The 115,343-nt window shown below is 59.3% G+C and carries 95 protein-coding genes and 1 pseudogene (2 of these 96 only partly in view); 52 read left to right on the forward strand and 44 right to left on the reverse strand.

Annotation, left to right across the window (positions count from 1 at the left end):
• The 11 genes from AC3WMV_RS03445 to AC3WMV_RS03495 all read right to left on the reverse strand — a co-directional run.
• Positions 1–1,747: the 5' portion of an autotransporter serine protease gene (locus AC3WMV_RS03445; RefSeq protein ID WP_103367038.1), read on the reverse strand. 1,340 nt of this gene lie to the left of the window's left edge; the window shows 1,747 of its 3,087 coding nt (coding positions 1–1,747); its start codon is at positions 1,745–1,747; the stop codon falls past the left edge of the window.
• Between the two features lie 224 nt (positions 1,748–1,971).
• A complete protein-coding gene (eprS, locus tag AC3WMV_RS03450; RefSeq protein ID WP_103367037.1) occupies positions 1,972–4,923 on the reverse strand; it encodes an autotransporter serine peptidase EprS in 2,952 nt (983 codons plus the stop codon).
• Between the two features lie 246 nt (positions 4,924–5,169).
• Entirely contained in the window at positions 5,170–6,528 is a 1,359-nt protein-coding gene (locus tag AC3WMV_RS03455) for a TolC family outer membrane protein (RefSeq protein ID WP_098964081.1), read from the reverse strand.
• 2 nt (positions 6,529–6,530) lie between these two features.
• On the reverse strand, positions 6,531–7,880 hold the full coding sequence (locus tag AC3WMV_RS03460; RefSeq protein ID WP_049827896.1) for an HlyD family type I secretion periplasmic adaptor subunit: 1,350 nt from the start codon (positions 7,878–7,880) through the stop codon (positions 6,531–6,533).
• On the reverse strand, positions 7,877–9,652 hold the full coding sequence (locus AC3WMV_RS03465; protein ID WP_103367036.1) for a type I secretion system permease/ATPase: 1,776 nt from the start codon (positions 9,650–9,652) through the stop codon (positions 7,877–7,879). Before AC3WMV_RS03465 ends, AC3WMV_RS03460 begins: the two co-directional genes overlap by 4 nt.
• Before the next feature lie 172 nt (positions 9,653–9,824).
• A complete protein-coding gene (locus AC3WMV_RS03470; protein ID WP_158248883.1) occupies positions 9,825–10,247 on the reverse strand; it encodes an AprI/Inh family metalloprotease inhibitor in 423 nt (140 codons plus the stop codon).
• A gap of 92 nt (positions 10,248–10,339) precedes the next feature.
• A complete protein-coding gene (locus tag AC3WMV_RS03475; protein ID WP_098964084.1) occupies positions 10,340–11,803 on the reverse strand; it encodes a serralysin family metalloprotease in 1,464 nt (487 codons plus the stop codon).
• A gap of 461 nt (positions 11,804–12,264) precedes the next feature.
• Positions 12,265–13,350: a polyamine ABC transporter substrate-binding protein gene (locus tag AC3WMV_RS03480; RefSeq protein ID WP_103367035.1), complete on the reverse strand. Its 1,086-nt coding sequence runs from the start codon at positions 13,348–13,350 to the stop codon at positions 12,265–12,267.
• Between the two features lie 56 nt (positions 13,351–13,406).
• Positions 13,407–13,751 carry a cupin domain-containing protein gene (locus tag AC3WMV_RS03485; RefSeq protein WP_096796762.1) on the reverse strand — a complete coding sequence of 115 codons (345 nt, stop codon included), beginning with the start codon at positions 13,749–13,751 and terminating at the stop codon, positions 13,407–13,409.
• A gap of 31 nt (positions 13,752–13,782) precedes the next feature.
• On the reverse strand, positions 13,783–15,189 hold the full coding sequence (locus tag AC3WMV_RS03490; protein ID WP_027612777.1) for an NAD(P)/FAD-dependent oxidoreductase: 1,407 nt from the start codon (positions 15,187–15,189) through the stop codon (positions 13,783–13,785).
• 52 nt (positions 15,190–15,241) lie between these two features.
• Complete coding sequence (locus AC3WMV_RS03495; RefSeq protein ID WP_027612776.1) at positions 15,242–16,057, reverse strand: helix-turn-helix domain-containing protein; 816 nt, start codon at positions 16,055–16,057, stop codon at positions 15,242–15,244.
• 263 nt (positions 16,058–16,320) lie between these two features.
• Between AC3WMV_RS03495 and AC3WMV_RS03500 the strand changes: the two genes are divergently transcribed.
• Complete coding sequence (locus AC3WMV_RS03500) at positions 16,321–16,593, forward strand: DUF1652 domain-containing protein (RefSeq protein ID WP_025109621.1); 273 nt, start codon at positions 16,321–16,323, stop codon at positions 16,591–16,593.
• Between the two features lie 59 nt (positions 16,594–16,652).
• Here the strand turns inward: AC3WMV_RS03500 and AC3WMV_RS03505 are convergent, their stop codons facing one another.
• Complete coding sequence (locus tag AC3WMV_RS03505) at positions 16,653–19,127, reverse strand: UvrD-helicase domain-containing protein (protein WP_103367034.1); 2,475 nt, start codon at positions 19,125–19,127, stop codon at positions 16,653–16,655.
• Between the two features lie 278 nt (positions 19,128–19,405).
• Here AC3WMV_RS03505 and AC3WMV_RS03510 point away from each other — a divergent pair, with 278 nt between their 5' ends.
• The gene (locus AC3WMV_RS03510) at positions 19,406–20,101 is read left to right on the forward strand and encodes a pirin family protein (RefSeq protein ID WP_103367033.1); all 696 of its coding nucleotides are present in this window, start codon (positions 19,406–19,408) and stop codon (positions 20,099–20,101) included.
• 183 nt (positions 20,102–20,284) lie between these two features.
• Here the strand turns inward: AC3WMV_RS03510 and pgm are convergent, their stop codons facing one another.
• The 4 genes from pgm to AC3WMV_RS03530 form a co-directional block, all read right to left on the reverse strand.
• Positions 20,285–21,931 carry a phosphoglucomutase (alpha-D-glucose-1,6-bisphosphate-dependent) gene (gene pgm / locus AC3WMV_RS03515; protein WP_103367032.1) on the reverse strand — a complete coding sequence of 549 codons (1,647 nt, stop codon included), beginning with the start codon at positions 21,929–21,931 and terminating at the stop codon, positions 20,285–20,287.
• Positions 21,932–22,027: 96 nt separating this feature from the next.
• Entirely contained in the window at positions 22,028–23,428 is a 1,401-nt protein-coding gene (locus AC3WMV_RS03520) for an aminotransferase-like domain-containing protein (RefSeq protein ID WP_103367031.1), read from the reverse strand.
• 48 nt (positions 23,429–23,476) lie between these two features.
• Complete coding sequence (locus AC3WMV_RS03525) at positions 23,477–24,946, reverse strand: hypothetical protein (protein WP_103367206.1); 1,470 nt, start codon at positions 24,944–24,946, stop codon at positions 23,477–23,479.
• A 549-nt stretch (positions 24,947–25,495) separates the two neighbouring features.
• Positions 25,496–26,518, reverse strand: a complete 1,023-nt coding sequence (locus AC3WMV_RS03530; protein ID WP_027612770.1) for a zinc-dependent alcohol dehydrogenase family protein — start codon at positions 26,516–26,518, stop codon at positions 25,496–25,498.
• A 269-nt stretch (positions 26,519–26,787) separates the two neighbouring features.
• On the opposite strand from AC3WMV_RS03530, the gene AC3WMV_RS03535 reads away from it, so the two are divergent.
• The gene (locus AC3WMV_RS03535; protein WP_007963542.1) at positions 26,788–27,717 is read left to right on the forward strand and encodes a LysR family transcriptional regulator; all 930 of its coding nucleotides are present in this window, start codon (positions 26,788–26,790) and stop codon (positions 27,715–27,717) included.
• Positions 27,718–27,757: 40 nt separating this feature from the next.
• Here the strand turns inward: AC3WMV_RS03535 and AC3WMV_RS03540 are convergent, their stop codons facing one another.
• Positions 27,758–28,912 carry a sugar transporter gene (locus AC3WMV_RS03540; protein ID WP_103367030.1) on the reverse strand — a complete coding sequence of 385 codons (1,155 nt, stop codon included), beginning with the start codon at positions 28,910–28,912 and terminating at the stop codon, positions 27,758–27,760.
• Between the two features lie 399 nt (positions 28,913–29,311).
• Here AC3WMV_RS03540 and mexE point away from each other — a divergent pair, with 399 nt between their 5' ends.
• From mexE to AC3WMV_RS03555, 3 genes are read left to right on the forward strand one after another with little or no spacing between them, the layout of a single operon-like run.
• Positions 29,312–30,565, forward strand: coding sequence for a multidrug efflux RND transporter periplasmic adaptor subunit MexE (gene mexE, locus AC3WMV_RS03545; RefSeq protein WP_027612756.1), 1,254 nt, complete (start codon positions 29,312–29,314; stop codon positions 30,563–30,565).
• A 15-nt stretch (positions 30,566–30,580) separates the two neighbouring features.
• Positions 30,581–33,769: an efflux RND transporter permease subunit gene (locus AC3WMV_RS03550; protein ID WP_103367029.1), complete on the forward strand. Its 3,189-nt coding sequence runs from the start codon at positions 30,581–30,583 to the stop codon at positions 33,767–33,769.
• On the forward strand, positions 33,769–35,193 hold the full coding sequence (locus AC3WMV_RS03555) for an efflux transporter outer membrane subunit (protein WP_103367028.1): 1,425 nt from the start codon (positions 33,769–33,771) through the stop codon (positions 35,191–35,193). The genes AC3WMV_RS03550 and AC3WMV_RS03555 overlap by 1 nt, the downstream gene beginning before the upstream one ends.
• Positions 35,194–35,248: 55 nt before the next feature.
• On the opposite strand, the gene AC3WMV_RS03560 is transcribed toward AC3WMV_RS03555, so the two are convergent.
• The 3 genes from AC3WMV_RS03560 to AC3WMV_RS03570 are packed head-to-tail and all read right to left on the reverse strand — an operon-like array spanning position 35,249 to position 38,571.
• A complete protein-coding gene (locus AC3WMV_RS03560) occupies positions 35,249–36,229 on the reverse strand; it encodes an HlyD family secretion protein (protein ID WP_027612753.1) in 981 nt (326 codons plus the stop codon).
• A 4-nt stretch (positions 36,230–36,233) separates the two neighbouring features.
• The gene (locus AC3WMV_RS03565) at positions 36,234–36,434 is read right to left on the reverse strand and encodes a DUF1656 domain-containing protein (protein ID WP_027612752.1); all 201 of its coding nucleotides are present in this window, start codon (positions 36,432–36,434) and stop codon (positions 36,234–36,236) included.
• The gene (locus AC3WMV_RS03570) at positions 36,424–38,571 is read right to left on the reverse strand and encodes an FUSC family protein (RefSeq protein WP_256584843.1); all 2,148 of its coding nucleotides are present in this window, start codon (positions 38,569–38,571) and stop codon (positions 36,424–36,426) included. Before AC3WMV_RS03570 ends, AC3WMV_RS03565 begins: the two co-directional genes overlap by 11 nt.
• Before the next feature lie 160 nt (positions 38,572–38,731).
• Between AC3WMV_RS03570 and AC3WMV_RS03575 the strand changes: the two genes are divergently transcribed.
• From AC3WMV_RS03575 to AC3WMV_RS03585, 3 genes are all read left to right on the forward strand, one after another.
• Positions 38,732–39,787: a tetratricopeptide repeat protein gene (locus AC3WMV_RS03575; RefSeq protein ID WP_027612750.1), complete on the forward strand. Its 1,056-nt coding sequence runs from the start codon at positions 38,732–38,734 to the stop codon at positions 39,785–39,787.
• Between the two features lie 140 nt (positions 39,788–39,927).
• Complete coding sequence (locus AC3WMV_RS03580) at positions 39,928–41,430, forward strand: ATPase domain-containing protein (protein WP_027612749.1); 1,503 nt, start codon at positions 39,928–39,930, stop codon at positions 41,428–41,430.
• Positions 41,427–43,097 (forward strand): ATP-binding protein, encoded by a 1,671-nt coding sequence (locus AC3WMV_RS03585; RefSeq protein WP_103370537.1) that lies wholly within the window; start codon positions 41,427–41,429, stop codon positions 43,095–43,097. The genes AC3WMV_RS03580 and AC3WMV_RS03585 overlap by 4 nt, the downstream gene beginning before the upstream one ends.
• 116 nt (positions 43,098–43,213) lie before the next feature.
• Here AC3WMV_RS03585 and AC3WMV_RS03590 read toward each other — a convergent pair whose 3' ends face one another.
• The 5 genes from AC3WMV_RS03590 to AC3WMV_RS03610 are packed head-to-tail and all read right to left on the reverse strand — an operon-like array spanning position 43,214 to position 49,767.
• Positions 43,214–43,591: a response regulator gene (locus tag AC3WMV_RS03590; protein WP_003225116.1), complete on the reverse strand. Its 378-nt coding sequence runs from the start codon at positions 43,589–43,591 to the stop codon at positions 43,214–43,216.
• A gap of 44 nt (positions 43,592–43,635) precedes the next feature.
• Positions 43,636–44,850, reverse strand: a complete 1,215-nt coding sequence (locus AC3WMV_RS03595) for a hybrid sensor histidine kinase/response regulator (protein ID WP_103367025.1) — start codon at positions 44,848–44,850, stop codon at positions 43,636–43,638.
• Positions 44,844–45,437 (reverse strand): chemotaxis protein CheB, encoded by a 594-nt coding sequence (locus AC3WMV_RS03600; protein WP_097087405.1) that lies wholly within the window; start codon positions 45,435–45,437, stop codon positions 44,844–44,846. The genes AC3WMV_RS03595 and AC3WMV_RS03600 overlap by 7 nt, the downstream gene beginning before the upstream one ends.
• A complete protein-coding gene (locus AC3WMV_RS03605; RefSeq protein WP_027612745.1) occupies positions 45,434–46,267 on the reverse strand; it encodes a CheR family methyltransferase in 834 nt (277 codons plus the stop codon). The genes AC3WMV_RS03600 and AC3WMV_RS03605 overlap by 4 nt, the downstream gene beginning before the upstream one ends.
• Entirely contained in the window at positions 46,267–49,767 is a 3,501-nt protein-coding gene (locus tag AC3WMV_RS03610) for a response regulator (RefSeq protein ID WP_103367024.1), read from the reverse strand. Before AC3WMV_RS03610 ends, AC3WMV_RS03605 begins: the two co-directional genes overlap by 1 nt.
• 262 nt (positions 49,768–50,029) lie before the next feature.
• On the opposite strand from AC3WMV_RS03610, the gene AC3WMV_RS03615 reads away from it, so the two are divergent.
• The 12 genes from AC3WMV_RS03615 to AC3WMV_RS03670 all read left to right on the forward strand — a co-directional run bounded on the left by AC3WMV_RS03615 (position 50,030) and on the right by AC3WMV_RS03670 (position 63,261).
• The gene (locus AC3WMV_RS03615; RefSeq protein WP_027612743.1) at positions 50,030–50,392 is read left to right on the forward strand and encodes a response regulator; all 363 of its coding nucleotides are present in this window, start codon (positions 50,030–50,032) and stop codon (positions 50,390–50,392) included.
• Between the two features lie 82 nt (positions 50,393–50,474).
• Complete coding sequence (locus AC3WMV_RS03620) at positions 50,475–51,767, forward strand: glycosyltransferase (RefSeq protein WP_103367023.1); 1,293 nt, start codon at positions 50,475–50,477, stop codon at positions 51,765–51,767.
• 144 nt (positions 51,768–51,911) lie between these two features.
• On the forward strand, positions 51,912–52,781 hold the full coding sequence (locus tag AC3WMV_RS03625) for a phosphatidylinositol-specific phospholipase C domain-containing protein (protein WP_027612741.1): 870 nt from the start codon (positions 51,912–51,914) through the stop codon (positions 52,779–52,781).
• 68 nt (positions 52,782–52,849) lie between these two features.
• Positions 52,850–53,755: an AraC family transcriptional regulator gene (locus AC3WMV_RS03630; RefSeq protein ID WP_027612740.1), complete on the forward strand. Its 906-nt coding sequence runs from the start codon at positions 52,850–52,852 to the stop codon at positions 53,753–53,755.
• A 342-nt stretch (positions 53,756–54,097) separates the two neighbouring features.
• On the forward strand, positions 54,098–55,408 hold the full coding sequence (locus AC3WMV_RS03635) for an ABC transporter substrate-binding protein (RefSeq protein WP_103367022.1): 1,311 nt from the start codon (positions 54,098–54,100) through the stop codon (positions 55,406–55,408).
• A 60-nt stretch (positions 55,409–55,468) separates the two neighbouring features.
• Complete coding sequence (locus tag AC3WMV_RS03640; protein WP_003225141.1) at positions 55,469–56,395, forward strand: carbohydrate ABC transporter permease; 927 nt, start codon at positions 55,469–55,471, stop codon at positions 56,393–56,395.
• Between the two features lie 8 nt (positions 56,396–56,403).
• Positions 56,404–57,234, forward strand: a complete 831-nt coding sequence (locus AC3WMV_RS03645; protein WP_103367021.1) for a carbohydrate ABC transporter permease — start codon at positions 56,404–56,406, stop codon at positions 57,232–57,234.
• A gap of 165 nt (positions 57,235–57,399) precedes the next feature.
• Positions 57,400–58,503 carry an ABC transporter ATP-binding protein gene (locus AC3WMV_RS03650; RefSeq protein WP_103367020.1) on the forward strand — a complete coding sequence of 368 codons (1,104 nt, stop codon included), beginning with the start codon at positions 57,400–57,402 and terminating at the stop codon, positions 58,501–58,503.
• A 17-nt stretch (positions 58,504–58,520) separates the two neighbouring features.
• Complete coding sequence (locus AC3WMV_RS03655; protein WP_103367019.1) at positions 58,521–59,996, forward strand: mannitol dehydrogenase family protein; 1,476 nt, start codon at positions 58,521–58,523, stop codon at positions 59,994–59,996.
• A 152-nt stretch (positions 59,997–60,148) separates the two neighbouring features.
• Positions 60,149–61,645 carry a xylulokinase gene (xylB, locus tag AC3WMV_RS03660; RefSeq protein WP_103367018.1) on the forward strand — a complete coding sequence of 499 codons (1,497 nt, stop codon included), beginning with the start codon at positions 60,149–60,151 and terminating at the stop codon, positions 61,643–61,645.
• A 13-nt stretch (positions 61,646–61,658) separates the two neighbouring features.
• A complete protein-coding gene (locus AC3WMV_RS03665; RefSeq protein WP_103367017.1) occupies positions 61,659–62,597 on the forward strand; it encodes a carbohydrate kinase family protein in 939 nt (312 codons plus the stop codon).
• 46 nt (positions 62,598–62,643) lie between these two features.
• Entirely contained in the window at positions 62,644–63,261 is a 618-nt protein-coding gene (locus AC3WMV_RS03670; RefSeq protein ID WP_409077687.1) for a transglycosylase SLT domain-containing protein, read from the forward strand.
• A gap of 142 nt (positions 63,262–63,403) precedes the next feature.
• On the opposite strand, the gene AC3WMV_RS03675 is transcribed toward AC3WMV_RS03670, so the two are convergent.
• The gene (locus AC3WMV_RS03675) at positions 63,404–64,705 is read right to left on the reverse strand and encodes an OprD family porin (RefSeq protein WP_103367015.1); all 1,302 of its coding nucleotides are present in this window, start codon (positions 64,703–64,705) and stop codon (positions 63,404–63,406) included.
• A gap of 374 nt (positions 64,706–65,079) precedes the next feature.
• Here AC3WMV_RS03675 and AC3WMV_RS03680 point away from each other — a divergent pair, with 374 nt between their 5' ends.
• Genes AC3WMV_RS03680 through AC3WMV_RS03705 form a run of 6 tightly spaced genes read left to right on the forward strand, consistent with a single transcriptional unit; the run spans position 65,080 to position 73,246 of the window.
• Positions 65,080–67,134 (forward strand): type VI secretion system Vgr family protein, encoded by a 2,055-nt coding sequence (locus tag AC3WMV_RS03680; RefSeq protein WP_103367014.1) that lies wholly within the window; start codon positions 65,080–65,082, stop codon positions 67,132–67,134.
• Positions 67,125–67,988, forward strand: coding sequence for a DUF4123 domain-containing protein (locus AC3WMV_RS03685; protein WP_103367013.1), 864 nt, complete (start codon positions 67,125–67,127; stop codon positions 67,986–67,988). The genes AC3WMV_RS03680 and AC3WMV_RS03685 overlap by 10 nt, the downstream gene beginning before the upstream one ends.
• Before the next feature lie 33 nt (positions 67,989–68,021).
• Positions 68,022–71,279, forward strand: coding sequence for a hypothetical protein (locus tag AC3WMV_RS03690; protein WP_103367012.1), 3,258 nt, complete (start codon positions 68,022–68,024; stop codon positions 71,277–71,279).
• A 22-nt stretch (positions 71,280–71,301) separates the two neighbouring features.
• Positions 71,302–72,276: a tetratricopeptide repeat protein gene (locus tag AC3WMV_RS03695; protein WP_103367011.1), complete on the forward strand. Its 975-nt coding sequence runs from the start codon at positions 71,302–71,304 to the stop codon at positions 72,274–72,276.
• A gap of 5 nt (positions 72,277–72,281) precedes the next feature.
• Entirely contained in the window at positions 72,282–72,500 is a 219-nt protein-coding gene (locus tag AC3WMV_RS03700) for a hypothetical protein (protein WP_256584844.1), read from the forward strand.
• Positions 72,497–73,246 (forward strand): tetratricopeptide repeat protein, encoded by a 750-nt coding sequence (locus AC3WMV_RS03705; protein WP_256584845.1) that lies wholly within the window; start codon positions 72,497–72,499, stop codon positions 73,244–73,246. The genes AC3WMV_RS03700 and AC3WMV_RS03705 overlap by 4 nt, the downstream gene beginning before the upstream one ends.
• An 85-nt stretch (positions 73,247–73,331) precedes the next feature.
• Here AC3WMV_RS03705 and AC3WMV_RS03710 read toward each other — a convergent pair whose 3' ends face one another.
• Positions 73,332–73,628: a hypothetical protein gene (locus AC3WMV_RS03710; protein WP_103367010.1), complete on the reverse strand. Its 297-nt coding sequence runs from the start codon at positions 73,626–73,628 to the stop codon at positions 73,332–73,334.
• Between the two features lie 491 nt (positions 73,629–74,119).
• On the opposite strand from AC3WMV_RS03710, the gene AC3WMV_RS03715 reads away from it, so the two are divergent.
• Entirely contained in the window at positions 74,120–74,389 is a 270-nt protein-coding gene (locus AC3WMV_RS03715) for a DUF2790 domain-containing protein (RefSeq protein ID WP_103367009.1), read from the forward strand.
• 90 nt (positions 74,390–74,479) lie between these two features.
• Positions 74,480–74,878, forward strand: coding sequence for a hypothetical protein (locus tag AC3WMV_RS03720; RefSeq protein WP_103367008.1), 399 nt, complete (start codon positions 74,480–74,482; stop codon positions 74,876–74,878).
• Here the strand turns inward: AC3WMV_RS03720 and AC3WMV_RS03725 are convergent.
• The gene (locus tag AC3WMV_RS03725) at positions 74,875–75,144 is read right to left on the reverse strand and encodes a DUF1652 domain-containing protein (RefSeq protein ID WP_007964586.1); all 270 of its coding nucleotides are present in this window, start codon (positions 75,142–75,144) and stop codon (positions 74,875–74,877) included. The two genes, AC3WMV_RS03720 and AC3WMV_RS03725, sit on opposite strands and share 4 nt — an antisense overlap.
• Before the next feature lie 370 nt (positions 75,145–75,514).
• Here AC3WMV_RS03725 and eco point away from each other — a divergent pair, with 370 nt between their 5' ends.
• Together eco and AC3WMV_RS03735 are read left to right on the forward strand one after the other, a co-directional pair.
• Positions 75,515–76,000, forward strand: a complete 486-nt coding sequence (gene eco, locus AC3WMV_RS03730; RefSeq protein ID WP_096796565.1) for a serine protease inhibitor ecotin — start codon at positions 75,515–75,517, stop codon at positions 75,998–76,000.
• A 21-nt stretch (positions 76,001–76,021) separates the two neighbouring features.
• On the forward strand, positions 76,022–76,327 hold the full coding sequence (locus tag AC3WMV_RS03735) for an NIPSNAP family protein (protein WP_003225174.1): 306 nt from the start codon (positions 76,022–76,024) through the stop codon (positions 76,325–76,327).
• 30 nt (positions 76,328–76,357) lie between these two features.
• On the opposite strand, the pseudogene ilvA reads toward AC3WMV_RS03735, so the two are convergent.
• A pseudogene (gene ilvA, locus AC3WMV_RS03740) lies at positions 76,358–77,347 on the reverse strand (threonine ammonia-lyase, biosynthetic); the annotation flags it as partial.
• 253 nt (positions 77,348–77,600) lie between these two features.
• Between ilvA and AC3WMV_RS03745 the strand changes: the two are divergent.
• Positions 77,601–77,936 (forward strand): DUF2834 domain-containing protein, encoded by a 336-nt coding sequence (locus AC3WMV_RS03745; protein WP_103367006.1) that lies wholly within the window; start codon positions 77,601–77,603, stop codon positions 77,934–77,936.
• A gap of 146 nt (positions 77,937–78,082) precedes the next feature.
• On the opposite strand, the gene AC3WMV_RS03750 is transcribed toward AC3WMV_RS03745, so the two are convergent.
• Both AC3WMV_RS03750 and AC3WMV_RS03755 read right to left on the reverse strand, forming a co-directional pair.
• Positions 78,083–79,006: a magnesium transporter CorA family protein gene (locus AC3WMV_RS03750; RefSeq protein ID WP_103367005.1), complete on the reverse strand. Its 924-nt coding sequence runs from the start codon at positions 79,004–79,006 to the stop codon at positions 78,083–78,085.
• 7 nt (positions 79,007–79,013) lie between these two features.
• Complete coding sequence (locus AC3WMV_RS03755; protein WP_096796561.1) at positions 79,014–80,588, reverse strand: RimK family ATP-grasp domain-containing protein; 1,575 nt, start codon at positions 80,586–80,588, stop codon at positions 79,014–79,016.
• 92 nt (positions 80,589–80,680) lie between these two features.
• On the opposite strand from AC3WMV_RS03755, the gene rimI reads away from it, so the two are divergent.
• Positions 80,681–81,790 (forward strand): ribosomal protein S18-alanine N-acetyltransferase, encoded by a 1,110-nt coding sequence (rimI, locus tag AC3WMV_RS03760; protein ID WP_103367004.1) that lies wholly within the window; start codon positions 80,681–80,683, stop codon positions 81,788–81,790.
• Between the two features lie 144 nt (positions 81,791–81,934).
• On the opposite strand, the gene AC3WMV_RS03765 is transcribed toward rimI, so the two are convergent.
• Positions 81,935–83,080: a PQQ-dependent sugar dehydrogenase gene (locus tag AC3WMV_RS03765; RefSeq protein ID WP_103367003.1), complete on the reverse strand. Its 1,146-nt coding sequence runs from the start codon at positions 83,078–83,080 to the stop codon at positions 81,935–81,937.
• A gap of 52 nt (positions 83,081–83,132) precedes the next feature.
• Entirely contained in the window at positions 83,133–83,474 is a 342-nt protein-coding gene (locus tag AC3WMV_RS03770) for a hypothetical protein (RefSeq protein ID WP_097087364.1), read from the reverse strand.
• A 189-nt stretch (positions 83,475–83,663) separates the two neighbouring features.
• Here AC3WMV_RS03770 and ku point away from each other — a divergent pair, with 189 nt between their 5' ends.
• Positions 83,664–84,536 carry a non-homologous end joining protein Ku gene (ku, locus tag AC3WMV_RS03775; protein ID WP_096796557.1) on the forward strand — a complete coding sequence of 291 codons (873 nt, stop codon included), beginning with the start codon at positions 83,664–83,666 and terminating at the stop codon, positions 84,534–84,536.
• 145 nt (positions 84,537–84,681) lie between these two features.
• Here ku and lpxO read toward each other — a convergent pair whose 3' ends face one another.
• Together lpxO and AC3WMV_RS03785 are read right to left on the reverse strand one after the other, a co-directional pair.
• A complete protein-coding gene (gene lpxO, locus AC3WMV_RS03780; protein WP_027612715.1) occupies positions 84,682–85,581 on the reverse strand; it encodes a lipid A hydroxylase LpxO in 900 nt (299 codons plus the stop codon).
• A 447-nt stretch (positions 85,582–86,028) separates the two neighbouring features.
• Positions 86,029–86,508 carry an anti-virulence regulator CigR family protein gene (locus tag AC3WMV_RS03785; protein ID WP_103367002.1) on the reverse strand — a complete coding sequence of 160 codons (480 nt, stop codon included), beginning with the start codon at positions 86,506–86,508 and terminating at the stop codon, positions 86,029–86,031.
• A 396-nt stretch (positions 86,509–86,904) separates the two neighbouring features.
• Between AC3WMV_RS03785 and AC3WMV_RS03790 the strand changes: the two genes are divergently transcribed.
• Positions 86,905–88,491, forward strand: a complete 1,587-nt coding sequence (locus AC3WMV_RS03790; protein WP_027612713.1) for an ABC-F family ATPase — start codon at positions 86,905–86,907, stop codon at positions 88,489–88,491.
• A 264-nt stretch (positions 88,492–88,755) separates the two neighbouring features.
• Positions 88,756–89,943, forward strand: coding sequence for an MFS transporter (locus AC3WMV_RS03795; RefSeq protein WP_103367001.1), 1,188 nt, complete (start codon positions 88,756–88,758; stop codon positions 89,941–89,943).
• A 122-nt stretch (positions 89,944–90,065) separates the two neighbouring features.
• Here AC3WMV_RS03795 and AC3WMV_RS03800 read toward each other — a convergent pair whose 3' ends face one another.
• Positions 90,066–91,103: an alpha/beta hydrolase family protein gene (locus AC3WMV_RS03800; RefSeq protein ID WP_027612711.1), complete on the reverse strand. Its 1,038-nt coding sequence runs from the start codon at positions 91,101–91,103 to the stop codon at positions 90,066–90,068.
• A 238-nt stretch (positions 91,104–91,341) separates the two neighbouring features.
• Positions 91,342–91,953 carry an FMN-dependent NADH-azoreductase gene (locus AC3WMV_RS03805; RefSeq protein ID WP_064587669.1) on the reverse strand — a complete coding sequence of 204 codons (612 nt, stop codon included), beginning with the start codon at positions 91,951–91,953 and terminating at the stop codon, positions 91,342–91,344.
• 125 nt (positions 91,954–92,078) lie between these two features.
• Between AC3WMV_RS03805 and AC3WMV_RS03810 the strand changes: the two genes are divergently transcribed.
• On the forward strand, positions 92,079–92,987 hold the full coding sequence (locus AC3WMV_RS03810; protein ID WP_007964611.1) for a LysR substrate-binding domain-containing protein: 909 nt from the start codon (positions 92,079–92,081) through the stop codon (positions 92,985–92,987).
• The gene (locus AC3WMV_RS03815) at positions 92,984–93,343 is read left to right on the forward strand and encodes an MmcQ/YjbR family DNA-binding protein (RefSeq protein WP_096796554.1); all 360 of its coding nucleotides are present in this window, start codon (positions 92,984–92,986) and stop codon (positions 93,341–93,343) included. The genes AC3WMV_RS03810 and AC3WMV_RS03815 overlap by 4 nt, the downstream gene beginning before the upstream one ends.
• Positions 93,344–93,468: 125 nt before the next feature.
• Here AC3WMV_RS03815 and AC3WMV_RS03820 read toward each other — a convergent pair whose 3' ends face one another.
• Together AC3WMV_RS03820 and AC3WMV_RS03825 are read right to left on the reverse strand one after the other, a co-directional pair.
• Complete coding sequence (locus AC3WMV_RS03820) at positions 93,469–93,897, reverse strand: DUF1294 domain-containing protein (protein ID WP_027612708.1); 429 nt, start codon at positions 93,895–93,897, stop codon at positions 93,469–93,471.
• A complete protein-coding gene (locus AC3WMV_RS03825) occupies positions 93,894–94,724 on the reverse strand; it encodes an undecaprenyl-diphosphate phosphatase (RefSeq protein WP_103367000.1) in 831 nt (276 codons plus the stop codon). Before AC3WMV_RS03825 ends, AC3WMV_RS03820 begins: the two co-directional genes overlap by 4 nt.
• A 304-nt stretch (positions 94,725–95,028) precedes the next feature.
• Here AC3WMV_RS03825 and AC3WMV_RS03830 point away from each other — a divergent pair, with 304 nt between their 5' ends.
• The 9 genes from AC3WMV_RS03830 (at position 95,029) to fapF (ending at position 103,253) form a co-directional block, all read left to right on the forward strand.
• A complete protein-coding gene (locus AC3WMV_RS03830) occupies positions 95,029–96,663 on the forward strand; it encodes a methyl-accepting chemotaxis protein (RefSeq protein ID WP_103366999.1) in 1,635 nt (544 codons plus the stop codon).
• A gap of 168 nt (positions 96,664–96,831) precedes the next feature.
• Positions 96,832–97,395 (forward strand): nicotinamide riboside transporter PnuC, encoded by a 564-nt coding sequence (gene pnuC, locus AC3WMV_RS03835; protein ID WP_097087355.1) that lies wholly within the window; start codon positions 96,832–96,834, stop codon positions 97,393–97,395.
• Positions 97,392–97,916 carry an AAA family ATPase gene (locus AC3WMV_RS03840; protein ID WP_027612704.1) on the forward strand — a complete coding sequence of 175 codons (525 nt, stop codon included), beginning with the start codon at positions 97,392–97,394 and terminating at the stop codon, positions 97,914–97,916. Before pnuC ends, AC3WMV_RS03840 begins: the two co-directional genes overlap by 4 nt.
• A 335-nt stretch (positions 97,917–98,251) precedes the next feature.
• Complete coding sequence (gene fapA / locus AC3WMV_RS03845) at positions 98,252–98,701, forward strand: functional amyloid chaperone FapA (protein ID WP_027612703.1); 450 nt, start codon at positions 98,252–98,254, stop codon at positions 98,699–98,701.
• Between the two features lies 1 nt (position 98,702).
• Complete coding sequence (gene fapB, locus AC3WMV_RS03850; RefSeq protein WP_027612702.1) at positions 98,703–99,275, forward strand: fibril amyloid subunit FapB; 573 nt, start codon at positions 98,703–98,705, stop codon at positions 99,273–99,275.
• Between the two features lie 73 nt (positions 99,276–99,348).
• Entirely contained in the window at positions 99,349–100,350 is a 1,002-nt protein-coding gene (gene fapC / locus AC3WMV_RS03855; RefSeq protein ID WP_007964628.1) for an amyloid-like fimbrin subunit FapC, read from the forward strand.
• Between the two features lie 63 nt (positions 100,351–100,413).
• Positions 100,414–101,094, forward strand: a complete 681-nt coding sequence (gene fapD / locus AC3WMV_RS03860) for a fibril amyloid maturation endopeptidase FapD (RefSeq protein WP_027612701.1) — start codon at positions 100,414–100,416, stop codon at positions 101,092–101,094.
• 44 nt (positions 101,095–101,138) lie between these two features.
• Positions 101,139–101,885, forward strand: coding sequence for a fibril amyloid subunit FapE (gene fapE, locus AC3WMV_RS03865; RefSeq protein WP_103367205.1), 747 nt, complete (start codon positions 101,139–101,141; stop codon positions 101,883–101,885).
• A gap of 45 nt (positions 101,886–101,930) precedes the next feature.
• Positions 101,931–103,253: a fibril amyloid transporter FapF gene (fapF, locus tag AC3WMV_RS03870; RefSeq protein ID WP_096796550.1), complete on the forward strand. Its 1,323-nt coding sequence runs from the start codon at positions 101,931–101,933 to the stop codon at positions 103,251–103,253.
• Positions 103,254–103,339: 86 nt separating this feature from the next.
• Here fapF and AC3WMV_RS03875 read toward each other — a convergent pair whose 3' ends face one another.
• Positions 103,340–104,665, reverse strand: a complete 1,326-nt coding sequence (locus AC3WMV_RS03875; protein WP_027612698.1) for a sigma-54 dependent transcriptional regulator — start codon at positions 104,663–104,665, stop codon at positions 103,340–103,342.
• 346 nt (positions 104,666–105,011) lie between these two features.
• Here AC3WMV_RS03875 and AC3WMV_RS03880 point away from each other — a divergent pair, with 346 nt between their 5' ends.
• The 3 genes from AC3WMV_RS03880 (at position 105,012) to nhaB (ending at position 108,416) form a co-directional block, all read left to right on the forward strand.
• On the forward strand, positions 105,012–105,278 hold the full coding sequence (locus AC3WMV_RS03880) for a hypothetical protein (protein WP_003225374.1): 267 nt from the start codon (positions 105,012–105,014) through the stop codon (positions 105,276–105,278).
• Between the two features lie 278 nt (positions 105,279–105,556).
• Positions 105,557–106,846 carry an NHL repeat-containing protein gene (locus AC3WMV_RS03885; protein WP_103366998.1) on the forward strand — a complete coding sequence of 430 codons (1,290 nt, stop codon included), beginning with the start codon at positions 105,557–105,559 and terminating at the stop codon, positions 106,844–106,846.
• Positions 106,847–106,913: 67 nt separating this feature from the next.
• The gene (nhaB, locus tag AC3WMV_RS03890; RefSeq protein WP_096796548.1) at positions 106,914–108,416 is read left to right on the forward strand and encodes a sodium/proton antiporter NhaB; all 1,503 of its coding nucleotides are present in this window, start codon (positions 106,914–106,916) and stop codon (positions 108,414–108,416) included.
• Positions 108,417–108,538: 122 nt separating this feature from the next.
• On the opposite strand, the gene AC3WMV_RS03895 is transcribed toward nhaB, so the two are convergent.
• From AC3WMV_RS03895 to gnd, 3 genes are read right to left on the reverse strand one after another with little or no spacing between them, the layout of a single operon-like run.
• Positions 108,539–109,348 carry an HAD family hydrolase gene (locus AC3WMV_RS03895; protein WP_103366997.1) on the reverse strand — a complete coding sequence of 270 codons (810 nt, stop codon included), beginning with the start codon at positions 109,346–109,348 and terminating at the stop codon, positions 108,539–108,541.
• A complete protein-coding gene (zwf, locus tag AC3WMV_RS03900; RefSeq protein WP_103366996.1) occupies positions 109,345–110,868 on the reverse strand; it encodes a glucose-6-phosphate dehydrogenase in 1,524 nt (507 codons plus the stop codon). The genes AC3WMV_RS03895 and zwf overlap by 4 nt, the downstream gene beginning before the upstream one ends.
• Positions 110,865–111,845 carry a phosphogluconate dehydrogenase (NAD(+)-dependent, decarboxylating) gene (gnd, locus tag AC3WMV_RS03905; RefSeq protein WP_007964647.1) on the reverse strand — a complete coding sequence of 327 codons (981 nt, stop codon included), beginning with the start codon at positions 111,843–111,845 and terminating at the stop codon, positions 110,865–110,867. Before gnd ends, zwf begins: the two co-directional genes overlap by 4 nt.
• A 274-nt stretch (positions 111,846–112,119) precedes the next feature.
• Here gnd and AC3WMV_RS03910 point away from each other — a divergent pair, with 274 nt between their 5' ends.
• The gene (locus AC3WMV_RS03910; RefSeq protein WP_007964649.1) at positions 112,120–112,302 is read left to right on the forward strand and encodes a DUF6026 family protein; all 183 of its coding nucleotides are present in this window, start codon (positions 112,120–112,122) and stop codon (positions 112,300–112,302) included.
• A 199-nt stretch (positions 112,303–112,501) separates the two neighbouring features.
• On the forward strand, positions 112,502–114,250 hold the full coding sequence (locus AC3WMV_RS03915; protein ID WP_103366995.1) for a phosphoethanolamine transferase CptA: 1,749 nt from the start codon (positions 112,502–112,504) through the stop codon (positions 114,248–114,250).
• Positions 114,251–114,591: 341 nt separating this feature from the next.
• Here the strand turns inward: AC3WMV_RS03915 and galU are convergent, their stop codons facing one another.
• Positions 114,592–115,343, reverse strand: partial view of a UTP--glucose-1-phosphate uridylyltransferase GalU gene (gene galU, locus AC3WMV_RS03920; RefSeq protein WP_007912230.1) — the 3' portion only. 88 nt of this gene lie beyond the right edge of the window; only the last 752 of its 840 coding nucleotides appear in the window; its start codon lies off the right edge, out of view; its stop codon occupies positions 114,592–114,594.

Below are 115,343 nucleotides of genomic sequence, written 5' to 3' on the forward strand. Positions count from 1 at the left end.
GGTCGCTGTTGGTCGGCGAGACTTCCACCGCGTAGGTCGAACCGCGCTCGAAGGTCACGTCACCGGCGACGTTCAGCGTGCCGATCGAGTTGCCCGGGGCGACGGTACCGCCGCTTTTCGCGGTCAGTGCACCGATGCGGCCGTTACCGCCGAGGATGCCGCTGTCGTTGACCGTGACCGCCGAAGCCAGCGTGCCATTGATCGCCAGACGCCCCTGATTGACCAGAGTCGGGCCGCTGTAGGTGTTGTTGCCGGTCAGCACCAGTGTGCCGATGCCCTGCTTGGTCAGGCCGCCGTGACCGGAAATGTCGTTGCGCCAGGTGTCGAGGCCACAGGTGATGTCGTTGCACACGCGCTCGGTCGGTTTGCCCTTGTCGATGATCGCGCCGATGCCCGGCAAGTCCGCGACAAACTGCCCGGAACCGTAGGCCCCCTGAATGCGGAACTCTTCCGGGATGTCCTGCTCGGTGATGAACATAGCCGGGCCGTCGATGCCTTTGCGCAGGTTGATCATGCCCCAGCCGTACAAGGCGTCGATGCCCGGTGCGCCGAGGTCGGTCGCGGTGGTACGCAGCACCGTGGCGACCTGATCGCCCGTCATGTACGGGAAGCGCTCCATCAACACCGCCATCGAGCCCGCCACATGCGGTGCGGCCATCGAGGTGCCGTTGTAGTTCTTGTAGCCGGTGGTCAGGTTGTCGGCGTTGGTGCCGCTGATGATCGAGCTGTAGATCTGCGTGCCCGGCGCCGAGACGCAGAAGCTCGCGGTGTAGCCGCAGCGCGAGGAAAACGTACTCATGATGTACGGATTGGCGCTGGCCAGATCAGGGTTCTTCTGCAACGCGGCGACGGTGATCCAGTTCGGCGCGATGTCCGGCACGAAGTAGCCGAGGCCGGCGATGGCGTCCGGGTTGTTCAGGTTGTAATCGTTACCGGCGGCGAAGATCGTCACGATGCCGCTGCGGGCGGCGGCGATGGCGCCGTCGTAGGCGCCGCCGGGCTTGGTGCCGAGCAGCGTGCGGATTTCGTTGAACTGCAATTGCGCGTCGTTGACGGTGAAGTGCGGATACGCCGGGTCGCGGCCGCCGAGGTCGAAACGGTCAGTGATGCCGATGCCCCAGCTGTTGTTGATGATCCGCGCGCCACTGGCGATCAGCGCATCCCAACCGGCCTTGTACACCGCACCGTCGTTGCCACGGACGATGCCGTCTTCCGGCCCCGGGTCGCCGTTGTCGGCGCTGATGATCTGCGCACCGAACGCCACGCCGTGCATCGGCCCACCGTCACGGCTACCGGCAGCGATGCCACCGACGTGGGTGCCGTGGGCACCGAGCTTGCCGTCGGAACCGACCGAGGGCGAACCGTCATAGCGGAACGCGTCCCCGGCTTTGACCGGGATGTACGGGTCGGTGTATTCGCGGATTCCGCTGGTGACCAGGGTCACGACTTTGTTGGGGCCGGAGAACTCCGGGTGCGCGGCATACACCGGCTGGTCGAAGATCCCCAGTTTCACACCTTTGCCGGTGTAACCGGCGGCGTAAGCGTGATCCGCGCCAATGGCGCCCAGGCCCCATTCCGCCTGGAACTCGGCGCTGCGCCAACTGGCGGGATCGCCGCTGCGGCCGCTTTCCACGTAAGGCGCCGCGTGCGCGGTGCCCCAGGTGGTCAGCGCACAAATCACGGCGCAATTGAGGGTTTTCATGGCGAAGCGACCGCCCGTTTGCGCGGGGGTATTGTTGTTATTCATCCAGCGACCTTCCTTAGTGTTGTTGCGAAAAATCCGTGTACCAGGCCCACACCTGGGCCTGGGAAATAACGCTTGTGGTGAGGGGATTTATCCCCGATGGGGCGCGAAGCGACCCCGAGCAGTTTCCAGTAACCGAGTTGTCCGGGTGAGCGACTGCTGCGCAGTCGATCGGGGATAAATCCCCTCGCCACAAGTGTGTGTTCACCTGACCTGCGGGGTTTGTTTCAGAACTGCCAGTTCAGGCTCAACCCAACCCCATGGCTCTTCTCGCGGTTGGCCAGTTGTCCGTTGTAATCGAGGTTGACTCGCACGTCCTTGCTCAACGCCAGGCTGGCTTGTACGCCGACCAGCGCCGCGTCACGCACCAGTGCCGAACTCTCGACCGAATACGGTGTGCTACCGCTGGCAAAGCGCAGATGCTGTTCGGCGTCGATGTCGCTCAGGCTGTGCTGCCAGCCGAGGTGGCCGCTGACGTCCAGCGCCTGTTGCGTCGACAGGTTGAAGCGCTTAACCGCGCGCACACCGAGGGTGCTGAGGACCGCATCACGCTGCTCGCCGGAGCTTTTCAGCGCCGCTGCATCGCCCTTTTCGGTGAAGCCTTCGGTATCCAGATGCACATAAGCGAGGTTGGCGAACGGCTCCAGTGCCAGCGGCTGCAGGTTCAGCCGATAAGCCGCTTCGCCGAAGACCTGCGTGGTGGCCGCATCGACCTTGGTTTTCTGTTTGGCGCTGACGTCGCCGTATTGCAGATCGCGCTTCACATCGGCGCGATGCCAGCTGTAGGCCGCGCCGGTGCTCAGGCGCCAGGCGCCGATGTCATGACCGGCGTAAGCGCCGAGGTGATAGCTGTCGACCTTGGCCGACGAGTGCGTGTCCGAACCCATGTTCAGCGAGCTGTCGCTGTAACCGGTGACCAGACCGATGCGGGTCTGCTCGTCCAGCGCGCCGTCAACACCGGCGAGGAGACCACCGATTGAGGTGCTGTAGCGCGAAGTGTCGTTACCGGAGTTGGTCGAACCCCAGGCGCCGAGGGCCTTGATCCAGCCATTGCTTTGCGTGGCGTTGGCATCGTGCAGACGTTCGCCGACCGCGTCGCGCAACTGGCGGCTGTCATTGATCAGCATCGAGCCGAGCGCCGGGTAGATTTCGCCGCTCAATTGCTGGAAGGCTTGCTGCGCCGAGGCGGCAGACGCCGACAGCAGCAGGCTTTCGTACACCGAATTGCCGGCGCCGAGGCCTTCGACGGCGGCCGCCACCGCACGCTGATTCGGGGTCTGCCCGACGCTGGCGAACGAGGTGGCGTTGCGCTGAATGTCGAGCTGAATGGCGTTGGCCGTGTAGTCGAGGTTGCCGCCGATGAACAGGTAATCCGGCAGCACCGCGCCGAACTGGCCCTGAATACCACCGGCCGCTTGCAAAATGTCGTACGAATGGCCGAGCAGGCTGCGGGTTTCAGTGGTGCTGAGCAGGGTCGGACTGTTTTCCAGCGACAGGCTGACCGTGGCACCGCTGATGCTCGCGCTGCCGCCAGCGACGATGCGGTCGCTGCTGGTCGGCGACAGCTCGACCGCGTAGGTCGAGCCTGGGGCGAAGGTCACGTCACCGGCCACGCTTAAGGTGCCGATGGAGTTGCCCGGCGCTACGCGGCCGCCGCTGTTGGCGAGCAACGAGGCGATCCGCCCGGAACCGCCGAGGGTGCCGCTGTCGTTGACGGTCACCGCCGAGGCCAGCGAGCCGTTGACGCTCAACAAGCCGCCATTGACCGTGGTCGGGCCACGAAAGGTGTTGTCGCCGGTCAGCAGCAAGCGCCCTGCCCCGGACTTGATCAGGCTGCCCTGATAGACCCGGGTGGCCGCTGCGGCATCGCGCGCCATACCGACGGCGTAGTCGGTCTGATCCTGCTGACTGGCGCCGACCGCAATGCCGTTCTGCCAGCCCTTGTCCTGCAAGGTCTGCTGCCAGGCGCCGTGTTCGGCGAGGTCTTCGCGCTGACGCTGAATCAGCGCCTTGTCGGAGATGTCATTGCTCCACACATCGCTTTGCCCGGTCGCCAGATTGGCATCGAACGCGCCGAGCAATTGCCCCGGCCCGCGCATCGCCCGATCGAGGTTGGCCACGCCCCAGCCGACCCGTTCGGTCGGCGCATCGGTGACCGCGCCGTCGAGTTGCGTGGCGGTGGTCAGCAGCACTTCCAGCGCCTGCTGGTTGTTCATGTACGGGTAGCGTTCCATCACCAGCGCCAGTGCCCCGGTAGCGTGCGGCGCGGCCATCGAGGTGCCGGACTTGATTGCGTAATCGCCACCCGGAATGGTGCTGTCGATCTTCGCCCCCGGTGTGGTGATGCACCAGTATTTGGCGATGCCGCACTGGTTGTACTTTTGCTGATTGCTTTGGTCCAGCCCGGAAACTGCCAGCCAGTGGCCTTCGAGGTCCGGCTGAAAGTACGGCAGCGCCGAGCGCACGCTGGCGTTCGGATAGCCGCTGTTGCCGGCGCTGAACACGTTGATCACGCCACGGCGCGAGACGTCCGCCGCCGCGTCGAGCCAGGTGCCCTGATTCCAGTGTTGAGCATAAGCGGCATGCAGATCGGCCAGGGTGCGATAGCTGACATCCGGCGGCTGACTGCCCCAACTGTTGTTGATCGCACGCACGCCGGCAGCGGCCAGGGCGTCATAGGCGGCTTTGAAATAGCGCGGATCGGGTTTCGGGCCGAACAGAAAGCTGTCGTTGTTGTTGGTGTTGCCGACGTAGATTTGCGCGTTGTACGCCACCCCGTGCATACCGTTGCCGTCCCGGCTCGCGCCCATGGTGCCGACCACGTGGGTGCCGTGGGAATCGTTGTTGGAATTGAGGGTGCCGTTGACGTTGAACAGCGAGCCGTCGACGTAACTGCCGGAGGCCAGCACCGGGTGATAGCGGTCGCTGGCGAACTCGGGATGGGCGGCGTCGAAGCCGGAGTCGAGGGCGCCGATCTTCACGCCTTTGCCGGTGATGCCGGCAGCGTAGGCCTGATCCGCCTGCATCCGCGCAAGGCCCCAGTCGCGCTGGAATTCGGCGCTGCGCCAACTGGCCGGATCGCCGGGCTTGCCGGTTTCAAGGTACTGCGCATTGGCTTGCGCGATGGAAACTGCGAGCAACAGGGTGCCGACCGCTGCCGGCTTGATGCGTACTTCCATGTTCACCACTCACTTTTATTGTTTTATGCAGGTTCTTCTGCGGTGTAAAACCCTCACCCCAGCCCTCTCCCAGAGGGAGAGGGAGCCTATCCGGGTGTCTTGAGCCATGCATCGACCTGAGAAAGCGAGTCGATTATGGATTCAGCACCGCTCACTCATATCGGTGCCCATCTGGAACATCCCCCATTCAGTCCCCTCTCCCTCTGGGAGAGGGTTAGGGTGAGGGCCACTCCCAAGCCATGCACATTAGCGATGAGCAACACCGAACGCCTCATCCACCCGCGCCAGATCCTGTTCGTTCAGCGTCCCCGCGTAGTAATGCAGCTTGGTCCAGGCCATCAAGTAGTCGTAGCGCGCCTGGGCCAGATCGCGGCGGGTGGTAAACAGTTGCTGTTCGGCGTTCAGCGCATCGAGGTTCGTCCGTTCACCGCCAAGAATGCTTTGCTTGGTCGACACCACCAGCGCTTCAGCAGAAGCCAGGGCCTTCTGGTAGGCGCGCAGTTTGTTGACGCCCGACAGGCAGGCGCTGAACTGGCGGCGCAGTTCGATCAGCGTCTCGCGGGTCTTGCCGTCGAGTTCGTATTCCGCCTGCTCCATGGTGCGGCTGGCCTGACGGGTCGAGGCCGATACCCCGCCACCGGCATACAGTGGCACGTTGACTTCAAAGCCGATGGTGTTGGTGTCATAGCGCTGGTTATAGGTGTTGCCGCTGTCCGATTCGGTCTTGCGGATCGACGCATAGGCACTGACTTTCGGCAGGTGCCCGGCGCGGTTGCGCTCAACTTCATACTTGGCCACTTCCACCGCCTGACGCTGCGACGCCAGATTGGGGTTGTTGCTGATCGCCAGCTCATGCCAGGTGTCGTAGTTGGCGGGCATCAGGGCGAAAGTCTGGAAGTTCTGATCCAGCGGCGCCAGCTCGCTGATGTCCACTGTCTGCACGCCGACCAGCGCCCCCAGTTCACGCAGCGCGGCGTCCTGCTCGTTGCGTGCCTCGATCTCTTCGGCGGTCGCCAGTTCATAGCGCGACTCGGCTTCCAGAATGTCGGTGCGCGTGCCCTCGCCCTGTTTGAACATGTGTTCGTTCTGCTGGAACTGCTGCTCGTAAGCCTTCTTCTTGGCCTGGGCGATGTCGATCTGATCCTGGGCGAACAAGGCCTTGGTGTAGTTATCCAGCACCCGCACCAGCAGTTCCTGACTCTTGCCGCGAAACGCCTCGTCGGCGAACAGCGACTGCGCCACGCCTTTGCGATACGCCGCGTAGGCTTCGTAGTCGAGCAACGGTTGTTGCAAGGTCAGGGTCGAGCCATAGCTGTTGTAGTTGCGGTCTTCGGTGAGGTTGCCGCGAGCGGTCAGTTGCGTGGCCTTGGAGGTGTTGTGACCCCGGTTGTAGTTGTAACCCAGTCTCGGCAACAGCCCGGCGCGGCCGATGATGCGGTTTTCCAGGCCCGCGTCGCGCTCCTTGATCGCGCCGAGGAACACCGGATCGTTACGCAATGCCTGTTCGTAGACCTCGAATGGCCCCATGGCCGCCAGCGCGCTGTTTCCTGCGAGCAGCGCGAAGGCTGCTCCCAACATCGAAAGCTTATTCATACAGCCGAACATCCTTATTCTTCAGTCAACGCAGAGCCAGCGCGATCGAGCAGTGGTTTGAACAGGTAGTTGAGCAGTGACCGTTCGCCCGTGCGCACGAACATTTCCGCCGGCATACCGGGCTTGATCACCAGGCCATGGAGTTTTTCCATCGCCTGATCACTGACGCTGCTGCGCAACACGTAGTACGGCACGCCGGTTTTCTCGTCGACCATCTGGTCGGCGGAAATCAGGCTGACCTCACCCGGTACACGCGGGGTCTTGCTCTGGTTGAACGCGGTGAACAGGATATCGACCGGCAGATGCGTGCCGACCTTGTCGATCAGGTTGATCGGCAAGTGCCCTTCGACTTCCAGGGTGGTGCCTTGCGGGACGATCTCCAGCAGGGTTTCGCCCTGACGCACCACCGCGCCTTCGGTGTGCACGCCAAGGTTGACCGCCACGCCGTCGGCGGTGGCGAGGATCTCGCTGTGTTGCAGGTCGAAACCGGCCGAGGTCAGTTGCTCCGACAGGGTCACGCTTTTGAGCTGCGCGTCGGCCAGTTGCGTGCGCACTTCCTTCTGGTATTCCTCGCCATGCTGTTGCAGTTTCAGGCGCGATTCGAGGATGCCCTGCTCCACCCGGCCGCTTTCACCGGTGTTTTCCGCGAGTTGCTGCTGCACTTGCGACAGCTGGCGCTGGTACTCCATCAAGCGGTTGCGCGGGATGTAGCCGTTGTCCGCCAGTGGCTGCAGGTTGCTCAGTTGCTGTTGCAGCGAATCGGCCTGGGCATTGAGGTCGGTGCGGGCGCGGCGCATGCCCGCCAGCTGCGCGGTGGCGCCTTCAATGCTGGCGCGCAGACCGGCCTGCTCGCGGTAGAACGCTTCGCGACGGCTGCTGAACAGTTGACGCTGGCCTTCAAGAACCAGCGCCAGACGCGGATCCGGGTCGTTACTCAGTTCGGCAGGAAAGGTGATCTCTTTGCGGTTGTCGCGCTCGGCCTGCCAGCGTGCGAGGCTGGCCCAGGCCATGCGGTACTGGGCTTGCAGCGACTGCACGTCGGCGGCCACCTGGGTCTGATCGAGGCGAAACAACGGTTGACCCTGCTTCACGATCTCGCCTTCGCGCACCAGAATCCGGCTGACCACGCCGCTGCTCATCGACTGCACAGCCTTGCGCTTGCCCGAGACCACCACGGTGCCCTGCACCGGAATGCCCTGATCCAGCGGCGCCAGTGCGGCCCAGGTGAAGAAACTGCCGGCGCCGACGATGGCCAGAATCCAGCCCATGCGGGCGAAGAATTTCGCATCGCGCTCCGGGCGCTCGGTGACGTACGCGTGTTCCATGGAGGCTTCGTTTTCAGTGTTCATGCTGGCGCTGCTCATACACCCGAATTCCTTGTCGAGGGCTGGTACTGCCGGCTCATGCTGAGCCCGCCCGGTGCCTGCGCGGATTTTTCCCGTTGTTGTTCCTGAGCGCCGGACAGCGCCTTGAGCACTTCCTGACTGGCGCCGAACGCCTGCAAGCGGCCATCGTTGAGCACCAGCAGTTTGTCCGCCTGAGCCAGTACCGAAGAGCGATGCGTCACCAGCACCACGGTGGTGCCCTTGGCCTTGAGCTGGGCGATGGCGCTGGCCAGCGCGGCTTCACCAACAGTGTCGAGGTTGGAGTTCGGCTCATCGAGCACCACCAGGCTCGGATCGCCATACATCGCACGGGCCAGGGCCACACGCTGCTTTTGACCGCCGGACAGGCCACTGCCGTCCTCGCCCAGTTGCGTGTCGTAGCCTTGCGGCAGGCGCAGAATCATTTCGTGAACGCCAGCCTGTTGCGCGGCGGCCACGACCTTCTCCGGGTTGGCTTCGCTGAAACGGGCAATGTTTTCGGCGATGCTGCCGCTGAACAGTTCGATGTCTTGTGGCAAGTAGCCGATGTACGGGCCGAGCTCGTCGCGGTTCCAGCGATGGATGTCGGCACTGTCCAGGCGCACCGTGCCGCCGAGGGTCGGCCACACACCGACCAGCACACGGGCCAGGGTCGACTTGCCGGAACCGGAAGCACCGAGCACGCCGAGCACTTCGCCAGCGCCCAGATTGAAATTGATCATCTGCAGGGTTGCCGCGCGCTGCCCGGGAGGGCCGGCACTGACTTGCTCGAAAGTGATCTGGCCTTTCGGCGCCGGCAGCGCCATGGCGTCGTCACTCGGCGGGAACGCCTGCAGCAAGGAGTCCAGACGACGATAGGCCAGCTTCGCCCCGCTCCACTGTTTCCACACGGCGATCAACTGGTCGATCGGGCTCAGCACGCGGCCCATCAGGATCGAACCGGCAATCATCATCCCGGCGGTCATGTCGCCCTTGATCACCAGCAACGCACCGAGGCCCAGCACCAGCGATTGCAGGCACAGGCGCAGGGTCTTACTGATCGAGCTGATCACCGCACCGGTGTCGCTGGCCTGATTCTGCAGGCCGAGGAAACGCGAGTGCACACCGAACCAACGCTTGCGCAACGCGCCGAGCATGCCCATGGCCTGGATGGTTTCCGCGTTGTGCAGGTGGCTGGTCGCCAGTTGGCTGGACTTCTGCGAGTAACCGGCGGCTTCGCCCAGCGGTTTTTTGGTCATGTATTCGTTGAGGCAGGCCAGCGCAATCAGCAGCAGCGCGCCGGCCGTGGCGAGCACGCCCAGCCAGACGTTGAACAGGTAGATGACAAACAGGTAGACCGGAAACCACGGCGCATCGAAAAACGCGAACAGGGCCGGCCCGGTGACGAATTGGCGAATGTGGGTCAGGTCGCCCAGCGATTGCCCGGCGTTGCCCTCGCCCTTGAACAGGTTGCGTTCGAACGCCGCCTGATACACCCGCAGGTTGAAGCGGCGCTCCAGTTGGCTGCCGATGCGGATCACGATGAAGCTGCGGATCACCTCCAGCATGCCGATGAAGGCAAAGAAGCCAACCACCATCAATGACAGCATCGCCAACGTCGTTTCGTTCTGCGAAGACAGTACGCGGTCGTAGACCTGCAGCATATAAATGGAGGGCACCAGCATCAGCACGTTAATCAGTGCGGTAAAGCACCCGACGCTGACCAGAATGCTTTTATAGTCACCCAAAGCCTTGAACAAGGGAGCGGTGGCTGGGGCCTTCGCCATCTTCATTGTTTCTTCCTGAAATGATAGATCCCGCCAGACTTCGACGAGCGCTCAATTAATGTTCCGCCTACCTGCGAAAGATGTTTTGCAAGTACTCGCTTACCATTCAACAACAACTGCGACGATCACTTATAACGTTCAAACACTGCCATATATTCGAACTGGATTAGTTGAGCGTTTATTTCGTCGCGCGTACGAGTGTAACAATCAGGCCCGACTTCAAAGTGCTGGAATAGAGCCCGTCACGTTGTCGGCTGAAAAACACGATTCTTGAACCTTCCTTGCCGGTAATCGAAATTCCGTCGGGTTCCGGAAACCAGCCGGTAGGCGAATCTTCCAGCCATGCACCAAGGCATTCGGCGCCCTTGCCGACGGTCTGATTGGCTTGCAGTTCGAGGGCACAGGTGTTCGACGGTTTATCCTGCAGCTTTTGCGCTTCGGGCGCGTCATTTTCAGTGCTCAACGTCGCCTGCCATTGCCCGGCAAAAACCGAGGGATCTTCAAGTCTGAGGCTGCTTGCCATGGTTGTTTCTCCAGAAATCATGATCAGCGCCGCCGAAAGCCACGCCATTGCCTTGTAGGTAAAAACTTTACAGATCATCAGAAAATTCGCTCCAGCACCTAGCCTTGCCCAGCAATCAACACGATGCAAGCAAAGAAAGCGGCGCATCAAGCGCCGCTTCCCGTTTCACATCACGCCACGATGTCGCTGGTCGCTGCCTGGCCCACGGTGCTGACCTGGAAGTCCGCCACGCCGTGCCCGGAGAAGTCCACCGACAACAGGCTGTTGCCGCCCGACGAGGTCAGGATCGCATCGCCGGCCGAACCGGTGAAGCTGCTGACAAAGTGCAGGCCGGAACCGTTGGTGATGGCGCTCAGGTCGATTTTGTCCAGACCGCTGACGAAATCGAGGATCTGATCGATTGCACCCGGCTTGGAGTCGGAGCTGGAGGCGAACACGAAAGTGTCCGAACCCGCACCGCCCCACAGTTTGTCCGCACCACCAGCGCCGTAGATGATGTCGTTGCCGGCACCGCCCTTCAGCTCGTTGGACGCACTGTTACCGATCAGCAGGTCGTTGCCCGAACCACCAATGGCGTTCTCGATGGTCACGCCCTTGGCGATGGACACGTTACCGATCATGCCGCCAACGTCGGAGAACGAGGCTTCGTTGAGATTGATCTTCTGATTCTGGGTGAAACCCGAGAAGTCGAAGGTGTCCTTGCCGCCCGCGTCCCAGACCGAGAACACCAGCTTGTCGCTCGACGACGAGGCGCTGAGGAAATCGCGACCGGCGTTGGAGTTGAAGCCGTAGGTGGTGTCACCGGTACGGGTGGTCAGGTTGGCGCCGTACAGCTTCTGGATCGCTGCAATGTCGTCCATCAGCGGGCCGGAAGCATAGGCTTCCACACCACCCTTACTGAAGTTCTGGGCGGTGTTGCTTTCGCTCCAGTAACTCATGAGGCTGTAACCGCGGGTGTCTTGCCCGTAGGAAGCATCCTTGTAAGTCGGATTGCCTTCGCCGGCGTTGTAGTCGCCAGGGTGAGACAGGCCCAGGGTGTGGCCGATTTCGTGGGTCAGGGTTTGACGCCCGTAATTGTTCAGACCCGGGGTTTTGTTGACGTCGTAGCCACTGCCGGTCAGGTACCAGGACTGACCGTCATAGCCTGGCTCGGTGCCTGGCAGGAACGCAAACGCCGCTGCGCCTTCCTGGCCGCCGCTGTAGTTACCGAAGGTCATGTGACCGTCGCCACCACGGGCCGACTCGGTGAACGTCACGTTGGCGACATCCGCCCAAGATTGCATGGCGAGCACGGCCTGGGCTTTCTGCAGGGAGCTGAACTGACTGAAACCGGTGACACCCAGGCCGCTGAAGTTAGCGGTTTTGGCGGTCAGAAAGGTGTAGGTCAGTTCGATCTTGCCACTGTTGTCCAGGTCGTGCCAGGAGGCACCGTCGCGCAACAGTTGAGTGGCGGCTTGATCCACCGAGAAGGACGGTTTGCCATTGACCGTGAGGTTGCCGCCACGATCGTATTGATGGCTGAAGCTATTGATCTGGTTCCAGGCAGAGCTGGTCGCAGCCAGAGATTGCGCTGCGCCGACAGGCACGAATGTGTCTGCGGTGATATCAATAGCGTTCGCTTTTACTTTCGACATAAACACACTTCCTTGTTTAGCAATGGAACAGTTTTTGTCAGATAGCGACGATCCCTGGCGAGATCGTCCTATCACTCGCCCAATGAAGGCGTAAGAAACCTGACACAATTTGAAATCTGTCGTCTAGCGTTTTTTTGAGATCAAAACCGACTGTTCCGTCAAATGCCCGTAAACAATGACTGCGGGGTCGAAAGATTGTTATGAGGTGTTTGTTCTCGCCTAATTGTCTGACGATTTTCTATTTAAATATTAAATATCGGTAAGTTGCTTTTTGATAGATACGTCTCACTTTGCTGCACTCTATTAGTGCGATGCCAGTGTAGTGATATCAATCAAATCAGCGTGCTAAAACACTTGTGGGAGCGGGCTTGCTCGCGAATGCTATTTATCTGCCAACCTGTTTGCTGACTGATCGAACGCATTCGCGAGCAAGCCCGCTCCCACAGGAGGGGTGATGTGGTTTAGCTACCGGTACGGATCTTGTTCCACACTCGCGTGCGGATCCGGTCAATGTTCAGCGGCATTGCCTCCAGCGCAAACAGCTTGCCCATCATCTCCGGGCTCGGATAGACCTTGGTGTCACCCTTGATTGCCGGATCGATCAGGCTGTCGGCCTGCTGGTTGCCATTGGCGTAGTGCACGTAATTGCTGATGCCGGCCATCACATCCGGACGCAGCAAGTAGTTCATGAACGCGTAACCGGCCTTCTCGTCCGGTGCATCGGCGGGCATGGCGACCATGTCGAACCAGATGGCGGCGCCTTCCTTGGGAATCGCGTAACCGATGTCGATGCCGTTCTTCGCTTCCTTGGCGCGGTTTTCCGCCTGCAGGATGTCACCGGAGAAACCGACCGCCACGCAGATATCGCCATTGGCCAGGTCGCTGGTGTACTTCGAGGAATGGAAGTAGCTGACATACGGCCGCACTTTCATCAGCAATGCTTCGGCTTTCTTGTAGTCCTCGGGGTTCTTGCTGTGGGGCGGCAAGCCCAGGTAATTGAGCGCTGCCGGCAGCAATTCCGGGCCGTTATCGAGGATCGCCACGCCGCACTTCTGCAGTTTTTCCATGTATTCGGGCTTGAAGATCAGATCCCAGGAATCCACTGGCGCGTTATCACCCAGCACCGCCTTGACCTTGGCGACGTTGTAGCCGATGCCGGTGCTGCCCCACAGATACGGAAAGCCGTGCTCGTTGTTCGGGTCGTTGACCTGCAAGGCCTTGAGCAACATCGGGTTGAGGTTCTTCCAGTTCGGCAACTGGCTCTTGTCGAGCTTCTTCAGCGCCCCGCCCTGGATCTGCCGCGCCATGAAATGGTTGGACGGGAACACCACGTCATAACCGGATTTGCCGGTCATCAACTTGCCGTCCAGGGTTTCGTTACTGTCATAGACGTCATAGGTGACGCCGATGCCGGTGTCCGTCTGGAAGTTTTTCGTGGTGTCCGGCGCGATGTAGTCCGACCAGTTGTAAATTTTCACCGTTTCGGCGGCATGACTAATGGAGGCGGCCAGCAGCAGCGGCGCCAGAGCGAGGGTTTTCTGGATCATGGGGTCGATTCCTGTAGTGGCTATTTTTGTTGGCAGGCAATCAAAGGATCAAACAATCAGAAAATAAGGACGTAGGTCTTGCGCACGGTCTCCTGGATATCCCAGATGCCGAGCGTGTTGGCCGGCAACATCAGTGCGTCGCCACCTTGTATGTGCAGGGTTTCGCTGCCGTCGTCCGGGGTGAACGTGCAACGCCCGGAGATGAAATGGCAGAACTCCTGCGCGGTGATCTGCCGGCGCCAGCGCCCTGGTGTGCATTCCCAGACGCCGGTTTCGACGCCATCGTCGCGCTCGACGCTGGTGGTCGAGGCAATGGCGACCGGCTCGCCGAGTGGCACGGCCACCGGGTTGGATTCATCCAGTTGCAGGCTGGCGGTGTTCTTGAACTGCGTAATGCTCATGGTGGGACCTGTCTTGTGAAGAAAACGGCGGTTAGTGCATGAAACCTTCCATGAACCCAGCGACCTGACTGGCCAGCTTGCGCCGCCACGGTGCGCTGGCCGGGTTGGCCAGGGTCTGGTCTTCGTGGACGAAACTTTTGATGATCGCGTTGTAGCCAAGCCAGCGGCACGGCTCCGGCTCCCAGGCGCGTAGCGCATGAATTCCGCCGTCCGGCAGCACCCACGGCTGATGCACCAGTTCGGTATCGCGCTCAAGAATCAGATCGGCCAGGGTGCGGCCGCCGAGATTGCTGGCACCCACACCCTCCCCGCCATAACCGCCGGACAGCGCAATGCCATTGGCGCGATCGCAGAGCATGTGCGGCTTGAAATGCCGGGACATGCCGAGGTTGCCGCCCCAGGCGTGGGTGATCTGCACGTTTTTCAACTGCGGGAACAGCTCGCCGAACAGATAGCGGCGCAGCTCGACTTCATCACGGGTCAGATCGAAGTTGTGGCGCAGTTTGCCGGCGAACTGGTAACCGCCGCGGGCGCCGAAGATCAGGCGATTGTCGGCACTGCGCTGGCCATAGGTGACCTGACGGCTGAACTCACTGAAGGCCTGGCCACGGTTGAGGCCGATTTCATCCCAGGTCGCTGCCGACAACGGCTCGGTGGCAACAATCAGACTCTGCACCGGTAACTGATAGCGACCCAACGGTGGGAGCGTGACCGAATAACCTTCGACCGCCGGCACAATCCAGCGACTGCGCACACTGGCCCTGGCCGTGCGCAAACTGCCGGACTGCCAATGGGTGACTGGGCTGTTTTCATAGATCTTCACGCCCATGCTCTGCACGGTGCGCGCCAGACCGCGCACCAGTTTCGCCGGGTGAATGGTCGCCACGTGCGGCGCATATATGCCGCCGTAGGGTTTCGCCACACGAATCTGTTGCGCCAGTTGCTCGGGGTTCAGCCAGCGGTAATCGTTGTCGGTCAGGCCTTGGGCGTGCAGTTTGTCGAGGTATTCGCGCAGGCTGGCTTCCTGCTCCGGGTAACGGGCGGCGCAGTACAGCACCCCGCCTTTTCGGTAATCGCAGTGGATGCCCTCACGTTCGAGGACAACTTCCACTTCATCCGGAATGCTGTGCAGCAGATCAAACGATGCGCGACGTTGTTCTGGAGAGAGACCGGCGAGCAGTCGATCCTCGCCCAGCAGGTTACCCATCAGCCAGCCGCCATTGCGCCCGGACGCGCCGAAACCGGCGGTTTGCGCCTCGACGATGGCGATATCGAGACCGGGAGCGAGTTTTTTCAGGTAGTACGCGGTCCACAACCCGGTATAACCGGCGCCGATGATCGCCACGTCGACATCCAGATCCTGTTCCAACGCCGGCCGCGCAATCAACGGCTCGTCGAGTTGATCCATCCACAAACTGATAGTGCGCCACGCCGGCATGCAAGACTCCGCCACTGAAAACCTTCGATGGCGTCGATCCTAGTGCGTGACTTCAATCACTGTCTTGCGCGCGTGCCCGCAAAGAAATTTGTTTGGCGTAGGCCTTCGGCGACTGACCGGTGTGTTGGCGGAAACAACTGTAGAACGCTGACAGCGAATTGAAACCGGCAGCAAACGCCAGCTCATCGATGCGCAGCGGCGGCGTGGCCTGATCCAGCGTCTTGAGCAAGTGCTGCAGGCGGGCCTGGTTGACGTAGCGGTAGAAGCTTTGGCCGAGCACCTGATTGAGCAGGTAGGAAATCTGATTGCGGCTGTAGCCGCACTCCTTCGCCACCCGTTGCAGATCCAGTTCCGGATCGAGATACGGTTGCTGGCGTTCGAAATATTGCTGCAGATCCTCGGCCATGAAACTGATCTGGCGCGGCGACAGCCCCAGACGACTCACCGCCGGACGCTGACTGGGTGCTACTGCGCCGTTGGTTTGCGTGCGGACCAGCGAGGCGTATTCGTTGACCCGCCAGATCAGCCCGTCCTTGACCGTGATCGCTTCGCTGGATCGGAACGACACCAGCCCGTCGCCACCGCGCAAAGTCACTTCGTATTGAATGAAAGCGGTGTTGCCATCCACGCGAATCCGGTCGCAATGCTCGAGCGCTTCGTCGGATTCTCGCGGCATGCTCACGCGCACGTACTCGCGCAATTCGTCGAGACCCAGGACCCGGTTCTGAAAGAAATCGTTGTATTGGACGTCAGGGTGATACAGCGCCATGACGCTGTCCAGATCGCGGTGCTTCCAGCTCAGGTGGTAGCGCATGACCGTGGCGGCCGTGGCCGGGGTCTGTTCGGGGCCGTCATCGTCGGCGTGCATAAAGGGCTCGGCGCAAAAGAACCGAGCTTGCCCAAGTTCGACAAAACGATCAACGAGCAAACCGTAGTGGCCATTTGGCGATGACTGATCCCGACGTGACTTACATCAAAAAACGCGCAGCAATCGCAAAATGAACTGAAAAATCTCACGGAAAATTCACATGCGGGTGCTACTTTTAACGTCACTGACCGGTTGAGCCAATGAAGGCTCTTCCCACCTAACATGAGCAAAAGGAAGCGCTCGATGAAGAAGGCGGGCAACACATGAATAAAGGCTCCAGTAAAGTCACGTTTCCCAATGCGTGCCAACTGATGCGTTGGCACTTTCATCCCATGGGTTTTGAGGCAACGATGGATGCGCCGGGCAGCATGATTGCCCGTCTGTTTGATCGTGCCAGCGGTGAAACCATGATCGCCATCGCCGGTATTCCTTGTGCGACGGTGATGAACGCGGCCGATGTCGAGCGCATCATTGAGGCTGTGGAAGACGAACTGGAGGCTTTCATTCCTCCGGAATCTCTCAAGAGTTACGCATAAACTATTGTTTTATATAAAAAAGCCCGCCAATTCAGGCGGGCTTTTTTTGTGCTTGCGTGCTACGCGTTTTGCGGCTGTTTTCGGTGATCGACGAAGAATGCCTTGCCTTGGGCAACCCGATCGGACGCCCTTGGCATGTTCACCGCCTGGTTATCCTGCGGCTCGACGTACCAGTAGCAATGGCTGACCGCCCGGGTGATACCAACGTAGGCCAGCCGCAGAATCTCGTCCTTCTGCGCCGTGTCATAAGGCTCACTGTCGCCAGCCTTGCCCAAGCCGGCCATGCGATACACCTGGTTCTTGTAGGGCGAACTGGTCAGGTGCTGGCAGTCACCGAGCAGGAACACCGCATCAGCCTGCAGCCCCTTGGCGCTGTGGTAAGTCAGCTGTTTCAGCCGTCGCGCTTCGTACGGCAAGCTCGAATCAACATTAACTACAGGCTGAATATGCTGCTCTATCAATAACTTATCGCTGCTTTTTCGATAGAGCATCAAGATCGAATCGCCACGATTGTAATGTTCGGCCAAGCGCTGCCCCATGGCCTGATCATCGCGCTCCAGCACATTGACTGGCTGCAATGCCTTGGGAGCACCGCTGGCCTTGGCCTTCTTGCCGGGGATTGCCGGCGCGGCACGAACGATGTGTTCGGCAGCATCGATGATGTGCTGATGGCTGCGATAGTTGTCACTGAGCATCACCCGAGTAGTGCTCGGTGACGGGAATTCCTTGTTGAACTCCATGAAGTAACTCGGCGAACTGCCGCGCCAGCCGTAGATCGACTGCCAGTCATCGCCTACACACAGCAACGAAGAACGCTGCGCACCCCGCCCGACATGCATGGCCGGGCCGCGACTGCGGATTTCCGCGAGGCTGGCACGGATCCACGAGACGATCTGCGGCGATACGTCCTGAAATTCGTCGATCATCAGGTGCGACATCGGTCGCAGCAGCTCATCACTCAGCAGCTTCAGGTTCTCCGGCGAGTGCTCGCTGAACAGCGCAAACATTCGGTTGTAGGTCATCACCGGCGGCTTCTGATCGAGCAGATGATCTTCGAGTGCACGCCAGAACAGGCTCAATGCCTCGAAGAAAAACCGGTCCGGGTCGTCCTTGGCAAAACTCATGCGGCCAACCGCATCCGGCACATCCAGCCCAAGGTTTTCGATGAAGCCGGCCGCCGCGACAAAACAATCGAGCAGCGGCGCCGAGACCAGCTCACCCTTGACCTTGTAATCGAAGCCTGGGCCGGCGCTCGCGTCGCCAGCCAAAGTCGATAAAACCCGCTTTGAGGCCTCATAACTATCTAGCCAAATCAATGGCTTACGGCAGAAAGCTTGAAACAGGGTGCGCTTAACGGCCCACTCGGCGCGTACGCTGAGCTTGGAGTTGGGCCGGCAAATCTGCGGGTTTTCCCGGGGATCGAAGCCGAGCACCACCCAGGCATCGAGGCTGGGAATGTAGCCGTGGCAGTGAAAGGTCGAACCGTTGATCTCGAACGTCTGCCGGCTGGGCTCAATGCCCTTGATCGGCCAGGCACCGGCGCGAAACCACAGGTCTTCGATGGCATCGCACAGTTCTTCGTCGCGTTTGGCTGCCAGTTCGGTCACTGCCATGCGCTTTTGCACGTCCGGGTGATCGCGCTCAAGCTCCTTGAGCTGCAAGGCAGCCTTGGCCAGTGGTTGAATCAACTGGCGAAAACGTTGGTCTTGATTGAACAGCTGGTGATAGCAGGCGTTGAGCTGCTGGCGCTGGGCATCATTGATCCGGAGATCGAACGGGTTGCTGTCGACCTCCTCGTCAGCGCCTTGCGGCCGCAGGCTAAGGTTTTCAAACGCCTGCAAGCGCTCGAACCCCGGCAGGCTGCGGACCATCGGCAGAATGCGTGAGTGAAAGGTGCGCACCAGTTCTCGCGCCTGTTGCAGGCTCAATGGCTGGCCCCAGAGCGCGAACATCTCGATAAGCTTATTGATGAAGTCCTTGCGCGACTCACGGGTGAAGGTCACCACGGTCATTGAATCCAGCTCAAAGCCCAGATAATGCGTGAGCAGCAGAATACGTAGAACCAGCGTGGTCGACTTGCCTGCTCCGGCCCCAGCGATCACCGAGGTCGAGGGAGTGTCACTGAAAATCATCTTCCATTGAGCGAGGCTTGGCTGGGCATGCGCGGGCAGCAGGCGCGCCACATCGGCTTTCATGCGTTTCTTCAGCTCGGCGCTGAGTGGCAGACGCCAGTCGTCGAACAGATGATTATCGACGCTCGGTGGACGATGCTCGGTGCTGCGACTGTCGCGAATCAGTAAAACCTGGCGACCTTCCTCCAGTCCTTCAAGTTTTCCCTCTTTGAAGCCGTATTCCACACCCGCAGTGTGGCCGCTGCGAAAACCGTCAGCTTGGCCGTGTAGCCAAGAGGCACGGTGCTGGGCGCGCAAACGCGTCAGGCCGTGGCCGAAGAAACGCGCGGCCAGTCGCTTGAACCAAGGCATTTCTGCCAATGGACGAAGTTCGGGAGGAACATCGGGAGTGTGTTGCGCCACGCTGAGGGGCTCCAGTGTGTGAGGCTGTTGGGGGCTATGGTGGCTTTATTTGCTCATGAGTTCTAGCGAAATGCTTACAGCTCATTGGTTTAGGCGATGAACTGAAAGTTGCGTGAGATCGTTTCGAACCGGTTTCCCATCAACAGATTCGATGAGAATGCCGCACTTTTTACGCTTTTTCTCGATGGTTGCCTCATGGATGATGCCCGTCATAACCGACGGTCTCGCTTCATGGCTTTGGCGTTACGCCCCATGACGAACCTTTTGAGGAGACGATCATGCTTGAACTCAGACCTTTCAATACACTGGGCGGCGCTCACCACGGCTGGTTGGATGCCCATCACCACTTTTCGTTCGCCGAATACTACGATCCGCAACGCATGAACTGGGGCAATCTGCGGGTGTGGAACGATGACGTGATCGCCGCCGGCACCGGATTCCCGCTGCACCCGCACCGCGACATGGAAATCATCACTTACGTGCGTGAAGGTGCGATTACTCACCAGGACAACCTTGGCAACAAGGGCCGTACTGAAGCAGGCGACGTGCAGGTCATGAGTGCCGGCACCGGCATCGCACACAGCGAGTACAACCTGGAAGACAAAGAGACCCGAATCTTTCAGATCTGGATTCTGCCGACGGAAACTGGCGCGCCGCCATCGTGGGGTGCCAAACCGTTCCCCAAAGGCCAGCGCGAAGGCTTCGTGACCCTCGCCAGCGGCAAGGACGGCGACGATCAGAGCCTGCGCATTCGCGGTGATGCGCGGTTGGTCGCGGCCAACCTCAAGGCTGGCGAAACTGCTGAATATCCGCTGGATGCCGGACGTCGAGCGTATCTGGTACCCGCCACCGGTCTGATTGAAGTCAATGGCTTGCGCGCACAAGCTCGAGACGGTGTTGCCGTCGAGCATGAGTCAATACTGACTGTGACGGCGCTCGAAGACAGCGAAATCGTATTGGTGGATCTGGCTTGATCGCCTGATATGCAGGTAAAAAAAGGGGCGACCGTCATGGTCGCCCCTTTTTTGCAGCTTTTGTGGCGAGGGGATTCATCCCCGATAGGCCGCAAAGCGGCCTTCTTTTCAATGGAGCGAACTGCTACGCAGTCCATCGGGGATAAATCCCCTCACCACAGGAAGAACTCACCTCCCTGAAGATCACTTGGTGCTGATTGCGCCATCCACCAGCGTTTGCGCTTCAGCCACCAGTTGCTTGAGGTGGTCATCGCCAATGAAGCTTTCGGCGTAAATCTTGTAGATGTCTTCGGTGCCCGAAGGACGTGCGGCGAACCAGCCGTTTTCGGTCATCACCTTCAGACCACCAATGGCCTGATCGTTGCCCGGCGCATGGCTGAGAATGCTCTGAATCTTCTCGCCTGCCAGTTCGGTCGACGTTACTTGCTCCGGCGACAGTTTGCTCAACAGCGCTTTCTGCTCAGGGTTGGCCTTGGCGTCTACGCGCACCGAGAACGGCTCGCCCAGCTCATCGGTCAGGGCGCGATAAGCCTGGCTTGGATCACGCCCGGTACGAGCAGTCATTTCCGCCGCCAACAACGCCGGAATCAGACCGTCCTTGTCGGTGCTCCAGACGCCGCCATCCTTGCGCAGGAACGAAGCGCCAGCGCTTTCTTCGCCACCAAAACCCAGCGAGCCATCGAACAGGCCATCGGCGAACCATTTGAAGCCGACCGGCACTTCGTAAAGACGACGCCCCAGACGTTTGGCCACGCGATCGATCAGACCGCTGCTGACCACGGTTTTACCTACGGCGGCGTCGGCGCGCCATTGCGGACGGTTCTGGAACAAGTAATCGATGGACACCGCCAGATAGTTGTTCGGTGCCAGCAGACCACCCGACGGGGTGACGATGCCGTGGCGATCGTGATCCGGGTCGCAGGCGAAGGCCACGTCGTAACGCTCCTTGAGACCGATCAAACCTTGCATGGCATGGCTGGACGACGGGTCCATACGGATCTGTCCATCCCAGTCGACCGTCATGAAGCGGAAAGTCGGATCGACCTGCTTGTTCACCACATCCAGATCAAGACGGTAATGCTCGGCAATCGCCGACCAGTAGCGCACCCCTGCTCCGCCCAACGGATCTACACCCAGACGCAGCTTGGCGTCACGGATGGCATCGAAGTCGATCACGTTGATGAGGTCAGCGACGTAGGTGTTGAGGTAGTCGTGACGGTGGGTGGTGCTGGCCTTGAGCGCCTGCTCGTAGCTGATGCGTTTGACGCCTGCCAGCTTGTTGGCCAGCAGCTCGTTGGCCTTGGCTTCGATCCACTTGGTGATGTGGGTGTCGGCCGGGCCGCCGTTGGTAGGGTTGTATTTGTAGCCCCCGCTTTGTGGCGGATTGTGCGACGGCGTAATCACGATGCCATCGGCCAGGCCCGAGGTGCGGCCACGGTTGTAGCAGAGGATTGCATGCGAAATCGCCGGTGTCGGCGTGTATTCGTCACCTTCGGCGATCATCACGGTCACGCCGTTGGCCGCCAGCACTTCCAGCGCACTGGCCCCGGCCGGGGTCGACAGCGCATGGGTGTCGATACCGACGAACAACGGGCCGTCGATGCCCTGGGCTTCGCGATACAGGCAGATCGCCTGGCTGATCGCCAGAACGTGCCATTCATTGAAACTCAGGTCGAAGGAGCTGCCGCGGTGCCCGGAAGTACCGAATGCAACACGCTGGGTGGCAATCGAAGCGTCCGGTTGGCCGGTGTAATAAGCCGTTACCAGTCGCGGGATGTCGACCAACAATTCTGCTGGTGCCGGTTTGCCCGCAAAAGGACTGATAGTCATGCAAAACCTCTGAAATAGAGTGGTTCAGGAAATACAGCGCAGTTTACTGACAGTTCGACCGCAGCGCGACGGGATCTATCCGACAGATTTCAACGTTCATTCCAGCGGCGCCAAGCGCAACGCCTCTCCCAACCTCTCGAGCGCTCCGCCCAAGCCGCTCTCTCCGTGATCCAGCAGGTTCAGGCGCAGATGCCGACGGTGCAATCCCTGCAAGCTGAACAGTTCGCCCGGCGCAATCAACACCTGTTGCCTGAGCAGGCGCTGAAACACATCGCGCATGTCCACCGGCCGCCGTGCCCGTACCCAGACCGTCGCCCCACCTTGTGGCTCGACAACCTGCAGCGCTTCGCCCAGACGCTCGCGCAACAAGTCGATCATCGGCGTACGGCGTTCCTTTAGGCGCCGGCGAAGTACGTACAGATGCTGGTCGACCCGACCGTTCCCATACAGCCGGGCAATGGCCTTCTGGCGAACGGGCGACAACCGGAACGAGCGCATCAGAAAATGCCGCTGCATTTCGTGCTTCCATTGGCGCGACAACACGTACCCGTAAGGCGCTTCGATACCGATGAATTTCTCGAACGTGGAGAAGACCAGCAGTCGGTCAGGGTCCAGTTGATCACGCAGACGCTCGACGCCCGTTGCCTCGCCCAGTTCACCGTAGCAGTCGTTTTCCAGCACCCAGGTGCCGTGCTCGCCAAGCAGGCCGGCGATCGCGTTGCGGTTATCCGCTGGAACCTGTGTACCGCGCGGCATGCACAGGCCCGAGGACAGCAGAATCAGCCGCACGTCTTCGGTCTTGAGCAGTGTTTCCAGCCGCTGCAGCTCCAGCCCGCCACAGGCCTGCAACGGCAGTTCGATTACACGCACCTCAGCCGCCTGCAGCAACCGCAGTATCACCCAGTCACAGGGCGACTCGACCAGAACGGTTGTGTGCCTGAGCTGCAGAACGGCCACCAGGATCTCCAGCACCCCGCGCATATCCGCGCCGATGTAAACATCCTCGGCGTGCCAGCACTGCTTTGGCGAGGTGGTATAGCGGGCCGCCAGGACGGCGCGTAATTCCAGTTCACCACAAGGCTGGTCGAGCAACGGCGGCTGGCGGGGATACTGGCGCAGCAGCTCACGCTCCAACAACAGCAATGGACTGTCCAGTGATTGCAGCGAAACCGGATCATCAGCATTCAACAAACGCATACCCGGGTGCCGCGCGTTGACATAGAGCGTTTCGAGCAGATCATTGCTCATGGCAGGTGGCGTCCCCCCCGAAACCGCCCTGGCGTAATACCCGGACTTGGCCACCGAATAGATCCGCCCTTCCTTTTCGAGCAACGAGTAAGCGTATTGAATGGTCGAGATCGACACGTTCAAGCGATCTGCCAACTGACGCAGCGATGGCAGCCTTGAATTGCCATCGCAAGCCGACTCGGCCATCAAGCGCATCAGGTATCGATAGACTGCCTGGTAGGCGAAACCGGATTCCCGTGCAGCCTTCATGAGGCGGACACCATAACCGTTGGTGCGCCCAAGGATCGCTCGCTCACTTCATCGTTCCACTGACCGGTCACCCACGCCGGAGCCATCGAGGCCTGCTGCGTCGAGTGCGGTCTCCAGTGTTTGCCGGGCCGCACCGTGCGCAGGCAAGGGTTCCATGGCGTAGAGGTGGCCGATGAGCCGAACCGGTAAACCGCTGACGTCCATCATCCACTGCATTACCTGCTCCGGGCCGTGCAGCCCCTGCATGGCCCGATGCAAATCAGGCAGCGCCACCAATATGCCGGGATGACAGCTGCGCAGAAACCGCTCGAGCCCGGCTCCACGCTCGATGAACGGCGTGAACAGCAGGCAGACCCATTGTGCTTCGTTCAGACCGTAAGTCTGGTGCAGCCAGCTCGCCGCTGCTTCGCGCAGTTCTTCCGTGGTCTGCCGTTGCCCCAATCTTGCGATCATCTGCTCGCAGACCGGTTCCGGCACCCGCTGCAGCTGCATGTTCGCCAGCATGCGCTGGACATGTTCCGAGAACCCCGCTTCATAGCTGCGATCGCTGATGAACTCCGCTTCCAGGCCGCGTAAATGGGCCTCGATCAAAGGGTCGGCGTATTCGCCCTCACCCTGGTGAAACACCCATTCCTCTGCCTCGAACCCCAGAAACTCGCTCAGTAGCGGCCAGCGTTCTTCAAGATTGCCGACCGCCATGTCATGAATGTCGACAAATGTCGTGCGACGACATGACTCGAAGCCACCCTCGGGACGCCAGCATTGCCGCTCCGATTCGGAGTAAAAACCGCGATACAAATCCCCTCCCAATCCGTCCAGCAAAGCGAACAGCTCATCGAACGTCCCGGAATTCGGCGTCAGCGCCCCGATACCGGCCTTCTGCACGGCCCGGTCCAGGTCTTCGACAAACTGCTTCTGACGACGCGGCGATTCGCTGGCCAGCCAGGCATCCACGCCGTTACTCCAGCGAGCAATCTGGCCGTAAAATTCGGCCCAGGCCAGGCAGGCGTCGTCCCGCCACTCAAGCTTCTCGCCCCTGGCACGTCGATGCCCCATCATCAGCAGATTGGTGCGATGGGCGTCCGCGCTGTCCATTCCGAGTGGCGCCAGATGGTTGAACGGCAACACTTGTCGATGTTCCACCATGAGCAACTCGACACGGGGGTCGTCATACAGAAACAAGGCAGCGAAGCTGCGGTGCATGTTGTTCAGCGCCGCCGTCCCCGATTCACTGCGGCGCAAGGTGGCCACACGTAACTGGAACGTGGCGGGGGCGCGGCCGGCAATACTCAACTGGGCGGCGCGCAGCAGCGCCAGCATGTAGCAACTGTCACGGGTACCGGATGGCGTCACCATGACCTTGTATTCACCCATGCGCTCCATTCCGCCGGCGGCGACCACCAGACGCTGGATCAGCAACTGCAGCGCTGTGCGCTCGGCTCTGGAAAAGAAACTCAGCAGGCGTTGCAATACTTGCTGGTAGACATAGTTCATTGCCTGATCATGGATCGTGCTCATCAGTACTTTACCCGGCATAAAAAATTCATATCGCGCATCAGCGATGACGCTGGCGCAATAAATTCATCAATAAGTAATAGACGATCAAATACTAACACTTATGATTTTGAAGTTATTTGAAACACTTGACGCAATGAAATCAGCAACCCCATCGCCTCAGTCAACGTAAACCCCTGTCAGCATTGAGTTTTTTCTGATCAGAAAATATCTGAGGAAACTTCTTACAGCGTCCCACGAACATTGAGTACAACAAAAGCAGAACAACAATAGGAAATGCCCTACAGTCATTAAACAAAAACCGCTATATCGCCCACGAGGGGAAACATTAAACGCGAAATAAAAAACAGAATGCACAGACATGGCTCATTCCTTGAGATGAAAGTAATCATTCAATTATCAGGGCTTATATGGCGAATAGAAGATACAGATGGCAGACAAAAACCGGTTCAGATGCACAACCGGCCACGCACCATGCTTGGTCTGTCTGATTATTTGCGAGAGGTAAAAACGCAAGAGTCCGTGGGGGACACGGACTCTGTTCGGAGGGAGTTACGCGGGTTCGACCTGCAGGGCGACCCGTTCGCGGCATGGGCATTCGTCCATGTAGCGATGTGCTTCGACGAACTCGTTGAACGGGAAGACGCGGGTCTTGAGCGGCAGCAGCACACGGTCGGCCGTCAACTGATTGATATCACGCAGGGCACGTTGCAAGGCGACTTGATCCTGAACAATGCCCAACTCGGGTTTACCGGTGAAATTACCGATGCAGTGCACAAAGAACTGGATGTTTTTCTGGAACGCCGCGCAGGCCGGAAATGGTGTCTGGTTACCACCCTGCAGACCATACAGGACCAGGCTGCCACGCGGTGCGAGGACATCGCCGAGCAACGACATCTGCGGGCCGCCAAGACCGTCGAACACCACATCGACGCCACGGTTGTCGGTGATCTTGTTGATTCGCATCAACAAGTCTTCTTCCTCGGTGACGATGACTTTCTCGGCACCCAGCGACAGCAGGTACTCACGCTCATCAGCGGTTTTCGTCGCGGCAATCACCCGCACACCCATGGCCTTGCCCAACTGGACAAAGGACGGACCGGCGCAATGGCTGGCGTCAGTGACCAGAGCAAACTGCCCTGGTTTGACCCGCGCCAGATCCGCATAGGCAAAATAGGCGATCAACAACGGCGTGTAATGCACGCTGGCCTCAACCGGGCTGAGCACATCCGGATAACGGGTCAGCGCGGTGCGTGGCAGCACGATCTGCTCGCCATACACCGGGTAATCGTTCGGGCTTTCGGCCGGGAAACTGGCCACCTTGTCGCCGACCGACAGATCGTCCACACCGTCACCGACGGCGGTGACCACACCGGCCATTTCATGGCCGAGACCGGACGGCAGGCGTGCCTGGGACGAGGCCAGGTTCTGACGCCAGAGAATGTCGTACCAGCTGATGCCGATCGCCTCGACACGCACCTGCACTTCGCCAGGACCTGGCTGAGCGGCCGCATGCTCTTCGCATTTGAGCACCTCGGCCGGACCAAACTTGTGAAAACGGATCGTGCGGGACATCGCAAACCTCGTCAAAGTAACCTCTAATGCCCTGAACTCTATCTGGGCTTTTGACCCAAGACTATCAGTGGCTATTAATAGTCGACATGCCTGTCATTGATTCCGCAGTATGAACGGCATTGGCAAAATCGATGAAAAAATGCCGCAATCGGCCCGGTAAAGCTGAATTTAGCGGTGCAGAGTACCAGCCTTTCCCCGTAATATTCATGCCGGCCATTGTTCTCATATGGTCGCTCTCGTCAAGCTTGATGACTCTGCCAGGACTCCAGATGAATCGTAATGACCTGCGTCGTGTCGACCTGAACCTGTTGATCGTATTCGAAACATTGATGCACGAACGCAGCGTGACCCGCGCCGCCGAGAAGCTGTTTCTCGGCCAGCCGGCGATCAGTGCGGCGCTCTCGCGCCTGCGCAGCCTGTTCGATGACCCGTTGTTCGTGCGCACCGGACGCAGCATGGAACCGTCCGCCCGCGCGGTGGAAATCTTCGCCCTGCTCTCCCCGGCGCTCGACTCGATTTCAACGGCTGTCAGCCGCGCGGCGGAATTCGACCCCGCCACCAGCACTTCGGTATTTCGCATCGGCCTGTCCGACGACGTCGAATTCGCCCTGTTGCCGATGCTGCTCAAACGCCTGCGCGCCGAAGCACCGGGCATCGTCCTCGTCGTGCGCCGAGTCAACTACATATTGATGCCGGGCCTGCTGGCCTCCGGCGAAATCTCCATCGGCGTCAGCTACACCACCGACCTGCCGGCCAACGCCAAGCGCAAGGTGCTGCGCCGCAGCCAGCCGAAACTGCTGCGGGCCGACACCGTGCCCGGCCCGCTTAGTCTGGATGACTACTGCGCGCGTCCGCATGCACTGGTGTCGTTCGCCGGTGACCTCAGTGGCTTTATTGATGAAGAGCTGGAGAAACTCGGGCGCAAGCGCCACGTGGTGCTGGCCGTGCCGCAGTTCAATGGCTTGAGTACGTTGCTCGCCGGCACTGACATTGTTGCGACCGTGCCGGACTACACCGCGGATGCGCTGACGGCTGCCGGCGGCGTGCGGGCGGAGGATCCACCGTTGCCGACGCGCACGTTCGAACTGCATATGGCGTGGCGTGGGTCGCAGGATAACGATCCGGGGGAGCGTTGGTTGCGGTCGCGGATTCAGATGTTCTTTGGCGATCCGGACAGTCTCGAGCTGCCTGCGCATTAACCAGGCAGCCAGCGACTCAAGCCCCAGCCCGGCTGTTGCGTTAAATCGACAGGCAGTAAAACGCCAGCGCTGCCGCCGCCAGCATTCCGCCCACCACCCCGATGTAAGCAAAACCAAACTGGCTGCCCACCCAACTGCCCACCAGTGCCCCGCCGCCGATACCGATGTTGTAGATCCCGGAAAACAGCGCCATCGCCACATCGGTGGCGTCCGGCGCCAGTACCAGGACTTTGGACTGTAACGCCAGCCCGAAGCCCATGATCGCCATACCCCAGAACACACTCAGCACGCCGAGGTAGGAGACGTTGCCGCTCAACGGCAACAGCAAAGCCAGGCACAAGGCGAGCACCGATACGCAGATGATCAGAAAGCGCTGGGGGTTATAGCTGTGCAGGTAGCTGAACAGCAGCGAGCCGAAGATACCGGCACCGCCGAATAGCAACAGCAGCAGCGTCACCACGTCGCCGCTCATGTTGGCCACGGTCAGTACGAACGGTTCGATGTAGCTGTAAGCGGTGAACTGTGCCGTCACCACCAGAGCCGTCAGAACATAGACGGCCACCAGCGCAGGTCGCTTCAGCAATATCGGCAGGCTCTTGAGCGAGCCCGAGTTCTGGCTGGGCAACAACGGCAGCACCTTCGCCAGACAGAACACCAGCGCCGCGGCAAAGCCTGCAATCACGATGAACGTGGTGCGCCAGCCCATGGCCTCGCCCAGCAAGCGGCCGAGGGGAATCCCCAGCACCATCGCCAGCGAAGTACCGGTTGCCAGCAAGCCCAAGGCCTGAACCTGTTTGCCCGGCGGTGCCAGGCGCACGGCCAGAGACGCGGTGATCGACCAGAACAACGCATGCGACAACGCCACACCGATCCGGCTCACCAGCAGTACACCGAAGCTGGTCGCCAGACTCGACAGAATGTGACTGGCGATAAACATCCCGAACAGCACAATCAGCAATTTCCGCCGCTCGACGTTGCGCGTCAGCAGCATGATCGGCAGCGACGTCAAAGACACCACCCACGCATAAATGGTCAACATGAGGCCGACTTGCGCGGTCGACATGTCGAAGCTGCTGCCAATCGAACTCAACAGACCGACCGGGACGAACTCGGTGGTGTTGAACACAAACGCAGCCAGTGCCAAGGCAATCACTGCGTACCAGTTGCCGTTGTTTGTCGCCGTAGAATCACTCATTAAAAGTCGTTTTACTCTTCGATGATCGTGCGTGCTTGTGCGCAGCGATCTGTGTCCATTTGTCGGTTTCTGGTCCACCGATTGCCGAATGTGTCGACGTTCAGGGGGACGCTGGATCAGATGGACAAGCCACATGAACATGTCCTGTGCGGCTATTTATTGGCCCGGTGAGTCCGTTTCGCACTCTCGCTGATTCGGCGCTTGCGGATTCTTGCCCGCTCCGCAACAAACATTTGTCATCAAACCAATTGATAGCCCCCTAACGAAAGGTGCATGCTAGAGGGCTCGAATCGGTCTTATATCATTCCGAATGATAGTTACCTTTGCTTCATTCGATTCGTGCCATCACAGCCCGCCGAGCATCATCCGCCCATCTTCAATACATTGGCGGATGATTCCATGGAACAGTCACTCAAACATTTGCGCTTCCCCTTGGCCATGCTGGCCGTGCTGGTGATGAGCGCTTGCGGCAAGACTCCGGAGACTGCCGCCACCCTGCCCGCTGCCAAAGTCAGCGTGGCCAAGGTGCTGGAACAACCGGTCAACGAGTGGGACGAATTCACCGGGCGCCTCGAAGCGCCGGAAACTGTTGAAATCCGTCCTCGGGTCTCTGGCCAGATCGACGAAGTGGCGTTCACCGAAGGTGCGCTGGTCAAGAAAGGTGACCTGCTGTTCCAGATCGATCCGCGTCCTTTCCAGGCTGAGGTGCGCCGCCTCGAAGCCTTGGTAGCCCAGGCCCGCGCCAATGCCACTCGCAGTGAAAACGAAGCCGGGCGTGGCGAACGTCTGCGTGCGAGCAACGCGATTTCCGCTGAGCTGGCCGACTCGCGCACCAGCGCCGCCCAGGAAGCCCGCGCCGCCGTCGGCGCCCTGCAGGCGCAACTGGACCTGGCCAAGCTGAACCTGAGCTTCACCCGCGTTACCGCACCGATCAGTGGCCGCGTCAGCCGTGCCGAGATCACCGCCGGTAACCTGGTGACTGCCGACACCACCCCGCTGACCAGCGTGGTCTCCACCGACAAGGTCTACGCCTACTTCGACGCCGACGAGCGTGTGTTCCTCAAATACACCCAACTCGCCCGTAACGGCCAACGTGGCGCCACCACCCCGGTGTACATGGGCCTGTCCAATGAGGACGGCAATCCGCACCTCGGTCAGATGAACTTCGTCGACAACCAGGTCAACCCGAAAACCGGCACCATCCGTGGTCGTGCGGTGTTCGACAACAGCGACGGCACCTACACCCCTGGCCTGTATGCACGTCTGAAACTGGTCGGCAGCGGCACCTACAACGCCATGCTGATCAACGACGAAGCGGTCGGTACCGACCTCGGCAAGAAGTTTGTGCTGGTGATGGATGCGGACAACAAGACCGCTTACCGCGCCGTCGAACTAGGGCCGAAGATCGAAGGCCTGCGCATTGTGCGCACAGGTCTGAACAAGGACGACACGATCATCGTCAAGGGTCTGCAACGGGTGCGTCCGGGTTCGCCGGTGACGCCTGAAGTGATCCCGATGGCCAGCGAGCAGACCATTGCCGCTCTGGCTCAACAACGTCAAGCGCTGGAAGCCAGCAACCTGCCCAAAGTCGCACCCGCCAAAGGTGCACAGGGTACGGCTGTGAAGCTGGCCGCTACGACCCCACGCGGTTAAGGGACGACAACTCCGATGAATTTTTCCCAATTCTTCATTTCACGGCCGATCTTCGCAGCGGTGCTCTCGCTGTTGATCCTGATCGCCGGTGCGATCTCGCTGTTCCAGCTGCCGATCAGCGAATACCCGGAAGTCGTGCCACCGACCGTGGTGGTGCGTGCCAACTTCCCGGGCGCCAACCCCAAAGTCATCGGTGAAACCGTGGCCGCTCCGCTGGAGCAAGCCATCACCGGCGTCGAGAACATGCTGTACATGTCCTCGCAGTCCACCGCCGACGGCAAGATCACCCTGACCATCACCTTCGCTCTGGGCACCGACCTGGACAACGCGCAGGTGCAGGTGCAGAACCGGGTGACCCGGACCGAGCCGAAACTTCCCGAAGAAGTGACGCGCATCGGTATCACCGTCGACAAGGCCTCGCCCGACCTGACCATGGTTGTGCACTTGACCTCGCCGGACAAACGTTACGACATGCTCTACCTGTCCAACTACGCGATCCTCAACATCAAGGATGAGCTGGCTCGTCTGGGTGGTGTCGGTGACGTGCAGCTGTTCGGTATGGGCGACTACTCGCTGCGGGTCTGGCTTGATCCGAACAAGACTGCTTCGCGCAACCTGACTGCCACTGACGTGGTGACCGCGATTCGTGAGCAGAACCGTCAGGTCGCTGCCGGTCAACTCGGTGCGCCCCCTGCCCCGAATGCCCAGAGTTTCCAGCTGTCGGTCAACACTCAGGGCCGTCTGGTCACTGAAGAAGAGTTCGAGAACATCATCATTCGCGCAGGCGATAACGGTGAAATCACTCGTCTGAAGGACATCGCGCGCGTCGAGCTGGGTTCCAGCCAGTACGCCCTGCGTTCGCTGCTGAACAACCAGCCCGCTGTAGCGATCCCGATCTTCCAGCGTCCAGGCTCCAACGCCATCGATATCTCGAACGAAGTTCGCGGCAAGATGGAAGAGCTGAAGAAAGGCTTCCCGCAAGGCATGGACTACAGCATCGTCTATGACCCGACGATCTTCGTACGCGGCTCGATCGAGGCGGTGGTTCACACCCTCTTCGAAGCATTGATCCTCGTGGTGCTGGTGGTGATTCTGTTCCTGCAGACCTGGCGCGCCTCGATCATTCCGTTGGTGGCGGTGCCGGTATCGTTGATCGGTACGTTTGCGGTCATGCACCTGTTCGGCTTCTCGCTCAACGCCTTGTCGCTGTTCGGCCTGGTTCTGGCGATCGGTATCGTGGTCGACGACGCCATCGTGGTGGTGGAGAACGTCGAGCGTAATATTGAACTGGGGCTCAACCCGTTCGATGCGACCAAAAAGGCCATGGGTGAAGTGACCGGCCCGATCATCGCGACGGCACTGGTGCTGTGTGCGGTGTTCGTTCCGGCGGCGTTCATCTCCGGCCTCACCGGGCAGTTCTACAAGCAGTTTGCGTTGACCATTGCGATCTCCACCGTGATCTCCGCGTTCAACTCGCTGACCCTGTCGCCAGCGCTGGCCGCTGTATTGCTGAAAAGTCATGACGCGCCGAAAGACCGCTTCTCCAAAGTGCTCGAAAAAATCTTTGGTGGCTGGTTGTTCCGTCCGTTCAACCGCTTCTTTGAAAAGGCCAGTCACGGTTACGTCGGTACAGTGCGCCGGGTCATCCGTGGCAGCGGCATCGCCCTGCTGTTGTATGCGGGTCTGATGGTGCTGACGTTCTTCGGTTTCTCCAGCACACCGACCGGTTTCGTACCCGGCCAGGACAAGCAATACCTGGTGGCCTTCGCGCAACTGCCGGACGCCGCGAGCCTGGATCGCACCGAAGACGTGATCAAGCGCATGTCCGACCTGGCACTGAAGCAACCGGGCGTGGAAAGCGCCGTAGCGTTCCCGGGCCTGTCGATCAACGGCTTCACCAACAGCCCGAACGCCGGCATCGTGTTCGTGACCCTGAAACCATTCGACGAACGTAAGGACCCGAGCATGTCCGCCGGTGCAATCGCCGGAGCCTTGAACGGTCAGTACGCGAACATTCAGGAAGCGTACATGGCGATCTTCCCGCCGCCGCCGGTACAAGGTCTGGGCACCATTGGCGGTTTCCGTCTGCAAATCGAAGACCGGGGCAACCTGGGCTACGACGAGCTGTACAAAGAGACGATGAACATCATCACCAAGAGCCACAGCGTGCCTGAGCTTGCGGGGCTGTTCACCAGCTACACCGTGAACGTACCCCAGGTCGATGCCGCCATCGACCGCGAAAAAGCCAAGACCCACGGCGTGGCCGTCAGCGACATCTTCGACACCCTGCAGATTTACCTGGGTTCACTGTATGCCAACGACTTCAACCGTTTCGGACGCACCTATCAGGTCAACGTTCAGGCTGAGCAACAGTTCCGCCTCGAATCCGACCAGATCGGTCAACTGAAAGTGCGCAACAACAAGGGCGAAATGATCCCGCTGGCGACCTTCATCAAGGTCAGCGACACCTCGGGTCCGGATCGCGTGATGCACTACAACGGCTTCATCACTGCGGAAATCAACGGTGCGGCAGCCCCCGGCTACAGCTCCGGCCAGGCCGAAAAAGCCATCGAGAAACTGCTCAAGGATGAATTGCCGAACGGCATGACCTACGAGTGGACCGACCTGACCTACCAGCAGATTCTGTCCGGTAACACCGCGCTGTTCGTGTTCCCGCTCTGCGTATTGCTGGCGTTCCTGGTGCTCGCGGCGCAGTACGAAAGCTGGAGCCTGCCACTGGCGGTGATCCTGATCGTACCGATGACCCTGCTGTCGGCCATCACCGGGGTGATTGTCTCCGGCGGCGACAACAACATCTTCACCCAGATCGGCCTGATCGTACTGGTGGGCCTGGCGTGCAAGAACGCGATTCTGATCGTCGAGTTCGCCAAGGATAAACAGCTGGAAGGTCTCGATCCGCTGGCTGCGGTACTGGAAGCCTGCCGCCTGCGTCTGCGGCCGATCCTGATGACCTCCTTCGCGTTCATCATGGGTGTGGTGCCACTGGTGTTCTCCAGCGGTGCCGGTGCCGAGATGCGTCACGCGATGGGTGTGGCGGTGTTCTCCGGGATGCTCGGGGTAACCTTCTTCGGTCTGTTGCTGACGCCAGTGTTCTACGTGTTGATCCGTAATTTCGTCGAGCGTGGCGAAGCCCGCAAAGCGGCCAAGGCGCAAGCTCTTCAAAAGCCACTGGAGGCGCAATAATGAGTCTGAAAGTCTTCCTGCCGAGTCTGCTGGTGCTGGCATTGAGCGCCTGCGCCGTCGGCCCTGACTACAAGACCCCGGCGACGGAGGCGGCCAACATCACGACCGCCACCGACGGCGCTGCCGGTCAGAAGAACTTTGACCGTTCAAAATTCGAAGGCATCTGGTGGCAGCAATTCGACGACCCGACCCTCAACCAGTTGGTGACGCAATCGCTGCAAGGCAACCGTGAACTGCGCGTGGCGTTCGCCCGCTGGAAAGCCGCCCGGGCGATCCGCGACGACGTCAGCAACGATGCGATGCCGACCATCACCAGCCGTGCGAGCAGTGATCTGGCCAAGGGGCAAATCCCCGGCCAGACCACCAAACGGGTCAACAGCGAACGCTACGATCTGGGCCTGGACATGGCCTGGGAACTCGATCTGTTCGGGCGCATCCAGCGCAATCTGGAAGCCAGCGACGCCGATCAGCAAGCGGCCGAAGCCGATCTGTACCAGTTGCAAGTCACCATGATTGCCGAACTGGTGGACGCCTACGGTCAACTGCGCGGTGCGCAATTGCGCGAGAAGATCGCCGTGGCCAACCTGGAAAACCAGCAGGAGTCGCGCAAGATCACCATCAGCCTGCGTGACGCCGGCGTGGGCGATCAGCTCGACGTCGAACGTGCCGATGCGCGTCTGGCCTCGGTCGAAGCCAGCGTGCCGCAATTGCAGGCGGAACAGGTTCGGCAGAAAAACCGCATCGCGACCCTGCTGGGTGAGCGTCCGGACAAACTGACCGTGGATCTGAGCCCGAAAGACTTGCCGGCGATTGCCAAGGCCCTGCCGATCGGCGATCCGGGTGAACTGCTGCAACGCCGGCCGGACATCCTCAGCGCCGAACGCAAACTGGCCTCGGCCACCGCGCGAATCGGTGTGGCGAAGGCTGATCTGTTTCCACGGGTCAGCCTCAGCGGGTTCCTCGGCTGGACGGCTGGGCGTGGTTCGCAGATCGGCTCCTCGGCGGCCAACGCCTGGGCACTCGGCCCGAGCATCACCTGGGCGGCGTTCGATCTGGGCAGCGTGCGCGCGCGTCTGCGCGGCGCCGATGCCGACGCCGAAGGCGCACTCGCCACCTACGAGCAACAGGTGTTGCTGGCGCTGGAAGAATCGGAAAACGCCTTCAGCGATTACGGCAAGCGTCAGCAACGGCTGATCTCGCTGATTCGTCAGAGTGAATCGAGCCGCAAGGCTGCCGATCTGGCGGAAATCCGCTACCGCGAAGGCACCACCGACTTCCTCGTGCTGCTCGATGCTCAGCGCGAACGCCTGAATGCCGAAGACAGCCAGGCACAGGCCGAAGTTGATCTGTATCGCGGCATCGTCGCGATCTACAAGGCCTTGGGTGGTGGCTGGCAGCCGGAAACCGTCGCCAGTAAGCAATAGTTGTTAAAGAGCTCCTTTGGTTGGCCGCAACCAACCAATTTTTTTGCCCCGCGTATCATTCGGTCGCGGGGCTTTTTTTCGCCTGATGGTTTTGCGCTTCCAGAACAGTGACAGTGGCTGTCGTACCGGCCCTTAATCGATTCTTGCCGGCATAGTCACCATCAATGCCGATGCGCACCGGCACCCGCTGCGCCAGCTTCACCCAGGTGTAACTCGGATTGATATTGGCCAGCAGTCGGCCACCCGTGGCGTTTTCCCGGTCTGCGATGGCAAAGGCGATGCTCTGGACCGTGCCACCAAAGGTTTCTCCGCTCATCAACTGCACGCGCACGCGGTCCCCCTCCTCGATTCGCGGCAATTTGGTCTCTTCAAAGTAACCGCTGACGTAGAACGAATCGCTGTCGACCAGTGCCAGCAGTGCACCACCCGCAACCGCGTAATCACCCTGTCGGGTCAGCAGATTAGTGACGTAACCGCTGACCGGCGATTCGACACGAGTACGCTGCAAGTCCAGTTCCGCCTGAGTCAGTGCAGCAATCGCCAATTGCACATTGGCCTCGGCCAGCCCGAGATTGGCCTGATTGCGCAACAGATCCGCCTGAGCCACCGCCACATCGGTATTGGACTTCTCCCATTCTTCCCCGGAAATTGCAAAACCCTGCTTGAGCGTACGCCGGCGCCGCTCTTCGCTCTGGCGTTGTTTGAGCAGCGCTTCACTGGCGACGATGGATGCCTGTGATTGCCCCAGCGTCGCCTTCGCCACCTCGACCGAACGCCGCGCATGCTCGACTGCCAGGCTATAGCGCGCCGGATCGATCTCCATGAGCAATTGCCCCTTGTCGACATGCTGGTTGTCCTGCACCACGAGGCTGACGATACGCCCGGAAACATCGGCTGATAGCGTCACCACATCCGCCCTCACCCGCGCATCCCGCGTCCAAGGCGCACGGGTGTAATGCTCCCAGGCAAACCAGCCAAGCACGATGGCCAGCAACACCACCGCTAATGTCGTTGTTCGAGCGAGTAACACTTTCAAGGCATCAGGCTCCCATCAGCAAAATCAGCGAGGCACAAACGCATGCATACAAGGCGCCCTCAAACAGCGCCTCGTGCCAGACCAGTCGCAACACACCCAGACGTCGCAAACACCAGTCCAGGAGCATAAATATCGGTATCGCCAGCAATAGGGCCTGGGCAATGGGTGGCAGATAAACGCCACCCATTTCGAAATCAATGGGCAAGGGCCGGTTCTCCTTCCGAGACGTTACGTTGCAGGTATTCGCCGTGGCGTTTCAGGAAAGACACGACGATCAACAGCGCCACGCGCATGCGAAACACCGACCACAAATGTTCGTGGCTGGCGACGTGCAACTCGTCCAGCTCATCACCCAATAGCTGGAGCGAGGTCAACAACGCTTGCAATTGCACGTCCTGGCGCCCGGCCACAAAACGGCCGGTCTTGCGCAGCGCCGAAGCCAATTGCTGGCTGAACGCGTCCGTCAGCAGTGCATTGTTCTGTGCCTGCTGCCGGAGTTGATGCATTGCTACGCCCAATGCGACGCACGCCAGACTGATTTCATAGAGCTGCTGCATGGCGCGCTCGCTCACGGCCGGCAGCAAGCCAAGCATGCTGGTCAGTCGGTCGACCATACGGCTTTCGAAAGCGAATTGCTGTTCATCGGTGGCCGGTTTTTTGGTCAGTTCATAAACCTGCTCACGCGCCTCGTTATAAAAGCGGCGGAGACGCAATGCCGGACGGAACGGGAAAATCCATGCGTAGACCATCAAAGCGAGCATCGCCGCGCTGACATAGGCGCCGGCGAATTCGAACCATTGAATTGCAGTGTTCTGCCCGGTGCCGACATTCTGTGGGCCGAGCAGGAGGAAACTCGACAACCCCAGGCCCATACCAATGCCCGCGGTCGTCGGGCTCGCCAAACCGACAGCGATCACGTACAGCAGCGGTGCCAGCATCAACGCCAATGGCTCGAAATCACTGATGGTCGGCACCAGCATGAATTGATAGAACGCCGAGACCACCAGTGCCAGTCCCAACCCACGCGCGTAACTCTGCGCGGCCATCAGTGGCCGCGGGAATGTCGCCATCAGCGAACAGAGAATCCCCACCAGAATCATCCCGCCCCGCGCGCCATCCCAGGCGGTTTCGATCCAGATCAACCCGGCTACCAGTAATGCGGTAAAGGCGCGGATGGCGTTCATTGAAGCCAGTGTGAAATCCAGATGCAGCGGGCTGGCCTGACCGCGATACAGACAACTGGCTTCGCGCCCTTCCTGAATGGCATCACTCAACTCCAGAATCTGCTCCAGTTGCTGCAACAGCCGCGCCTGCTCCCAGCGTAACGCCCACGCCAGCGAGCGCAGGATAGCGCTCATGTCTTCGGTCAGTTGTTCGGCCTCATACGCCAAGGCTTCAAACTGCTGCTGCAGCGTGATGAATTGATGCCGCCGCTCGGCGGGCAGCGCTCGGCCCAACTGCGCCAACTGGTCGAGAAGTGCGAGCTCTTCTGCACGCAAGCGCTGTACGTCCAGAGGAAGATCGCCCTCCCAACGTTCGGTGAGCAATTCGCGCTGATGACGTAATGCAGTCAAACGCGAGGTCAGCAACATCAGTTGATTACCCAACAGCAGCACAAGATTGTCGGCACCGCGCAACCGTGGGGCATCGAAATACAGATGGCGGCGCAACCCTTCGAGCGCGCTGATTTCACCGAGCAACTGCATCTGACGGCGCTGAAAGTCGGCTTCACTTTCTTCTGTTCGAATCACCGCAGCGGAGTGACTGGCAGCCAGTTTGATCACCTGATCGACCTTGGCGAAGTAACCTTTGGCAACTGCTTCCGGACGCGCAGTGAGCAGGCTGACCACGCAGACGCACGCTACGGCCAGCAAGGTTTCGGTAACGCGGGTGACAGCCAGCAGGAAGGTGCCATCCTGGTCGGGAATGGCCAGCAATGCCACCACCACGGCGGTATAACCACTGAGCACAAACGCCTGAGAACTGGTATAGCGCAGCAACGTGCCGCCCGCGGTGCAGAGCGCCAGCCACAGTGCCAGCGTTGTGATGAACGGAAGCGGCGCCTGCGGGAATATCGCCATGATCAACACCGCCACCGCAGCACCCAGCGTTGTGCCAATCACTTGACCGAAACTACGCGCCAGCGCCATGCCGGCCAACGGCTGGCTGACAATCACGACGGCCATGATCGACCACTTGGGTTGGTCGAGATCGAACAAAAACGCCAGATACAGCGTCAACAGCCCGGCGGCAATGGTGCGCAGGGCGAACAGCAGGACAGCCTGACCGGGATGGATCACGACCTGGAAATAATTGCGCAGGGCTTGCATGGGGGCTCTCATCGAAGCGACTCCTGCAAGCGTAGACTCTGCATCGAATGCCTGATGGGTAACTGAATCGACAGATGTTGTAGGGCGATTCGCATGCACGGGGTTTGACTCACGGCCCTCGCTGGTCGAAGCTTGCCGTTCTGCTATAGAACGCCAGTTCACGGAAATCTGCATGCCTCAGTCCCGCCGCTACCTGCTTATCAGCCTTGGCCTTGTGCTGCTCGTCGTCATCGCCTGGTTATCCCTGCGCTCCACCGCCCCGGTGGTGCCGGAAGCGATCAAGCGCGGCTACAGCGAAGCCCTGACGGCCGCCCGTTCCGGTCAGCCGGGAGCCGCGCGGCAGTTGTATCAGCAATTGGGTCGCCCGGACCTGTCGGTCAAACGCAGTGTCTGGCTGCTGGCCGAGCTGCCCAACTATCCGAGCCCGCAAGCGCTGAAACTGGCCGACGCCCATCTGCAGAACGAAGCCCCCGAAGTACGGCTGGCAGCGATTCAAAGTGTGGTCGGACTGGTGCCCGGCGGGCAACGCAGTCTGCTGCTCGGGCCGATGCTCGACGATGAGGACCAAAACGTACGGTTCGCCGCGATCAACGCCCTGCTCGGTCTGACGCCGGATGAACTGGGGCTGTATTTCGCCCCGCTGCAGCAGGCGATCGATGGCTGGGAACAAGCGCTCAAGGGACAGCCGGAAAGCGCCGCCACCTATGCGCAACTGGCACGCCTGTATCTGCACAACGCCGAACTCAAACAGGCGCAACAAGCGCTGGACAACACCCTGCGGCTGGAACCGGGCAACCTGCCGGCACTGGTGATGCAGATCGATGTCCTCGACCGCCAGGGTCAGAGCGACGCCGCCCGCCAGTTGCTCGCCAAACAGTTGCAGGCGCAACCGGATTCCGCCTACCTGCAACACGCGCTCGGACTGTGGCTGTTGCACCACGGCCAGCGTGAATTCGCCCTGCTCGGCTTGTCCAAAGCGGTGGAACTTGAGCCTGACAACAAGGATTACCGCTACGACCTCGCCACCACCCTGCACGCTGCCGAAGAGCTGGAAGCGGCGCAAAAGCAGTTGCAGGAAGTCGTCCAGCGTCACCCAGCCGACCGCAAGGCGCGAGTGCTGCTGATCAATTACTGGAAGGAAAGCGGCCAGTTGCAGAACGTGCAGATTCTGCTCGCGCAACTGGAGCAGATGAACCCTGATGACCCGGCGTTACAGCAGGGACTCTGAGCCTTTACCCGCTGATTCAATGACATTTTGATATCGAAACATCGGAACCGTCATGACTGGCAGCGGTCAAGTAATCAGGTAGAGCACAACGGCTGATACAGCCTGCTGCCTCGATTCCCCTAGTCATGAGAGGGCATTCTTTGTCTACGTCCAACGAGTTGATCAGTGCAAAAGCCGCCACCGGCATCATTGGCCTGGATGACATCCTCGCCGGTGGTCTGTCCCGAGGGCATGTGTTTTTGCTCGAAGGTGAACCCGGTACAGGCAAAACCACCGTCGCGTTGCATTTCCTGATGGCGGGCGCCCGTGCCGGCGAACGCTGTCTGTACATCACGCTGTCGGAAACCGAGCGTGAATTGCGTCAAGGCGCGGCCTCCCACGGCTGGGAGCTGAACGAGAACATTGAAATCTTCGAGCTGACGCCACCCGAAAGCCTGCTCAACGCCGAGCATCAGCAAAGCCTGCTGTACTCGTCCGACCTTGAACTGGGCGAAGCCACCAAGCAGATTTTCGAAGTGGTCGAGCGCTTCAAGCCGACCCGCGTGGTGCTCGACAGCCTGTCGGAGATCCGCCTGCTGGCGCAGAGTTCGCTGCGCTACCGCCGGCAGATTCTGGCGATCAAACATTACTTCGTGCGTTACGACGCCACCGTCCTGCTGCTTGACGACCTGACCACCGAGTCTCTCGACAAGACCGTGCACAGCGTCGCCCACGGGGTGATCCGCCTCGAAGAACTGACGCCAAATTACGGTGCCGAGCGCCGCCGCGTGCGCATCGTCAAGTATCGCGGCCAGAAATACCGTGGCGGTTACCACGACTTCACCATCATGGGCGACGGCGTCCATGTGTTCCCACGACTGGTCGCCGCCGAACACCGCAGCGACTACCCGCGCCTGCAATTGACCAGCGGCATCAAGGAAATGGACGCCCTGCTCGGCGGCGGCATCGAGACCGGTTCCAGCACGCTGATTCTCGGCCCGGCCGGTACCGGCAAATCGCTGATTTCGATGATCTTCGCCGCCGCTGCCGTAGCACGCGGCGAAAAAGCGGCGCTGTTCATTTTTGATGAAGAGCTGGGCTTGCTGTTCGAGCGCATGAAAAATATCGGCATCGACCTCAAGGCCTTGCAAGCCACCGGCAACCTGCTGATCGATCAAGTGGATGCCGCCGAGCTGTCCCCCGGCGAGTTCTCGCATCGGGTGCGTCGCTGCGTAGATGAAGGCAATATCAAGACCGTGGTGATCGACAGCATCAACGGCTATCAGGCCGCGATGCCGGAAGAAAACGCGCTGGTGCTGCACATGCACGAGCTGCTGCTGTACCTCAACCGCAAAGGCGCGGCAACCTTCATGACCGTTGCCCAGCATGGCCTGGTCGGCGACATGCAGGCGCCGGTCGACATCACTTACCTGGCCGACACGGTGATCCTGCTGCGCTACTTCGAAGCCATCGGCAAAGTTCGCCGAGCCATTTCCATCATCAAGAAACGTACCGGCAGCCACGAGTCGACCATTCGTGAATACCGCATTTCGGGCCAGGGCATGACCATCGGCGAACCGCTGGAAGCGTTCCAGGGCGTGCTGCGCGGCGTGCCGACTTACCTCGGCGCGAGCAATCCGCTGTTGCGGGAAGAAACCTTGTGACAGCCTCCGTATCACTGCCGGAACGGGCGCTGATCCTGGCGCCCATGGGTCGGGACAGCCAAGTGGCGCTGATGATCCTCAATGAGGCCGGTTACGGCGGAGTCATCACCCCGGATCTGGGTGCACTGTGCGCAGAGCTGGAGCCTGGCGCCGGACTTTTGTTGATTGCCACCGAAGCGCTGCGCGGCCCCGAGCTGGAAAGTCTTCTGCATTTTCTCGAACAGCAACCGGCCTGGTCGGATCTGCCGATCGTCTTGTTGACCCACCACGGCGGCCCGGAACCCGGCCCCTCCTCGCGCCTGAGCAAATTGCTGGGCAACGTCACGTTCCTTGAGCGCCCGTTTCATCCCGCGACTCTGGTCAGCCTGGTCTCCACCGCTTTGCGCGGGCGACGACGACAGTACGAAGCCCGCGACCGCCTGATCGATTTGAGTGAAAGCGAACGCCGACTGCAATCGACCCTGGAAACCCTTGAGCAACAGGTCGAGGAACGCACCGCGCAACTGCGCCACAACGAAGAAGCCCTGCGCCAGTCACAGAAAATGGAAGCGGTCGGTCAGTTGACCGGCGGCATCGCTCACGACTTCAACAACATGCTCACCGGGATTATCGGCAGCCTTGAACTGCTGCGCCGGCGGCTGGCTCGCGGACGCCTTGATGACCTCGACAGCCTGATCGATCTCGGTGTCACTTCAGCCAACCGCGCGGCCGGCCTGACCCACCGTTTGCTGGCGTTTTCCCGCCGGCAATCGCTGGACTCCAAAGCCGTGCAGATGAACACACTGGTGCTGTCGATGGGCGAGCTGCTGCAGCGCAGCCTCAACGAAAGTATCCAGCTGGACATGCGCCTCAACGACCAGTTGTGGATCGCCGAAGCGGATCCCAATCAACTGGAAAGCGCCCTGCTCAACCTGGTACTCAACGCCCGCGATGCAATGCCCGAGGGCGGCAAACTGGTGGTCGAAACCAGCAATCAGGTGCTTAAGCCGGAATTCACCGAGGCCTACCCGAACCTGGAACCCGGCGACTATGTGATGCTCAGCGTCACCGATAACGGCAGTGGCATGGCGCAGAGCGTGGTCAGCCGCGCGTTCGATCCGTTCTTCACCACCAAGCCGATCGGCCAGGGCACCGGGCTGGGTCTGTCGATGATTTACGGCTTCAGCAAGCAGTCCCGTGGTCACGTCTCGATCGACAGCGAAATCGATCAGGGCACCACGGTCAAACTGTACCTGCCGCGTTTTCGCGGTGAAGAGCTGGAGCATCCGGTGTCCGATGTTCAGCAGGCTCCGGAAGCAATGGATGGTGAAACCGTGTTGATCGTCGAGGACGACCCCGCCGTGCGCGTACTGGTCAGTGCGGTGCTCAGTGAGTTGGGTTATGCGTTTGTCGAAGCCGGCGATGCCGACGGCGCCGTGCCGATCCTCAACTCGACGCAGCGCATCGACCTGCTGATCAGTGACGTCGGCCTGCCAGGCATGAACGGCCGGCAACTGGCGGAAATCGGCCGGCAGTATCGGCCGGGGCTGAAGGTGTTATTCATCACTGGGTATGCCGAGCACGCGGCAGTGCGCGGTGGTTTCCTCGACCCGGGCATGCAGATGATCACCAAACCGTTCACTTTCGATCTGCTGACCGCCAAAGTCCGCGAGATGATCCAGAACTGATCCCCCAAAACGACTGTAGGAGCTGCCGCAGGCTGCGATCTTTTGATCTTGTTTTTTAAGATCAAAAGATCGCAGCCTGCGGCAGCTCCTACAGGGGGAGCATCAGCCGCTATGGATCAGGCCAGCAATTCCTGAATCTTTTCCTGCAATACGTCCAGATCGAACGGTTTTTCCAGGATCGGCGCCTTGCGCGTGATCGGGCTGCCGGTCTCGCGGATTTCCTGCGGGTAACCGCTGATGAAGATCACCTTCAGATCCGGGCGCAGTTTTACTGCCGGCTCCGCGATCTGCACGCCGGAGATCCCGCCCGGCAGGCGGAAGTCAGTGATCAGCATGTCCAGATGCGGCTTGCTCGCGAGGATCTCGAACGCCTGCTCGCCGTTTTCGGCCTGCAACACGCGGTACCCCTGCCCCGACAGGTAATCTGTCAGCACCATCAAGATAACCGGTTCGTCCTCGACGACGAGTACTACATCTTGTGCATCTACGCTCATGGGAAGCCTTTGTTCGGTCAATAGCTGCTGATACGACCGTGCGGTCACTCAGAGGTTGCGTCGGATATGCCGTTTTCCTGGATTGGCAGACAAACGCGAAACAGGGCGCCTTCGTTGATTTGACTCTCGACGACGATGGAACCGCCATGGGCGGCGACGATCTGCTCGGAAATGAACAGACCCAGCCCGAGACCAGCCACTACCGTCTTGGCGGAAACCCGTTCGAACTGTTGGAAAATGCGCTTCTGGTTCTCTTCGCTGATGCCGATACCACGGTCCTGAACCTCAACCCGCGCCTCGTCGCCTTCACGGTACACGCGCACCTGAATCGGGCTGCGGCCACCGTAGCGCAAGGCATTGGTCAGCAGGTTGGAGACCACCTGCTCGATGCGAAATTCGTCCCAGTAACCTTCCACCGGCTGCGGCGCGGTGAAGGTGACTTCGGTCTCGGCGGCCTCGATCTGCTGTGCGAAATTCTGCAGCAGGTTGCTCACCAGTTGCGTCAGGTCGAAGCGATTCGGCCGGATCGACAACTTGCCGGTACGAATCCGCGAGACGTCGAGCATGTCTTCGATGAGGCGGATCAGGCTTTTGATCTGGCGCTCGTCGCGATCGACCATCGCGTGCATTTTGTCGAGGGTGAACGCCGCGGCGTTGTCCCGCGCCAGGTGCATCTTGCGCAACTGGGTTTCGAGTATCAGGCCATTGAGCGGCGTGCGCACTTCGTGAGCGACGATTGACATGAAGTCATCGCGCATACGCACCGCCTGCTCCAGCTCCAGTTGCGTGCTTTGCAGTTGTTGCAGCAGCGCTTCCTGCTCGCGACGCGCCTGCTCCAGGGCTTCGACCTGTTGTTTCATGGCCTTGCTCTGGCGGTACAGGTCGACGAATACGTTGACCTTGCTCTTCACCGCGTGGATATCCAGCGGCTTGTGCAGGAAGTCCACCGCCCCGCTCTCGTAGCCCTTAAACGCGTAGTTCAGTTCACGGCCGGCGGCGCTGACGAAAATGATCGGAATGTTCTTGGTTTTCTCGGTGCCGCGCATCAACTCGGCGAGCTCGAAGCCGTTCATCCCCGGCATCTGCACGTCGAGGATGGCCATGGCGAACTCGTGTTGCAGCAGCAGCGAAAGTGCCTCGTCCGCCGACAGCGCCTTGTACACCGTGCGATCCTCGCGCTTGATCAGCGCTTCGAGGGCCAGCAGGTTCTCCGGCAGATCGTCGACGATCAGCAATTTGGCCTGGATATTACTCAGCATGCGATTCGTTCCAGCTCGACAAGCAGACGGCCGATGCCGTGAATGGGTAGGACATGGTCAGGCTGCTGAATTTTCAGCGCAGCCAGAGGCATGGTGGCGACCTGTGCGTCCTGCGGGTCTTGAACGATGGTCAGTCCGCCACGCTGCTTGACTTGCGCCAGGCCGCGAGCGCCATCGTGATTGGCGCCGGTCAGCAACACGGCAGCCAGGGTTTCGCCGTAAACATCAGCGGCGGACTCAAACAAGTAGTCGATGGCAGGTCGGGAATGGTGTACGCGGTCCTCAAGACTCAGCGACAGACTGCGATCCTGTTCCACCGACAGGTGATACCCGGGCGTGGCGAAATAAACCGTGCCGGGCATGATGTCTTGCTTGTCGGTCGCCTCTGCCACCGGCAGCATCAGTCGCCGGGAGAACACTTCGGCCAACTGACTGCGCCGCTCCTCCGGCAGGTGCAGCACCACAATGATCGGCAACACGTAGCCCTGGCGCAACGGCGCGAGCAGAGTCAGCAGGGCCTCAACCCCACCGGCTGAAGCACCGACCACGATGGCCTCGACACGAGGCAAATCCACGGCATCGTTCATAATTTGCGGTAGATCCGTTCTTGTTTGACCAACGGTTCGAACTGATTCGAGTAACCGGAAAAATCCAGCGTTTCCTTGCTGCCCAGCACCAGAAAGCCACGGTGGCACAGCGATTCGTGAAACAGACCGAAGGCACGGTCCTGAAGTTTCTTGTTGAAGTAAATCAGTACGTTGCGGCAGGAAATCAATTGCGTTTCGGAGAACACGCTGTCCGTCGCCAGGCTGTGATCGGCGAAGGTCACGTTTTCACACAGGCTCTTGTCGAAGATCGCGTAGCCATAGGCTGCGGTGTAGTAATCGGCAAAGGAACGCTGACCGCCGGCCTGCTGGTAATTGGCGGTATAGGCGCGCACGTTCTCCATCGAGAAAATGCCCTGCTTGGCCTTGTCCAGCGAGCGCGGGTTGATGTCGGTGGCGTAGATGATCGTACGATCGAGCAAGCCTTCTTCGCGCAGCAGAATCGCCATCGAATAGACCTCCTCACCAGTGCTGCACCCGGCGATCCAGATCTTCAGCGACGGATAGGTGCGCAGCAGCGGCACCACTTCCTTGCGGATCGCCAGAAAGTGCGACGGGTCGCGGAACATCTCGCTGACCGGAATCGTCAGCAACTGCAGCAACTGCATGAACGCCGTGGGATCGTGCAGGACTTTCTCTTGTAACGCCGAGATCGTCGCACATTCGAACTGACTCAAGGCGTGCTGCACCCGGCGCTTGATCGAAGCGCCCGAGTAATCGCGAAAATCGTAGCTGTACTTGAGGTAGATGGCCTCAATCAACAGGCGTAATTCGATTTCGCTGTTGCGCTCCGCGGAGTGACTGCTATCCACTAAATGCGTTCCATCTTCGGTAACCACACACGAATCAACGAGAACAGGCGATCCAGATCAATGGGCTTGGCCAGGTAATCGTTGGCGCCCGCCTGCAGGCAGCGCTCCTGATCGTCCTTCATGGCCTTGGCCGTCACCGCGATGATCGGCAGCTTGCGCCAGCGCGGATCCTTGCGGATTTCAATGGTGGCTTCAAAACCATCCATTTCCGGCATCATCACGTCCATCAGCACCAGGTCGATGTCCTCGATTTCATTCAACTTATCAATCGCTTCGCGACCGTTACGGCCGATCACCACGACTGCGCCCTTGTGCTCCAGCGCACTGGTCAGGGCGAAGATGTTGCGCACATCGTCGTCCACCAGCAGCACCTTGCGGCCTTCGAAGACCTTGTCGCGACTGCGGGCGGTCTTGAGCATCTTCTGCCGTTCATGGGACAACTGCGATTCGACTTTGTGCAGAAAGAGTGTGACCTCATCCAGCAGGCGTTCCGGCGAGCGCGCGCCCTTGATGATGATCGAGCGTGAATACTTGCGCAGCTCGGCCTCTTCGTCGCGGGTCAGGTTGCGCCCGGTGTAGACGATCACCGGCGGGAACGAGCAGATGTCCTCGGTCGACATGCGCTTGAGCAGATCGTTGCCGAGCATGTCCGGCAATTTCAGGTCGATCACCATGCAGTCGTAAATCGTCGTGCGCAGCTTTTCCAGCGCGTCTTGCGCCAGACCGACGGCGGTGATCTCGATGTCCTCGTCACCGATCAGGCGGGCAATGCTTTCGCGTTGCAGATCGTCATCTTCGACCAGCAGCACGCGCTTGACCTTCTGGGTCAGCTTGGCTTCGAGACGGGCGAACACGTCTTTGAGCTCTTCGCGGGTGGTCGGTTTGACTGCATAACCGATCGCGCCCATGTGCATCGCCGCTTCGACACGGTCTTCGACCGAGATCACATGCACCGGGATGTGCCGGGTTTCGGCGTGCTCTTTCAGGCGTTGCAGCACGGTCAGACCGGAGTGATCCGGCAGACGCATATCGAGCAGAATCGCGTCCGGCACGAACTCGCGGGCCAGGTCATAACCTTCATCCGCTCCGTGCGCCACCAGACACTGATAACCCAGTTCGTGGGCCAGGTCGTAAAGGATGTGGGCGAAATTCGGCTCGTCTTCCACCACCAGAATGCAGCGCGTGGCGAACGGCGCCTTGCCACGGTCATCGGCAAAACGCGGGATGTGCACCGGCGCCAGCGGCGACACCGTGATCGATGGCGGCTGCACCACCGGGGCCGGGGCCGATACCGGCGGCGTGAAGGTCAGCGGGATCGCAGGGCTGTCACCCGGCTCGCTGTATTGCTGCGGCAGCACCAGGGTAAACACACTGCCCTGCCCCGGCGCGCTGCTGACGCTGATCGAGCCGCCGAGCAAGGCTGCCAGATCGCGCGAGATCGACAGGCCCAGACCGGTGCCACCGTATTTGCGGTTGGTGGTGCCGTCAGCCTGACGGAACGCTTCGAAGATGCTTTCCTGCTGGTCCGCCGCGATACCGATCCCCGAATCGCGCACGATGAACGCAATGCGCTCGTTCGGCTGGCCGGCGATGGTCAGGCTGACCGCGCCGTGTTCGGTGAACTTCACGGCGTTGGACAGCAGGTTCTTGATCACCTGCTCCAGACGCTGGCGATCGGTGTACAGCATGATCGGCGCATCCGGCTGCAACTCGACGCTGAACGTCAGTTGCTTGTCCGCCGCCAGCGGTTCGAACACGCTGCGCAGGCCGTCGGCCAGACGCGCGACGCTGGTGTTTTCCGGGATCACTTCCAGCTTGCCGGCCTCGACCTTGGAAATGTCGAGAATGTCGTTGATCAGGTTCAGCAGATCGTTGCCCGCCGAATAGATCGACTCGGCGAACTTGACCTGCTCGGCCGTCAGATTGTCCTGCGGGTTCTCGGCCAGCAACTTGGCGAGGATCAGCGAACTGTTCAGCGGCGTGCGCAGTTCGTGGGACATGTTGGCGAGGAATTCGGACTTGTACTTGCTCGAACGCTGCAGTTCTTCGGCGCGTTCTTCGAGCTGCACCTGAGCCTGATTGAGCTCTGTGTTCTTCTGGTCCATGGCGTCGCGCTGCTCGGCCAGGGTTTGCGCCTGTTCGGCCAGCTGCTCGTTGGTCTGCTCCAGCTCGACTTGCTGGGTTTCCAGATGCGCCTGGGACTCCTTGAGAATCCGCGACTGTTCTTCCAACTCCTCGTTGGCGGTTTTCAGCTCTTCCTGCTGCACCTGCAACTCTTCGTTGAGCTGCTGGGTTTCGGCCAGCACTTCCTGCAGGCGCTGGCGATAACGTGCCGCTTCGATCGAGGTGCCGATGTTGCCGGCAATCAGTTCCAGCAAATCGATATCGCGGTCGGTGAGCGGGCGCAGGAAGCCCAGTTCGATCACCCCGTTGACCCGGTCATCATCACTGGTCGGCACCACCAGCACACTGTGCGGCAGACCTGCGCCCAGGCCGGAGCTGACTTTGAAGTAGTCGGCCGGAACCGAATCCAGGCGAATCAGTTGCCCCTGCTGGGCAACCTGGCCGACGATGCCTTCGCCGCTGTAGATCTGCTGATCTTTTTCTTCCTGTTCGCGGGAGAACCCATAGGACGCCACGCGTTTGAGGCCGCCGTGTTCTTCGCGTACGTACAGCGCCGCCACCGCCGTGCCGAGGTATTGCGCGCAGAACTGCAGAATATTGCGCCCCAGCAGGTTGAGCGTCAGCTGCCCCAGCACCTGCTCCGCCAGCTCGGTCTGGCCGCTGCGCATCCACGCCTGGCGCTCCAGACGCTCGGCACTGGCTTGCTGCGCCGCAAGGTTGGCGCTGTAGCTGTCCGACAGGCTGACCAGATCGCGCCGGCCGACATACGCGAGCAAACCGCTGATTCCGGCGATGAACAGCAGGTACAGAGTGATGCTCCAGATCGTGGTACGGCGCACCTCTTCGTTGCGCGTGGTGCGCAACTGCTGCTCCATGTCGATCACGTCTTCGAACTGCTTGCGGATCTCATCGGTCAGGCGCTTGCCGCGCCCGGCCTTGACCGCGCCCCGGTAGTCACCGCTGGAGCGCTGCAGATCGATCATCGATTGCGCGTAGTTGCTCCACTCAGTCTGCAAGGCCTGCAGACGCCGCAGACGATCGGTCTGCACCGGGTTGTCGGCAGTGAGTTCGAGCAAGGTATTGAGCGCCACGTTGATCCGCGGCTTCGCGGTCTCGTACGGGTCGAGGAAGTGCTCGTCGCCGCTGAGCAGGAAGCCGCGCATGCCGGTTTCCAGATCAACGGTGAGTTTCACCGCTTCGTTGGCGTTATTGATCACCCGGTCGGTGTGTTCCACCCACTGGATCACCGAGAGCAAATAGGTGATCAGCGAAATGAAAAACACTGCACTGATCGCGCCGACGCCCAGGGGCAGACTGATGTTGCGCGTCAGGAGTTTACGGAACCGTGTTTCGTCAACTGTAGACCGAGTGGACATGGGGCAGCCTTGTCGAACTGTCGAAACCCGGGAGTTTGCCCCAAAACGGTACTATGGATCCATTTTTCTCACCGCCATGATGGCAATTTCCTACATTTGCTGCACTTCCCGATCAGGCAACGGGTATCCTTGCCGCCCCGATTTGCAGCTAATCTTTTTCGTATCCGCTCGGGAACTTGTGGCCATGCGCCACTTACTCATGCAAGAGCCCGGCATTTTCGACCGGTCGCCGTTCCGATTTCATTTCTTGAGAGCTATCCCTATGTCCACCCCAGCGTCCACCATCCTTGTAGTAGAAGACGACGACATCGTACGCATGCTCATCGTCGATGTGCTCGAGGAGCTGGAATTCAGTGTGTTGGAGGCCGATGACGGCGAGTCTGCGCTGGAGATTCTCGGGGATCAGAGCAAGGCTATCGACTTGATGATGACTGACTACGGCCTGCCGGGCATGACAGGCAGTGAACTGGCCGGCAAGGCACGTGAACTGCGCTCCACCCTGCCCGTTCTGTTCGCCAGCGGTTACGCCGAAAACATCGACGTTCCCGCCGGCATGCACGTGATCGGCAAACCCTTCTCGATCGATCAACTGCGTGACAAGGTCAAGGGCATTCTGACCGAGTGATTGGCTTTGATCCGGCAGCGGCTGCAGATGTGCTCTAATTGCGCGCCATTTTCAGCCGCCTGCCTGCAAGGATTACCCGTCAATGACTGCATCACCCGCCACCAAAGTTCTGGTCATCGGTTACGTCTGGCCCGAACCGCGCTCTTCGGCAGCCAGCGGGCATGTGATGCAGATCCTCGAGACGTTTTTGCAGCAAGGCTGGGACATCACCTTCAGCAGCCCGGCCGGCCCGGGCGAGCACAAGGCTGACCTGACCGCGCTGGGCATCCGCGAAGTGCCGATCGAACTCAACAACAGCAGCTTCGATAGTTTCATCAGTGAACTGGCCCCGGATATCGTGCTGTTCGACCAGTTCATGATGGAAGAGCAGTTCGGCTGGCGCGTCGAAAAGCAATGCCCGAATGCCTTGCGCGTACTGGAGACGTCCGACCTGCAGAGCCTGCGCCACGCCCGCCACCAACGGCTCAAGGAACGTTTGAAAGACGACCCGGACAATCAGGATTTCAGCGCACTGTTCGCGCCGGCGCTGCGCGAAGAGTTCGAGTTGATGGCCGATACGGACCTGGCCAAACGGGAAATCGCCGCGTTGTATCGCTGCGATCTGAATCTGATGATTTCCGAAGTTGAAATTCAGTTGCTGGTCGAACAGTTCCAAGTCCCGGGCGAGTTGCTGCACTGGTGCCCGCTGATGCTCGAACCACCGCGCGATTCGTTCGTCCCCTTTGAGGAGCGCGCGCATTTTCTGAGTATTGGCAACTTCCGTCACGCGCCCAACTGGGACGCCGTGCTGTGGATGAAGACCGCCATCTGGCCGCTGATCCGCCAGCAATTGCCCGGCGCCCAACTGCATATCTACGGTGCCTATACGCCGCCCAAGGCCACAGCCCTGCACAACGCGGCGCAGGGGTTTCATGTGATGAACTGGGCAGAAGATGCGCTGCAAGTGATGTCGCAAGCCCGGGTTTGCCTGGCGCCTTTGCGTTTCGGCGCTGGGATCAAGGGCAAGATCGTCGATGCGATGCTCTGCGGCACGCCCAATGTCACGACGCCCATCGGCGCCGAAGGCATGGGCGGCGCATTGCCCTGGCCCGGTGCGATGGCTCAGTCGGCCCAGGCCCTGGCCGACGCCGCTGTGGCGCTGCACGAAGACAGACTGCGCTGGGCTGATGCACAGCAGGCCGGCGTCGCGTTGTTGAATGCGCGCTATCGGCAGACTGATCACGGCCCGGCGCTGATCGCTCGCCTGCAACATTGCCGCGACAACTTGTCAGCATTACGTCGCGCCAACTTTACTGGCGGCATGTTGCGTCACCACTTGCATAAAAGCACTCAATACATGGCGCAGTGGATCGAAGCAAAGAACCAGAAAAGTTGATAATTAAAGTGCAAAACCACATTGCCAATACTTTGCAAAGAGTGCTGGCTTGTACTTTTTCCGTTTGCACCAAAGAATAACTTCCGAACTGACCAAACAAGTTGACTGGTCGGAAATTAAACTTTATCTGCAACGGAATGCACCATGAGTAATTACCCTTTCAAAAACTGGATGGCGGCTACACCGGATATGGACCGACTGACCCTTGGCGAAGTGGTCTGGCCCGGCGCGCATAACTCCGGGCTGGATTTTGATTTTCCGTACCCGGCTTATCTCCAACCCGCCCAGAACTGGTTTGTCTGTCAGGACGGTCCGTTCATTCAGCAACTTAATGAAGGCGTGCGTGCCTTCGACTTGCGTCTGCACGCCGATGAACACTGGCTGGGCATCAGGAAGTTTCATACCTTTCATGGCGTGAAACTGCTCCAGGGACGCTCCTTGAGCGAGTTGGTAAAAAGTCTCAATTTTTTCCTCAATGAAAATCCGAACGAATTCATCGTATTGGACTTACATGAACTCAAGGGCACCAACGATCAGCCATTCGATTACAAGGGTTTCCATGAAGTCATCACCACGGAGCTGGCTTCGCGGCTTATTCCCCGAAACAACGGTCATCTGACCCTTGAACAACTTAAAAGGGCCAGTTCGCTACAACGCGTGGTGTTGGCAAGCGACTCGCACCCGGATTTCAATTCGCCCCTGTACTGGCCGAAAATCCGCCATGAATGGAGCGGCTCGGACATCACCTCGCCAGAGCAACTCAAGCAACACATCACCCGAACCCTCGCCAACCCGCCGGTACCCGGCAGCCTCTGGTCATTGTCGGCCACCAGCTACGGCGAACTGGCCGGCGTCAAGCGGATCACCGACGAACTCGATCAATGGTTTGGCCCAGACTCGGGATGGGCGCCGAAGTGCAGCATTATCAATGCCGACTTCATCGGTGGCACTCCACTGATCAGCCATTGCCAGCAGGTCAACCAGTCCAAAGGTCTACGCAAGGCCCGGGGCTGAGGCGCTGGAACTGTCCGTGGCGCGCGTGCATGATGGGCACCTGAACACCACAACAAGACGCATCGGACATGACTCGGGCAACCAGAATCACTGATCCCTCCTACGAACTGATGGACGACCATAACGGGTTGTCCATCATCTACCGTCAGCATGGTTTTCCGTGCCCGTTAGTGCGCTGGCATTTTCACAAGGAATACGAACTGCACCTGATCGTCGCCAGTTCCGGCAAGGTCTTCATCGGCGACTACATCGGCAACTTTTATCCGCAAACACTGTTCCTCACCGGGCCCAATCTGCCGCACAACTGGATCAGCCAGGTGGCCGACGACGAGGTGGTGGAAAAGCGCGACATGCTGGTGAACTTCACCGATGAGTTGTTCGACAGCGGGCACCAGGTGTTCGCCGAACTCAAGACCCTGGCGCCGCTGCTGGAGCGTGCGCAATACGGCATCGAATTTCGCGACAAGGATACGATCCGTCAGGCCATGACGTTGATGCAGCGAATTGCCGACACGCGCGGCGTTACCCGTCTCGGACACTTTTTCATTTTGATGGAGCTGCTGGCGGCGACTGACGATTATCAATTGCTGTCCGGCGCCACTAACACGCAACTGGCCGACGAGCACAACATCGACCGCACCAACCGAGCGGTCGATTTCATCTTCGACCATTACGCCCGCGAATTGACCCTGGAAGAAGTCGCCGAGCATCTGGGGATGAAGCCGACCTATTTCAGCCGCGTGTTCAAACAGGCCACCGGGCGCAACTTCATCGAGTTCGTCAATCGCCTGCGCATCAGTAAATCCTGCGAACTGCTCGCTGACGGCGACAAACCGGTGACCGAGGTGTGTTTCGAGTCGGGGTTCAACAACATTTCCAACTTCAACCGGCGCTTCCAGCAACTCAAGGGCATGACGCCGTCGCACTATCGACGCCTCGCTGTACAGCGTCTGACCGAACAAAATCTCGGCTGATATTACCGCCCCTTGTAGGAGTGAGCCTGCTCGCGAAAGCGGGGTATCAGTCAACTGATCTGCAAATTGACACAGCGCTTTCGCGAGCAAGCCCGCTCCCACAAAGAGCATCTGATGCGATGAAACCTGTACTGATTCGATAGCCCCTTCCCACTGAAAAGCCCTTCCCTGCGTCTACCGCAACAAACCCCAGTGCAAAAAAGTATTGATTTGAGTGCGACGGATGATTTGTCAGTCCGTCGATTGAGGGCTGTAATCAGCGCACATTCTTCCTGCATTCGGAAGACACAAAAACAATAACTGTCCTTCTGCCGCCCGCCGGGTGCAGAAAAGGAGTGCACGATGCAACCCACTGCAAAAGCTCTGCTAGCCCTCACCTGCATGACCCTCAGCAGCGTCAGCCTTGGCGCCCAGACCCTGACCATCGCCACCGTCAACAACAGCGACATGATCCGCATGCAAAAGCTCTCGAAAACTTTCGAGTCCGAGCATCCGGAGATCAAGCTCAACTGGGTGGTGCTGGAAGAAAACGTCCTGCGTCAGCGCCTGACTACCGACATTGCCACTCAGGGTGGCCAGTTCGATGTGTTGACCATCGGCATGTACGAAGCGGCACTCTGGGGCGCCAAGGGCTGGCTCGAACCGATGAAGGATCTGCCGGCTTCTTACGCCCTCGACGACGTGTTCCCGTCGGTGCGCGAAGGGTTGTCGGTCAAGGGTTCGCTGTATGCCCTGCCGTTCTACGCCGAAAGCTCGATCACCTATTACCGCACCGACCTGTTCAAGGACGCCGGCCTGAGCATGCCCGAGCGCCCGACCTGGGAACAGATCGCCGGTTTCGCCGAAAAACTCACTAATAAAGACAAAGAACAGTACGGCATCTGCCTGCGTGGCAAGGCCGGCTGGGGCGAAAATATGGCGTTGATCACCACCGTCGCCAACGCTTACGGCGCACGCTGGTTCGATGAGAAATGGCAGCCGGAATTCACCGGCCCGGAATGGAAAAACGCGCTGAATTTCTACGTCGACACCATGAAGAAATCCGGCCCGCCGGGCGCCTCCAGCAACGGTTTCAACGAAAACCTCGCGCTGTTCAACAGCGGCAAGTGCGCGATCTGGGTTGACGCCAGCGTCGCCGGCTCGTTCGTCACCGACAAGACCCAGAGCAAGGTCGCCGATCACGTCGGTTTCACCTTCGCCCCGCATCAGGTCACTGACAAAGGTTCGGCGTGGCTGTATTCGTGGGCATTGGCGATTCCGACCAGTTCCAAGGCCAAGGACGCCGCCAAAGCGTTCAGCGCCTGGGCCACCTCCAAGGAATACGGCGAGCTGGTGGCCAAGACCGACGGCATCGCCAACGTACCACCGGGCACCCGCGCCTCGACCTACAGCGATGCTTACATGAGCGCGGCGCCGTTCGCCAAGGTCACGCTGGAATCGCTCAAGGCCGCAGACCCGAGCAAACCGACGCTGAAACCGGTGCCCTACATCGGCATTCAGCTGGTGACCATTCCTGAGTTCCAGGGCGTGGGCACCCAGGTCGGCAAGCTGTTCTCGGCGGCGCTGATCGGCCAGACCACGGTGGATCAGGCCCTGACCGCCGCGCAGCAAACCACCGAACGCGAGATGAAGCGCGCCGGTTATCCCAAGTAACCACACTGCTCGCTCCTACATTAGATCTCCATAGGTCTGTATGACTCGGTTGTGATCACCATGAATACTTCAACTGCCAAAGCCCACCTCGACTTGTCGCAACCCCAGCGCAAAGTCCGCGTACGCAATCCCGGCTGGTTTCTGGTCAGCCCTTCGGTGGCCCTGTTGCTGCTGTGGATGATCGTGCCGTTGGGCATGACCATTTACTTCTCGATGATTCGCTACAACCTGCTCGATCCGGGCGTCAACGAATTCGTCGGGCTGGAGAACTTCACTTACTTCCTGACCGACTCCGGGTTCCTGCCCGGCGCCACCAACACCCTGTTGCTGGTGGGCAGCGTGCTGCTGATCAGCGTGGTGTTCGGGGTTTTGATCAGCGCGTTGCTTGAGGCCAGCGAATTTCTCGGCCGCGGCATCGTGCGGGTGATGCTGATCTCGCCGTTCTTCATCATGCCCACCGTCGGTGCGCTGATCTGGAAGAACCTGATTTTCCATCCGGTGTCGGGGATTCTCGCCTACGTCTGGCGGCTGTTCGGTGCCGAGCCGGTGGACTGGCTGGCGCACTACCCGCTGCTGTCGATCATCATCATTGTCTCGTGGCAATGGCTGCCCTTCGCGATCCTGATCCTGATGACCGCCATGCAGTCCCTCGACCAGGAACAGAAGGAAGCCGCGCGTCTCGATGGTGCCGGCCCCGTCGCGATCTTCTGGCACCTGACCCTGCCGCACCTCGCACGCCCGATTGCCGTGGTGGTGATGATCGAAACGATCTTCCTGCTGTCGGTGTTCGCCGAGATTTTCACCACCACCAACGGCGGCCCCGGCTACGCCTCGACCAACCTCGCCTACCTGATCTACAACCAGGCGCTGGTGCAGTTCGACGTCGGCATGGCCTCGGCGGGCGGCTTGATTGCTGTGGTCATCGCCAACATCGCCGCGATCATTCTGGTGCGGATGATCGGCAAAAACCTGACTGACAAAGCCTGAGGCCTGCCATGACTCTTCAACAATCCCGCCGGCTGCAAAGCCTGCTGCTCGGCACCCTGGCCTGGGCCATCGCGATCGTGATTTTCTTCCCGATCTTCTGGATGGTGATGACCAGTTTCAAGACCGAAATCGACGCCTTCGCCACGCCGCCGCAGTTCATCTTCACGCCGACGCTGGAGAACTACCTGCACATCAACGAGCGCAGCGACTACTTCAGTTTCGCCTGGAACTCAGTGGTGATTTCCTTCAGTGCCACGGCGCTGTGCCTGCTGATTGCGGTGCCCGCCGCCTACTCGATGGCGTTCTACGAAACCCAGCGCACCAAGGGCACGCTGCTGTGGATGCTCTCGACCAAGATGCTGCCGCCGGTGGGCGTGCTGATGCCGATCTACCTGCTGGCCAAGAGTTTCGGCCTGCTCGACACGCGCATCGCGTTGATCGTGATCTACACCCTGATCAACCTGCCGATCGTGGTCTGGATGATTTACACCTACTTCAAGGACATCCCCAAAGACATCCTCGAAGCCGCCCGCCTCGACGGCGCCACCCTGTGGCAGGAAATGGTCCGCGTGCTGCTGCCGGTCGCCAAGGGCGGTCTCGCCTCGACCGTGTTGCTGTCGCTGATTCTGTGCTGGAACGAAGCGTTCTGGTCGCTGAACCTGACCTCGTCGAAAGCCGCGCCACTGACCGCGTTGATCGCCTCGTACTCAAGTCCTGAAGGCTTGTTCTGGGCCAAGTTGTCGGCAGTCTCGACCCTGGCCTGTGCGCCGATCCTGATCTTCGGCTGGATCAGCCAGAAACAACTGGTGCGCGGCTTGTCGTTCGGTGCCGTGAAATGAAGTGCTCCAACCGTACCCAATCCCCTGTGGGAGCGAGCCTGCTCGCGAAGGGGCCGTGTCAGTCGGCATTAATGCTGAATGACACACCGCTTTCGCGAGCAGGCTCGCTCCCACATAAAAGCATGCCCGGCGCCATTGAATTAACTTAAGTGGAGGCCCATCAAAATGGCCAACCTGAAAATCAAGAATCTGCAAAAAGGCTTCGAAGGTTTCTCCATCATCAAGGGCATCGACCTTGAGGTGAATGACAAGGAATTCGTGGTCTTCGTCGGCCCGTCCGGTTGCGGCAAATCCACCCTGCTCCGACTGATCGCCGGGCTGGAAGAGGTCAGCGGCGGCACCATCGAACTCGATGGCCGCGACATCACCGAAGTCAGCCCGGCCAAGCGCGATCTGGCGATGGTGTTCCAGACCTACGCGCTGTACCCGCACATGACCGTGAAGAAAAACATGTCGTTCGCCCTCGACCTGGCCGGTGTACCGAAAGCCGAAGTCGAGAAAAAGGTCGGCGAAGCGGCGCGCATTCTCGAACTCGGGCCGATGCTCGAGCGCAAGCCGAAACAGCTGTCCGGCGGCCAACGGCAACGGGTCGCCATCGGCCGCGCCATCGTGCGCAATCCGAAAATTTTCCTGTTCGACGAACCGCTGTCCAACCTCGACGCCGCGCTGCGCGTGCAGATGCGTCTGGAGCTGCTGCGTCTGCACAAGGACCTGCAAGCCACGATGATCTACGTGACCCACGATCAGGTCGAAGCCATGACCATGGCCGACAAAGTGGTGGTGCTCAACGGCGGCAAAATCGAGCAGGTCGGCTCGCCGCTGGACCTCTATCACAACCCGGCCAACCTGTTCGTCGCCGGTTTTCTCGGCACGCCGAAAATGGGTTTCCTCAAAGGCAAGATCGCCCGCATCGACGGCCAGAGCTGCGAAGTCTCGCTGGACGCCGGCACGCGCATCACCCTGCCGTTCAATGCCGCCAACCTGAGCGTCGGCAGCACCGTGACCCTGGGCATTCGCCCGGAACATCTGGAGCTGGCACAACCGGGCGACTGCACCCTGCAAGTCACCGCCGACGTCAGCGAACGCCTGGGCAGCGACACCTTCTGCCACGTCACCACCAACGCCGGCGAAGCCCTGACCATGCGCGTGCGCGGTGACCTGGCGAGCCGCTACGGCGAGCAACTGAACCTGCACCTGGACGCCAGCCATTGCCACCTGTTCGACGCCGATGGCGTGGCGCTGACCCGCCCGCTTCGCGCCGCGGCCTGAATTTCGAGACCTGCACGATGAAACTGAATGCACAAAACCTGCATCGCCTCGCCCCCGAGGTGCAACTGCCGGCCTACAACCTCAGCGACACCCGTCAGGGCATCGCGCACATTGGCGTCGGCGGCTTCCACCGCGCCCATCAGGCGTATTACACCGATGCGCTGATGAACACCGGCGAAGCCCTCGACTGGGCGATTTGCGGCGTCGGCCTGCGCGCGGAAGACCGCCGCGCCCGTGACGACCTCAAGGAGCAGGATTACCTGTTTACCCTGTTCGAACTCGGCGATAACGACGACACCGAAGTGCGGGTGATCGGTGCGATCAGCGACATGCTCCTGGCCGAGGATGGCGCGCAGGCGCTGATCGACAAACTTGCCGATCCGCAGATCCGCATTGTCTCGCTGACCATCACCGAAGGCGGCTACTGCATCGACGACAGCAACGGCGAATTCATGGCGCACCTGCCGCAGATTCAACACGATCTGGCACAGCCGCAAACGCCGAAAACCGTGTTCGGTTTCCTCTGCGCGGCGCTGGAAAAACGCCGTGGCGCGGGCATACCGGCGTTCACGATCATGTCCTGCGATAACCTGCCGCATAACGGCGCGGTGACCCGCAAGGCGCTGCTGGCCTTCGCCACCCTGCGCGACCCGGGACTGCGCGACTGGATCGAACAGAACGTCAGTTTCCCAAATGCCATGGTCGACCGCATCACACCGATGACCAGCGCCGCGCATCGTCTGCAACTGGCCGACAAACACGCGGTCGACGATGCCTGGCCGGTGGTCTGTGAGCCGTTCGTGCAATGGGTGCTGGAAGACAAATTCGTCAATGGGCGCCCGGCCTGGGAACAGGTTGGCGTGCAGTTCACCGATGACGTTTCGCCCTACGAAGAAATGAAGATCAAACTGCTCAACGGCAGTCACCTGGCGCTGACGTATCTGGGCTTTTTGAAGGGCTATCGCTTCGTCCACGAGACCATGAACGACCCGCTGTTCGTGCGCTACATGCGCGCCTACATGGACCTCGACGTCACCCCGCAACTGGCGCCGGTGCCAGGCATCGACCTGACCGATTACAAAAACACGCTGGTGGCGCGGTTCTCCAATCAGGCGATTGCCGATCAGCTGGAACGGGTGTGCTCGGATGGCTCGTCGAAGTTTCCCAAGTTCACCATTCCGACGATCAATCGCTTGATTGCCGATGGTAAGGAAACCAAGCGTGCCGCGTTGGTGGTGGCGGCCTGGGCGTTGTATTTGAAGGGCGTGGATGAGAATGGCGACACTTATACGATTCCCGATCCACGGGCAGAGTTTTGTCAGGGACTGGTAGCGGACGATGCGTTGATCACTCAGCGGTTGTTGGCGGTTGAGGAGATCTTCGGCACGGCGATACCGCGTTCGGCGGCGTTTGTGGCGGCGTTCGAGTGGTGCTGCAACAGCTTGCGTGAGGTGGGTGTGACGCGCACGTTGGAGCGGGTGCTGGCTGAGTGATGCGGTGAAACCACCGATGCCATCGCTGGCAAGCCAGCTCCCACAGGGTTTTCAATCGTTCATGGATTTTGCATACAACCGAGAACCTGTGGGAGCTGGCTTGCCAGCGATTGGCTTCACCTTGACTCACCTGACACCCTGAGGACCTCACTGTGACCACCCGACAACTCTTCCTCGGCATCGACTGCGGCACCCAAGGCACCAAGGCGATCATCCTCGACGCCGCCAGCGGTCAGGTGCTCGGCGAAGGCGCCGCCATGCACACGATGATCAGCGGCGCCAATGGCCGGCGCGAGCAGGACACCCAACAGTGGCTCGACGCCTTCGCCCTCGCCACCCGCCGCGCCTTGCTCGCAGCCAATGTCGACGGTCAGGCGATCCTCGGCATCGGCGTTTCCGGCCAGCAACACGGTCTGGTGCTGCTCGACGATCAGGGCCAGGTGCTGCGCCCGGCCAAGCTGTGGTGCGACACCGAAACCACTGACGAAAACGACCGTCTGCTCAAACACCTCGGCGGCGAAAAAGGCTCGCTGGAGCGCCTCGGGGTGGTCATCGCGCCGGGCTACACCGTGTCCAAACTGCTGTGGACCAAAGAGCAACACCCGGAAGTGTTCTCGCGTATTGCGCGCGTCCTGCTGCCCCACGACTACCTGAACTTCTGGCTCACCGGCCGCGCCTGCAGCGAGTATGGCGACGCTTCCGGCACCGGTTATTTCAACGTCCGCAGCCGTCAGTGGGACTTGCAACTGCTGCGCGATATCGACGCCACGGGTCGCCTGCAAGCCGCGTTACCGGAGTTGATCGACGCGCATCAAGCGGTCGGCACCCTGCTGCCGGCGATTGCCGAACAGCTCGGCCTCAGCCCGAATGCGCTGGTCGCCAGCGGCGGTGGCGACAACATGATGGGCGCCATCGGCACCGGCAACATTCAGCCGGGAGCGATCACCATGAGCCTCGGTTCCTCCGGCACGGTGTACGCCTATGCCGAAGCGCCGAAAGTCAGCGCGGACGCTTCGGTCGCGACGTTCTGCTCGTCCAGTGGCGGCTGGCTGCCGCTGATCTGCACCATGAACCTGACCAACGCCACCGGCGCGATCCGCGAACTGTTCGACCTTGATCTCGAACAATTCAACGACCTCGTGGCCCAGGCGCCGATCGGCGCCGAAGGCGTGAGCATGCTGCCATTCCTCAACGGTGAACGCGTCCCCGCCCTGCCCCATGCCACCGGCAGCCTGCACGGCCTGACCCTGAGCAACCTGACCCAGGCCAACCTGTGTCGCGCGGTAGTTGAAGGCACCACCTTCGGTTTGCGTTATGGACTGGATCTGTTGCGCCACAATGGTTTACAAAGCCGCAGCATTTGCCTGATCGGCGGCGGTTCGAAAAGCGCGGTGTGGCGGCAGATCGTCGCCGACATCATGAACACCCCGGTGATCTGCACCGAACACAGCGAAGCCGCGGCCCTCGGCGCGGCGATTCAGGCGGCGTGGTGCAAGTCATGGTCGAACGGCCACGAGGACACTTTGGCCGACCTGTGCCAGCGCTGCGTGAAGCTCGATCTGCACAGTGAAACCCTGCCGGTCGCCGCCCATGTCGCGGCGTTCCAGCAGGCCTATGAACGCTATCAACAGCATGTCGCAACCCTATAAAGAGCAAACAATTATGTATTTGGTGTGTGGCGAAGCCCTGTTCGATTTCTTCAGCGAAGACGATGCCAGCGGTCTGGCCTCGAAGGTCAATTTCAAGGCGATTGCCGGCGGCTCGCCGTTCAACGTCGCGGTCGGCTTACGCCGTCTGGGCGTGGATTCGGCGCTGTTTGCCGGGCTGTCCACCGACTATCTCGGCCGGCGTTTGCAGCAGGTGCTGCAGGATGAAGGCGTGCGTGCGGACTACCTGATCGATTTCGCCGCGCCAACCACGCTGGCGATGGTCGCGGTCGGTGCCAACGGTTCGCCGCATTACAGCTTTCGCGGCGAGGGCTGCGCTGATCGCCAATTAAGCCTCGCCCATCTGCCGCAGCTCGGCCCTGAAGTGCGTGGTCTGCACATCGGCTCGTTCTCGCTGGTGGTGCAACCGATCGCCGACACCCTGCTGACTCTGGTGCAGCGCGAAAGCGGCAAGCGCCTGATCACCCTCGACCCCAACGTACGCCTGAACCCGGAGCCAAACATTGACCTGTGGCGCGAGCGCGTGGCGACCCTGGTGCAACTGGCCGACATGATCAAGGTCAGCGACGAAGACCTGAGCCTGCTGTATCCCGAACAGGATCCACAGCGCGTGATCGAAGACTGGCTGCAGCATCGCTGCCAGTTGGTGTTCCTGACCCGTGGCGGCGAAGGTGCGACAGTGTTCAGCCGTGCTCATGGTTCGTGGTCAGTATCGGCATGTTCAGTGAAGATCGCCGATACCGTCGGCGCCGGCGATACCTTCCAAGCGGCGCTGATCACCTGGCTGACCGAGCAAGCACTGGATTCGGTCGAAGGGGTTCAACAACTCAGCCGCGAGCAGATCGACGCGATGCTCAGGTTTGCCGTACAGGCGGCCGCCCTTACGTGCAGCGAGACCGGTCCGGATTTGCCCTATCGTCACCAGTTGAGCTGAGCGCGTAGACTGTCGGCCTTTTTGCGCGCATGGGGATGACGGTTTGATGTCGGGGCGGACGGCTGGACTTTTGATACTGGCGGGATTACTCAGCGGCTGCGGCACCTCGCCGCCGCGTTCGCCGGAAGACATCTGCGCGATCTTCCGCGAGAAAAGCGACTGGTACGATGCGGCGCAAGTCACGCAGAAACGCTGGGGCGTGCCGATCCAGGTGCCCTTCGCGATCATGTATCAGGAGTCCGGCTACCGCTACGACGCCAAGACGCCGCGCAAATACCTGTTGTGGGTAATCCCGTGGGGCCGGGTGTCGACAGCCGCCGGCTATGCCCAGGCCAAGGATGAAGTCTGGGCCGATTATCAGAAGAGTACCGGGCGCAACTGGGCCGACCGCGAAGACTTCGACGACGCCATCGACTTCGTCGGCTGGTACATGGACAAGACCACTTCGATCAACGGCGTGTACAAATACGACGCCTATAACCAGTACCTGAACTACCACGAAGGCTGGGGCGGTTTCCGCAACAAGACCTACGCCAGCAAAGCTTGGCTGATGCCGACTGCGCGCAAGGTGCAGACGCGTTCCGATGTGTATGCGCGGCAGTATGCCGGGTGCAAGGAAGATCTGAATCGCGGCTTCTGGAGCCGGTTCTGGCATTGGTTGTAGGGATGACTTTCGGGCCCAATCGTGAGCAGGCTCACTCCTACAGGGGATCGATGGCGAACACGCTATCGCCGTCTACCAACATCCCTTTGTAGGAGTGAGCCTGCTCGCGATAGCGGTCATCCAGGCGCCATAGTTCTCAGGGTTACAACACCGAAAAGTTGTAACTCACAATCAACCGGGTCTCATCCACATCCCGGGCAAACTTTTCATAGTTGGTGCGGTAAGTCGCATTGCGCAGGCGCAGGCTGACATCCTTGAACGTGCCCGTCTGGATCACGTACTTCAGCTCGCTGTCGCGTTCCCACTCTTTGCCTTCCTGATCGCTGCCCGGGACTTTGATGTGATCACCGTTGACATAGCGGGTCAGGAAGCTCAGGCCGTTGATGCCGATGGCCTTGAAGTCATAGTCATAACGCAGCTGCCAGGAACGTTCCTGCGCTGCGGCGAAGTCGTTGACCTGCACGTAGTTGACCAGATACGGATTGCTGCCATCGAGGTACGGCATCGAATTGTCGCCGTTCATGCGCTGCCAGCCGGCGCTGAAGGTGTGGCCGCTGATGCCGTACGAGAGCATGCCGCTCAAGGCGCGGTTGTCGATGGAGCCGGCTTTGGCATCACCGCTGTCGGCGCTTTTCAGCAAACGCAGATCGGCCTTCAGCACACCGTCACCCAGCGGTTGGTTGCCCAGCAAGCCAATGAAGTGCTGGCGGTAGATGTCTTCCAGCTCGGCGTAGTGATACTGCGCGGTCAGGCGATCGTTGATCTTGTAGTCGATGCCGTACATGTCGAAATGATCGGCGGTGGTGTTACAGGCGTAGCGCTTGTTCTTGCAGTGCACGCGGATGTCTTGCGAATCGGTGGAATCGCGCGCGGTGTACTTGTCCAGACGCGCGGCCATGAAGGTCAGATCCTTCACTTCCCTGGAGGTCAGCATGGCGCCGTTGAACATGGTCGGCAGCAAGCGGCCGTCGTTGTACTTGAGCAACGGCAGATCCGGCAGCAGCGCGCCGTACTTCAACACCGTGTCCGAGACCTTGACCTTGGCGGTCAGGCCCATTTTCGCGTACTGGCCCTTCGAGCCGCGCGGGTTGTCGCCGCTGGACGGCAGCAAGCCGCTGTTGCTGCGATCAGGGCTGGAGTCGAGCTGAAAGCCGAGCATGCCCAGCGCATCGATACCGAAGCCGACCGTGCCCTCGGTGTAACCCGATTGCAGATTCAGAATAAAGCCTTGCGCCGACTCTTCACGCTTGGAAGCGCCCTGGTCACTGGAGGTATGCCCATCACGGAAATCGCGGTTGAAGTACACCGTGCGCGATTCGATTTTCGCCGTGGTGTCTTCGAGAAAACCGCTGGCCTGAACCTGCGCGGCAAAACCGGCGCACAGCACAACGGCTCCGAAGCCAAACGACTGGCGCGGGGTGATGAGAGGGAATGGGGGACGCATGAAAAACTCCAACAGTACAGCGTTTGCGCCGGGGCGCAGTCAGCCAGAAAAATAGCTCCCGTCCCGGGTCAAAAACAGCCGGGAAGAAGTGGACACGCAGGGGTGAGTTGCAATGATGGCAGATGGCTTTGACGGGCTGAAGGCGACTTTAGTCTGAAACTGACTGGCGATTCTTCGGCCTGCGATGGGCCCAAATCATGCGCTGACCAATGGCTCACGACTGCGAAGCCCCCGATTTCATTGGGCTTAAACGCTGCCATAGGGGTTTTCCCTATACCCCACGGGCCCCGTCCCTACGGCATTTGCGCCTTGAACGAGGCGGTCTAATCCTCCATCATCCGTCACCTGCTTATTCAATGGACGGAATTCAAGGCATGCTGGACGCCAACGCTACCCACATTACCCTTACCCTCGAAGGCGCCTCCGCCGACCTGCAAGTGCTCAGCTTCACCGGTCGCGAAGCCCTCAACGAGCCTTTCCGTTTCGACCTCGAACTGGTCAGCGCCCGCCCCGACCTCAAACTCGAAGAGCTGCTGCACAAGCCCGGCGTCCTGACCTTCGGCGCCACCGGCGAAGGCAAGATTCATGGCCTGGTGTATCGCATCGAACAAGGCGATTCCGGCAAGACCCTGACCCGTTACAGCATCAGCCTGGTGCCGCAGCTGGCCTATCTGCGGCACAACCATGACCAGCAGATTTTCCAGAACCTCACGGTGCCTAAGATCATCGCCCAGGTGCTGGAAGATCGCGGCATTCTGGCCGACGCCTACAGCTTCCAGCTCAACGCCGAGTATCCGCAGCGCGATTACTGCGTGCAGTACGACGAGTCCGACCTGCATTTCATCCAGCGCCTGTGCGAAGAGGAAGGCATTCACTTCCACTTCCAGCACAGCAGCAGCGGGCACAAACTGGTGTTCGGCGACGATCAGACGGTGTTCCGCAAACTCAAGGCCGTGAGCTACCAGCAAGACTCCGGCATGAGCGCCGATAAACCGGTGATCAAGCGCTTCAACCTGCGCCTGGAAACCCGCACCACGCGCGTCAGCCGCCGCGATTACGACTTCGAAAAACCGAAGATCCTGCCCGAAGGCGCGGTAAAATCCGAGTTCGCCCCGGATCTTGAGGACTACGATTACCCCGGTCGTTTCACCACCCGCGAGCGCGGCAAATTCCTCTCGACCCGCGCCCTCGAACGCCATCGCAGCGACTACAAACTCGCCGAAGGCAAAGGTGACGAACCGACCCTGACCAGCGGCCACTTCCTGACCTTGGCCGAACACCCGCGCGCTGAATGGAACGACCTGTGGCTGCTGCTGGAAGTCTTCCACGAAGGCAAACAACCGCAAGTGCTCGGTGAAAACGTCACCAGCGACGTCACCGACAACAAAAGCGATTTCCACCAGGGCTACCGCAACAGCTTTCTCGCCACCCCGTGGGACGCGCACTACCGCCCTGCCCTCGAACACCCGAAACCCAAAGTCCTCGGCAGCCAGACCGCGGTCGTCACCGGCCCGGCCGGCGAAGAAATCCACTGCGACCAGTACGGCCGCATCAAAGTCCAGTTCCACTGGGACCGCGACGGCCAGTCCGACGACAAAACCACCTGCTGGCTGCGCGTCGCCAGCGGCTGGGCCGGCGCCGCCTACGGCGGCATCGCCATCCCGCGCATCGGCATGGAAGTCCTCGTCACCTTCCTCGAAGGCGACCCCGACCAGCCACTCGTCACCGGCTGCCTGTACCACAAGGAAAACGTCGTCCCCTACGACCTGCCGGCAAACAAGACCCGCAGCACCTTCAAAACCCTCAGCTCCCCGGGCGGCAAGGGCTACAACGAGTTTCGGATTGAAGACAAAAAGGGTGTGGAGCAGATCTACATCCATGCGCAGCGGGATTGGGACGAGAACATCGAGCACGACCAGAAGATCCGCGTGGGCAATGAGCGGCATGACACGGTTGAGGCCAACACCTACAGCGAATTCAAAGTCGAAGAGCACCGCATCACCCATTTGAATCGTGTCAGTGAAATGCGCGCAGATGATCACCTGACCGTCGCAGTCACCCAGCACCTCAAAGTAGGCACAGCGCAATTCGTCGAAGCCGGCAGCGAAATCCATTACTACGCCGGCCAGAAAGTCGTCGTCGAAGGCGCAATGGAACTGACCGCCAAAGCCGGCGGCAGCTTCGTCAAGGTCGACGCCGGTGGCGTGACCATCAGCGGTGCCGAGGTGAAGGTCAATACCGGCGGTGCACCGGGTGTAGGTACGCCGGCCGCGCCGTTGCTGCCAGGGCCGATGAAGGTGGCGGATGCGGATAAGGCGGGCAAAGTGCTCATCCCGCTGCCCAAACGCCTCAACGAGTCCGGTATCACGCCGTTGTGCGGCAAACAAAGCAACGGCGCTTGCAGCCGTAAGGATTGCACATGCATGTAAAAACGCTCAGCGCCCTCCTCGAAGCACCACGCTACGCCTTCGAGGATTTGCCGAAAGAAAGCTCCGACCTGAGCCTATGTTTCATCATTGATCGCGTCCGTCAGCCAGAAGCCATGAGCCGCCTCTACCGTGTCGGCGAACCCGTCGACACTCAAGGCCTGTTCCTCAACACCGACTTCGCCGAAATCGCCGCTGACGGTCCTCTCTGGCTGGTCGCACCGTGGGGCAGTCGCCTCGCTGCAGAAGCGGCAGGTCTCTGCGAAGAGAACTTTGCCGGCATCGCACTCACCACAGCAGATCCAGTCAAAGCACTTGCACACGCCCGCTGGCTCCTGCGTGCCAACGATGGCTCCGGCGGTCAAAGTCTGTTGAGTTATCACAAGCCAAGTCTGTGGGCCGCGCTGGCCTACACCGCCGGTGAAAGTTCGCATCAGCTCTACGGCCCTTGGCAACACGTATACAGCCCGGCACCGGTTCACTTCGGGCGCAATCGCGGTCGCTGGCTCAGTTGGCGAGCCCTTTCGGAACTTGAATGGCTGGGCGACGTCTCAGCGTTCAACCTGCCACCAGCAGCGCCAAAGGTTCAGGAGCATCTTGGATGGGTTTACTGGGCAGACGAGCAATACTCTGCCTACGGTGAACCTACCGACGAACAACTGCCCAACCTCGTGGAAAACCTCAATGTGCTGGTTGCCCACAACATTTACGAAGGTCGTCATTTACTGAAACTGGGCCAAATCACCAACGGCCCGCTGCTCGAAACGCAGCCACAGGCAATGGCCATCCTGCAATCCAGGGAAGAGTCGTTCATCAAAGTGCAGCAGTTGCAGAAACTCGATAACAGCGCAGCTTGATGACCCCGTCCGTAAAGAATGAATGGAAGCGAAATGGAACAGAACATCAGCGCAGCAACTAACACCGAGTCAGCACCCACAACAGCAGTAGTCGCTGATGAAGCTTGTGCAAAACCGCCTCGGGATATCGGTGAACAGCCCGAAGCGCCGGAAGATACACCAGGCGATCACGACAAAGTGAAAACGCCCTGCTCCACAGTTTATGGCAGCGCAATTTACGACACTGAGAATGAATCATTCTGGCTGCTGCCGGAGCGGACCAACTCGGCACTAAAAGAAGCTTCCAGCGATCTGGAACAAAAAGTCAGCTCCACCAAATCACCCGAAGAGCGCAAAAAAGGGCTCTACGAATCGGGTCTCCTGGAGTACTTCCTTGAGCCCAAGCTGGCAAACTTTCTTGAGGGCGAAGAGAAGTCCCGGATGTTGGAGATCGAAGCTCAACATCCCAACATAAGCAATTTGGACGCGGCGCTGCTTGAAGCTCAACAGAGCAGGAAAGCCGCAGCACCAGAAGCAGCACCACCTGCGACGCCCCTCACGCGCCTCGAACAGGATCAGATTAAAAGAACCGAAATGATGACCGCCCGTGACGATGCTACTCGCGTGCACGGCATGTACAGTGAATGGCAAAAGCTCAAGCGCACCGCCATTGCCGCAGCCAAAGAAAAAGGCTACGCGTACGAAAGCGGCAGCCTTTATGCGCCGAAAGCCATCGCCGCACGTGAAGCCGTTCAAAAATATCTGAAAGCACGAGAGGCGTTGTTAGAAGACAAGGATCTCACCACGTTAACGTCGGCAGAACTCGCCCCGATGCTCGCTCAGGACAAAAAGCGAATAGATGAGATCGCGATGTGCGGCACCAATAATCAATTGATGCTGTGTACATATGTGCGGGACCAGGAAATCAAACGCAAGGAAAGGAAAGCGACCTATAGCGCTTATCTGGACGCCATCACCGATGTTGCCCAATACGGAATCGCATTGCCCGAGTTTGCATTGATCCCCGAGGGCGGAGCAGTCGAGGGTGGCGTCGACTTGTTCAAGCAGTATCTGGCGCTAGAGAAAGAGCAAAAAGAGGTCAATGAACGCCTCAGTGCCAAGTACAAAGGCTGGATTGAAGCAAGTGGTCGACAAGCCAAGGCGCCCACCAACCTTGTGACCAATGAACGTGCCGCCTGGGACCGGCTGCAGGCGTCAAAAGAAAAGCTACGGCTCCAGGCTGAGAACAACGTGGAAACTGCGACTGTTCGCCGTCATCTGTTGTGGGAGCCAGAACAATTTCAGGCGAGACCTGAAGAGCGTTTGATCAAGAATGGCTTCCCGCTGGCCGAGATGAGCATGGCGGACAGCCTCAACAAGCCGCTCACCTATCTCAGCATGTATTCACTGCCACGACTCAAACAGACCGTAAAGGATGACTGGAAGAAAGTAGGCGCCAAGGTCAAAGATCTGGCGAAGCGTCCGGGCAATAGCGATGGAAAAGCAGCGACCGACACTGAGCTGAGCTTGTTCGGACAGTGGCTGAAAGACGAAGGTGCATTGAGGATCAAGGATCAGGAAAGCGACTGGTTCTCCTCAGAAGGCTGGTTCGAGATCGAAAAATTCAACGCCTACCTTGAAAGCAAGAAGTACAAGGTCACGGCGCTGGAGAATGCTGGTACGCGTAAAGAATGGGGGGATCGATTGCAGCAAGTGTTGTTCAAGGACAACGTACGCAAGACCTTCCGCATTTTCGATATCACTCCGCAGGCACAGCTGGTTCGTTGCCTGATGCCTTCCACCACGAAGATCATCCACTCGTCGACAAAAGTAGAGGGGCCAGATTGGACACTGGCCGAAGGGTTCCAGGCCTCGGCCAAGGCGACCTTTGCCGTTGACCTTGCAAGGGGTGAAGTCGAACTCTTTAAAGTCGACTTGCCAGACCGTGCCAACGCTAAAGATATCGTCATCACCTACCGAAACGCCGAAGACATACAGCAGAAGATGAACCTCGGACGGTTCTCGCTCTATCTAGGCGCGAAGGCTTGGGGCTACGCCGGAGCATCGTTGCTGCTTTCTTCGGAAATTGCACTGGATGTCAGCAACGCTGGCTTCCATTTAGCGCCTCCCGAACCGGTTGTGCGCAACCCCGATAAGCGCAGCTACGCAAGAACTGAGAAAAGTGGCCAAATTAAAAAAGCTCCAGAAAATCTACAGATACAGGATGGCGCAAAAGCCGCATTCAATCTGTTCGCTGGTCTGCAAACCGGGATCATGGTCACCGGAGCGCTGAACTGGGCTCCACCTTCCGAAGTAGCCTTGCTAACCAAAGCCCCCGTTGCTGGTAAAGCCGCAGGAATGAAAGCCAGCGAATGGTTTAGCCTTGCGCGCTTGACCGTGGAACTCAATGCCGCAGCCGGTCTCGGTGCGAGGGCTGAAGCGAGTATTTCCCTGCACGAGGGCCGTCTGATTCTGGTGCTCAAGGCCGCATTGATAGCCGGCCCGGGCGTTGGAGGCTCCTTCAAATTCGAGGTAGGCTACGACGCCGTCACTGAACTGCTTAACATGTTCCGTAGAGAACTTTATAAAAACAAACAGAATCCGTACTTTGTTATTGAAGATAAAACCTACGCGTACCTTTCGAAATTAAATACTCTGGCCATTGGTGGCTTTGATATCCGCATGATTTATCTCATGGGTGCTGATGCCGTGATGACGCTTTATGAAAGCTTGACTGCAACGGGCAAAGGCGGCGCGATAGCTGACACCATTATGTCTTATGACAGACAAGCCGAATTAGAAGAATGGTGTGTAAATGCGATACCTGGTGCGCTTGGACCGCTATTGATGACGCTTATTAGTCCGCCAAGCGAGTTCAATGTTAAGGTTTCAGACTCCTCAGGAAGTTCGGATAAAAAAGAACGCAAATACACTGAAGACGAAGCCTACCTTCTACAGCAGCGCGCAGTCGAATGCATATTAGGCTGGATTGTTAACAATGCGGAAAAACAAGGTTCTATAGAAAAAGCACAGAGTCAATTTGAAGAAATTTGTATGTGCATGAATAAATTTGGTTTAAAGCCGGCAAATGCAGATCAAAAATACTGCGAAAGCCGTTTAGCTCTTGACAACTTTATGAACGAGCCAGTGCTTCGTCTTAAATCAGTATCCGGAGAAGAGATGCGTACGCGCTATAAGAACCACGTTAAACTTCTAGGCGCCAAACGTGACTCATATTGTCAGCGCACCCAATACTCAGGAAGAACATATATCCCTTCGGGAGTAGTAAAGTACATAGCCCCCACCCTTTAAAAATTATCACGAGCACAAAAAAATGCATGTACGACTGCTTTTATTTATTATGCTTTCCCTTTCAAACATCTACGCAGCACAAGCAGAACTAAATACAGAAGACGCACAATCAAAAAGCCAAGGTATTATTCTTTACAACCAACTTAAATTCGAATCTGCGACTCCTTTTTTGCAGAAAGCTTCCGATGCTGGAGATCATGAAGCGCAATATTTCCTAGCAGAAGCATTGAGAAAAAAAAACCACTACATGAATCCTGAGGCAAGAAAGTGGTATGAGGCGTCAGCACAACAGGGTGATCTATATGCGATGATACAATTGGGCCGTACTGAAAATGATATGTGCGATATCACTCAAGACTGCTCGACACCTCAAAAAAAACCTATTGAATGGTTGAATCAAGCAAAAAAAATAGCGCAGGAAAAATCTGAACTCGGCAATGCAGAAGCAATGTACCTAATGTATGAGATCACTCTTGATGAGTCATGGCTGAAAAAAGCCGCACTCGCAGGTGATGCGCAAGCACAATATTGGATCGCAATTGGTTACAAACAGGGTGAAGGTTTTTTCTTGCCATGGAAGCGTTCTGAAGAAATAGAAAAGTGGTTCAAGCTATCTTCCGAAAATGGAAACCCTAAGTCGATGATGGAATACGCAGCTCTGCTTTATGAAAAGGGCGACGTTGACGGCTTTCGTTATTGGAATGAGCAAGCTGCCCTAGTAGGTAATGCTGAATCGGTTTACAACTTCGGGTCGTATCTTGCTCACGAGCCTGATACTTTCGGCTTCCCCTACGATCCTGTGAAAGCATACTCGCTCGTATCCTCCCTCCGCATCTTGGATGGTGGTGGAGGAATGAAAGTTAACGTTGAATACAAACTCCCAATTATTGCTGCAAAACTGACAAGCTCACAAATCTCAGAAGCAAATGAGCTCTCTAAAAAGTGGGCGCTTTCTCACCCTCCGCTGTCATTCTTTCCTGAAAAGCTAAGCCGTTAACTCCCATGAAAATTACTATCGCAGGCTTTTTGCTGGTCACCTTCGCCCCCACCGCACTGGCACTAAGTGACTACGAACTTGCAATGAAGTCTCGCGGCATAACTCTTTACAATCAGTTTAAAACTATCTCTGCAACTCCTCTACTGAGAATAGCAGCAGAGGCTGGAGACCATGAGGCACAATATTATCTTGCTGAGTCATTACGGCAAAAAATAGCTACATGAATCCTGAAGCGAAAAAGTGGTATGAAATGGCAGCTACCCAAGGGGATCTTTATGCAATGATCCAGCTTGGGCGAGTAAAAAATGATCTATGTAAATTATCAGAAGACTGCCCTGCCACAGACAAAATACCATCGGACTGGTTGAATCAAGCATCTAGCATCGCTCAGCCTAAGGCTGAAGATGGAAATACTGAAGCCATGTACATAATGTATGAATTAACGCTCGATACAACTTGGCTAGAAAAGGCAGCCGCAAAAAATCATCAAATCTCACAGTATTTATTAGCTAAAAGCTACAATCAGGGAGACAGCTTTTTCCTTCCATGGAAACGCTCGGAAGCGGTTGAAAAATTATTCAAAGCTTCAGCTGAGAGTGGGTACCCGCCCTCCATGATGGAATACGGAGCCCTTCTTTATGAAAAAGGTGACATTGAAGGCTTCCGTCATTGGAATGAGCAAGCAGCTTTAGCGAGCTACGCCACAACAGTTTATGGTTACGGTTCTGACCTTGCTCATGAGCCAGACACGTATGGATTCCCATTCGATGTCGTTAAAGGTTATGCCCTCGTTTACACATTGAAGGAGCTAGACGGCGGTGGCGGCTTACAAGAAAGAGTAGAGAGTAAGCTACCGAAAATTGAAGCAAAGATGACAGCTGAGCAAATTGCAGAAGGTAAAAAATTTGCAAAAGAATGGAAGGCGACTCACGCACCACTTTCGTTCTACCCGGACAAACTAAGTCGTTGAAAACCTAGCTTAACGTTCAAACGGGAGGAGTAGATGGCGTGGGGGCCGCCCACTCGCATTCCTACTCCCGTTCTCATTCAAGGCATCAAACCGGCGCCTTCCAATCCAGCATCTGCTGCTGTGCCACCTGCAGCAAATCATTGCCGTCCTGCGCCAGCAAGTACAGCGCATGGGTAATGTGTGGAATGTCCTGAACATCACCATGGCGGAAGCACATGCAATGCAGGGTTTCGAGCAGGTCGCTGCAGGCCCGGATGCGCTGGACGGCGGACTCGAGTATGTCTTGGGGGTTAGCTTGGGTGTCGATGACCATTGGCGCGCTGTCGGTGACGCCGCTGTTGAGCGGGTGATAGCGGTTTGGGAGCGGATTTAGTGTTGGCATTTTGATTACTCGATATTTTAGAAAGTAACCGCCAGTACCGTGACCAAACAGTGGGAGGCGGCCGCATGCAGGATTGGTCAACTGAGACAACGCCAAAACTCAGCTCGCCCGAAGGCGCCCTGCACACAGCCGCCATAACAGCGCACTGCAAAGACATAGAAGTCCGCAGCGCAAATGATGGCACATCTGCAATGGTGTCGTGCTCAGGTGACCAAACCCGAGCCGCTGATTTTGCAGCGACGCCAAACCATACCCGCCCTGCTCCCACCGCCGAAAGCAGACAAGGCATCACCCCTTGTAGGAATCGGCCCCGTATCCCCGAGAAATCCTCCCTCTGCCAGACAGCCGGCGTTCAGCCAGGTTAACCATCGCTTAACGCCGCAGTCCAAGACTGTACTGAACCGCACACCTCAGCCCCTGGCTGGCGCCGAGTGCGGCAGGTTCGGCCGTAAGGCGCCGAATGCTTATTCCGTCGCACGGGAGTCCGATTCATGAACATTCGCACGCTATTGCTCACCTCCGCCCTCGCCTGCAGCGCATTCGCCGGGCTGGCTCAGGCCAATGACACCAACGCTGCTACCCAGCCCGTTCCTTACCAGTACGGCATGCGGTTGCATGTGAACAAAGTGATCTCGCTGACCGAGCCACAAACTCAGCAGTGCAAGGTCATCACCGCTGACATGAAGTACATCGACAATGCGGGCAAGCCAGCGGAAATCACCTATCGGAAAATGTCTGACGCCTGCAACTTCCAGAACTGACAGAAGGCTCTGATTTGCGGCTTTGCGGTAGGCGGTGAAGGCTTCGCGGGTTATGCTCGGGGTCACTTCTCACTGCCGCAGGGACTCGCCATGCAGTTGTCGTTTCGCACGTTGTCGATCATCACTGCTTCGTTGTGTTTTGTACTGGCGCTGGTCTGGGGCTTTTTCCCGCAGCTGTTGCTGGCGATCTGGAGCATTGAGTATTCGAGCGCTGCCGGTTTTGTTGCACGGCGCAGTGCGGTGCTGTTTGCGGCGTTGGGGGTGATGTTTTATCTGGTGCGCAGCGCGCCGCCGTCGCTGGGTCGCAATGCCCTGAGCAACGGGTTTATCGTCGGTTGTTTTGGTCTGGCGGTACTGGGTTTTGGCGAATGGCTGAACGGCCACACCGGCCCCGGGATTCTGCTCGCAGTGCTGGTCGAGTTCGCGCTGGGCCTTGGCTTTGTGCAGGCCCGGCGCGTGACGGTCGAACTGGGTGAAACGGTGAGTTAAAGCGCTCTGGAGCGAGGACTGTAATGCTGTGGCGTGGTTTGTTGCGCCAGATCCGAACGCAGGCCGGCAATCAGTTCGTTGATCTCGCGACAGCCATTGAGATGGCTGGCGTCGATACCGCTGACGTGCAGATCAACCTGGTCAGTCTGGTGGTCACCGAAGACCTTGACGGTCATCGACAAGTCAGGCGACAGCGTGCACTGGCAGCGTTTAGGCAAAAAACTGCTTTCAATGATATTGCGTAGTTCCAAGGCAGACAGAAACATGGTGAACCTCTCCTTATTGATGAAACTGCCAATCAACTCTTCACGTTGACCGCTTTTGCTGCCCCTGCACGGGTGTGTCCCCGCTGATTCCCTGGTGCGGCAAACGGTTGTACTGCGAAATGCCCATTGGAGTGTAGGCGCCCGAAGCCGGTGCGCTGCACCTAAGCGACGCATAAAACGTGCCTTTCATCGGGTCATTTCGACCCTCATGAAATCAAGCACTTGGCGCGGTGGCCAGCAGTTGGCCAGTTGCAAAATGCAAGATCGACCCTCCTGAGCACTGCAATTTGCAAGTCGACACCGGTTTGCATTCATCGCTGATGACAGTGAGAATGCCCGACATCCACCCTACACCCGCCAGGAGGCTTTCATGGGTTCTTTACGCGCTCGCGCGACAATCGGTCTGCTCGTTGCCGGCCTGTCCACCCTCGCCCACGCGGCCAAACTCGAAGACGTTGCGCCGTATCCCAAGGCGGAAAACGGCTTCACCCGCCAAGTCATCTATCTGCCCAAACAGGATCAGGAAGAGAACTTTCAGGTTGAAGTGCTCGCCGGCAAAACCCTGGAAGTCGACTGCAATCGCCAGCGCCTGGGCGGCGCTCTGGACGAGAAAAACCTCGAAGGCTGGGGCTATCCGTTCTACCGCCTGGAAAAAGTCATCGGCCCGATGAGCACGCTGATGGCCTGCCCACCCGGCACCGCGAAGAAACGCGCCTTTGTCCCGGTTGTTGGTGACGGCTTCATGCTGCGCTACAACAGCAAGCTGCCACTGGTGATCTACGCCCCGAAAGATGTCGAGGTGCGCTATCGCATCTGGTCGGCTTCGGACAAGGTCGGCACTGCCATTGCGGAATGACCTGAACAGGGAGCGCCAAACGTGATTACCTGCCATGTGCGATACGTCATCGATCCGTACCAACTGACCGAATTCGAGGCCTACGCCAAGGCTTGGCTGGGCATCGTCGAGCGTTTGGGCGGCACGCATCACGGCTATTTCCTGCCCTCCGAGGGCGCGAGCAACATCGCTTATTGCCTGTTCAGCTTTCCTTCGCTGGCCGATTACGAAAGCTACCGGCACATCGCGCTGACCGACCCGGAAAGCACGGCGCTGGTGGAATCACTGGTGCAGAAGAAATTCATCGTCAGCTACGAGCGCAGTTTCCTGCGCCCACTGCTGCCCTGAGTGTTATCACGCCGGCACGCCGCACACCGCGGCGCGCTCGGCGACGTGGCGCAGGCTGTCGAAGTTGATGTTGGCGCCGGAGTCGATCGCGACGAAGGTCTGCTCGCGAACACCGCTGCGCGCCACGTATTGCTTGATGCCGGCCACCGCCAATGCCCCGGAAGGCTCGGTGATCGAGCGGGTATCGTCGTAGATATTCTTGATCGCCGCGCACAGCTCGTCATTGCTGACGGTGACCACCTCGTCCACGCAGAACCGGCACACCTCAAAACCATAAGCGCCGATCTGCGCCACCGCCACGCCATCGGCGAACGTTCCGACACTGGGCAACACAACGCGCGCATCCGCTTGCAGCGCCGCCTTCAGGCAGGCCGAATGCTCCGATTCGACACCGATGATCCGTACCTCCGGTCGCAGGTATTTGACGTACGCCGCGATGCCGGCGATCAGCCCGCCCCCGCCCACCGGAACGAAGATCGCATCCAGCGGCCCCTGATGCTGACGGAGGATTTCCATGGCCACCGTGCCTTGGCCGGCGATCACGTCCGGGTCGTCGAATGGAGAGACAAAAGTGCGCCCGGTCTGCTCGGCCAGTTGCAGCGCATGGGCCAGGGCAAACGGAAAACTCTCGCCGTGCAGCAGCGCCTCGGCGCCCCGACTTCGGACCCCAAACACCTTGAGTTCGGGCGTGGTTGAGGGCATGACGATGGTCGCCGCGATCCCCAGCTCCCGCGCTGCCAGCGCCACGCCTTGGGCATGATTGCCCGCCGAAGCGGTGATCACCCCGCGTGCTTTCTGCGCATCGCTCAATTGCACCAGCTTGTTGTAGGCGCCACGGATCTTGAAGGAGAACGTCGGTTGCAGGTCTTCGCGCTTGAGCAGGACCCGGTTGCCCAGCGCCTCGGACAGCGCCGGCGCAGCTTGCAACGGCGTGCGCACAGCAATGTCGTAGACCGGCGCGGCGAGGATCCTTTTCACGTACTGCTCAAGCAGGGTTTGTTGGTCGGGGCTGTGCGGCATGGTCGTCTCCTGACGTTTTGATCAGAACCCCGGAGACAGAAAATAAAAACCCGCCTCTAGGGCGGGTTGGGTGCTGCAGTCGTGAGCTAGCCCGCCAAATGAGGAATGGCGGTAATAATGCTTGGCTGGCAGCGCAATACGGTGGAGGTCATGGGCCTGAAATTAGCCCGGCGGCGGCCGGCGAGTCAATGGCTTATTTGCGGACGCCAAGGTAGGCTGGCGATTCTGCTCATCACCCCCAAGGAAGGAATGCATGATGTCTGTCGCCCTGGCCCTCACTGCGTTGATTGCGTTTACTGGCTACACCGTATCGGTGATGCTCCAGGCCGAACAGTCGTTGATCGACTTCGGCCTCAGCCTGATGTCGCGTCCGGACACGGCGCAGGTGGTGATTGATCTGTATCTGATGGCGACGCTGGCCGGGGTATGGATGGTCAAGGACGCGCGAGCGCGAGGAATGTCGATCTGGTCGGTGGTGCCGTATCTGCTGCTGACGGCGGTGTTTGTGTCGATTGGGCCGTTGTTGTATCTGGTGGTGCGTGGGGTTCGGGAGCGCCGGAAAGTGATTGTGCCAGATCCAGCGGGCTGATCCTGAGCCTCCGGTGCTGCTGAAATAGCTTTCGCGAGCAAGCCCGCTCCCACAAGGGATTTGTATCAGGCACAGATCCCGTGCCAACCCGCAATCCACTGTGGGAGCGAGCTTGCTCGCGAAGGCGTCGGCCAAGTCACAACAGATCACTTGGCCAACCGCCGCAACCCAAACAACATCCCCCCCGCCCCCAACAACATCACCAGCAGAAACAACGGGTAAGAAATCCACCACGGCGTGCCTGCCGTCATCATGCTGAATTCCGACATCCCGCCAATGCTAGCAATCAGGTTCAACGGCAGAAACACCACGTTGATCAACGTCAGTTTGCGCAGCAGGTTGTTCATGCTGTTGTTCATCAGATTGCCGCGCGCATCGATCAGCCCCGAGAACACCGTGGAGTAGATCTCCGCCTGCTTGTAGCACTGGTTGTTTTCGATGATCAGGTCGTCGATCAGCCCGATCGCTTCACTGCCGAAATGCTGTTTTTCCGCATGATTGCGCAGCCGCGTCAGCACCGCGCCGTTGCTGTGCAGGGCATTGATGTAATAGATCAGGCTTTCGCTGAGATTAAACATCTGCACTAGATGCTGGTTCTGCATCGAGGCGTTGAATTTCTGTTGCAGCTCGCGGGCAACCAGTTTGATCACCTTCAGATGGCCGAGGTAGTGATGGATGTTGTTGAACAGCAAATCGAGCAACACATCCAGCGGCGCGTTGAGCGGCTGGCGCGTGCCGATGCCGTGCAACGGCGTGTCGTCGGTGGCGATCACCAGCAGTTGCCCGGGAGCGAACAGCAGGCCGCAGGACGACACCTCAAACGCCAGGCTGCCACCGCCGGAATAGTTTTCCGGACGTTTCCAGATCAGGAATAAATGATCAGGGTGAAACTCGATTCGCGAGACCTCGTCCGGGTCCAGCGCCGAGGCCAACGCGTGTTCGTCGACCTTGTAGTGGCTGTGCAGCAAATCGCGTTCGGCCGCATCGGGATTGCTGAACAGCATCACCTCGGCATCCAGCCGCTCGACCCGCTGCAACGCGCCATGACTCAATGCGAAACTGCTGATCATCGGCGCGTCACCAGGCCTGGCCGCGACGCTTGAGCTCCAGCCGTCGCACGAACTCCTCCAGCACCAGTGAATACAGATCGTCCTGCAAGTAGGCGTCTTCGATACCGGCATCGAGGTTGGGGTTGTCGTTGACCTCGATTACTACCACTTTGTCGCCGGCCTGTTTCAGGTCCACGCCGTAGAGGCCATCGCCGATCAGGTTGGCGGTCTTGACCGCCAGTTCCACCACCGCTCGCGGCGCCTCGTGCACGGCCAGGGTGCGACACTCGCCGTTGATGTCCTGGCCCTTGGCTTTGTGGTTGTAGATTTGCCAGTGTCCCTTGGACATGAAGTATTGGCAGGCGAAGATCGGTTTGCGGTTGAGCACGCCGATGCGCCAGTCGTACTCGGTGTAGAAAAACTCCTGAGCCAGCAGCAACACCGAGTGCTCGAACAGTTCGGCGGTGGCTTCGAGCAATGCCTGCTGGCTTTCGACCTTGATCACTCCGCGAGAAAAACAGCCATCGGGGATCTTCAGCACCAGCGGAAAACCGAGGCGTTCGCCGACCCGCTCGAAGTCTTCCGGTCGTTCCTTGTAGAGAATTTCGGTGGCGGGCATGCCCAGTTGGTGGCTGTTGAGCAGGTCGGTCAGATACACCTTGTTGGTGCAGCGCAGGATCGACGTCGGATCATCCATGACCACCAGCCCTTCGCTTTCGGCTTTTTTTGCAAAGCGATAGGTGTGGTTGTCGACGCTGGTGGTCTCGCGGATCAGCAAGCCGTCGTACTCGGCGATCCGCGCATAATCCCTGCGCTCGATCAGTTCGACGTCGATGCCCATGCGTTTGCCGACCCGCACGAAGTTTTCCAGCGCCTTGGCGTTGGATGGCGGCAAGGCTTCCTGCGGATCGTGCAGGATCGCCAGGTCGTAACGCGCCACTTGTGGCGAGCGTGGCGCCCGCCAGACTTTGCGGCTGAAGCCGTCCAGCGCATTGGCGAACTGATCTTCCTGGTCATCACGCAACTTGTGCAGAGCGCCGGACTTTATGCCTTCGATGTGCCAACCGTTAGTTCGACGAAACTCAACTAACAGGATCGGACAAGGAAACACTTCGAATAACTGTCGAGCCAGATCCTGCAGCGGCTCGATATGCGTCTTGCCGAAGTAAAGTGTCAGAGTAAAACCTTCGGTATCGCTGTAGAGATGATGACTGAGGGCCTTTTCCAGGGTTTTATCGAGATCGTCCAGTGCCAGACCGTAAAGCGATTTTTTTGTCAGCTCGCTGATGGTGCGCACCGAGGGAATCACTTTGTGGCCGCGGGCTTCAGCCAGCAGCGAGCAGTAGTAACCGTGGCCCAGGTACTTGTAGCTGCGGCACAGATTGATCACCTGCACCCGCTTGCCCGGCTCGCTGTCACGGGTTTGCTCGAGGTATTCCTGAGCCGTGACGATGTCCTCACTGGGAAAGTACGAGGCCCAGTCTTCCTTGCGTTCGACGATAATCAACACTTGACTGGAAGTTCTGATGGCTGGATTTAAAAAAGTTGCCGCCGGCAAACTTTGCTCGGATACTTCGCGCCAATGACCCTGTACCGCTGACATAGAGATTGATCCGTTGGAGAACAAGACCATTTCTATTAAGCACGAAGTTTTTCGAAAGTCCCGTTTCGTTACGCAACTTTTACGGTGGTCATATGAATGCTGTTTTTCGTTTGGCGGTAGTTGAAGATCTGCCAGCGCTGCTGGCCCTGGAAATGCAATGTTTCACCACCGACCGGCTCACCAGCCGCAGCTTTCAATGGATGATCACTCGCGCCCACGCGCAGCTAATGGTCGCCGAGATCGACGGTCGATTGCTCGGCTACGCACTGGTGCAGTTTCATCGCGGCACCTCGCTGGCGCGCCTGTACTCGATCGCCATTGCTGGCGAGGCTCGCGGCAGCGGTTTGGGCAAACAGTTGCTACAACGTATCGAGGCCTGCGCCGTCGAGCATGACTGCGCATACCTGCGCCTTGAAGTGCGTATCGACAACCCCACCGCCATCGCGCTTTACGAGCGCAACGGCTACCGACGCTTTGCGTTGATTCACGATTACTACGAAGACCACGCCGATGCGTTGCGTCTGGAAAAGCGCATTGTTCAGCACCGTGACTCGCGCAACATCAAGGTGCCCTATTACCCGCAAACCACTGAATTTACCTGTGGCCCGGCTTGCCTGCTGATGGCCATGGGCGCGCTGCAACCTGAGCGCTTGCTGGAGCGGCGTGAGGAATTGCAGATCTGGCGTGAAGCGACCACGGTGTTCATGACCTCCGGCCATGGTGGCTGCAGCCCCCAGGGCTTGGCACTGGCGGCCTGGCGACGGGGTTTTAAGGTGCGTTTGCAGCTGAGTATGGCCGGGCCATTGTTCCTCGATGGCGTGCGCGATGAGCATAAAAAAGACGTCATGCGCCTGGTGCACGAGGAGTTCACTGCGCAAATGCACGAAACCGACATCGATCGGCAGATTGGCACCCACCTGGATTTGCCGAAGTTGTTACAGGCTGGCGGACTGCCTCTGGTGCTGATCAGCAGCTATCGCCTGACCCGTTCCAAGTCACCGCACTGGGTGGTGGTCACCGATTGCGATGAAGACTTTGTGTATCTGCACGATCCAGATGTCGATCACAGCCAGCATCGTCAGCCGATGGACTGCCAGCATGTGCCGGTCAGCCATGGCGAGTTTGAGAAAATGAGCCGGTTTGGTCGGGGGAAATTGCGCGCGGCGGTGGTTTTGTATGCCCGGAATGAAATCTCTGGCTGACCCGTTGTAGTGAGGGGATTTAGCGAAACGTCGCACCGCCCCGATGGCGCGAAGCGGGCCCTCCTGAATTTTTAAGGGCCTGCTGCACAGGCCATCGGGGATAAATCCCCTCACTACAGTTGAGACTGAGTGTCTGAAGTGAAGTTATTTCAGACCGATTTTGTACAACGAACCATCCTGTTCATCCGTCAGCACGTACAGATAGCCATCCGGCCCCTGCCGCACATCGCGAATCCGCTGTTTCAGCTCACCCAGCAGCCGTTCCTCGTGCACCACCTTGTCCCCGTCAAACTGCAAACGAATGAGCTCCTGACTAACCAGCGCGCCGATAAACAGGTTCTGCTGCCAAGGCTTGAAGCGGTCAGCGTCATAGAACGCCATTCCGCTGACACCGGGTGATTTTTCCCAGACATGGTGTGGGTCAACCGCGCCCTCGACGCTCTTGCCCTTGGCTTCCGGGATCGGTTGCAGCGAGTAGTTGATGCCGTGGGTCGCCAGCGGCCAACCGTAGTTCTTGCCGCGCTCAATGATGTTCACCTCATCGCCGCCACGGGGGCCGTGTTCGTTTTCCCAGATAGTTCCATTCCACGGATTGAGCGCCGCGCCCTGCGGATTGCGCTGGCCGTACGACCAGATTTCCGGACGCACGCCGGACTGGCCCACGAACGGGTTGTCATCCGGCACCTTGCCGTCGGGGAAGATCCGCACGACCTTGCCCTGCAGCTTGTCGAGATCCTGCGCGGTCGGTCGGTCGTTGTTTTCGCCCAGGGTGATGAACAGATAACCGTCGCGGTCGAACACCAGTCGTGAGCCGAAGTGGTTGCCGGTCGAGAGTTTCGGCTCCTGACGGAAGATCACCTTGAAATCGCTGATCGTCTTCAGGTCATCCGACAGCCGCCCACGCCCCACCGCCGTACCGGCCTTGTCCCCGGCACCACCGCCCTCGGCGTAGGACAGATAGACCAGACGATCCTGTTTGAAGTCCGGCGACAGCACCACGTCGAGCAAACCGCCCTGGCCCTTGGCCCAGACCTTCGGCACGCCACTGATGGGCTCGGAACGCTTGCCGTCGGCTGTAATCAGCCGCAGGGCTCCCGGGCGCTCGGTCACCAGCATCCCCTGACGATCCGGCAGAAACGCCAGCGCCCAAGGGTGCTGAAGGCCTTGAGTAATCGTGGTGACTTCAAGGGTGCCCTGCTCGCTTTGCAACTCTTGTGGAGCAGCGGCGAAAGCTGGAGCGCTGATCAGCGCGCCGGCGCACAGCGTGGCTAGAAGGGTTTTACGCAACATGCACGATTCCTTTTGTTCATTTCAAAGGCTGACAGGAACGCAGTCCCGCCGTTCAACGGTTGCTGTCTCCATCGCGTGGCGGTGGGTTGGGGATGAATTTGGGAGGCGTACTCGGCACCGAGCGTTGCTGCTGACCATTGCCAATCCCGCCGTTACCAACGGTGGGCGTACTGGGCGCCGGCACGGTATTCGGCCCGCGAATCGCCGGCGCGCTGGGCTGCGTGCCCTGCATGCTGTTGGGATTGGCCCGGCGGATCGGGCTGTTGTAGGGATTGTTGTTGGTGCCGGTGGGACTTTGCGCCAGCAATAGCGGCGCGGACGGTGCCGCGACGTCGGCATGCGCCAGACCGGCCCCAAGGAGCAGAACGATAATGCCTGGCAGTATTCGGTTCATGGGGTGGCCTCTCGATGCACAGGTGATAGAGCCTTCGAGTCCACGCTACGCCCCGGGTTCGGATTTGTTAACCCGTAGCCCTTAAACAAGATGTAACACGGCTTGACCGGCAACGCCGCGCGCCACGCAAATGCCGGAAACTTTCGCACTGCGCCACAGGTCACCTGATCATCACTTGGAGAACTCACCATGGCTCGGGCAATCTGGAAAGGCGCGATCAGTTTCGGACTGGTACACATCCCTGTCGCGCTGGTGTCGGCAACCTCTTCGCACGGCGTGGACTTTGACTGGCTCGATAGCCGCAGCATGGATCCGGTGGGCTACAAACGGGTGAACAAGGTCACCGGCAAGGAAGTCACCAAGGAGCACATCGTCAAAGGTGTGGCCTATGAAAAAGGTCGCTACGTGGTGCTCAGCGAGGAAGAGATCCGCTCGGCGCACCCGGTGTCGACGCAGACCATCGACATTTTTTCCTTCGTCGATGCCGAGCAGATCCCGCTGCAGAACATCGACACGCCTTATTACCTGGCCCCGGACAAACGTGGCGGCAAGGTCTACGCCTTGCTGCGTGAAACATTGAGCAAAACCAACAAGGTCGCCCTCGCCCGTGTCGTCCTGCACACTCGGCAATATCTGGCGGCACTGATGCCGCTGGAGTCGGCGCTGGTGCTGGTCAAACTGCGCTGGCCGCAAGAGGTGCGCGGCCTAGACGAACTGGAACTGGGCAGCGAAGTGACCAAGCCACAACTGGCCAAGGGCGAGTTGGACATGGCTAAACGTCTGGTGCAGGACATGAGCGGCGACTGGAGCCCGGAGGATTACAAGGACGAGTTTGAGGACAAGATCATGGCCCTGGTCGAGAAAAAGGCCCATGAAGGCAAGATCGAAGATGTCGAGACCGTGGGTGGCGAGGAAGAGCGCAAGTCTGCGGATGTTATCGACTTGACCGAGTTGCTTAAGCGCAGCCTGGGCGGTAAAGCGCCGGCCAAAGCGAAGGCAAAAGACAAGCCTGCCAGCAAGGCAGCCCCGGCGAGAAAGACCAAAAAGGCCTCGGGGGAGTAATCAGATGCGGTTCCTGTCAGGAAGCTGACAGGTTGGCTTTGAGAGACTCATCGCTCCCACAGTTGAAATGCGTTCTTTCCTGAACTCACATTCCACTGTAGGAGCCAGCCTGCTGGCGATGGCATAACCAGGCGCGATACACCGGTCAGATCAAAATGAAGATCGCCAGCAAACCGCCGAAGATCGCCCATTTTTCCATGTAGTAACGCGCACGATTACGCTTCTTCAGCTCTTTACCGCGCAGGCGAACCTTGTAGATTTTGGTAAACAGGCGGTTGATCCCGCCAGTGCGGTCACCAGCGTCATTCGGCGCACCGGCCGCCGACATCACGGTACGGCTGAACCAACTGTTGAACGCCGCCGCCCAGCGATATTTCATCGGGCGCTCAATGTCGCAGAACAGGATGATGCGGTTTTTGTCGGTGGTGTTTTCGGCGTAGTGGATGTATGTCTCATCGAACATTACCGCCTCGCCGTCGCGCCAGTGGTAGCTCTCGCCGTCGACATTGATGTAGCAACCGGCGTCGTTCGGCGTGTCGAGACCCAGGTGGTAGCGGTACGAACCGGCATACGGGTCACGGTGGCGAACCAGTTTCGAACCCGGTGGCAGCTCGGCGAACATCGCCGCCTTGATCGAGCCGATGCTCTGCACCAGCTCAGTGGTGCGTGGGCACAGCTTCATCGCCGACGGATGGCTCTCGCCGTACCATTTCAAGTAGAAACGCTTCCATCCACTTTTGAAGAACGAATTGAAACCGACGTCATCGTACTGATTCGAGCGCTTGATCTCACCGGCACGCAGCAGATCCTGCCCTTCCTGGCGAATTTCTTCCCAATGCGCCTGCAACGGGCTCAGGTCCGGAAACTCGGACGGATCGAGATACGGTTTGTTCGGCTTCTTCGAAAACAGGTAAAGGAAGCAGTTGATCGGGGCCAGAAACGTCGAGTGATCGCTCAGTTGACGGCCCAGTTTGTGACGCACACGGCCACGAAGGTGAACGTATGCAATCGAAATGACATAAATAGCGGCAATGATGAGTTTCACGGAAATCGTCACACGTCAAAAGTGAACAAACTGCGCGCCTGCCGGCCGGAGGCCCAGGGTCTATGCAGTGGCATGAATACAGATACTATCCCGGTGGCACTTCCTTGAGCCCATGCCGTTAGCGGCTATTGGGTAATCGGATGGCATTTTAGCCATACTTTGTAACCAATGGTGAACCTGATCTGTTAAAAACTGTCCGCAGAATCTGCCAAACGGCAGGCGCGACAATACGCTCGTGCAGGTGCAGGAGTGCTGACGCAGAACAAAACCAAAGGTTGGAATACGCTTCGACCGAGGTCGCTATGCCGTGCCCACGGACGATATTGTGGTCGAGTCCGATAGGTTGACCATGGACGCCATGCTGCCTAAGGGCCCCGCCGTCATGATCCGTTACCTGACCTTCGGCGCGGCCTCTGCTGGAGATGCTGCCTTAGAACCGGCAACCGATTAATCGAAAGCGCCATTCAGCACTTCGTAAATAAGCCCGCTCGCAATGGCTACCAGAATCAAGTCCGTGCCCGCCTGCCGCCATTCGTAGCCATCGTAATGAGGCAGGCGCCCCGCCAGTCTCCCATCCAGTTTTTTGGCGATACCCGGCGGCAACGGCTTGCCGCGCGCCAGATTCTTCTGAATACCGGGAGGCAGCGCCGGCCCGGGACTCCAGTAGTCTCTGTAGCCGTTGAGCACTGTCAGCACACCGCTTCGATCAACCACAGGTGCATGATCCCAGTTGCCCGAACTGGATCCTTTGTTTTTGCCCCCTTGATTGCCATGTCCCTGACTGTTCTGCGGGCCGCCCTTGCCATTCCCTTTGCCGTTGCCGTTGCCATTGCCATTGCCATTTCCCGGATCGGCCAGTGCCGTTACAGAACTCACCGCCAAGGCCAGACAAGCAACAGACGCAACAAGTAAGCGTTTTTTAAACATGACCGTCCTCTCATCGGAATTCCTTGATGAAATGTAGACGATATCGGGAGTTTTAGTCCCTCCCATGATTGTTGGAAGTCCGCATCGACACTCATGAATTCGATAAACCGCTGCGTGAACGCGCATTTTGCGTTCCCCGATGCAGGCAGCCTGCCGGTTCGTCAGCGTCCGCCATACAACTGCCGCATGACTTATGCGACAATGCGCGCAATGTCTGGCATGAATCCCGCCTTTATTGCCCAACAGCTTGGACACCGCGTCCAGATGCTGCTCTCGCCCCACGCCTGCCGGCTTACCGCCAGCACTGATCGGGTCGGGAAGAAAAAGCTCCAAAATGCCCCAGAAATGGCCCAAGCGCCAAATGTGCGGCTCGCAACCCATTGATAGGTAAAGCAATTGATCTCCACAGCTAACATCACGATGCAGTTCGGCGCCAAGCCGCTCTTCGAAAACGTTTCGGTCAAATTCGGCGCGGGCAACCGCTACGGCCTGATCGGCGCCAACGGTTGCGGCAAGTCGACCTTCATGAAAATCCTCGGCGGCGACCTCGATCCGTCCGGCGGTCAGGTCATGCTCGAGCCGAACGTTCGTCTGGGTAAATTGCGCCAGGACCAGTTCGCCTACGAAGAATTCACCGTGATCGATACTGTGATCATGGGTCACGAAGAGCTGTGGAAGGTCAAGGCCGAGCGCGATCGCATCTACTCGCTGGCGGAGATGAGCGAAGAAGACGGCATGGCCGTGGCCGAGCTGGAAACCGAGTTCGCCGAGATGGACGGCTACACCGCCGAATCCCGCGCCGGTGAACTGCTGCTGGGTCTGGGTATTCCGCTGGAACAGCATTTCGGCCCGATGAGCGAAGTCTCGCCAGGCTGGAAACTGCGCGTATTGCTGGCGCAGGCGCTGTTCTCCGATCCGGAAGTGCTGTTGCTCGACGAACCGACCAACCACCTGGACATCAACACCATTCGCTGGCTGGAAAACGTTCTGACCCAGCGTAACAGCCTGATGATCATCATCTCTCACGACCGTCACTTCCTGAACAGCGTGTGCACGCACATGGCTGACCTGGATTACGGCGAGCTGCGCCTGTTCCCGGGCAACTACGACGAGTACATGACCGTGGCGACCCAGTCCCGCGAGCAACTGCTGTCGGACAACGCCAAGAAGAAAGCGCAGATTTCCGAGCTGCAATCGTTCGTCAGCCGCTTCTCGGCCAACGCCTCGAAAGCCAAACAGGCGACTTCCCGCGCCAAGGCAATCGACAAGATCCAGCTGGCCGAGGTCAAGCCGTCCAGCCGCGTCAGCCCGTTCATCCGCTTCGAGCAGAACAAAAAGCTGCACCGTCAGGCGGTCATGGTCGAAAAAATGGCCAAAGGCTTCGACGGCAAGCCACTGTTCAAAGACTTCAGCTTCCAGGTTGAAGCGGGCGAGCGCGTAGCGATCATCGGCCCGAACGGTATCGGCAAAACCACCCTGCTGCGTACCCTGGTCAACGAACTGACCCCGGATGCCGGTAGCGTCAAGTGGACCGACGCCGCGGAACTGGGCTACTACGCTCAGGACCATGCGCACGACTTCGAAGACGACGTGACGCTGTTCGACTGGATGGGTCAGTGGACTCAGGGCGAGCAGATGATTCGCGGCACTCTGGGCCGCATGCTGTTCTCCAACGACGAGATCCTCAAGTCGGTCAAAGTGATTTCCGGTGGTGAGCAAGGTCGCATGCTGTTCGGCAAGCTGATCCTGCAAAAGCCGAACGTGCTGATCATGGACGAACCGACCAACCACTTGGACATGGAATCGATCGAGGCGCTGAACCTGGCGCTGGAAAACTACCCGGGCACGCTGATCTTCGTCAGCCACGACCGTGAGTTCGTATCGTCCCTGGCGACGCGCATCATCGAGCTGAGCGCCAACGGCGTGACTGACTTCAGCGGCACTTACGATGACTACCTGCGTAGTCAGGGTGTGGTGTTCTAAATCGCTGCAGGTTTGAAGAATAGCCCTGTCCTTGTGACAGGGCTTTTTGCATTTCAGGGGGGGAAACTATGTTGGTGCGACTGCCTTCGCGAGCAAGCCCGCTCCCACATTTTGGAATGCAGTCCCCTGTGGGAGTGAGCCTGCTCGCGATGAGGCCATCAGCAGTAATCGGAATAGCCAGGAAAAATAGTTAGCCTGCTTCCTTTTATTCCAGCACCCAGCCATGATGCCCACTCTCCCACCGCCGCCCGCGAACGAGTCCACATGTCTGCGCAGCAACAGCCTCCGCAAAGCTCCCTGGCGATCACCCTGCAGATCGTCTCCATCGTGTTCTACACCTTTGTCGCCTTCCTGTGCATCGGCCTGCCGATCGCGGTGCTGCCCGGTTATGTGCATGAGCAGCTGGGTTTCAGCGCCATTATTGCGGGGCTGGTCATTGGCTCGCAGTATCTGGCCACCCTGCTCAGTCGGCCGATGGCGGGCCGCATGTCGGATACGCTGGGCACCAAACGGGCGATTGTTTTTGGCTTGTCGGGGATTGTGCTCAGCGGGCTGCTGACGCTGATCTCAACGCTGTTGCAGGACTTCCCGATGCCGAGCCTGATCATTCTGATCGTCGGGCGCCTGCTGCTCGGCGTGGCACAGGGCTTGATCGGGGTCGGTACCATCAGTTGGTGCATGGGCCAGGTCGGTGTCGAACACACGGCAAGATCAATCGGTTGGAACGGCATCGCCTCTTACGGCGCGATTGCCATTGGCGCGCCACTGGGCGTGGTGATGGTCGCCGACTACGGCTTTGCCAGCCTGGGTATCGCCTTGTCGATATTGGCCGCGGGCGCCCTGGTGTTGATCCGCAATAAACCTTCGGTGCCGGTGGTACGCGGCGAACGGCTGCCTTTTTGGGCGGTGTTCGGGCGGATTGCACCGTATGGGGCCAGTTTGACTCTGGCGTCGATCGGTTACGGCACGCTGACCACCTTCATCACCCTTTATTACCTCAACCGTGGCTGGAGCGGCGCGGCGTATTGCCTGACGGTGTTCGGTGTATGTTTCATCCTGTCGCGGCTGCTGTTCATTTCGGCGATCAGCCGCTTTGGCGGTTTCAATTCGGCGATCGCCTGCATGAGCATCGAAACCATCGGACTGGTGTTGCTGTGGCTGGCGCCCTCTACCGCATTCGCCCTGATTGGCGCGGGACTGGCCGGGTTTGGCTTGTCGCTGGTGTATCCGGCGCTGGGGGTCGAGGCGATCAAGCAGGTGCCCAGTTCCAGCCGTGGCTCGGGGTTGGGGGCTTATGCGGTGTTCTTTGATCTGGCGCTGGCGATTGCCGGGCCGTTGATGGGCGCAGTGGCGTTGAACCTGGGGTATGCGTGGATTTTCTTCAGTGCGGCGCTGTTGTCAGTGATCGGGCTGGGGTTGACCTTGGTACTCAAGCGCCACTCGACATCCTGAAATTTCGTACAAATCACTGTGGGAGCGGGCTTGCTCGCGAAGGCGGTGGGTCAGTCAAAATATAGAGTGACTGATCTATCGCATTCGCGAGCAAGCCCGCTCCCACAGGGGGATTGAGTCGTTTATTGATCCGCGGTCTGCATCCCCGCCCGGCTCGGCTTGCCCAGCGTGCGCGAGAAGAACTGCCCGGCCTCGGAAATCAGGTTGCGGTGAATGTCTTCGCGATCCACGCCATCAGCGTCGGTGCACAACGCCGGCATGGCGCGGATCTGCTCTTCGTTGCACGGCGCCATGAATACGAAGTGCCCTGCCCCGGCCAATAACTTGAAGTCCGGCGCGGTCGGCAGTTTGCGCGCCAGAGCCGCGGCGTTTTTGTCGAAGGCCACCAGTTTGTCGCCATCGCCGCTGTACAGCAGCACCGGCACATGCACATCCGCCAGGGTGCTACGGCCGAATTTCAGGCTCAGCGGCGCCATCAGCAGCAAGGCATGCACGCGCGAATCGGCCACTGGCTGCAAATCGTCGCGGTCGACGATCAGTTCACCCTGGGTGTTGCAGGCATCATGGTCGTCAGGGCGTTCCTGGCAGTAGCGGCGCAGACGATCCAGATCCGGCTGCGCGCCGGAGAGAATCAACGCGGTTTCGCCACCGGCCGAATAACCAATGACCCCGACCTGATCAGCGTTGACGAACGGCGAGAGCATCGGGTCGCCGAGTGTTGCGGTGATCGCTTCGGAAATCTGGATCGGCCGCCCATACAGATTGCTCAGGGTGCCGAGGCGGCTGTGGTCTTTGGAGTTGTCGCCGGGATGAATCACCGCGACCACTACAAAGCCCTTGCGTGCCAGCGAGGTGGCGAGGTCATGCAGTGCCAGCGGCGTGCCGGTGTTGCCGTGAGACAGCATCAGCATCGGGAAGCGGCCGATCGCGACCTTGGTGTCGGCGCCTGCCTCGACGGTGTAACCCTCAAGCAGGCTGCTATGTTCGCGGTCGCTGGAAGGATAGAAGGCGATGGCGCGCATCGGTTGCAGATCCAGCGGATCGAGGAATGTCATTTCGTGGTAACCGACACTCCAGACAGGGTGTCGCCCGGGCGCGGCATGCACTGAACCGAGGCTGCCGAGCAGGCAAATCAGTAACGTTGCACAAAGACGCATCATGGGATGGCCCACCCTGTGTTACTCAATCGAAAGATCCTTTGTGTTCCGACACGCCCCAAACCCTGAGGTTCGGAGATCCGGCGCAGCGGTGCACTCAGACGTTGATCGTTTGACTGCATAACCCGGGCCAGATTATGCAACAGTCAGAAACAAAAAACTCCGCATCTGGCCCTTGCAGAACCAGAATACAGAGTTTTTTGAGGGGCTACCTGAACGGCAGCTGGTCTTTACGCAATGCTTACGCGGCGGCGAACAGTTGCTCGCTGATCTTCGCCTGAGCAGCGCTCATCGCGTTGTTGCGCACTTCTTCACCGTAGGCCAGACCTTCGGCACGGACGATTTCGATGTCGGTGATGCCGAGGAAGCCCAGTACCAGCTTCAGATATTCCTCGTGAGCGATGCCGCTCGCCTGACCGGCATGGATGCCGCCGGAGGTAGAGACGATCACCACTTTCTTGCCACCGCACAGGCCTTCAGGGCCGGCTTCGGTGTAACGGAAAGTCTGGCCGGCAACGGCGACGCGGTCGATCCAGGCCTTGAGCTGGGTCGGCACGGTGAAGTTGTACATCGGCGCGGCAATGACGATGGCGTCGGCAGCGATGAATTCAGCCAGGGTCGAGGCGCTCAGTTCGGCTTCGTGCTGTTGTGCGGCGTCGCGCAGCTCAGCAGTAGTACCGGCAGCCACCAGGGTGGTCGACGAGAAGTGACTGATGGCGTCGGCGGCCAGGTCACGGTAGGTGACCACGGCGGTTGGCTCGGCGGCTTGCCAGGCTTTGACGACTTGGCTGCTCAACTGACGGGAAGCGGAGTTGTCGCCCAGAATGCTCGAATCGATGTGCAGCAGTTTCATGTGGAATCTCCTGTAAAGAATCGCCGGCGGCGACGGAATGGAGACAATCCTACGGAAGAAACCAATAGCTGATTAGCCGCCGACAATGCGATAGTTCGTCCCACTGATAGAACGGTGGACTTTTCATGCAGGATCTCAATGATCTCTACTATTTCGCCAAGGTGGTCGAGGCCGGTGGCTTCGCCGCAGCCGGGCGTTTGCTGGGCATTCCCAAGTCCCGCCTGTCACGACGCATCGCCGAACTCGAAGAGCGCCTCGGCGCCCGTCTGCTGCAACGCACCACGCGCCAGTTGAACCTGACCGCGGTTGGCGAGCGCTACTTGCGTCACTGTCAGGCGATGTTGCTGGAAGCGGAGATGGCCGACGAAGCGGTCGCCAGCATGTCCAGCGAGCCACGTGGCCGCCTGCGAGTATCCTGTCCTACCGGTCTGGCGCGGGAAATGTTGCCGTGGGTGATCAGCGAATTCCTCGGCAAATTCCCTCAGGTGCAACTGGAGGTGGTGTTGCTCAATCGCCGGGTGGATCTGGTGGCCGAAGGTTTCGACGTTGCGTTGCGTGTGCGCGAGTTGGGCGATGAAGATCCGTTGCTGGTCACCCGGCGTCTGCGCCAGGCGCAAATGGTCGTGGTGGCCAGCCCGGCCTTTGTCGAGGGCAAAACCATCACTCATCCGCAGGACTTGAAGAACCTGCCGGTGCTCGGCGCGCTGGAGGCCGATCGCATGGTGCATGTGCGCTTGCTGGATGAGCAAGGCAACAGCGTCGAACTGAACATGGAGGCGCGGTTGGGCATCGATGACTTCATCGTGCGCAAGGCCTGTGTGCTCGCCGGCCAGGGTTTTACCCTGCTGCCGATGATGTATTGCGAAGCCGACCTTGAGAGCGGCGCGCTGGTGCAATTGCTGCCCGAGTGGTCGTTGCCCGGCGGCTGGTTGCAGGCGGTGTATCCGCATCGACGCGGGGTGATGCCGGCGGTGCGGGCATGGATCGATCATCTGGTCGAATCGTTCAATGCGTGTGGGGAGCGGTTGTTATGAAACAGGGAAAGATGAACGAAGCGGATGTCGCCGCCTTCTGCCTGGCCTTGCCGGGTGCGCGGGAGGATTACAAATGGGGCGGCGTGCGGGTGTTCTCGATTGCCGGCAACAAGATGTTTGCCCTGCAAGGGCTGCGCGGGGATTCATTGGCGTTCAAGGTCGACAAGGACCTGTTTCTCGGCCATTGCGACCGCCCGGGTATTCACCCTGCGCCTTATCTGGCGCGGGCGCAGTGGATCATCATGCACCCGCCCTACCCGCTGGGTGCGGAGGAATTACGCGGGTTGCTGACACGGTCGCATCAGTTGGTGGTGAGCAAGTTGCCGAAGAAAACCCAAATCGGATTACTGCTCTAGCTTTTTGATTTTGATTTTGGTGGGAGCGGGCTTGCTCGCGAAAGCGGTGTGTCAGACAACATATTCGTCCATTGGCACACCGCTTTCGCGAGCAAGCCCGCTCCCACATGGGTCATGTGTGAAGCTTAAATATGTGAAAGCAGGTTCGAACCGAGAAACAACTGATCGATCCAGAACACCTGATGCAGCGCCACAATCACCCAGAACAGAATCTGAAACGACACCTTGCGCGTCTTGTGCCGGAATACCTGTTGGGCGATCAGCGCGCCGGGCCAGCCGCCAGCCAGTTCCAGCGCGTGCAGGATGTTCTCCGGTGTGCGCCACGCATCGGCGCGGGCCTTGCGCTTGTCTGCCCAGTACATGAAAAACGCCAGCACGCTGACCACGCCATAAGCGGTCAACGGCACCAGCGAGATGCCGCGCAGCCACATCGACAGCGAGCCGAACAGCGGCAGCGCGCACACGATCAGCAGCACCGCCAGTTTCAGTTTCAGATGCTGAATGCCGCCACCGGACGGTCGTCCATCCGGGCGGCGCGCGCGGGAATCACTCATGGTTTCGCCGCCGACCAGTCGACCCAGCCGAACTGCCAGGTCGCCAGAATCACCAGACCGAAAACAATCCGGTACCAGGCGAATGCCGCGTAACTGTGGCTGGCGATGAACTTGAGCAGACCGCGCACGGCAATCATGGCGAAGATGAACGCGGTGATGAAGCCGATGGCAAACACCGGGAAGTCCGCCGGCACAAACAGATGGCGATACTTGTAACCGGAGTACACCGCCGCACCGACCATGGTCGGCATGGCCAGGAAGAACGAGAACTCGGTCGCGGTCTTGCGCGACAGGCCGAACAGCAGGCCGCCGATGATCGTCGAGCCGGAACGCGAAGTGCCGGGAATCATCGCCAGACACTGCGCGAAACCGACTTTCAGCGCGTCCCTCCAGGTGATCTCGTCCACGGTTTCGGCGTGCACCTCATGCTGGCGACGCTCGGCCCACAGCATGATCACACCGCCCACCACCAGCGCGGTCGCGACAGTGATCGGATTGAACAGGTATTGGTGAATCAGGTCGGCAAAAATCACCCCCAGCACCACCGCCGGCAGAAACGCGATCAACAGGTTGGCGGTAAAACGCCGCGCACTCGGCTGGGTCGGCAAGCCGATCACCACGTCGAGAATCTTGCGACGAAACTCCCAGACCACCGCGAGGATCGCGCCGAGCTGAATAATGATGTTGAACGCCATGGCCCGTTCGCCGCCGAAGTCGAGCAAGTCGGCAACAATGATCTGGTGTCCGGTACTGGAAATGGGCAAAAACTCCGTCAGCCCCTCTACAACTCCAAGAATCAGTGCCTGCAAGGCGGTCCAAAGATCCATCAGTCCCCCAAAGAGCGATGCACAAAGGCATGCCCCGATAGTATTTTTTTACGTTCACTGCGATCAGCGTAGCTGTTTGTAGCTGTACCGATTCCGCGCACACAGCATCCACACGAAACGGTCAAAATTCCGTGAAATATCAATTTGGATTCAGGTTTTCACGCGCGGGGCCGAAATCCTAACAGACAAGCCTTAATAGTGCTGCGGCGTTATTCGACTTGGGTCGCGTATGCCTGACCACCCAAACGTGGTTGGATGCTGGCGTTGATTTATTACAAGAAAAAGAAATCGGAGTGACAGCGTTATGAACAGCTTGCGCAGTGTGTCGATCAGCCGACGCTTGTGGCTCATTTTGATTGTGGCGGTAGTCATGTTGTTGACCTTGGGCGTGTTGATGCTCAAGCAGATCCACGATGACCTGTACCACGCCAAGGCGCAGAAAACCCAGCATGTGGTGCAGACCGCCAGCGGCCTGCTGACCTATTACCACGACCTGGAAACCGCCGGCACCCTGACCCGCGACGCCGCGCAGAAACAGGCGTTGACCGCGATTCGTGGCCTGCGCTACGACCAGAGCGATTACTTTTGGATCAACGACCTCACCCCCGTGATGGTCATGCACCCGACCAACCCCAAACTCGAAGGCCAGAACCTCTCGGCGATCCGTGACCCGGACGGTTTCGCGGTGTTCAACGAGATGGTCGCGATCGCCAAAAGCAAAGGCGCGGGCATGGTCGATTACCGCTGGCCCAAGCCCGGTGCCAGCGAACCGGTGGCGAAAACCTCCTATGTAAAATTGTTCGAGCCGTGGGGCTGGGTGCTCGGTTCGGGCGTTTACGTCGATGATGTGCAGAGCGAGTTCCGGGGGCAGTTAATCAAGGCTTCGGTGATTGGTTTGGTGATCGCCGTGATCATGGCCCTGCTGGTGATTTTGATTGCCCGCAGCATCGTCCGTCCGTTACAGGAAACCGTGAACGCCATGGCCAACATCGCCAGCGGCGAGAGCGACCTGACCCGTAGCCTCGACACCCACGGTCAGGACGAAGTCACGCAACTGGCGCATCACTTCAACGCCTTCACCGCCAAGTTGCGCCGAGTCATCGGTGACCTGCAGGTTTCGGCCAGTGCGCTGGGTCAGTCGTCCAGTGAACTGGGCAACGATGCGACTCAGGCCCAGCAGCGCAGCCAACAGCAATCGCAGCAGATGGAACTGGTCGCAACCGCAATCAACGAAGTGACCTACGGCGTGCAGGATGTGGCGAAGAACGCCGAACATGCTGCCGCTGAAATGCGCGATGCCGAAGCTCAGGCACAGCAGGGCCAGATCAACATCGACGGCAGTCTGCAACAGATCGACAAGTTGTCCGGAACCATTGACCAAGCGGTCGAAGTGATTCGCACCCTGGCGGCCGAAAGCACGCAGATCGGCAGTGTGCTTGAGGTGATCCGCTCGATTGCCGAGCAAACCAATCTGCTGGCACTCAACGCGGCCATCGAAGCGGCCCGCGCCGGGGAACAGGGCCGGGGCTTTGCGGTGGTGGCCGATGAAGTGCGGTTGCTGGCGCAGCGCACGCAAAAGTCGACAGCGGAAATCCAGAGCATGATCGAACGCCTGCAAAATCATTCCGAAGCCGCGGTGAAGGTCATCGGCGACAGCAGCAAGGCCTCGCAACTGACCATCGAACAGGCGGGATTGGCCGGCGCGAGCCTGAATGCCATCGGCCAGGCCCTGCGCAATCTCAATGGCCTGAACGCCTCGATTGCCAGCGCCACACTGCAACAGGCGCATGTGGTCGAGGACATCAACCAGAACGTCACGCAGGCGGCCGGCCTGTCTCACAGCACGGCGCTGGCGGCGGAGCAGTCGAGTGTGGCGAGCGTCAAGCTTGGGCAGTTGAGTGAACAGCTGAACCAGTTGCTGCGCCAGTTCCGCGTCTGACCCCTCACCCTTGTGGGAGCGAGCCTGCTCGCGAAGGCTTAATGTAAGTCAACATCTGCGTTGCTGACATGCCGCTTTCGCGAGCAGGCTCGCTCCCACAGGGTTATTCGTCATTCAAGGTTTTTGGGTACAATTGCGCCCCTTCTTGCACTCCCCCAAGGAACCCCCATGTCCGGGCTTGAACTGTTTGCCGCCGCCCTCGGTGTGATCGCCGTCTGGCTGACGGTCAAACAGAATCCGTGGTGCTGGCCGATCGGCCTGGTCATGGTGTTGCTGTACAGCTGGATTTTCTATGACGTGAAGCTGTACTCGGACATGTTGCTGCAAGTGATTTACGCCGCGCTGCAAGTCTACGGCTGGTGGCAATGGACCCGCGCCGGGACGATGCAAGACGGCCGTGAAGTCACGCGTCTGGATCGGCGCTCGATCCTGCTCGGTCTGAGCGTAGGCGCCCTCGGCAGTCTGCTGCTGGGTGCGGCCATGGCGCACTGGACCGACGCGGCGCAGCCGTGGCTCGATGCCGCGCTGACGGCGTTCAGCCTGGTTGCGCAATTGTGGATGGCGCAGAAACGTCTGCAATGCTGGGCGCTGTGGTTCGTGCTGGATGTGATTTTCGTCGGCCTGTTCCTGTACAAGGGTCTGTACCTCACCGCCGCGCTGTATGCCCTGTTCACCCTGATTGCTGTGCAAGGCTGGCGCGAATGGCGCGCCGATCCGGCGTTGCAGCGATGAAGGTAGTTGTCCTCACCGGCCCGGAATCCACCGGCAAGAGCTGGCTGGCCGCTGGCCTTCAGGCGCGCTTCGGCGGCCTGCGGGTGGACGAATACGTGCGCTGGTTCATCGAGCAGAATCCACGCGATACCTGCCTCAACGACATCCCCGCTATTGCCCGTGGGCAGTTGCAATGGGAGGATCAGGCACGGGCGCAGCAACCGCAATTGCTGATTCTCGATACCCATTTGCTGAGCAACATCCTCTGGAGCCAGACCCTGTTTGGCGACTGCCCGGCGTGGCTGGAACCCGAGCTGCTGGCCCGGCATTACGACCTGCATCTGCTGTTGTCGCCGGAGCAGATCGACTGGACCGACGACGGCCAACGCTGCCAGCCGCAGCTCAGTGAACGCATGGCGTTCTTTCAGGCCACCCGCGACTGGCTGGAACAACAACGGCAACCGCTGCAGATCATTCAGGGCGATTGGGATGAGCGGCGGTCTCAGGCTTTCGAAGCCGTGGCGCGTTTAATGGCTGATTGACCTGGCAAACAGCTCCTTTCGGAGCCCAAGTGTCCATTCTTGAAACACCCACCCCCGCGCAAAGCAGCCGTTTAAATGGCCTTCATCATTCTGTCAGGGTATCTGTTACGCGGGTGAAACAGTCCCCGGCAAACCCTTGTTCCAGAGCTTTGCACCGCCCCTGCCCCCGCCGCTGTCGGCGTGACTGTTTCAGCGCTGAAACAGGTTATGTATCAAGATTGCGTGCCGCAGCGCCAACCCGTTGAAAACAATAGACAACTCAAAAGCGGCACAGCTTTCGCTCTCTCCTTCCCAACGCTGACAAGAGCCAGCCCACTGAAGAAGGAATTGCCGCCGTGGGGAATATCAATAAAGGCCTGACCTGCCTTCTGCTGATTGGATCAGCCGCCAGCACTTTCATCAGTTTCAACGTTCAGGCCGAAGGCAATGGCGTGATCGTTCTCAACCGCGACGTTCAGCCCATTCCTATCGGGCGCAGCGGTGGCAAAGACCCCTACCCAACCACGGTCAATGCCAACCCTTCGGCTCGCATCAATCAGGCGATGACCAGCACCGAGCTCAATGACGGTGAATTTGCCAGTGTAGCCAGTGGCGCTTCGATTCGCGGCAATATCACCACGCCCACCGCCAACATGCCTGGCATGAACACCCTGACCAATCCCAACGGCCTGCCCGGCATGGGCGGCGGTCACGGCGGTGGCGCGGGCGGCTCGATTTCCAACACCGTCAACCGTGCGATGAGTTCCGGTCTTGCTCCGCTGACCCGCATGGCCGGAGGTCAATGAGATGAATCGTTCTCTTCTTTTACTTGCCCTTTTCGGCTGCGTCCAGGCGCTGGCCGCCCCCGACTCGGTCAATAACGCGAACATTCAGGACACCGGCGTCCAGTACCGCGGCAACTACAACGTCAACCAGGCTGCTGGCGACCAGATGCAACAAACCAATACCAAAGCCATCGCCATTGGTACTTCGGCCAGTGCTACCACCAACGTCCGGCAGCACATCGATACACCGGCCAACCCTTCAACGAACGCCAGCGCCACCATTGGCGGCAACTCTTTCAGTAATGGCAACGGAATCCTGGGCGTGAACCAGGGCGCCGGGGCCAACAACCAGATGGCCAACGTGACGCGCGTCAGCATCAGTGCTGCCCCGCAAAGCGTTGACGACAGCGCCCTGTCGCAACAGAACGTGGCGCTTTTACCGAGCTCAGGAGCAACTGGCACCTCACCCGGCAGTCGCCAGGTCACGACAAGTGATCAGGCCTTCACCGGCAGCCGAGGGGTGATTCAGGTGAACCAGAGTGCCGGGGTGGGGAACCGTATGGCTAACACCCTGAGCATCCGGGTCGCTGACTGACCCAAACAACAAAAGCAGTGCAATTAGAAAGTACCAACACTTAACCAACTAATAAGCACGATGGAGAAACACCATGAAACCTACAATGGCTCTCAAACCACTGGTTTTCGCACTTGCAGCAGTAATGGCAATGGCGGCTCAGGCAGGCGGCAATGATCATGGTAACGGGCACGGCAATGGCCATGGCAACCATGAACCCAAAGGCCCTACCCTGGAACAACTTCTGCAAATCGGAGCCGGCGCCGGGGCTGCCGTACTCGACACGCAGAACAGCGATGGCAACCTGGTGGGCAACCAAGGCACCAAAAACGATGCCAACGTCAATAACTCGGCTAATGGCACCAACGGCAACGTCGGCATGAACAACACCGCCGGCGATGGCAACCAGCAAGACAACGCTGCTGCACTGGCGACTGCCGACGAAAGCTTTATCTTCGGCAGCGCGGTATCGGTCTCCAGCGCCACTCAGGTCAACAACAACAACGCGGTTGCCAACTACTCGACAACCAACAACGCCAACCTCAACAACGTGGGTAACGGCGGTTCCGGCAACATTGGCGTGAACAACAGTGCCGGCAACTTCAACCAACAGAAAAACAACCTGGCTATTGCTGTATCGGGTGGTCGTGTAGCTAACGCTGCTGCTGCTGCGAACCAAAGCTCCACTGGCCTGACTGTGTCCAATAACGGCACTCAAACCTACAAAAAAGATACCCTCACCGGCACCGTGGCCGCCGTCGGCGCGTTCGCTGCCGTTGGCAAGGCTACCATCGAAGGTGATAAAGGCCACGGCGGTGGCGGCTATGGCGACAACGATCGCGGCCATGGCGGTAACGGCGGCAGCAAAGATCAGAAAGCCACCTTCGAAGCTGTCGGTGTCTTCGGCCTGGCTGGCGTCACCACTCAACAAGTGCTGACCCCTGATGGCTGGAAAAACCCTGTGACCAACAACGCGAACATCTCGAACGTTGGTAACAACTTCTCCGGTAACGCTGGTTACAACAACGCCGCCGGTGTTGGCAACCAACAAAGCAACTCGCTGTCCATCGCTGCAGGTTGCAAAGCCTGCATGTAATCGCGATCGAAACGAAAGCCCCGGAAACGGGGCTTTTCCTCAGTCCGCAAAGGCGTATCGATCATGCGTAAGACTGCCTTTATCGCCCTGCTTTGCCTGTCCGGCCTGACCCAGGCTGCCCAGATGCCCGTCGCTGCCCTGCCCGGCGGCGTACTCGTCTACAAGAACGTGCAAAGCATTCGTGAACGCAAGTTTGCCGACATCGTCGAACAAAAAACCGATTTCAGCTGCGGCGCCGCCGCGCTGGCCACGGTACTGCGCCAGGCTTATTGGCTCGACGTCGATGAAGAGCACATCATCAAAGGCATGCTGGTCAACGCTGACCAGGACCTTGTGCGTACTCAAGGTTTTTCCATGCTGGACATGAAACGCTACATAGAAAGCATCGGCATGCGCGCCAGGGGCTACAAGATTCCACCGGATAAACTCGACGACGTAACCATCCCGGTGGTGGTACTGATGGAAATTCGCGGCTACAAGCATTTCGTGGTGCTGCAGCGTTCGGACAAGGATTGGGTTTATATCGGAGATCCCGTCTTAGGCCATAAACGCTACGCCCATGATGACTTTGTCAAAGGTTGGAACGGCATCGTCTTCGCCATCGTCGGCCCCGGTTATGACAAAACCAATGCATTGCGCATGCCGCCGACCCCGCTGACCGCGAAGAACAAGCTGGATAACTTCAACCCTGTCAGAGATGCCGAATTGATGGACTTCGGGTTCATACAGAGCGACTTCTTTTAATCGCCGATTATAAAGAATGGGGCTGGATGTCCCGGGAGCAGCAGATGAAAACCTCATACTGGCTGGCCGCCGCCTGCCTGGCAGCGAGCGCGTCAGGCTATGCCAATGCAGGATTCAAACCCATCGAAGTTCAGGATCAGGAGCTGTCCCAGCTTCGTGGTCGTTACGTCATGCCGGGGCGGATCATCAGCTTCGGCATTGTCATGAGCAGTACCTGGCGCAACGCCAGCGGTGATCTGATCGGCGCTGCGACGTCGATGCAAATCCAGGCCGCCACGATCAAACCGGAATTCTATGTCTCGACCATCAAGGAACAGGGCAACGGCAGCACCCCGACTCCGGGCACTGGCAATGTCATTGGTGGCGCGGCACTCAACAGCAGCCAGGGCGTGACCCAAAGCGTACGCGCCGCCGGCGACGGCAACACCGCCAGCAACAATGTGGCCATCAATGTAAAAGAAGCCAACACCCCTCCTCCGCTGGCACCCGCACAAGGCCAGGCGCTGATGGCCGGGCAGACCATCGGGGCCAGCAATGCCGCCGGCAGTGTCGCCGTTTCGGCCAGCAGCGGTGGTGTGCAAATGGCGATTCAGGCTTCGGGAAATCAGGGCACCGCCCTGCAACAGGTCGCTCAGGGTGGCCTGCTGCAGAACACTCGCCTGCTGGGCAGCGCCAACGTGGTCAACAACATGACCCAACTCAATGTTGTGCTTAACAATAACGGCATCAGCCCCGGCGCACTGGACTGCAACCTGACTCAACTCAGGGCACTACGCAATATCGGATATTGAACTACGCTGAGTCTCGATCATTGGGCTTAAAGGGACGGCTTATTCATGTATCGATCAGTATCACTGCGTGCCGCTGTATGTCTGAGTACTCTTCTACCTGCGGCGATGCTGCAAGCAGCACCCGACGCAGATGTGGAGACCCTGAAACAGGAACTTCTGGAGCTGAAGCAACGATACGAAGTACAACAAAAGGCCCTGGCGGTGCTCGAACAACGGGTCCGTCAGGTCGAGGACCAACCGGCAGCCCCGCAACCCAAACGCCTGGCCAAGTCGCCGTCTGACATGAAAGGCAATCCAAAAGTCGCTACCAGTACCGGAGCGCCTGGTACCGGTGCCGCAGCAGCGTCGGGGGGCGCGGCCGGGGGTAGTGGCGCTTCTTACGGCCAGTCGCTGGCCGACGACTCGCAACCGGCCCAGAGTGTGTCCAACCTCTACGACGAGGCCAGCGGCTTCTTCGGCGGCGGCAAATTCAGCTTTGAAACCGGTGTGACCTACTCGCGTTACGACACCCGGCAACTGATCCTCAACGGCTTCCTCGCGCTGGACTCGATCTTTCTGGGCAACATCAACCTCGACCGGATCAAGGCCGACACCTGGACGCTGGACCTGACCGGGCGCTACAACTTCGACAACCGTTGGCAGTTCGACGTGAACGTGCCGGTGGTTTACCGCGAATCGACCTACCAGTCCGGCGGCGGCAACGGTGGTGCATCCAACGTCACGACGGAACAGGATGTTTCGCGTGATCCAACCCTCGGCGACGTCAACTTCGGCATCGCGTACAAGTTCCTCGACGAGTCGGTCAACACGCCGGACGCCGTGGTCACCCTGCGGGTCAAGGCGCCAACCGGCAAGGATCCGTTCGGCATCAAACTGCGCCAGACCGACGCCAACTCCAACCTGTTCGTGCCTGACACGCTGCCAACCGGTAACGGTGTCTGGTCGATCACACCCGGGGTTTCGCTGGTCAAGACGTTCGACCCGGCGGTGCTGTTCGGCAGCCTGTCCTACACCCACAACCTGGAGGAGTCGTTCGACGACATCAGTTCGACCGTCAACCAGAAAAACCCGGGCAAGGTAAAGATTGGCGACAGCTTCCAGATCGGCGCCGGTATTGCGTTCGCTCTGAACGAAAAGATGAGTATGTCGTTCTCGGTGTCTGACCTGGTGCAGCGCAAGAGCAAGCTGAAACAGGATGGCGGTGATTGGCAATCGGTGGTGTCCAGTGACGCCAACGCCGGTTACTTCAACGTCGGCATGACCATTGCCGCCACGGATAACCTGACCATCGTGCCCAACCTGTCGATCGGCATGACCGACGATGCCCCGGACTTCTCCTTCAGCCTGAAATTCCCGTACTACTTCTAAAGCAAAAGATCGCAGCCTGCGGCAACTCCTACAGAGGTAATCCCTGTAGGAGCTGCCGCAGGCTGCGATCTTTTGAGCTTTGTTCTCTAGCGAATCTGATGCTTATGCAGCAGGCGATAAAACGTCGGCCGCGACACTCCCAGCACTTTTGCCGCGACACTCAGGTTGTCGCTGTGGCGGTTCAATACATCGCACAGCGCCTGGCGTTCGGCGCGGGTCTTGTAGTCTTCCAGCGTACCCATCGGCGTCGAAATCGTGTGCTGGCTGAGTAATCCCAGATCCCGGGCTTCGATCTGTCGGCCTTCTGCCAACACCAGGCCCCGTCGCACGCGGTTGGCCAGTTCCCGCACATTGCCCGGCCAGTCGTGCTTGCCCATGGCAATCAACGCATCCTCACTGAAGCTGCGCGGGCGGCGCCCGGTTTCGTGGCTGTAGAAGTGCGAGAAATGGTTGGCCAGCATCGACAGATCACCGTGGCGCTCGCGCAATGGCGCGGTCACCACTTGCAGCACATTGAGGCGGTAATACAGGTCTTCGCGAAAACGCTTTTTCTCGATCGCCGCTTCGAGGTCGACGTGGGTGGCCGCCAGCACGCGAACATCCACCGGGATCGGCTGGCTGCCACCCACGCGCTCGATGTGTTTCTCCTGCAGAAAACGCAGCAGATTGGCCTGCAATTCCAGCGGCAGATCCCCGATTTCATCGAGAAAAAGCGTGCCACCATTCGCGGCCTCGATGCGCCCGACCTTGCGCTGATGCGCACCGGTGAACGCACCTTTCTCGTGGCCAAACAGTTCGGACTGAATCAAATGTTCGGGAATCGCCCCGCAATTGATCGCCACGAATGGCTTGCTGTGGCGTTGGGACTGGCGGTGCAGCGTGCGTGCCACCAGTTCTTTACCGGTGCCGCTTTCGCCCCGGATCAGTACCGGGGATTCGGTCGGCGCCAGTTTGCTCAATAACTTGCGCAGTTCGCGGATCGGCTTGCTGTCGCCGAGTAACTCGTGTTCAGGCTGGTCGACGTGAATCGTGCCTTGCCCGCGCAAACGCGCCATGCCGAACGCGCGGCCCAGGGTCACCTGAACCCGTGAGACATCGAACGGCAAGGTGTGGAAATCGAAAAACCATTCGCAGACGAAGTCACCGACGTTCTGCAACCGCAGGACTTCCTGGTTCAACACCGCGATCCACTCGGTGCCGCTACGGCTGATCAGTTCCTTGACCGCTTCGGGACGTTCAAGGTGAAAAGGTTGCAGTCGCAGCAGCCCGACATCGCATGTCCGATCGGCGGCATTTTCCAGGCTACAACTGTCGACATCCCATCCCACCGAGCGCAAACCAGGTAATAACCGGTGACAGTCGTCGCACGGGTCGACCACCAATAAACGTCGTAACGCAGGCGCTTCGATCATGACTGTTCCTTGGCGCCAAATTTAAGGAAATTATTGTAAAAACAGTCATTTGGCAGACCCGACTGTAACATTAGCAAGAAATTGACAGGGCCTTGTATCGATTGCTTATAGGTGTACAAGCTAACGAGTTATAAGAAGCAAGTTTATTAGTCAGCTATCGAGTTGCTATCTTTCACCAGGCTTTCAAAAACGTTCGGAATGTTGAGCCTGAGCAATTAAGTTGAAATTTCTCTGTTTCGTGTGTGACCTGCCACGGGGTTGCGTGCATCAGTACAAGTAACCAGCCGAACGGTAAGCCCAACCGACGGCACATCACTTGATTGGGCACGACAGAGAGAAGACCCCAATGACCGCCCCGCTCCGTATCAACGAAGCTCTTTTGATTGCCAACCACGCGTTCAAACCCTTTCAGTGCGTGGCCTGGGCCCCACAAGACGGCAATGGCGAACTGAACCTGACCGTCATCGACCGTACCAACTCGCACATCGGTCGCCAGCAGATTCCAAGCAGCGCCTACTCCGATCCGGCGCAACTGGAACTGCTGTTGCAACAGGCCCGCGCCGAATTGAGCAAAGAAGGTTACCTGCTGCAATCGTGGTCGATGCCACATTGATCAGAGGCTAATGCGGATGACTTTCACGTCATCCGCTCTGTTCTTTGTTAGTTATCCGCTGCTGTTTATCTTCAATGCTTCTGTACAACTTTCTTCAAGCTGCCAGGCGCCACTGCTTGGCAGGCTTTCGTTTGGTTCAAAAAGACACTGTTATGGCACAGTGCGACCCTCCACCTGTTAGTTCTGTCAGTTGAACTTGCGTGTATTCAGGGATTGAATGTTCCGCTCATGCAGTTACCGCCCATTCGGGCTTGGTCAACTTGCAAGGAGAGGCATGCATGTCACCCGAGAACGCCTTTGCGCGCCCGGCACTACTCAACAGTTCCGGGCAACTCGACAAACAATTTGCCAGCACTGGCGTTGCCCAGGTGTATTTCGCCGGCAGTGTTTCCAGCATGACCCAGGGTATTGCGCTGGATCGACAGGGGCGCGTGCTGGTCGCCGCCAAAGTCGGCACTGCGCAAGGCAGTCGGTTTGGTCTGGCACGCCTCTTCGCAGACGGTTCGGCCGACCTCGCTTTCGGCCAGCAAGGCAGCGTGATTGGCGAGTTCGAATGCGGTTTTGAGGCCACCGGTGGCAAGGTTCAGGTGTTGCCCGACGGACGAATCCTGCTGGCCGGGCTGCATTATCAAAACACCCATCGCACCCTGCCTGCGCTGGCCCTGTTCAGCGCTGACGGAACCCCCGACCCGGACTTTGGTAAAAATGGCTGCAAAGTGGTGCGCCTGCCCGGCGACCTGTCCGTCGGCTCCCGCGATTGCTGGCTGCCACCCGGCGTACCGGGGGCTGAAGCCTGTGACATCGCCGTGCAGGATGACGGGCATATTCTGCTGATCGCCAATCACCACTTCGAACTCGCCGACCATGCCGGAATGCTGATCCGCCTGACACCAGACGGGACGCTCGATGAAAGCTTCAATGGGCGCGGTTTCGTGATGATTCGACATTTGCTGCTCAACACGTGGCTCAGCAGCCTCGTATTGCAAGAGGACGGGCGGATCCTCGTCGCCGGCTCGATTGATTTTCCCCAAGAGGGTCTGGTGGCGCGCTATCTGCCTGACGGGCGTCTTGATGAACGCTTCGCGGTGGATGGCTTCCTGGCTTTCAAAGCCAACGGCAAAAGCGCGATGGTCAGCCAGGTCATCGAGTCGAAGGAACATCTACACTGCTTTGGCAGCAGTCGCGATCCGATCCGCTGCCTGGCGCTGAGCCTGCACCCTAACGGCCGCCCGGACTGGCGCAACGACACTGGCCACCCGCATCTGCTGGAAATCGGCCCCAGTGGTTGCCAGTGGAGCGCCGCGCAACGCATGGCGGATGGTCGGATCATGGCGGTGGGTGCAACGATCGGCGGCGTCGAGGCCGACTTCATCGTTGCTCGCTATAAAGCTGACGGCCATCTCGACCGAAGCTTCGGCAACGGCCACGGCTGGTTACGCACGCGCCTGGGCCGCAGCCTGGACACCGCCAACTCTCTCGCGATCCAGCCAGACCGGAAAATTCTTGTCGGCGGCTACTCGCTCGACGGCAACTACCGCGCCATGGTCGCGCGCTATCTGAATCAATAACTCTCCAGACTTGAACTTGCCAGGCACTTGCGGCAACTTGCGCGCTTCTTAATACAAGGAGCAACCGATGTCCGGTTCACTGGCCCAGGCGTTCGCGCATAACTTCCTCGGGCATTCGCCCCGCTGGTACAAGGCGTGCATCGTCGGGTTCCTGATCCTCAACGCCGTGGTGCTGTTCACTGTCGGCCCGGTCGCCGCCGGCTGGCTGCTGGTGATCGAGTTCATTTTCACTTTGGCCATGGCTCTCAAGTGCTATCCGCTGATGCCCGGTGGCTTGTTGCTGATCGAAGCCCTGCTGCTGAAGATGACCTCACCACAGGCCCTGTACGATGAACTGGTGCACAACTTCCCGGTGATCCTGCTGCTGATGTTCATGGTCGCGGGCATCTACTTCATGAAGGATCTGCTGCTGTTTCTGTTCTCACGGTTGCTGCTGGGCGTGCGCTCCAAGGCGCTGCTGGCGCTGATGTTCTGCTTTCTCTCAGCTTTTTTGTCGGCGTTTCTCGATGCCTTGACCGTAACCGCGGTGATCATCAGCGCGGCGGTCGGCTTCTATTCGGTCTACCACCGCGTGGCCTCGGGCAATGATCCGCGTCAGGACAGCGAATTCAGCGACGACCGCCATCTGCCGGCCCTGCACCATGAAGACCTGGAGCAATTCCGCGCATTCCTGCGCAGCCTGCTGATGCACGGCGCGGTCGGCACCGCACTCGGCGGGGTCTGCACCCTGGTGGGTGAGCCGCAGAATCTGCTGATCGGTCATGAAATGGGCTGGCACTTCGCAGAGTTTTTCCAGAAAGTCGCGCCGGTTTCGTTGCCGGTGCTGGCGGCGGGTCTGGTGACCTGCGTGCTGCTGGAAAAACTGCGCTGGTTTGGCTACGGCACCCTGCTGCCGGACAACGTCCGCGCCGTGCTGGCCAATTACGCCGCCGAAGACAACGCCGAACGCACCCCGCGTCAGCGTGCCGCCCTGCTGGTGCAAGGCGCTGCCGCATTGATCCTGATTGGCTGCCTGGCGTTTCACGTCGCGGAGGTCGGGCTGATCGGCCTGATGGTGATCGTGCTGATCACCGCGTTCACCGGCATCACCGACGAGCATCGTCTGGGCAGCGCGTTCAAGGACGCCATGCCGTTCACCGCATTGCTGGTGGTGTTCTTTGCCGTGGTCGCGGTGATTCACGATCAGCAACTGTTCGCCCCGTTGATCCAGTGGGTGCTGGCGCTGCCGGCGGAACAACAGCCGGGCATGCTGTTCATCGCCAACGGCCTGCTCTCGGCGATCAGCGATAACGTGTTCGTCGCCACGATCTACATCACCGAAGTGAAACAGGCCTTCCTGTCCGGGCACATGAGCCGCGAGCATTTCGAGACCCTGGCGATCGCGATCAACACCGGTACCAATCTGCCAAGCGTGGCGACGCCCAATGGTCAGGCGGCGTTCCTGTTCCTGCTGACTTCGGCGATTGCGCCGCTGGTGCGCCTGTCGTACGGGCGGATGGTGTGGATGGCGCTGCCGTACACCGTAGTGATGGGCCTGCTGGGCTGGTACGCCGTCAGCTACTGGCTGTAATTACGCCGAATAAACTGTAGGAGTGAGCCTGCTCGCGATAGCGGTGTGTCAGCCCAAGAAATGGTGACTGATACATTGCAATCGCGAGCAGGCTCACTCCTACATTTGTTTTTGGGGTGAGTTCAGCGACCGAGGATGTACTTCTCGATCGCCTGCGCCACGCCGTCTTCGGTGTTGGGGGCTGTAACGACATCAGCCTGGCGCTTCACCGCCTCTTCCGCCTGCCCCATGGCAATCGACAATCCCGCGCAATGGAACATCGCCGGGTCGTTGCCGCCGTCGCCAATCGCTGCCGTCTGTTCCAGCGGTATGCCCAGATGGGCGGCAATCGTCGCCAGTGCCGTACCCTTGTTGGCCTCCAGCGCTGTCACGTCCAGGTACACCGGTTGCGAACGCGAAACCTGAGCCATGCCGCTGACTTTGGCTAACAGGCGCGCCTCAAGCTCGATCAGCAGATCGGTGTTGTTACTGGTGGCAACGATCTTGTCGATGCGCTCCAGGTACGGCTCGAAACTCTCGACCACCACCGGCGGATAACCGAGGCCGTGCTGTTCGCGCGGCACCATCGGCCCGTGCGGATCCTTGAGCAACCAGTCGCCACCGCTGAACACCCAGATCTCCACATCCGGCTGGTCAGCGAACAACGCCAGAGCAATCAGCGCGGTCGGCACCGGCAGGTAATGCGCCACCAACAGACTGCCATCCGGATTGACGATGGTGCCGCCATTGAAGGCGGCGGTCGGCAGATCGACACCCAAGGCTTCGATCTGCTGCAGCATGGCTTTGGGTGGGCGCCCGGTGGCCAGGCTGAACAACACGCCGGCCTCGCGCAGCGAACGAACGGCATCAATGGTGCGCTGGCTCAGGCTGTGATCGGGCAGCAACAGCGTGCCGTCCATGTCACTCAGTAAAAAACGGATCGACTCACTCATCCCAGACCATGCCAGACGCGACCATCGCGAGTCAGCAGATCATTGGCGGCTTGCGGGCCGTCTTCCCCGGCAGCGTAAGTCTGCACACTCGCATCCTGTTGCCAGGCATCGAGGAAGGGCTGCACCGCGCGCCAGCCGTTCTCGATGTTGTCGGCGCGCTGGAACAGCGTCTGGTCGCCGGTCAGGCAGTCGTAGATCAGCGTTTCGTAGCCGGTGGACGGCTGCATCTCGAAGAAATCCTTGTAGGCAAAACCCAGCTCGATGTTGGCCATGTTCAACGCCGGCCCTGGCCGTTTGGCCAGCAGGTCGAACCACATGCCTTCATTGGGCTGGATCTGGATGCGCAGATAGGTCGGCTGCAACTCGTCGACCTCGGTGTCACGGAACTGTGCGTACGGCGCTGGTTTGAAGCAGATGACGATCTCGGTGTCGCGCACGCTCATGCGCTTGCCGGTACGCAGGTAGAACGGCACGCCGACCCAGCGCCAGTTGTCGATCATGACTTTCAGCGCGACGTAGGTTTCGGTGTTGCTGTCAGGCGCCACGTTGGCTTCCTGGCGATAGCCATTCAACGCTTTGCCATCGACTTCACCGGCGCGGTACTGACCGCGTACCGAATTGGCTCGCGCTTCTTCAACGCTCCACGGGCGGATCGCGCCGACCACTTTGGCCTTCTCGCCGCGCACGGCGTCAGCGCCGAACGCGGCCGGCGGTTCCATGGCGACCATCGCCAGCAACTGGAACAGGTGATTGGGCACCATGTCACGCAGCGCACCGGTGTGCTCGTAAAAACTGCCACGGGTTTCGACGCCGACGGTTTCTGCCGCAGTGATTTGCACGTGGTCGATGTAATGGTTGTTCCAGAACGCTTCAAACAAGCTGTTGGAGAACCGGCTGACCAGAATGTTCTGCACGGTTTCCTTGCCCAGATAATGGTCGATCCGATAGATCTGTTTCTCGGACATGACCTTGAGCAGGCAGGCGTTCAAGGCTTCGGCAGTGTGCAGGTCGGAACCGAACGGTTTCTCGATCACCACCCTTCTGAACGCTTCGGGGGTTTCTTCCAGCAGTTTGGCGGCGCCGAGACGGCGTACCACTTCACTGAAGAAACGTGGCGCGGTGGCCAGGTAGAACACCGCATTGCCAGTGCCGCTGTCGGCAATTTTTGCCGCCAGCGCGGAATAGGTGCTGTCGTCCAGGAAGTCGCCCTGGACGTAGCTGATACCTTTGGCGAGCTTGGCCCACAAGGCCGGATCAAGCATCTGATCGCCCTTGCCGACTTTCGCCGCCACTTCGGTACGGATGAAGTCTTCGAGTTTTTGCGCGAAGGCCTCATCGGTAATGGCGTTGTGGTCAACGCCGACGATCCGCAGATTCTCGTCAAGCAAGCCGTCGCGACTGAGGTTGTACAGCGCCGGCATCAGCAAGCGCTTGACCAGGTCGCCGTGGGCACCGAACAAAAACAGCGTGGTCGGTGGTGCGGGTTCTGCCTTGGATTTCCTGCGGATCGTATGGGTCATTTCTTCGGTGTCTCCACGTGGCCGCCGAAGCCGAAGCGCTGGGCCGAAAGAATCTTGTCGCCAAAAGTGCCCTGACCGCGCGAGCGGTAGCGCGAGAACAGCGAGTTGGACAGCACCGGAACCGGCACCGCCTGCTCCATGGCCGCTTCGATGGTCCATTGACCTTCGCCGCTGTCAGCCACCGAACCGGAGAAGCCGTCGAGTTTCGGATCGCTGGCCAGTGCGTCGGCGGTCAGGTCGAGCAGCCAGGACGAGACCACGCTGCCACGGCGCCAGACTTCGGCGATGTCGGCCACGTTCAGGTCGAAACGCTGATCTTCCGGCAGACGCTCGCTGGACTTGGTCTTGAGGATGTCGAAGCCTTCTGCGAAGGCGGCCATCATGCCGTACTCGATGCCGTTGTGAATCATCTTCACGAAGTGCCCGGCACCGGCAGGACCGGCGTGAATGTATCCGTGCTCGGCGCGGTGATCCTCGGATTTGCGATCCTTGGTGCGCGGTATGTTGCCCATGCCCGGCGCCAGCGCTGCGAACAGTGGGTCCAGACGGTTCACGGTCTCGGCGTCGCCGCCGATCATCATGCAGTAGCCGCGCTCCAGGCCCCAGACGCCGCCGGAGGTACCGACGTCGATGTAGTGCAGGCCCTTCTCGGCCAGGGTTTTCGCCCGGCGAATGTCATCCTTATAGTTGGTGTTGCCGCCGTCGATGATGGTGTCACCGGCTTCCAGCAAGTCGCTCAGAGTGTTGATGGTGTCTTCAGTCGGCGCGCCGGCCGGCAACATGACCCATACGGCACGTGGCTTGGCCAGGCCTGCCACCAGAGCGGGCAGGTCGGCAACGCCGGTGGAGCCCTCGGCGACCAGGTTATCGATGAAAGCGGTATTGCGGTCGTAAACAACGGTGGTGTGACCGTTGAGCATCAGACGTCGCGCAATATTGCCGCCCATGCGGCCCAGTCCAATAATCCCGAGTTGCATGTGCTGATGCTCCTTACTACAAATAAATGTGTGTCATTGGTTATAGCCCAACGCGACTGATGGAGGTTAGTCCAGAGCGTTGCGATGAAGTTTCCGGGCATTGTGCCCGATCCAGACTGATAACGCCCCGAATCCTGCCGAAGACACACCGACCATGAAAAATAAAAAAGTTCCATTCACGGGCAAAAGAAATCAAAATTGGCGCCGATAGCAAGTCAGTAGCCCCGACGCGGGGACGATTTGCAGTTGAGACACGCCATTTGCGAGGTGAGCAATGGGCACAGTACACACAGCAATGCCGCCACAAACCCTGTACGTCACGATCCGTCGCGATGAATTGCGCCAGTTGAAAGACGAGCGCGACCAGTTGAAGCAGGAGCTGGCGCAGCTGCGCTCGCTGACCCAGGGCGCTCAGCCCAAACCTCTGCCGGTGGTCCAGCGCCATCCGCACGCCTGACCTGCCCCGCCAGCTTCGGGAACGGCGCCTGTCGTTCCCGACATGATGCTCCCCTGCCCCTGATCAGCAACTAACGAAGTTTTCACACTGCCTTGGTGATACTCCGGCCCATTCTGGCCGTGCGTTTGCGCGCGGCCTCCGTTCGTCGGTTTGATGTAGCGGTCCGACGGTGGTTAGTGACGATGAGCTGGAGTGCTGAATGGCATTGTTCAAACGCAGCAAAACGACTGCGACAGGTTTCGACTGGGCCGGGGTTCTCTGGCTGTTCGCTTTCTTCTGGTATTTCTCGGGCATCACCCAACTGTTGATTCAGCTGACCGGTACCTCCGGTTTCAGCGGTTTCCGTCAGGCCTTCGTGATGAGCGCGCTGTGGCTCGCCCCGATGCTGGCGTTTCCCAAACGCACCAAACTGCTGGCCGCGCTGATCGGCGTAGTCCTGTGGGCCTGCTCGATGGCCAGCCTGGGTTATTTCTTCATCTATCAGCAGGAATTCTCGCAAAGCGTCATCTTCATCATGTTCGAGTCGAACATCTCTGAAGCCGGCGAATATATGACCCAGTACTTCGCCTGGTGGATGATCCCGGCATTCCTCGCCCATACCGCTTTCGCCTACTTCCTGTGGACCCGCCTGCGCCCGGTGTACATGCCCCGCGGCCGCGCGTTCGTGGCCGCGATCGCGATCGTTTTCGCCGTAGTCGGCTACCCGCTGATCAAACAGACCCAACGTACCGGCAGTTTCGCCGGCGGTTTCGAGAAGTTCGAAGACCGTATCGAGCCAGCCGTGCCTTGGCAGATGGCGGTGGCTTACCACCGTTACCTCGACACCCTGGCCGGCATGCAAGACATGCTGCACAGCGCGAGCAAGGTGCCGCCGCTGCATAACCTCAAGGTGGCCGATGCAGATAAACCGTCGACCCTGGTGCTGGTGATCGGCGAGTCGACCAACCGTCAGCGCATGAGCCTGTACGGCTATGGACGCAACACCACCCCGGAACTGGACAAGCTCAAGGATCAGCTCGCGGTGTTCGACAACGTCATCACCCCGCGCCCTTACACCATTGAAGCGCTGCAGCAGGTCCTGACCTTCGCCGACGAAGAGAACCCTGATCTGTACCTGTCCACGCCGTCGCTGGTCAGCATGATGAAACAGGCCGGTTACAAGACCTTCTGGATCACCAACCAGCAGACCATGACCAAACGCAACACCATGCTCACGACCTTCTCCGAGCAGGCCGACGAGCAGGTGTACCTGAATAACAACCGCAACCAGAACGCCGCGCAGTACGACGGTGACGTGATCGAGCCGTTCAACAAAGCGCTGACCGACCCGGCGCAGCGTAAGCTGATCGTCGTGCACTTGCTCGGCACTCACATGAGCTACCAGTACCGTTATCCGCCGACCTTCGACAAGTTCCAGGACCGTACCGGCGTGCCGGCCGGTGTGCGTGACGATCAGGTGCCGACCTACAACAGCTACGACAACGCCGTGCTGTACAACGATTTCGTGGTGTCGAGCCTGATCAAGGACTACGCCAAGTCAGATCCGAACGGCTTCCTGCTGTACCTCTCCGACCACGGTGAAGACGTGTTCGACTCCGCCGGCCACAACACCCTCGGCCGTAACGAGAACAAACCGACCGCGCCGATGTACACCATTCCGTTCATGGCCTGGGCGTCGCCGAAATGGCGCGAGAACCACGACTGGAACTTCGCCGCCGACCTGGGCCGGCCGTACAGCAGCTCGCACCTGATCCACACCTGGGCGGACATGGCCGGTTTGAGTTTCGATGAACTGGACCGCAGCAAGAGTCTGGTCAGCGACAGCTTCAAACCGCGTCCGCTGATGATCGGCAACCCGTACGAACGCGAGCAGCGCGCCCTGATCGACTTCAGCCTGATGAAGCCGAAAAAGGTCGAGCCCACCGCAGCGAATGTCGTGCAGCAGTAACCGCCTGGAAGGCGCCGGTTTCGAGAGATCGCAATCGGAGTAACGCATAAAGAAAAAGCTCCGTATCGCAAGATACGGAGCTTTTTTCGTTTTGGGCGGTCAGGTAGCCCGCTTTATGGGGCTCTACTGTACCGCCTGAGGGAAATCGGAGCAGCCAGCATGCTCGCACGTACCCTCCTCCCTGAAAGAGCAGCCAGCGCGCTCAGAGGGCGTCAGTCAATCGCGCCGCCGGACTCAAGGGTTTTTCCAGCACAAAAACAAACGCCCCGAACAGGTCGGGGCGTTTGTGGGTACATTCGCTTGGGTGCTTTCACACCCTTCGCGATGCAGTTCCGGCGCTATCAGTAAGCCTTGCCGGTCTTGTAGAAGTTCTCGAAGCAGAAGTTGGTCGCTTCGATGTAGCCTTCAGCGCCACCGCAGTCAAAACGCTTGCCCTTGAACTTGTAGGCCATGACGCAGCCGTTCTGGGCCTGCTTCATCAGGGCATCGGTGATCTGGATTTCACCGCCCTTGCCTGGCTCGGTCTGTTCGATCAAGTCGAAGATGTCCGGAGTCAGGATGTAACGACCGATGATCGCCAGGTTCGACGGCGCGTCTTCCGGCTTTGGCTTCTCGACCATGCTGTGTACGCGGTAGATGTCGTCGCGGATCATCTCGCCGGCGATCACGCCATACTTGCTGGTTTCCTGCGGATCGACTTCCTGAATGGCGATGATCGAGCAGCGGAACTGCTTGTACAGCTTGACCATCTGGGTCAGTACGCCGTCGCCTTCGAGGTTGACGCACAAGTCGTCCGCCAGCACCACGGCGAACGGCTCGTCACCGATCAGCGGACGACCGGTGAGGATCGCGTGGCCCAGACCTTTCATTTCAGTCTGACGGGTGTAGGAGAACGAGCACTCGTCCAGCAGCTTGCGGATGCCGACCAGGTATTTCTCCTTGTCGGTGCCCTTGATCTGGTTTTCCAGCTCATAGCTGATGTCGAAGTGGTCTTCCAGAGCGCGCTTGCCACGACCGGTCACGATCGAGATTTCAGTCAGGCCAGCGTCCAGAGCTTCTTCAACGCCGTACTGGATCAGTGGCTTGTTTACCA

The organism is Pseudomonas sp. FW305-3-2-15-E-TSA4 (genome assembly GCF_058787295.1).

Bases quoted from the DNA above. Each gene is read 5' to 3' on its own strand.
- AC3WMV_RS03525 (WP_103367206.1), bottom strand. From the start codon at position 24,946: ATGAGCACGATCCATGATCAGGCAATGAACTATGTCTACCAGCAAGTA.
- AC3WMV_RS03490 (WP_027612777.1), bottom strand. From the start codon at position 15,189: ATGCCGGCGTGGCGCACTATCAGTTTGTGGATGGATCAACTCGACGAG.
- AC3WMV_RS03460 (WP_049827896.1), bottom strand. From the start codon at position 7,880: ATGAGCAGCGCCAGCATGAACACTGAAAACGAAGCCTCCATGGAACAC.
- fapC (WP_007964628.1), top strand. From the start codon at position 99,349: ATGAAACCTACAATGGCTCTCAAACCACTGGTTTTCGCACTTGCAGCA.
- AC3WMV_RS03610 (WP_103367024.1), bottom strand. From the start codon at position 49,767: ATGTCCACTCGGTCTACAGTTGACGAAACACGGTTCCGTAAACTCCTG.
- AC3WMV_RS03830 (WP_103366999.1), top strand. From the start codon at position 95,029: ATGAACAGCTTGCGCAGTGTGTCGATCAGCCGACGCTTGTGGCTCATT.
- AC3WMV_RS03465 (WP_103367036.1), bottom strand. From the start codon at position 9,652: ATGAAGATGGCGAAGGCCCCAGCCACCGCTCCCTTGTTCAAGGCTTTG.
- fapD (WP_027612701.1), top strand. From the start codon at position 100,414: ATGCGTAAGACTGCCTTTATCGCCCTGCTTTGCCTGTCCGGCCTGACC.
- AC3WMV_RS03720 (WP_103367008.1), top strand. From the start codon at position 74,480: ATGCAGTTGTCGTTTCGCACGTTGTCGATCATCACTGCTTCGTTGTGT.
- AC3WMV_RS03705 (WP_256584845.1), top strand. From the start codon at position 72,497: ATGAATCCTGAAGCGAAAAAGTGGTATGAAATGGCAGCTACCCAAGGG.
- AC3WMV_RS03885 (WP_103366998.1), top strand. From the start codon at position 105,557: ATGTCACCCGAGAACGCCTTTGCGCGCCCGGCACTACTCAACAGTTCC.
- AC3WMV_RS03530 (WP_027612770.1), bottom strand. From the start codon at position 26,518: ATGTCCCGCACGATCCGTTTTCACAAGTTTGGTCCGGCCGAGGTGCTC.
- pnuC (WP_097087355.1), top strand. From the start codon at position 96,832: ATGTCCGGGCTTGAACTGTTTGCCGCCGCCCTCGGTGTGATCGCCGTC.
- AC3WMV_RS03655 (WP_103367019.1), top strand. From the start codon at position 58,521: ATGAAACTGAATGCACAAAACCTGCATCGCCTCGCCCCCGAGGTGCAA.
- AC3WMV_RS03500 (WP_025109621.1), top strand. From the start codon at position 16,321: ATGAATAAAGGCTCCAGTAAAGTCACGTTTCCCAATGCGTGCCAACTG.
- AC3WMV_RS03710 (WP_103367010.1), bottom strand. From the start codon at position 73,628: ATGCCAACACTAAATCCGCTCCCAAACCGCTATCACCCGCTCAACAGC.
- AC3WMV_RS03470 (WP_158248883.1), bottom strand. From the start codon at position 10,247: ATGATCTGTAAAGTTTTTACCTACAAGGCAATGGCGTGGCTTTCGGCG.
- AC3WMV_RS03495 (WP_027612776.1), bottom strand. From the start codon at position 16,057: ATGCACGCCGACGATGACGGCCCCGAACAGACCCCGGCCACGGCCGCC.
- ku (WP_096796557.1), top strand. From the start codon at position 83,664: ATGGCTCGGGCAATCTGGAAAGGCGCGATCAGTTTCGGACTGGTACAC.
- AC3WMV_RS03520 (WP_103367031.1), bottom strand. From the start codon at position 23,428: ATGAAGGCTGCACGGGAATCCGGTTTCGCCTACCAGGCAGTCTATCGA.
- AC3WMV_RS03455 (WP_098964081.1), bottom strand. From the start codon at position 6,528: ATGTTCGGCTGTATGAATAAGCTTTCGATGTTGGGAGCAGCCTTCGCG.
- AC3WMV_RS03570 (WP_256584843.1), bottom strand. From the start codon at position 38,571: ATGAGAGCCCCCATGCAAGCCCTGCGCAATTATTTCCAGGTCGTGATC.
- AC3WMV_RS03770 (WP_097087364.1), bottom strand. From the start codon at position 83,474: ATGAACCGAATACTGCCAGGCATTATCGTTCTGCTCCTTGGGGCCGGT.
- AC3WMV_RS03810 (WP_007964611.1), top strand. From the start codon at position 92,079: ATGCAGGATCTCAATGATCTCTACTATTTCGCCAAGGTGGTCGAGGCC.
- AC3WMV_RS03800 (WP_027612711.1), bottom strand. From the start codon at position 91,103: ATGATGCGTCTTTGTGCAACGTTACTGATTTGCCTGCTCGGCAGCCTC.
- AC3WMV_RS03555 (WP_103367028.1), top strand. From the start codon at position 33,769: ATGAGTCTGAAAGTCTTCCTGCCGAGTCTGCTGGTGCTGGCATTGAGC.
- AC3WMV_RS03765 (WP_103367003.1), bottom strand. From the start codon at position 83,080: ATGTTGCGTAAAACCCTTCTAGCCACGCTGTGCGCCGGCGCGCTGATC.
- AC3WMV_RS03475 (WP_098964084.1), bottom strand. From the start codon at position 11,803: ATGTCGAAAGTAAAAGCGAACGCTATTGATATCACCGCAGACACATTC.
- AC3WMV_RS03620 (WP_103367023.1), top strand. From the start codon at position 50,475: ATGACTGCATCACCCGCCACCAAAGTTCTGGTCATCGGTTACGTCTGG.
- AC3WMV_RS03880 (WP_003225374.1), top strand. From the start codon at position 105,012: ATGACCGCCCCGCTCCGTATCAACGAAGCTCTTTTGATTGCCAACCAC.
- AC3WMV_RS03805 (WP_064587669.1), bottom strand. From the start codon at position 91,953: ATGAAACTGCTGCACATCGATTCGAGCATTCTGGGCGACAACTCCGCT.
- pgm (WP_103367032.1), bottom strand. From the start codon at position 21,931: ATGACTATCAGTCCTTTTGCGGGCAAACCGGCACCAGCAGAATTGTTG.
- AC3WMV_RS03910 (WP_007964649.1), top strand. From the start codon at position 112,120: ATGGGCACAGTACACACAGCAATGCCGCCACAAACCCTGTACGTCACG.
- AC3WMV_RS03540 (WP_103367030.1), bottom strand. From the start codon at position 28,912: ATGAGTGATTCTACGGCGACAAACAACGGCAACTGGTACGCAGTGATT.
- eprS (WP_103367037.1), bottom strand. From the start codon at position 4,923: ATGGAAGTACGCATCAAGCCGGCAGCGGTCGGCACCCTGTTGCTCGCA.
- AC3WMV_RS03895 (WP_103366997.1), bottom strand. From the start codon at position 109,348: ATGAGTGAGTCGATCCGTTTTTTACTGAGTGACATGGACGGCACGCTG.
- AC3WMV_RS03745 (WP_103367006.1), top strand. From the start codon at position 77,601: ATGATGTCTGTCGCCCTGGCCCTCACTGCGTTGATTGCGTTTACTGGC.
- gnd (WP_007964647.1), bottom strand. From the start codon at position 111,845: ATGCAACTCGGGATTATTGGACTGGGCCGCATGGGCGGCAATATTGCG.
- fapE (WP_103367205.1), top strand. From the start codon at position 101,139: ATGAAAACCTCATACTGGCTGGCCGCCGCCTGCCTGGCAGCGAGCGCG.
- AC3WMV_RS03695 (WP_103367011.1), top strand. From the start codon at position 71,302: ATGCATGTACGACTGCTTTTATTTATTATGCTTTCCCTTTCAAACATC.
- AC3WMV_RS03680 (WP_103367014.1), top strand. From the start codon at position 65,080: ATGCTGGACGCCAACGCTACCCACATTACCCTTACCCTCGAAGGCGCC.
- AC3WMV_RS03645 (WP_103367021.1), top strand. From the start codon at position 56,404: ATGACTCTTCAACAATCCCGCCGGCTGCAAAGCCTGCTGCTCGGCACC.
- AC3WMV_RS03875 (WP_027612698.1), bottom strand. From the start codon at position 104,665: ATGATCGAAGCGCCTGCGTTACGACGTTTATTGGTGGTCGACCCGTGC.
- AC3WMV_RS03630 (WP_027612740.1), top strand. From the start codon at position 52,850: ATGACTCGGGCAACCAGAATCACTGATCCCTCCTACGAACTGATGGAC.
- AC3WMV_RS03820 (WP_027612708.1), bottom strand. From the start codon at position 93,897: ATGAGTGATTCCCGCGCGCGCCGCCCGGATGGACGACCGTCCGGTGGC.
- AC3WMV_RS03755 (WP_096796561.1), bottom strand. From the start codon at position 80,588: ATGTCAGCGGTACAGGGTCATTGGCGCGAAGTATCCGAGCAAAGTTTG.
- AC3WMV_RS03535 (WP_007963542.1), top strand. From the start codon at position 26,788: ATGAATCGTAATGACCTGCGTCGTGTCGACCTGAACCTGTTGATCGTA.
- AC3WMV_RS03640 (WP_003225141.1), top strand. From the start codon at position 55,469: ATGAATACTTCAACTGCCAAAGCCCACCTCGACTTGTCGCAACCCCAG.
- AC3WMV_RS03590 (WP_003225116.1), bottom strand. From the start codon at position 43,591: ATGAGCGTAGATGCACAAGATGTAGTACTCGTCGTCGAGGACGAACCG.
- AC3WMV_RS03625 (WP_027612741.1), top strand. From the start codon at position 51,912: ATGAGTAATTACCCTTTCAAAAACTGGATGGCGGCTACACCGGATATG.
- AC3WMV_RS03700 (WP_256584844.1), top strand. From the start codon at position 72,282: ATGAAAATTACTATCGCAGGCTTTTTGCTGGTCACCTTCGCCCCCACC.
- AC3WMV_RS03825 (WP_103367000.1), bottom strand. From the start codon at position 94,724: ATGGATCTTTGGACCGCCTTGCAGGCACTGATTCTTGGAGTTGTAGAG.
- AC3WMV_RS03690 (WP_103367012.1), top strand. From the start codon at position 68,022: ATGGAACAGAACATCAGCGCAGCAACTAACACCGAGTCAGCACCCACA.
- AC3WMV_RS03785 (WP_103367002.1), bottom strand. From the start codon at position 86,508: ATGTTTAAAAAACGCTTACTTGTTGCGTCTGTTGCTTGTCTGGCCTTG.
- AC3WMV_RS03795 (WP_103367001.1), top strand. From the start codon at position 88,756: ATGTCTGCGCAGCAACAGCCTCCGCAAAGCTCCCTGGCGATCACCCTG.
- fapF (WP_096796550.1), top strand. From the start codon at position 101,931: ATGTATCGATCAGTATCACTGCGTGCCGCTGTATGTCTGAGTACTCTT.
- AC3WMV_RS03575 (WP_027612750.1), top strand. From the start codon at position 38,732: ATGCCTCAGTCCCGCCGCTACCTGCTTATCAGCCTTGGCCTTGTGCTG.
- AC3WMV_RS03685 (WP_103367013.1), top strand. From the start codon at position 67,125: ATGCATGTAAAAACGCTCAGCGCCCTCCTCGAAGCACCACGCTACGCC.
- AC3WMV_RS03480 (WP_103367035.1), bottom strand. From the start codon at position 13,350: ATGATCCAGAAAACCCTCGCTCTGGCGCCGCTGCTGCTGGCCGCCTCC.
- AC3WMV_RS03715 (WP_103367009.1), top strand. From the start codon at position 74,120: ATGAACATTCGCACGCTATTGCTCACCTCCGCCCTCGCCTGCAGCGCA.
- AC3WMV_RS03815 (WP_096796554.1), top strand. From the start codon at position 92,984: ATGAAACAGGGAAAGATGAACGAAGCGGATGTCGCCGCCTTCTGCCTG.
- AC3WMV_RS03485 (WP_096796762.1), bottom strand. From the start codon at position 13,751: ATGAGCATTACGCAGTTCAAGAACACCGCCAGCCTGCAACTGGATGAA.
- AC3WMV_RS03750 (WP_103367005.1), bottom strand. From the start codon at position 79,006: ATGATCAGCAGTTTCGCATTGAGTCATGGCGCGTTGCAGCGGGTCGAG.
- AC3WMV_RS03635 (WP_103367022.1), top strand. From the start codon at position 54,098: ATGCAACCCACTGCAAAAGCTCTGCTAGCCCTCACCTGCATGACCCTC.
- zwf (WP_103366996.1), bottom strand. From the start codon at position 110,868: ATGACCCATACGATCCGCAGGAAATCCAAGGCAGAACCCGCACCACCG.
- AC3WMV_RS03615 (WP_027612743.1), top strand. From the start codon at position 50,030: ATGTCCACCCCAGCGTCCACCATCCTTGTAGTAGAAGACGACGACATC.
- AC3WMV_RS03550 (WP_103367029.1), top strand. From the start codon at position 30,581: ATGAATTTTTCCCAATTCTTCATTTCACGGCCGATCTTCGCAGCGGTG.
- AC3WMV_RS03840 (WP_027612704.1), top strand. From the start codon at position 97,392: ATGAAGGTAGTTGTCCTCACCGGCCCGGAATCCACCGGCAAGAGCTGG.
- AC3WMV_RS03915 (WP_103366995.1), top strand. From the start codon at position 112,502: ATGGCATTGTTCAAACGCAGCAAAACGACTGCGACAGGTTTCGACTGG.
- mexE (WP_027612756.1), top strand. From the start codon at position 29,312: ATGGAACAGTCACTCAAACATTTGCGCTTCCCCTTGGCCATGCTGGCC.
- AC3WMV_RS03650 (WP_103367020.1), top strand. From the start codon at position 57,400: ATGGCCAACCTGAAAATCAAGAATCTGCAAAAAGGCTTCGAAGGTTTC.
- nhaB (WP_096796548.1), top strand. From the start codon at position 106,914: ATGTCCGGTTCACTGGCCCAGGCGTTCGCGCATAACTTCCTCGGGCAT.
- fapB (WP_027612702.1), top strand. From the start codon at position 98,703: ATGAATCGTTCTCTTCTTTTACTTGCCCTTTTCGGCTGCGTCCAGGCG.
- AC3WMV_RS03665 (WP_103367017.1), top strand. From the start codon at position 61,659: ATGTATTTGGTGTGTGGCGAAGCCCTGTTCGATTTCTTCAGCGAAGAC.
- AC3WMV_RS03595 (WP_103367025.1), bottom strand. From the start codon at position 44,850: ATGCTGAGTAATATCCAGGCCAAATTGCTGATCGTCGACGATCTGCCG.
- AC3WMV_RS03670 (WP_409077687.1), top strand. From the start codon at position 62,644: ATGTCGGGGCGGACGGCTGGACTTTTGATACTGGCGGGATTACTCAGC.
- AC3WMV_RS03675 (WP_103367015.1), bottom strand. From the start codon at position 64,705: ATGCGTCCCCCATTCCCTCTCATCACCCCGCGCCAGTCGTTTGGCTTC.
- AC3WMV_RS03600 (WP_097087405.1), bottom strand. From the start codon at position 45,437: ATGAACGATGCCGTGGATTTGCCTCGTGTCGAGGCCATCGTGGTCGGT.
- AC3WMV_RS03725 (WP_007964586.1), bottom strand. From the start codon at position 75,144: ATGTTTCTGTCTGCCTTGGAACTACGCAATATCATTGAAAGCAGTTTT.
- rimI (WP_103367004.1), top strand. From the start codon at position 80,681: ATGAATGCTGTTTTTCGTTTGGCGGTAGTTGAAGATCTGCCAGCGCTG.
- eco (WP_096796565.1), top strand. From the start codon at position 75,515: ATGGGTTCTTTACGCGCTCGCGCGACAATCGGTCTGCTCGTTGCCGGC.
- AC3WMV_RS03510 (WP_103367033.1), top strand. From the start codon at position 19,406: ATGCTTGAACTCAGACCTTTCAATACACTGGGCGGCGCTCACCACGGC.